This is a genomic window from Thalassobaculum fulvum, from assembly GCF_014652915.1.
In the GTDB taxonomy this organism is placed as follows: Bacteria; Pseudomonadota; Alphaproteobacteria; order Thalassobaculales; family Thalassobaculaceae; genus Thalassobaculum_A; species Thalassobaculum_A fulvum.
On record NZ_BMZS01000015.1, the window covers coordinates 1 to 113,268 of the forward strand.

The 113,268-nt window shown below is 70.8% G+C and carries 102 protein-coding genes and 1 riboswitch (1 of these 103 only partly in view); of the genes, 61 read left to right on the top strand and 41 right to left on the bottom strand.

The genetic code is table 11. The annotated features are described in order from the left end of the window. Positions 1–351 precede the first annotated feature (351 nt). The 9 genes from IE246_RS25650 (at position 352) to IE246_RS25690 (ending at position 16,190) form a co-directional block, all read left to right on the top strand. Positions 352–1,305 (top strand): ArsR/SmtB family transcription factor, encoded by a 954-nt coding sequence (locus IE246_RS25650; RefSeq protein ID WP_189995131.1) that lies wholly within the window; start codon positions 352–354, stop codon positions 1,303–1,305. Between the two features lie 10 nt (positions 1,306–1,315). Next, positions 1,316–2,182, top strand: a complete 867-nt coding sequence (metF, locus tag IE246_RS25655) for a methylenetetrahydrofolate reductase [NAD(P)H] (protein ID WP_189995140.1) — start codon at positions 1,316–1,318, stop codon at positions 2,180–2,182. Further along, positions 2,179–3,129 carry a homocysteine S-methyltransferase family protein gene (locus IE246_RS25660; RefSeq protein WP_189995148.1) on the top strand — a complete coding sequence of 317 codons (951 nt, stop codon included), beginning with the start codon at positions 2,179–2,181 and terminating at the stop codon, positions 3,127–3,129. The genes metF and IE246_RS25660 overlap by 4 nt, the downstream gene beginning before the upstream one ends. Beyond that, the gene (locus IE246_RS28310; protein WP_189995154.1) at positions 3,126–4,205 is read left to right on the top strand and encodes a homocysteine S-methyltransferase family protein; all 1,080 of its coding nucleotides are present in this window, start codon (positions 3,126–3,128) and stop codon (positions 4,203–4,205) included. The genes IE246_RS25660 and IE246_RS28310 overlap by 4 nt, the downstream gene beginning before the upstream one ends. 6 nt (positions 4,206–4,211) lie before the next feature. Further along, a complete protein-coding gene (gene metH, locus IE246_RS25670; RefSeq protein ID WP_189995155.1) occupies positions 4,212–6,884 on the top strand; it encodes a methionine synthase in 2,673 nt (890 codons plus the stop codon). Between the two features lie 508 nt (positions 6,885–7,392). Continuing rightward, entirely contained in the window at positions 7,393–12,105 is a 4,713-nt protein-coding gene (locus IE246_RS25675; protein WP_189995157.1) for a hypothetical protein, read from the top strand. Positions 12,106–12,189: 84 nt separating this feature from the next. Continuing rightward, on the top strand, positions 12,190–12,840 hold the full coding sequence (locus IE246_RS25680) for a TIGR02466 family protein (protein WP_189995159.1): 651 nt from the start codon (positions 12,190–12,192) through the stop codon (positions 12,838–12,840). A 55-nt stretch (positions 12,841–12,895) separates the two neighbouring features. Continuing rightward, entirely contained in the window at positions 12,896–14,521 is a 1,626-nt protein-coding gene (locus IE246_RS25685) for an acyl-CoA synthetase (protein ID WP_189995161.1), read from the top strand. A 61-nt stretch (positions 14,522–14,582) separates the two neighbouring features. Next, positions 14,583–16,190, top strand: coding sequence for a glycosyltransferase family 39 protein (locus IE246_RS25690; protein ID WP_189995163.1), 1,608 nt, complete (start codon positions 14,583–14,585; stop codon positions 16,188–16,190). Here the strand turns inward: IE246_RS25690 and IE246_RS25695 are convergent. Continuing rightward, on the bottom strand, positions 16,151–16,840 hold the full coding sequence (locus IE246_RS25695) for a gamma-glutamyl-gamma-aminobutyrate hydrolase family protein (RefSeq protein ID WP_189995165.1): 690 nt from the start codon (positions 16,838–16,840) through the stop codon (positions 16,151–16,153). The genes IE246_RS25690 and IE246_RS25695 overlap by 40 nt on opposite strands. A 32-nt stretch (positions 16,841–16,872) precedes the next feature. After that, positions 16,873–17,796 (bottom strand): amidoligase family protein, encoded by a 924-nt coding sequence (locus tag IE246_RS25700; RefSeq protein WP_189995167.1) that lies wholly within the window; start codon positions 17,794–17,796, stop codon positions 16,873–16,875. 83 nt (positions 17,797–17,879) lie between these two features. On the opposite strand from IE246_RS25700, the gene cydD reads away from it, so the two are divergent. Together cydD and cydC are read left to right on the top strand one after the other, a co-directional pair. Beyond that, a complete protein-coding gene (gene cydD, locus IE246_RS25705) occupies positions 17,880–19,649 on the top strand; it encodes a thiol reductant ABC exporter subunit CydD (protein ID WP_189995176.1) in 1,770 nt (589 codons plus the stop codon). After that, positions 19,642–21,288 carry a thiol reductant ABC exporter subunit CydC gene (gene cydC, locus IE246_RS25710; RefSeq protein WP_189995184.1) on the top strand — a complete coding sequence of 549 codons (1,647 nt, stop codon included), beginning with the start codon at positions 19,642–19,644 and terminating at the stop codon, positions 21,286–21,288. Before cydD ends, cydC begins: the two co-directional genes overlap by 8 nt. 10 nt (positions 21,289–21,298) lie before the next feature. Here the strand turns inward: cydC and IE246_RS25715 are convergent, their stop codons facing one another. The 7 genes from IE246_RS25715 to IE246_RS25745 all read right to left on the bottom strand — a co-directional run bounded on the left by IE246_RS25715 (position 21,299) and on the right by IE246_RS25745 (position 27,917). Further along, positions 21,299–21,442, bottom strand: coding sequence for a hypothetical protein (locus IE246_RS25715; protein ID WP_189995186.1), 144 nt, complete (start codon positions 21,440–21,442; stop codon positions 21,299–21,301). Positions 21,443–21,534: 92 nt separating this feature from the next. Then, positions 21,535–22,752 carry a M24 family metallopeptidase gene (locus IE246_RS25720; protein WP_189995188.1) on the bottom strand — a complete coding sequence of 406 codons (1,218 nt, stop codon included), beginning with the start codon at positions 22,750–22,752 and terminating at the stop codon, positions 21,535–21,537. A gap of 2 nt (positions 22,753–22,754) precedes the next feature. Beyond that, positions 22,755–24,275, bottom strand: coding sequence for an ArnT family glycosyltransferase (locus tag IE246_RS25725; protein WP_189995190.1), 1,521 nt, complete (start codon positions 24,273–24,275; stop codon positions 22,755–22,757). Between the two features lie 4 nt (positions 24,276–24,279). Further along, positions 24,280–25,197 carry a potassium channel family protein gene (locus tag IE246_RS25730; protein ID WP_189995191.1) on the bottom strand — a complete coding sequence of 306 codons (918 nt, stop codon included), beginning with the start codon at positions 25,195–25,197 and terminating at the stop codon, positions 24,280–24,282. A 64-nt stretch (positions 25,198–25,261) separates the two neighbouring features. Then, positions 25,262–26,146, bottom strand: coding sequence for a universal stress protein (locus IE246_RS25735; protein WP_189995193.1), 885 nt, complete (start codon positions 26,144–26,146; stop codon positions 25,262–25,264). A 98-nt stretch (positions 26,147–26,244) separates the two neighbouring features. After that, entirely contained in the window at positions 26,245–26,895 is a 651-nt protein-coding gene (locus tag IE246_RS25740) for a DUF6629 family protein (protein WP_189995195.1), read from the bottom strand. Between the two features lie 149 nt (positions 26,896–27,044). Further along, entirely contained in the window at positions 27,045–27,917 is an 873-nt protein-coding gene (locus tag IE246_RS25745; RefSeq protein WP_189995197.1) for a Tll0287-like domain-containing protein, read from the bottom strand. 193 nt (positions 27,918–28,110) lie between these two features. Here IE246_RS25745 and IE246_RS25750 point away from each other — a divergent pair, with 193 nt between their 5' ends. Beyond that, on the top strand, positions 28,111–29,076 hold the full coding sequence (locus IE246_RS25750; RefSeq protein WP_189995198.1) for an NAD(P)-dependent oxidoreductase: 966 nt from the start codon (positions 28,111–28,113) through the stop codon (positions 29,074–29,076). Between the two features lie 12 nt (positions 29,077–29,088). Here the strand turns inward: IE246_RS25750 and IE246_RS25755 are convergent, their stop codons facing one another. Continuing rightward, a complete protein-coding gene (locus IE246_RS25755; protein ID WP_189995200.1) occupies positions 29,089–29,568 on the bottom strand; it encodes a PAS domain-containing protein in 480 nt (159 codons plus the stop codon). Positions 29,569–29,765: 197 nt separating this feature from the next. Between IE246_RS25755 and IE246_RS25760 the strand changes: the two genes are divergently transcribed. Continuing rightward, a complete protein-coding gene (locus IE246_RS25760; RefSeq protein ID WP_189995202.1) occupies positions 29,766–31,277 on the top strand; it encodes a protein adenylyltransferase SelO in 1,512 nt (503 codons plus the stop codon). A gap of 149 nt (positions 31,278–31,426) precedes the next feature. Continuing rightward, entirely contained in the window at positions 31,427–32,026 is a 600-nt protein-coding gene (locus IE246_RS25765; protein ID WP_189995204.1) for a hypothetical protein, read from the top strand. Between the two features lies 1 nt (position 32,027). Here IE246_RS25765 and IE246_RS25770 read toward each other — a convergent pair whose 3' ends face one another. Together IE246_RS25770 and IE246_RS25775 are read right to left on the bottom strand one after the other, a co-directional pair. Beyond that, the gene (locus IE246_RS25770) at positions 32,028–32,498 is read right to left on the bottom strand and encodes a metallophosphoesterase family protein (RefSeq protein ID WP_189995206.1); all 471 of its coding nucleotides are present in this window, start codon (positions 32,496–32,498) and stop codon (positions 32,028–32,030) included. Between the two features lie 14 nt (positions 32,499–32,512). After that, on the bottom strand, positions 32,513–32,980 hold the full coding sequence (locus IE246_RS25775; RefSeq protein ID WP_189995208.1) for a MaoC family dehydratase: 468 nt from the start codon (positions 32,978–32,980) through the stop codon (positions 32,513–32,515). A gap of 461 nt (positions 32,981–33,441) precedes the next feature. Between IE246_RS25775 and IE246_RS25780 the strand changes: the two genes are divergently transcribed. The 6 genes from IE246_RS25780 (at position 33,442) to IE246_RS25805 (ending at position 38,482) form a co-directional block, all read left to right on the top strand. After that, on the top strand, positions 33,442–34,695 hold the full coding sequence (locus IE246_RS25780) for a flavin-containing monooxygenase (protein ID WP_229837506.1): 1,254 nt from the start codon (positions 33,442–33,444) through the stop codon (positions 34,693–34,695). A 56-nt stretch (positions 34,696–34,751) separates the two neighbouring features. Next, positions 34,752–36,248 (top strand): amidohydrolase family protein, encoded by a 1,497-nt coding sequence (locus tag IE246_RS25785; RefSeq protein ID WP_189995212.1) that lies wholly within the window; start codon positions 34,752–34,754, stop codon positions 36,246–36,248. A gap of 10 nt (positions 36,249–36,258) precedes the next feature. After that, a complete protein-coding gene (locus IE246_RS25790) occupies positions 36,259–37,173 on the top strand; it encodes a CobW family GTP-binding protein (protein ID WP_189995214.1) in 915 nt (304 codons plus the stop codon). A 167-nt stretch (positions 37,174–37,340) separates the two neighbouring features. Further along, a complete protein-coding gene (locus IE246_RS25795; protein ID WP_189995216.1) occupies positions 37,341–37,529 on the top strand; it encodes a type II toxin-antitoxin system HicA family toxin in 189 nt (62 codons plus the stop codon). After that, positions 37,529–37,948 (top strand): type II toxin-antitoxin system HicB family antitoxin, encoded by a 420-nt coding sequence (locus tag IE246_RS25800; RefSeq protein ID WP_189995218.1) that lies wholly within the window; start codon positions 37,529–37,531, stop codon positions 37,946–37,948. The genes IE246_RS25795 and IE246_RS25800 overlap by 1 nt, the downstream gene beginning before the upstream one ends. A 234-nt stretch (positions 37,949–38,182) precedes the next feature. Continuing rightward, entirely contained in the window at positions 38,183–38,482 is a 300-nt protein-coding gene (locus tag IE246_RS25805; RefSeq protein ID WP_189995220.1) for a hypothetical protein, read from the top strand. Positions 38,483–38,551: 69 nt separating this feature from the next. Here the strand turns inward: IE246_RS25805 and IE246_RS25810 are convergent, their stop codons facing one another. After that, positions 38,552–39,412, bottom strand: coding sequence for an urea carboxylase-associated family protein (locus IE246_RS25810; protein ID WP_189995222.1), 861 nt, complete (start codon positions 39,410–39,412; stop codon positions 38,552–38,554). A gap of 307 nt (positions 39,413–39,719) precedes the next feature. Between IE246_RS25810 and vapB the strand changes: the two genes are divergently transcribed. The 6 genes from vapB to meaB all read left to right on the top strand — a co-directional run bounded on the left by vapB (position 39,720) and on the right by meaB (position 46,636). Then, entirely contained in the window at positions 39,720–40,037 is a 318-nt protein-coding gene (gene vapB, locus IE246_RS25815) for a type II toxin-antitoxin system VapB family antitoxin (RefSeq protein ID WP_189995224.1), read from the top strand. After that, positions 40,034–40,447 carry a type II toxin-antitoxin system VapC family toxin gene (locus tag IE246_RS25820; RefSeq protein ID WP_229837507.1) on the top strand — a complete coding sequence of 138 codons (414 nt, stop codon included), beginning with the start codon at positions 40,034–40,036 and terminating at the stop codon, positions 40,445–40,447. Before vapB ends, IE246_RS25820 begins: the two co-directional genes overlap by 4 nt. Positions 40,448–40,652: 205 nt before the next feature. Then, complete coding sequence (locus tag IE246_RS25825; protein ID WP_229837508.1) at positions 40,653–40,997, top strand: type II toxin-antitoxin system HicB family antitoxin; 345 nt, start codon at positions 40,653–40,655, stop codon at positions 40,995–40,997. Positions 40,998–41,248: 251 nt separating this feature from the next. Next, positions 41,249–43,327 (top strand): methylmalonyl-CoA mutase family protein, encoded by a 2,079-nt coding sequence (locus IE246_RS25830; RefSeq protein ID WP_189995226.1) that lies wholly within the window; start codon positions 41,249–41,251, stop codon positions 43,325–43,327. Next, positions 43,327–45,480 carry a methylmalonyl-CoA mutase gene (scpA, locus tag IE246_RS25835; RefSeq protein ID WP_189995228.1) on the top strand — a complete coding sequence of 718 codons (2,154 nt, stop codon included), beginning with the start codon at positions 43,327–43,329 and terminating at the stop codon, positions 45,478–45,480. Before IE246_RS25830 ends, scpA begins: the two co-directional genes overlap by 1 nt. Before the next feature lie 139 nt (positions 45,481–45,619). Then, positions 45,620–46,636: a methylmalonyl Co-A mutase-associated GTPase MeaB gene (gene meaB, locus IE246_RS25840; RefSeq protein WP_189995384.1), complete on the top strand. Its 1,017-nt coding sequence runs from the start codon at positions 45,620–45,622 to the stop codon at positions 46,634–46,636. A gap of 84 nt (positions 46,637–46,720) precedes the next feature. On the opposite strand, the gene IE246_RS28235 is transcribed toward meaB, so the two are convergent. Further along, entirely contained in the window at positions 46,721–47,200 is a 480-nt protein-coding gene (locus IE246_RS28235) for a GIY-YIG nuclease family protein (RefSeq protein WP_308434501.1), read from the bottom strand. Here IE246_RS28235 and IE246_RS25850 point away from each other — a divergent pair. The 4 genes from IE246_RS25850 to IE246_RS25865 all read left to right on the top strand — a co-directional run bounded on the left by IE246_RS25850 (position 47,199) and on the right by IE246_RS25865 (position 50,448). Further along, entirely contained in the window at positions 47,199–48,335 is a 1,137-nt protein-coding gene (locus IE246_RS25850; RefSeq protein ID WP_189995232.1) for a DSD1 family PLP-dependent enzyme, read from the top strand. The two genes, IE246_RS28235 and IE246_RS25850, sit on opposite strands and share 2 nt — an antisense overlap. 13 nt (positions 48,336–48,348) lie before the next feature. Next, entirely contained in the window at positions 48,349–49,482 is a 1,134-nt protein-coding gene (locus IE246_RS25855) for a mandelate racemase/muconate lactonizing enzyme family protein (protein ID WP_189995234.1), read from the top strand. A gap of 66 nt (positions 49,483–49,548) precedes the next feature. Next, positions 49,549–49,998: a SufE family protein gene (locus IE246_RS25860; protein ID WP_189995237.1), complete on the top strand. Its 450-nt coding sequence runs from the start codon at positions 49,549–49,551 to the stop codon at positions 49,996–49,998. Positions 49,999–50,013: 15 nt separating this feature from the next. Continuing rightward, entirely contained in the window at positions 50,014–50,448 is a 435-nt protein-coding gene (locus tag IE246_RS25865) for an iron-sulfur cluster assembly scaffold protein (protein ID WP_189995239.1), read from the top strand. Between the two features lie 156 nt (positions 50,449–50,604). On the opposite strand, the gene IE246_RS25870 is transcribed toward IE246_RS25865, so the two are convergent. Further along, the gene (locus tag IE246_RS25870) at positions 50,605–52,386 is read right to left on the bottom strand and encodes a M3 family oligoendopeptidase (RefSeq protein WP_189995241.1); all 1,782 of its coding nucleotides are present in this window, start codon (positions 52,384–52,386) and stop codon (positions 50,605–50,607) included. A 173-nt stretch (positions 52,387–52,559) separates the two neighbouring features. Between IE246_RS25870 and IE246_RS25875 the strand changes: the two genes are divergently transcribed. The 4 genes from IE246_RS25875 to IE246_RS25890 all read left to right on the top strand — a co-directional run bounded on the left by IE246_RS25875 (position 52,560) and on the right by IE246_RS25890 (position 56,056). After that, complete coding sequence (locus IE246_RS25875) at positions 52,560–54,353, top strand: AMP-dependent synthetase/ligase (RefSeq protein ID WP_189995243.1); 1,794 nt, start codon at positions 52,560–52,562, stop codon at positions 54,351–54,353. Positions 54,354–54,420: 67 nt separating this feature from the next. Next, on the top strand, positions 54,421–54,885 hold the full coding sequence (locus IE246_RS25880) for an Xre family toxin-antitoxin system antitoxin (RefSeq protein ID WP_189995245.1): 465 nt from the start codon (positions 54,421–54,423) through the stop codon (positions 54,883–54,885). Between the two features lie 13 nt (positions 54,886–54,898). Beyond that, entirely contained in the window at positions 54,899–55,384 is a 486-nt protein-coding gene (locus IE246_RS25885; protein ID WP_229837510.1) for an RES family NAD+ phosphorylase, read from the top strand. Between the two features lie 33 nt (positions 55,385–55,417). Further along, positions 55,418–56,056: a carboxymuconolactone decarboxylase family protein gene (locus IE246_RS25890; protein ID WP_229837511.1), complete on the top strand. Its 639-nt coding sequence runs from the start codon at positions 55,418–55,420 to the stop codon at positions 56,054–56,056. A 246-nt stretch (positions 56,057–56,302) separates the two neighbouring features. Here IE246_RS25890 and hisC read toward each other — a convergent pair whose 3' ends face one another. After that, entirely contained in the window at positions 56,303–57,424 is a 1,122-nt protein-coding gene (gene hisC / locus IE246_RS25895) for a histidinol-phosphate transaminase (RefSeq protein WP_189995247.1), read from the bottom strand. Between the two features lie 170 nt (positions 57,425–57,594). Here hisC and IE246_RS25900 point away from each other — a divergent pair, with 170 nt between their 5' ends. The 4 genes from IE246_RS25900 (at position 57,595) to IE246_RS25915 (ending at position 62,635) form a co-directional block, all read left to right on the top strand. Continuing rightward, the gene (locus IE246_RS25900; RefSeq protein ID WP_229837512.1) at positions 57,595–58,215 is read left to right on the top strand and encodes a hypothetical protein; all 621 of its coding nucleotides are present in this window, start codon (positions 57,595–57,597) and stop codon (positions 58,213–58,215) included. Positions 58,216–58,227: 12 nt separating this feature from the next. Next, positions 58,228–59,910 (top strand): methyl-accepting chemotaxis protein, encoded by a 1,683-nt coding sequence (locus IE246_RS25905; RefSeq protein ID WP_189995249.1) that lies wholly within the window; start codon positions 58,228–58,230, stop codon positions 59,908–59,910. A gap of 227 nt (positions 59,911–60,137) precedes the next feature. Further along, the gene (locus IE246_RS25910) at positions 60,138–61,661 is read left to right on the top strand and encodes a DHA2 family efflux MFS transporter permease subunit (RefSeq protein WP_189995251.1); all 1,524 of its coding nucleotides are present in this window, start codon (positions 60,138–60,140) and stop codon (positions 61,659–61,661) included. An 83-nt stretch (positions 61,662–61,744) separates the two neighbouring features. Next, positions 61,745–62,635, top strand: coding sequence for a TauD/TfdA dioxygenase family protein (locus IE246_RS25915; RefSeq protein WP_189995253.1), 891 nt, complete (start codon positions 61,745–61,747; stop codon positions 62,633–62,635). Between the two features lie 52 nt (positions 62,636–62,687). Here IE246_RS25915 and IE246_RS25920 read toward each other — a convergent pair whose 3' ends face one another. Further along, positions 62,688–63,743 carry a TRAP transporter substrate-binding protein gene (locus IE246_RS25920; RefSeq protein ID WP_189995254.1) on the bottom strand — a complete coding sequence of 352 codons (1,056 nt, stop codon included), beginning with the start codon at positions 63,741–63,743 and terminating at the stop codon, positions 62,688–62,690. Positions 63,744–63,950: 207 nt separating this feature from the next. Between IE246_RS25920 and doeB the strand changes: the two genes are divergently transcribed. Both doeB and IE246_RS25930 read left to right on the top strand, forming a co-directional pair. Further along, a complete protein-coding gene (doeB, locus tag IE246_RS25925; protein WP_189995256.1) occupies positions 63,951–64,952 on the top strand; it encodes a N(2)-acetyl-L-2,4-diaminobutanoate deacetylase DoeB in 1,002 nt (333 codons plus the stop codon). Positions 64,953–65,010: 58 nt separating this feature from the next. Next, positions 65,011–65,865: a hypothetical protein gene (locus IE246_RS25930; protein WP_189995258.1), complete on the top strand. Its 855-nt coding sequence runs from the start codon at positions 65,011–65,013 to the stop codon at positions 65,863–65,865. A 26-nt stretch (positions 65,866–65,891) separates the two neighbouring features. Here IE246_RS25930 and IE246_RS25935 read toward each other — a convergent pair whose 3' ends face one another. The 4 genes from IE246_RS25935 to IE246_RS25950 are packed head-to-tail and all read right to left on the bottom strand — an operon-like array spanning position 65,892 to position 73,229. Continuing rightward, positions 65,892–69,605 (bottom strand): ankyrin repeat domain-containing protein, encoded by a 3,714-nt coding sequence (locus IE246_RS25935; protein WP_189995260.1) that lies wholly within the window; start codon positions 69,603–69,605, stop codon positions 65,892–65,894. Next, positions 69,605–70,864, bottom strand: a complete 1,260-nt coding sequence (locus tag IE246_RS25940) for a hypothetical protein (protein WP_189995262.1) — start codon at positions 70,862–70,864, stop codon at positions 69,605–69,607. Before IE246_RS25940 ends, IE246_RS25935 begins: the two co-directional genes overlap by 1 nt. Next, positions 70,861–71,877 (bottom strand): AAA family ATPase, encoded by a 1,017-nt coding sequence (locus IE246_RS25945; protein WP_189995263.1) that lies wholly within the window; start codon positions 71,875–71,877, stop codon positions 70,861–70,863. The genes IE246_RS25940 and IE246_RS25945 overlap by 4 nt, the downstream gene beginning before the upstream one ends. After that, on the bottom strand, positions 71,874–73,229 hold the full coding sequence (locus IE246_RS25950) for a DUF4062 domain-containing protein (RefSeq protein ID WP_189995265.1): 1,356 nt from the start codon (positions 73,227–73,229) through the stop codon (positions 71,874–71,876). The genes IE246_RS25945 and IE246_RS25950 overlap by 4 nt, the downstream gene beginning before the upstream one ends. A gap of 200 nt (positions 73,230–73,429) precedes the next feature. Here IE246_RS25950 and IE246_RS25955 point away from each other — a divergent pair, with 200 nt between their 5' ends. Continuing rightward, positions 73,430–75,493 carry a DUF4231 domain-containing protein gene (locus IE246_RS25955; protein WP_189995267.1) on the top strand — a complete coding sequence of 688 codons (2,064 nt, stop codon included), beginning with the start codon at positions 73,430–73,432 and terminating at the stop codon, positions 75,491–75,493. Between the two features lie 41 nt (positions 75,494–75,534). Here the strand turns inward: IE246_RS25955 and IE246_RS25960 are convergent, their stop codons facing one another. The 4 genes from IE246_RS25960 to IE246_RS25975 form a co-directional block, all read right to left on the bottom strand. Further along, complete coding sequence (locus IE246_RS25960; protein WP_189995269.1) at positions 75,535–77,190, bottom strand: ABC transporter ATP-binding protein; 1,656 nt, start codon at positions 77,188–77,190, stop codon at positions 75,535–75,537. A gap of 4 nt (positions 77,191–77,194) precedes the next feature. Further along, positions 77,195–78,256, bottom strand: coding sequence for an ABC transporter permease (locus tag IE246_RS25965; protein ID WP_189995271.1), 1,062 nt, complete (start codon positions 78,254–78,256; stop codon positions 77,195–77,197). Between the two features lie 10 nt (positions 78,257–78,266). Continuing rightward, on the bottom strand, positions 78,267–79,223 hold the full coding sequence (locus IE246_RS25970; protein WP_189995273.1) for an ABC transporter permease: 957 nt from the start codon (positions 79,221–79,223) through the stop codon (positions 78,267–78,269). Positions 79,224–79,357: 134 nt separating this feature from the next. Beyond that, positions 79,358–80,965 (bottom strand): ABC transporter substrate-binding protein, encoded by a 1,608-nt coding sequence (locus IE246_RS25975; RefSeq protein WP_189995275.1) that lies wholly within the window; start codon positions 80,963–80,965, stop codon positions 79,358–79,360. Positions 80,966–81,271: 306 nt separating this feature from the next. On the opposite strand from IE246_RS25975, the gene IE246_RS25980 reads away from it, so the two are divergent. From IE246_RS25980 to IE246_RS25995, 4 genes are all read left to right on the top strand, one after another. After that, entirely contained in the window at positions 81,272–82,189 is a 918-nt protein-coding gene (locus IE246_RS25980) for a DMT family transporter (RefSeq protein ID WP_189995277.1), read from the top strand. Positions 82,190–82,235: 46 nt separating this feature from the next. Beyond that, positions 82,236–83,006 carry a cyclase family protein gene (locus IE246_RS25985; RefSeq protein ID WP_189995278.1) on the top strand — a complete coding sequence of 257 codons (771 nt, stop codon included), beginning with the start codon at positions 82,236–82,238 and terminating at the stop codon, positions 83,004–83,006. 92 nt (positions 83,007–83,098) lie between these two features. Beyond that, positions 83,099–83,995 (top strand): hypothetical protein, encoded by an 897-nt coding sequence (locus tag IE246_RS25990; protein WP_189995279.1) that lies wholly within the window; start codon positions 83,099–83,101, stop codon positions 83,993–83,995. A gap of 14 nt (positions 83,996–84,009) precedes the next feature. After that, positions 84,010–84,336, top strand: a complete 327-nt coding sequence (locus IE246_RS25995) for a hypothetical protein (RefSeq protein ID WP_189995280.1) — start codon at positions 84,010–84,012, stop codon at positions 84,334–84,336. 7 nt (positions 84,337–84,343) lie between these two features. Here IE246_RS25995 and gcvA read toward each other — a convergent pair whose 3' ends face one another. Then, on the bottom strand, positions 84,344–85,228 hold the full coding sequence (gene gcvA / locus IE246_RS26000; RefSeq protein ID WP_189995281.1) for a transcriptional regulator GcvA: 885 nt from the start codon (positions 85,226–85,228) through the stop codon (positions 84,344–84,346). A gap of 107 nt (positions 85,229–85,335) precedes the next feature. On the opposite strand from gcvA, the gene IE246_RS26005 reads away from it, so the two are divergent. Beyond that, the gene (locus tag IE246_RS26005) at positions 85,336–85,992 is read left to right on the top strand and encodes a glutathione S-transferase family protein (protein WP_189995282.1); all 657 of its coding nucleotides are present in this window, start codon (positions 85,336–85,338) and stop codon (positions 85,990–85,992) included. 11 nt (positions 85,993–86,003) lie between these two features. Then, positions 86,004–86,477: a YbaK/EbsC family protein gene (locus tag IE246_RS26010; RefSeq protein WP_189995283.1), complete on the top strand. Its 474-nt coding sequence runs from the start codon at positions 86,004–86,006 to the stop codon at positions 86,475–86,477. An 89-nt stretch (positions 86,478–86,566) separates the two neighbouring features. Here IE246_RS26010 and IE246_RS26015 read toward each other — a convergent pair whose 3' ends face one another. Continuing rightward, positions 86,567–87,172 carry a uracil-DNA glycosylase family protein gene (locus IE246_RS26015; protein WP_189995284.1) on the bottom strand — a complete coding sequence of 202 codons (606 nt, stop codon included), beginning with the start codon at positions 87,170–87,172 and terminating at the stop codon, positions 86,567–86,569. 187 nt (positions 87,173–87,359) lie between these two features. Further along, positions 87,360–88,874, bottom strand: coding sequence for a choline-sulfatase (gene betC / locus IE246_RS26020; RefSeq protein ID WP_189995286.1), 1,515 nt, complete (start codon positions 88,872–88,874; stop codon positions 87,360–87,362). Positions 88,875–88,994: 120 nt separating this feature from the next. Next, positions 88,995–89,073: riboswitch (SAM riboswitch) on the top strand. A 108-nt stretch (positions 89,074–89,181) separates the two neighbouring features. Between betC and IE246_RS26025 the strand changes: the two genes are divergently transcribed. Further along, a complete protein-coding gene (locus IE246_RS26025; RefSeq protein ID WP_189995287.1) occupies positions 89,182–90,495 on the top strand; it encodes an O-acetylhomoserine aminocarboxypropyltransferase/cysteine synthase family protein in 1,314 nt (437 codons plus the stop codon). A 61-nt stretch (positions 90,496–90,556) separates the two neighbouring features. On the opposite strand, the gene IE246_RS26030 is transcribed toward IE246_RS26025, so the two are convergent. Both IE246_RS26030 and pncA read right to left on the bottom strand, forming a co-directional pair. Then, entirely contained in the window at positions 90,557–90,988 is a 432-nt protein-coding gene (locus IE246_RS26030) for a hypothetical protein (RefSeq protein ID WP_189995289.1), read from the bottom strand. A 148-nt stretch (positions 90,989–91,136) separates the two neighbouring features. Further along, positions 91,137–91,760, bottom strand: a complete 624-nt coding sequence (gene pncA, locus IE246_RS26035) for a bifunctional nicotinamidase/pyrazinamidase (protein WP_189995292.1) — start codon at positions 91,758–91,760, stop codon at positions 91,137–91,139. 141 nt (positions 91,761–91,901) lie between these two features. Between pncA and IE246_RS26040 the strand changes: the two genes are divergently transcribed. From IE246_RS26040 to IE246_RS26060, 5 genes are read left to right on the top strand one after another with little or no spacing between them, the layout of a single operon-like run. After that, on the top strand, positions 91,902–93,071 hold the full coding sequence (locus IE246_RS26040) for a substrate-binding protein (protein ID WP_189995294.1): 1,170 nt from the start codon (positions 91,902–91,904) through the stop codon (positions 93,069–93,071). Then, positions 93,062–93,841: an ABC transporter ATP-binding protein gene (locus IE246_RS26045; RefSeq protein WP_229837514.1), complete on the top strand. Its 780-nt coding sequence runs from the start codon at positions 93,062–93,064 to the stop codon at positions 93,839–93,841. The genes IE246_RS26040 and IE246_RS26045 overlap by 10 nt, the downstream gene beginning before the upstream one ends. Further along, positions 93,834–94,535 carry an ABC transporter ATP-binding protein gene (locus IE246_RS26050; RefSeq protein ID WP_189995296.1) on the top strand — a complete coding sequence of 234 codons (702 nt, stop codon included), beginning with the start codon at positions 93,834–93,836 and terminating at the stop codon, positions 94,533–94,535. The genes IE246_RS26045 and IE246_RS26050 overlap by 8 nt, the downstream gene beginning before the upstream one ends. Positions 94,536–94,549: 14 nt before the next feature. Next, complete coding sequence (gene urtB, locus IE246_RS26055) at positions 94,550–95,410, top strand: urea ABC transporter permease subunit UrtB (protein ID WP_189995298.1); 861 nt, start codon at positions 94,550–94,552, stop codon at positions 95,408–95,410. 4 nt (positions 95,411–95,414) lie between these two features. Next, positions 95,415–96,398, top strand: a complete 984-nt coding sequence (locus IE246_RS26060) for a branched-chain amino acid ABC transporter permease (RefSeq protein ID WP_189995300.1) — start codon at positions 95,415–95,417, stop codon at positions 96,396–96,398. A 3-nt stretch (positions 96,399–96,401) separates the two neighbouring features. Here the strand turns inward: IE246_RS26060 and IE246_RS26065 are convergent, their stop codons facing one another. Both IE246_RS26065 and pyk read right to left on the bottom strand, forming a co-directional pair. Beyond that, on the bottom strand, positions 96,402–97,232 hold the full coding sequence (locus tag IE246_RS26065; protein WP_189995302.1) for an isocitrate lyase/PEP mutase family protein: 831 nt from the start codon (positions 97,230–97,232) through the stop codon (positions 96,402–96,404). A 247-nt stretch (positions 97,233–97,479) separates the two neighbouring features. Beyond that, the gene (pyk, locus tag IE246_RS26070; RefSeq protein WP_189995303.1) at positions 97,480–98,895 is read right to left on the bottom strand and encodes a pyruvate kinase; all 1,416 of its coding nucleotides are present in this window, start codon (positions 98,893–98,895) and stop codon (positions 97,480–97,482) included. 133 nt (positions 98,896–99,028) lie between these two features. Here pyk and IE246_RS26075 point away from each other — a divergent pair, with 133 nt between their 5' ends. Both IE246_RS26075 and IE246_RS26080 read left to right on the top strand, forming a co-directional pair. Beyond that, positions 99,029–100,012: a DMT family transporter gene (locus tag IE246_RS26075; protein WP_229837515.1), complete on the top strand. Its 984-nt coding sequence runs from the start codon at positions 99,029–99,031 to the stop codon at positions 100,010–100,012. Positions 100,013–100,184: 172 nt separating this feature from the next. After that, a complete protein-coding gene (locus IE246_RS26080) occupies positions 100,185–100,586 on the top strand; it encodes a hypothetical protein (protein WP_189995305.1) in 402 nt (133 codons plus the stop codon). Here IE246_RS26080 and IE246_RS26085 read toward each other — a convergent pair. The 3 genes from IE246_RS26085 to IE246_RS26095 form a co-directional block, all read right to left on the bottom strand. Beyond that, a complete protein-coding gene (locus IE246_RS26085) occupies positions 100,583–101,497 on the bottom strand; it encodes a DMT family transporter (RefSeq protein ID WP_229837516.1) in 915 nt (304 codons plus the stop codon). The two genes, IE246_RS26080 and IE246_RS26085, sit on opposite strands and share 4 nt — an antisense overlap. 115 nt (positions 101,498–101,612) lie before the next feature. Beyond that, positions 101,613–102,203 carry a putative glycolipid-binding domain-containing protein gene (locus tag IE246_RS26090; protein ID WP_189995306.1) on the bottom strand — a complete coding sequence of 197 codons (591 nt, stop codon included), beginning with the start codon at positions 102,201–102,203 and terminating at the stop codon, positions 101,613–101,615. Positions 102,204–102,215: 12 nt separating this feature from the next. After that, a complete protein-coding gene (locus tag IE246_RS26095) occupies positions 102,216–102,962 on the bottom strand; it encodes an ABC transporter ATP-binding protein (RefSeq protein WP_189995307.1) in 747 nt (248 codons plus the stop codon). A gap of 141 nt (positions 102,963–103,103) precedes the next feature. Here IE246_RS26095 and hutC point away from each other — a divergent pair, with 141 nt between their 5' ends. From hutC to hutH, 3 genes are all read left to right on the top strand, one after another. Continuing rightward, entirely contained in the window at positions 103,104–103,838 is a 735-nt protein-coding gene (hutC, locus tag IE246_RS26100; RefSeq protein WP_189995308.1) for a histidine utilization transcriptional repressor HutC, read from the top strand. Positions 103,839–104,049: 211 nt separating this feature from the next. After that, a complete protein-coding gene (hutU, locus tag IE246_RS26105; protein WP_189995309.1) occupies positions 104,050–105,747 on the top strand; it encodes a urocanate hydratase in 1,698 nt (565 codons plus the stop codon). After that, positions 105,747–107,276: a histidine ammonia-lyase gene (gene hutH, locus IE246_RS26110; protein WP_229837517.1), complete on the top strand. Its 1,530-nt coding sequence runs from the start codon at positions 105,747–105,749 to the stop codon at positions 107,274–107,276. Before hutU ends, hutH begins: the two co-directional genes overlap by 1 nt. A 3-nt stretch (positions 107,277–107,279) precedes the next feature. Here the strand turns inward: hutH and IE246_RS26115 are convergent, their stop codons facing one another. Next, positions 107,280–108,026 (bottom strand): oxygen-binding di-iron domain-containing protein, encoded by a 747-nt coding sequence (locus tag IE246_RS26115; protein ID WP_189995311.1) that lies wholly within the window; start codon positions 108,024–108,026, stop codon positions 107,280–107,282. A 151-nt stretch (positions 108,027–108,177) separates the two neighbouring features. Between IE246_RS26115 and IE246_RS26120 the strand changes: the two genes are divergently transcribed. After that, on the top strand, positions 108,178–108,756 hold the full coding sequence (locus IE246_RS26120) for a TetR/AcrR family transcriptional regulator (protein ID WP_189995313.1): 579 nt from the start codon (positions 108,178–108,180) through the stop codon (positions 108,754–108,756). Between the two features lie 10 nt (positions 108,757–108,766). On the opposite strand, the gene IE246_RS26125 is transcribed toward IE246_RS26120, so the two are convergent. Beyond that, complete coding sequence (locus IE246_RS26125; RefSeq protein ID WP_189995315.1) at positions 108,767–109,801, bottom strand: hypothetical protein; 1,035 nt, start codon at positions 109,799–109,801, stop codon at positions 108,767–108,769. A 153-nt stretch (positions 109,802–109,954) separates the two neighbouring features. On the opposite strand from IE246_RS26125, the gene IE246_RS26130 reads away from it, so the two are divergent. After that, a complete protein-coding gene (locus IE246_RS26130; RefSeq protein WP_189995317.1) occupies positions 109,955–110,302 on the top strand; it encodes a PilZ domain-containing protein in 348 nt (115 codons plus the stop codon). A 29-nt stretch (positions 110,303–110,331) separates the two neighbouring features. Here the strand turns inward: IE246_RS26130 and IE246_RS26135 are convergent, their stop codons facing one another. Together IE246_RS26135 and wrbA are read right to left on the bottom strand one after the other, a co-directional pair. After that, positions 110,332–111,033 carry a pirin family protein gene (locus tag IE246_RS26135; protein ID WP_189995320.1) on the bottom strand — a complete coding sequence of 234 codons (702 nt, stop codon included), beginning with the start codon at positions 111,031–111,033 and terminating at the stop codon, positions 110,332–110,334. A 33-nt stretch (positions 111,034–111,066) separates the two neighbouring features. Continuing rightward, complete coding sequence (wrbA, locus tag IE246_RS26140; protein WP_189995322.1) at positions 111,067–111,666, bottom strand: NAD(P)H:quinone oxidoreductase; 600 nt, start codon at positions 111,664–111,666, stop codon at positions 111,067–111,069. Positions 111,667–111,825: 159 nt separating this feature from the next. Between wrbA and IE246_RS26145 the strand changes: the two genes are divergently transcribed. Continuing rightward, positions 111,826–112,752: a LysR family transcriptional regulator gene (locus IE246_RS26145; protein WP_189995324.1), complete on the top strand. Its 927-nt coding sequence runs from the start codon at positions 111,826–111,828 to the stop codon at positions 112,750–112,752. Here the strand turns inward: IE246_RS26145 and IE246_RS26150 are convergent. Together IE246_RS26150 and IE246_RS26155 are read right to left on the bottom strand one after the other, a co-directional pair. Continuing rightward, positions 112,731–113,093 carry a hypothetical protein gene (locus IE246_RS26150; protein WP_189995326.1) on the bottom strand — a complete coding sequence of 121 codons (363 nt, stop codon included), beginning with the start codon at positions 113,091–113,093 and terminating at the stop codon, positions 112,731–112,733. The two genes, IE246_RS26145 and IE246_RS26150, sit on opposite strands and share 22 nt — an antisense overlap. Before the next feature lie 137 nt (positions 113,094–113,230). Then, positions 113,231–113,268, bottom strand: the 3' portion of a protein-coding gene (locus IE246_RS26155; protein ID WP_189995328.1) for a hypothetical protein. 2,044 nt of this gene lie beyond the right edge of the window; 38 of the gene's 2,082 nt are visible here — the last part of the coding sequence; the start codon falls outside the window, past its right edge; its stop codon occupies positions 113,231–113,233.

Genomic DNA, 113,268 nt, shown 5'->3' on the forward strand with positions numbered 1-113,268 from the left:
GCGGCCTGCTCCTCGCCCAGCGACATCAGCAGGATGGCGGCCTTCTCCGGGCCGGTGATGCTGCGGTAGTCCTCGCGGACGCGCATGCCCATGGCGTCGCCTCCTGTTGCCTGCTGCTTGTCTGCGCGTCGTACAACCATAGCCGATCCGGGTCGCGGCCGCGTCCCCTAAGTCCGGGAAGCCGCGCCGGAACGCCTACGTACATTCCACGATGCGACCGCCGGGCCGGCCGTTCCGCCGACCGGATCGAGTCGCCGTCGGAACAGAAATGGTCGCTCGATGTGCGAACGTCTCCTTGCGTCGATAAAGACATAAAGATATCTTTATATCCACATGGCGCGAGGAGGCATCATGGAGGCATTGCTGTCGGGGTTGCGGGCGGTCGCGGAGCCGACACGGCTGCGCATACTGGCGCTCTGTGCCCGGGCCGAGCTGTCGGTGACCGAGCTGGTGACGATTCTCGGCCAGAGCCAGCCGCGGGTGTCGCGCCATCTCAAGCTGATGGTCGAGGCCGGGGTGCTGGAGCGCAACCGCGAGGGTGCGCGGGCGTTCTATCGTCCGGCCGAGCGCGGTGGCCTCGCCGACATGGTGCAGGCCCTGGTCGACCTGGTGCCGGGCGACGATCCGGAGGTGCTGGACGACCTGGCGCGGCTGGACCGGATCCGCGAGGACCGGGCCGAGCGCGCATCCCGGTACTTCCAGGAGAACGCGGTGCACTGGGAGGAGCTGCGCGGCATGTACGTCGACGACGACGTCGTGGACGCGCGCCTGCTGGCGACCCTGCGGGAGGAGCCCGGCGGCGATCTGCTGGACATCGGCACCGGTACCGGCCGGGTCCTGGAGATGGCCGCCGAGCACGTCCGCAGCGCCGTCGGCATCGACAACGCGCGACCGATGCTGGAGATCGCCCGCGCCAACCTGGACAAGGCCGGCTACCGGCACTGCCAGGTGCGGCTGGCCGACATGTATCGGCTGCCGTTCCCGGCCGAGCGGTTCGACGCGGTGACCATCAACATGGTCCTGCACTACGCCGAATCGCCGGGCGCGGTGCTGTCCGAGGCGGCCCGCGTGCTGAAGCCGGGCGGCCGCCTGATCGTGGTGGATTTCGCGCCGCACGAGCTGGTCGAGCTGCGCGACGAGCACGAGCATCGCTGGCTGGGCTTCGAGGAGGTCGAGATCGGCCGCATCGCCGCCCATGCCGGCCTGACCCTGGAACCGACCGTGGCGGTCGAGGGCGAGCCCCTGACCGTCTGTCTGTGGCGGGCCCGCCGGGCGCCGGTCGCCCGGATCGCCGCCGCGTCTTGAGGAGAGGAAGATGAGCCGAATCCCGACGATCAGCTTCGAGTTCTTCCCGCCCAAGGACGAGGCGGGCGAGGCCAAGCTCTGGGAAACCCTGGAGCGACTGGCGCCGTACGGACCGCGCTTCGTGTCGGTGACCTACGGGGCCGGCGGCAGCACGCGCGAGCGCACCAGCCGGATCGTCACCCGCATCAAGCGCGAGAGCGGGCTGGAGCCGGCGGCGCACCTGACCTGCGTCGGAGCCGCCCGCGACGAGGTCGACGCCGTCTCGCGCGGCTGGTGGGACGCCGGCATCCGCCACGTGGTGGCGTTGCGCGGCGACGCCCCAGCCGGCACCGGCAAGTACCGGCCGCATCCGGGTGGCTACGCCAACGCGGCCGAGCTGACCGCCGGGCTGCGCAAGGTCGGCGATTTCGAGATCTCGGTCGGCGCCTATCCGGAATCGCATCCCGACTCGCCGTCGCCGGCGGCCGACCTCGACAACCTGAAGCGCAAGCTGGACGCCGGCGCGACCCGGGCGATCACCCAGTTCTTCTTCGAGGCCGAGACGTTCCTTCGGTTCCGCGACCGCTGCGCCGCCGCCGGCATAAACGCACCGCTGGTGCCCGGGATCCTGCCGGTCACCAACTTCCGGAAGGTGGTCGAGTTCTCGGCGGCCTGCGGCGCCACCGTGCCGGCCTGGATGGCCGAGCTGTTCGAGGGCCTGGACGACGACCCGGAGACCCGCCAGCTGGTGGCGGCCACGACCGCGTCGGAGCTGTGTCTGGCGCTAATGGCGGAGGGGGTGGAGGACTTCCATTTCTACACCCTGAACCGGCCGCAGCTGGCGGCGGCGATCTGCCGGCGCCTGGGCGTCCGGCCCGAGCTGGACGCCGCGGCATGAGCGGTCCCGGCCTCATGGTCGAGGCGCGGCGCGTGCCGCTGCCGGTGTCCGGCGGGCTGGCGGAAGCGCTGGCCGGCTTCGCCGCCCCGTGCCTCGAGGTGCTGAACCTCGAGCAGCCGCGGGCCGTGCGGGCGGCGCACCGCCGCTACCTGGAGGCCGGGGCCCGCGTCGTCCGGACCAACACCGCCGGCGCCTCGCCGCAGCGCCTGGACCGCTGGCGGATGCACGACGAGGCGTTCATCGTCTCGTACATGGCGGCCGAGCACGCCGCCGAGACCGCCCGGGCGGTCGCCGCCGAGACCGGCGTCGCGCGCTGGGTGCTCGGCGTCGCGCGGGTCGAGGCCCGGGTCCGCCAGCTCGGCTTCCTGTCGCTCGACCAGGTCGAAGAGGCGTCCCGCACCATGGCCTCGGGCCTCGCCGGGGGTGGCGCCGACGCCATCGTGGTGGAGAGCAACCAGGACGGCGCCCGACTGACCGCGGCGCTGGCCGGGGTCCGCCGGGGCATGGCCGATGCCGGCCGTTCGCTGCCGGTGCTGCTGACCCTGCGCTACGACCCGCTGTTCGGCACGCCGCACCGCGACCGGGTGACCGCCGACCTGGCGGGAGCCGCGGCGGCGGCGGCCGGGCTCGGCATCGCCGCCGTCGGCATCGCCAACGCCGATCTGGCGGATTCCTGGATCGACACGCTGCGGGCGGTGGCCCGGGCGTTTCCGGGACCGCTGCAGGTCGAGGCGGCGCCGGCGTCGCCGGATCTGGCGGCGCTGCTGGGCGATCCGGCGCTCGCCTCCCGCCTGGCGCTGATCGGCGGTGGCCGGTCGCCCGACGACACCGGGCGGCTGTGCGAGCGCCTGCGTTCCTTTCGCGGCGGCGAGGCCGATACCGCCGACCTGTTCGCCGCCAACGACACCGTCACCGTGCCGGTCCGCCGGCCAAGGGGGACAAGATGACCCGACCTGAGCGCCTGGAAGCCCTGCACCGGCTGGCCGAGCGGCGCGTGCTCGTGCTGGACGGTGCCATGGGCACCATGATCCAGAGCCTGAAGCTGGACGAGGCCGACTTCCGCGGCGAGCGGTTCAAGGACCACGACCGCGAGCTGAAGGGCGACAACGACCTGCTGAACCTGACCAGGCCGGACGCCATCGAGGCGATCCACCGGGAGTACCTGGAGGCCGGCGCCGACATCATCCAGACCAACACCTTCAACGCGACCTCGATCAGTCAGGCCGACTACGGCCTGCAGGCGCTGGCGCGCGAGATCAACAGGGCCGGTGCGGAGATCGCCCGGCGGGCCGCCGACCGGTTCGCCGAGGAGACCGGCCGGCCGGCGTTCGTCGGCGGCGGGCTCGGCCCGACCAGCCGGACCGCCTCGATCTCGCCGGACGTCAACGACCCGGGTGCGCGCAACGTCACCTTCGACGAGCTGCGCGAGGCGTATCTCGAGGCGACCCTCGGCCTGATCGAGGGCGGCGCCGACATCGTCATGGTCGAGACCATCTTCGACACCCTGAACGCCAAGGCCGCCCTGGTGGCGGTGCGCGAGGCGTTCGACGAGGCCGGGGTGGAGCTGCCGATCATCGTCAGCGGCACCATCACCGACCGCTCGGGCCGGACCCTGTCGGGCCAGACCCCGGAGGCGTTCTGGAACGCCGTACGGCATGCTAGGCCGTTCGCCGTCGGGTTCAACTGCGCGCTCGGCGCCAAGGACCTGCGGGCCCACGTCGCCGAGCTGGCGCGGGTCGCCGACGTCAAGGTGTCGGCCTATCCGAATGCCGGCCTGCCGAACGAGTTCGGCGGCTACGACGAGACCCCGGACCAGACCGCCGGCCATCTCGGCGGCTGGGCCTCGGACGGGCTCATCAATCTGGTGGGCGGCTGCTGCGGCACCACCCCGGATCACATCCGGGCGATCGCCGAGGCCGTGAAGGCCGCCCCCCCGCGCACCGTGCCGACGGTGCCGCGCCGCCTGCGTCTGTCCGGCCTCGAGCCGTTCGAGATGCAGACCTTCCACAATCAGGCAGCCTGAGGCCTCATGCAGCCACCACGCATTTTCGTGAACATCGGCGAGCGGACCAACGTCACCGGCTCCGCCCGCTTCCGCAAGCTGATCGCCGCCGGCGACTACGAGACCGCGCTGGAGGTGGCGCGGCAGCAGGTCGAGAACGGCGCGTCGATCCTCGACGTGAACATGGACGAGGGGCTGCTCGATTCCGAGGCGGCCATGACCACCTTCCTCAACCTGATCGCGGCCGAGCCCGACATCGCCCGGGTGCCGATCATGGTCGACAGCTCGAAGTGGAGCGTGATCGAGGCCGGGCTGAAATGCCTGCAGGGCAAGGGCATCGTCAACTCGATCAGCCTGAAGGAGGGCGAGGGGCCGTTCCTCGAGCAGGCCCGCAAGGTGCTGCGCTACGGCGCCGCCGTGGTGGTCATGGCGTTCGACGAGGACGGCCAGGCCGAGACCGCCGAGCGCAAGGCCGACATCTGCGAGCGCGCCTACCGCCTGCTGGTGGACAAGGTCGGGTTCCCGCCCGAGGACATCATCTTCGACCCCAACATCTTCGCGGTCGCCACCGGCATCGAGGAGCACAACGACTACGCCCGGGCGTTCTTCGAGGGCACCCGGCTGATCAAGGAGCGCTGCCCGCACGTCCACGTCTCGGGCGGCGTCTCCAACGTGTCGTTCTCGTTCCGCGGCAACAACGCGGTGCGCGAGGCGATGCACGCCTGCTTCCTGTACCACGCCATCGAGGCCGGTCTGGACATGGCGATCGTCAACGCCGGCGCCCTGCCGGTGTATCAGGACATCCCCGAGGAGCTGCGCGAGCGCATCGAGGACGTGCTGCTGAACCGCCGTCCCGACGCCACCGACCGGCTGCTGGAGACCGCCGAGAGCTTCAAGGGCGACGGCGCCAAGACCAAGGTGGCGGACGACTCCTGGCGCGAGCTGCCGGTCGAGAAGCGCCTGGAGCACGCCCTGGTGCACGGCATCGCCGATCATGTCGAGACCGACACCGAGGAGGCGCGCCAGAAGGCCGACCGCCCGCTGTCGGTGATCGAAGGTCCGCTGATGGACGGCATGAGCGTGGTCGGCGACCTGTTCGGAGCCGGCAAGATGTTCCTGCCGCAGGTCGTGAAGTCGGCGCGGGTGATGAAGAAGGCCGTCGCCTACCTGCTGCCGTTCATCGAGGCCGAGAAGGGCGACGGCCCGCAGGAGGCCAAGGGCAAGATCGTCATGGCGACGGTCAAGGGCGACGTCCACGACATCGGCAAGAACATCGTCGGCGTGGTCCTGCAGTGCAACAACTACGACGTGGTCGACCTCGGGGTGATGGTGCCGTGTGCCCGGATCCTGGAGACCGCGGTCGAGGAGAAGGCCGACATCATCGGGCTCTCGGGCCTGATCACGCCGAGCCTGGACGAGATGGTCTACGTGGCCTCGGAGATGCAGCGCCAGGGCATGGACCTGCCGCTGCTGATCGGCGGGGCCACCACCTCGAAGATGCACACCGCCGTCAAGATCGACCCAGCCTACGCTGCCGGCCCGGTGGTGCACGTCACCGACGCCTCGCGTGCCGTCGGCGTTGTGCAGAACCTGCTGTCCGGCAATGCCCGGGCCCGCTACGCCGAGGAGATCCGCGCCGAGTACCGCAAGATGGCCGAGGGTCGCCGGCGCGGTCGCACCGACCGCGAGCGCATCACCATCGGATCGGCGCGCGCCAACAAGGCCGACATCGGCTGGGGCGGCTATACGCCGCCGAAGCCGGCGACGCCGGGCGTGACGGTGTTCGAGGACTATCCGGTCGAGGAGCTGATCGAGCGCATCGACTGGCAGCCGTTCTTCGCGACCTGGGAGCTGAAGGGCCGGTTCCCCGACATCCTCGACGACCCGAAATACGGTGAGGCCGCCCGGCCGCTGTGGAACGATGCCCAGGCCATGCTGAAGCGGCTGGTCGAGGAGGGTTGGGCGAAGCCGCGCGCGGTGATCGGGTTCTGGCCGGCCCAGGCCGAGACCGACGACATCCGGCTGTTCGCCGGCGAGGATCGCAAGGAGACCCTCGAGGTCGTCCACACCCTGCGCCAGCAGATGCCGCGCGAGGGCGGCAAGGCCAACCTGGCGCTCGCCGACTGGATCGCCCCGGCCGGCAGCGGCGTTGCCGACTGGCTGGGCGGCTTCGTGGTGACCGCCGGCCCCGAGCTCGAGGCCAGGGCCCGGGAATTCGAGGAGGCCCACGACATGTACTCCTCGATCCTGCTGAAGGCGCTGGCCGACCGGCTGGCGGAAGCGTTCGCCGAGCGCATGCACGAGCGGGTGCGCCGCGAGTTCTGGGGCTACGCCGCCGACGAGGACCTGTCGAACGACGAGCTGATCGCCGAGAACTACCGCGGCATCCGCCCGGCGCCCGGCTATCCGGCCTGCCCGGACCACACCGAGAAGCGCACCCTGTTCCGGCTGCTCGACGCCGAGGCCAGGGCCGGGGTGCAACTCACCGAGTCCTGCGCGATGTGGCCGGCCTCGTCGGTCTCCGGCTTCTACTTCTCGCACCCCGACGCCCGCTATTTCGGGCTCGGCCGGATCGAGCGCGACCAGGTCGAGGACTACGCCCGCCGCAAGGGCGAGAGCGTCGAGTGGGTCGAGAAGTGGCTGGCCCCGTCGCTGGCCTACGACCCCGACGAGGAGCGCGCGCGCAAGGACGCGGCGTAGTCGTCCCGGGCCGGCCTGCCGGAGCGTCGTCGCGCTAGGATCGTCCCGCAGACGGCCGGCGGAACGCGGCCGAGCGTCGGGCGAAAGCACGCCATGACGAGCGAAGGCCGTCTGCCACCGGCAGCGCTGCTGCCGGGCATGCTCGCCAACGAGTGACTGTTCCGGTACCGCCGCCGCTTCTCGCCGCCGCCTCTCGCCGTCGTTCGGGTCGGTGCGCCTGTCCGGCCCGCGGCATCCGCCGAGGGTGCCGGTGATCCGCATGGTGAACGCCGGCGGCTCCCTTGTCCGCGAAGCATGCCGAATCACGCTCCGATCACGCTCGGTGTGCTCGATTGCCGTGAGCGCAACCGGAAGAGCGGCTGGCCTCGGCCGGTCCGGGGAGACGGTCTTCGTCTCTCGCGGGTCTGCGCGAGCGGCGCGTCGTTCTCGCGGCGGTCGCCGGATCGCAAGGAATACTGAGGAACGGGATTCGGGATACGGGAGAATCGACAGAGGAGAGGGGGCTCAAATGGTGTGCGTGATCTATCCCTCCGGACGGGCGGCAGGCATACGGTCCGCAATCGAAGGACTGGAGGCGCGTGTCGGGATGAGCGTCGACCTTGTCGCCGACACGGAGCTCACGGACCGAAGCGTGAGTCCCCGGGGCCCGATCATTCTGGGCACACCGACGTTGCCGAAGATCGTTCGGGATACGCCGGCCCCCCTGGTGATACTCGAGCCCGCGGCGCTGGCCGGGGCGGGCCTCGCCGGACCGACGCGGGGTGTGGACTACCAGTCTCCCGAGGAGGGCGATCCCGGTCGCCCATTGGTGGGGCTCCGCGGCGGGCCCGCGCCGATTCAGCCCGTCGCGGCGCACCGGGCGGTCGGATGGGCGAAGCCCCGCAAGGGGGCCGAGATCCTGGTTCACGACCTGCAGGCACCCGACCGGGCGGTCGCATTCGCGTATCCGGCGAAGGGGCCGGTCGGGCCGCGTCTCGCGCTGCTGGTCGGGTTCGACGGCCTGCCGGATCTGACCGTCGATGGCGCGGCGATACTTTCCGACTGGCTGATTCATGCCGGCGCCACCGGGCGGCCCGAGGCCACGGGCGTGCCGATCGAGTACTCCCACACGCTCTGGGGGCACGAGTATCAACGCTATGTCCACGAGCAGGTCGGCAAGAACATCTCGGCGGCCCTGCTGCGGTATGCGTCGATCGTGGGCGTCGGCGGGGTTCTCGCCCTCGGAGCCGCCGGCTGGGGCTACATCGAGCTCAAGATCGCCACCGATCTGAGCGCCGAGAAGGAGAAGCTCCAGGACAAGATCGTCGGCAACCTCTCCGGCCTGGTGAACGAGCGTGTCGCGACGACGCTTCTGACGCTCTCGAAGGTGGAAGAGAAGGTCAAGGCCCGCACGGAGACGGCCATCGACGAGGCCCTCGACGACAAGAAAGTCAGCGAACGGGCACAGGAACTGGTCGCAGACATCGTCGACCGGAAGCTGGACCCGAAGCGGATCGACAAGATCGTCGAGGAAGCCGTCAACAAGGATGCGAACCGACAGGCGCTGATCGACGCCGCCACCGAGAAGCTGCGGTCCGACCGGGGCATCCAGAAGGTCATCCTGTCGGCGGTCCGTCCGCAGGTGTTCGACGACGACCCGGCGCAGCGCGCGCGTGCCTTCCAGATCCTGGTCTTCTTCGAAGACAAGGATCAGCTCCGCGAGACCGTTCGCCGGATACTGTCCGAGGAGTCGAACCCCGAGAGCGAGCTCTACTCGATCGCGCTGACCGAGTACCCGCACGCCGGGGACGCGACGGATGCCGAGATCCTGGATGCCGTGCTGGCCGACCTCCGGTCGGTCACGGAGCCGCCGGACGAGCTGATCCGCGCGGTGCAGGCGTTCGTTTCGAAGTTCTCAGACGCCCATGCCGCCCAGGTGACGCGAAGACTCGCGACCGGGGAACTCGCAGCCCCCATCGCCGACGCCCTGGTGTCGGTGCTGGGCGAGATCAAGGGCGACGGCGTGGTGACCGCCTTCGTCGAGCTGGCGGCGGTCGCCGACGATACCGTGTCGGAACTCGGCTGGATCGGGCTGGCCGGGCTGGGGGACCGGGAGGTCTCGAAGGAGACGCGCCTCGCGGCCCTGCGGACCTTGTGGCCGATGGCGCGCGGCGAGATCCTCGGGCCCAACACCGACCTGACGCGCCGGAGCTTCGCCGCGGCGACCGCGCCCGACGCCCGGGTGCTGGAGCAGCACCTCGCTCTGCTCGAGGGAACCGGAGACATGTCGCCGCAAGCGGCTCGCTATCTCCGGTCGCGCGTGAAGCCCAACGGTCGGCTGCTCCTCGACGACGTCGACCACGTGATGCGGGCCGTGGAACGCGTCCACGAAGCCGGGGATATCTCCCATGTCGGATACTCGGCGCTGCGCCTCGTGATCGAGGGTGGTGACGAGATCGCCGGGCAGTTGGCCGGAATTCTCACCATGGGCGGGACCGGCCGGGCGAGCTTCCGAAGTCTGCTCGAGCGTTTCAGGGCGACCGGTGAGTTGAAGGAGCAGGCATATCGCTTCCTGCAGCGCGCAGCGCTCCGGGAGTTCAGGGACGAGCCGGATCTCGCCGCCGATCTCCGCGACAGGCTGGAGACGGTGAGGCGCTTCGACGATGTATCCGACCGTGCCTACGGCGAGTTGTCGGCGTCCTTGCGCATGATGGAGAGATCCCGGTCCGCGGCAGTCGATCGGGAGCAGATCGATCGGGAGCAGATCGAGCGGGTGTTGTCGGATCTCGGTGGCAACAGCGTGTTCTCGCTCATCCTGGCGCCCGACCTGACCGCCGCGATGCGTTCGGGCGATGCCGGCGAAGCGCGACGCCTCCTGTCGCGCGCTCGGGGACTGCTTCCGCCGGACGCCTACCGGCGCCTGGAGGCGGCGATCGGTGTTCCGGAGCCGGCGGAATCCGACGAATTGAAGGCGACGCTGGTCATGCTGCTCGAACATCTCGTGCAGATCGAGCGTTCTCTGGTCGCTCGCCCGGAGAGTGCGCGGCCGATCGTCGACGCCACCTTGAAGAACGCCGTGATTGCATGGCTGCTGCCGCCGCCGACCCAGAGCGAGACGTGGACTCAGCTTCTGTCCGACCTCTCGCTCGTCGAGACCGACGGCTCGACCGACAACAATGCGCGCCTGCTGACGGTGTTCAGCCAGCGGGCTCGAACGACGTTGGGGCCCGACGTCGAGCACTCGGCGTACGACCCGCTGGTTCGTGCCGTGCTCGAGCAGCCACTGTGGTCCGGCAACGAGCCCTTGGCGGACGTGCTGGCGCACTCGGTCGAGCATTGCCCGGCCGGCGTGCTTCGCGACCACGTGCGCGCGGTTCTCAGGACGGGCGCTTCCGACCCCGAGACCAAGCCCCGCGGGCAGAACCTCGCGGTCCGGGGATTGGCGGCGGCGCTCCGGCGCCTGAACGACCGCGGTCGGCCTCTGGTCTATGCAGGGCTGGTGGCGGACCTCGACCTCGTCCGGGCGCCGGCCGCCGAAAAGCGCCTGTTTCTGGAGGGACTGCAGCAGGCGCTCGCCACCGACCGACGCCCGTGGCTCGCCGTGATGCGCGGCGCAAAGGAGGCGATCGATGGGCCGCCGGCCGAGGCAGGCAAGGCGCTCGACTTCACGCAACTCGTGCTGGATGTCTCGCTCGACACGCCGGACCGCGCGACGGAGGAGCGCGACCGGATCGTCGCCGCAATCGAGGATTCCGGGCTCGCGGCGGCCCTTGCGAGGGCGGCGGAGCAGGGCGACGGAGACGGTCGCCGGGCACAGCGACTCCTCCAGCGTCTCGTGGAACGGGTGCCGTGGTTCGACGGGCTTGGCGACGTCCACGAGATCGCGAACGACGGCTTCGCCCAGGATGTCCCCGCGCAGTCGGTCCAGGCGGGGCTCTGGTATGCGCTGCCGGCGATCGAGACGCACGACTACTGGCTGCGCCTGCCGGACGACGATGTCGGCAAAGCGGAGATTGCGGTCGTGGACCGCGACCACCATCGGGTCGTCAGGCGCGAGACTCTCAGCGCCGGTCGACCGGTCGAGCTGTTCGAGCGAGAAGCGCACTTCGTCCGTGTGCGAGCGTCAGCGGGCGGTACCGCGGTGCCACCCAAGAGGATCCTCGCCCAGGTCCGTGACAAGCCGGCACCACTCGAGATTGGCGAAACCAAGGAGGAGGCGAAGCCGGTCGAGACGGGGAAGCGCTATCGCGGGCGTTTCGAGGGGCTGGCCCATGTCAAGTTCGACGTCGAGGCCGGCGGGCACTACGTTATCGAAACCAGTCATCTGAGCGCCGGTGCCGAAACCGACCTGAAGCTCCTGGCCGAGGACGATACCGTCCTCGCCGGGAACCTGGGGCGCGATGGCGGACCGGGCGCAACGATCGACTGGATCGCGACCGATCAGCGAACGGTGCTTCTGCAGATCGCCGGCCGTGCCGGGCGCTTCGATCTGGTCGTGAAGGATGCCGGGATCGAGAACCTCGCGGCGCTTCAGCCCGCTCCGAGGGAGAGAGCACGGGCCGCGAGACTGGCGGAGTACGGCAAGATCGTTCCGGTCCAGCTCGAGGAGGGGGCCGACTTCGGATGGCTCAGCTACCCGTTCGCATCGGGCGTGCTGTACCGCCTGGAAGCCAACAGCGTGATCGAGATCCGCGAGGGTGACGACGGGCCGTCCAGGCAGCTCGTGCCGCGCCTGCACGAGACCGGGGCGTTCCTGGGGCGGCCGCACTTTTTCCAATCGACGCGAGGGGCCGAGTACGGCCTGCGGATACAGCGGCCACGGCTGCACAGCGTCGCCAAGCTCCGCATCTCGGAGGTCGAACGCCCGGCCGGGCTGCAGTCGGCTGCGGACGAAGCCGGGGCGCGCGAGCTGCCGCCGCTGTCGCTCGCGGAGCCGCCGGAAGAGGGCTGGCTGGTATCGCTTGCCGGCCCGACGTCGTTCCTGCCGATCGACCTGAAGCGGGATGTCGACTACAGCCTCCACGTCCTGCCGACGGTCGCCGGCACGGCCCTGAAGACGCAGATCGTGCCGCTGGACGATGCGGCGGCGGACGTGATCGAGGCCGGGTCTGACGCCAGGCCGTACAGGTTCAAGGTGAACAGGGACGGCCGCTACCTGCTCCGGCTCGAACCGAAGGCCGAAGGTGGCACGGGAGAACTCGTGCATGTGATCGCCGAACCGGCGGGGCGGACCGGAGGCTAGAGGCGCCTGCCGGCGACGTGCGCGTTGCGGGGCCGCGCGGGGCGGCGTTATACAGCCGGGACGCCACCTGGCAGGGCCGGACCGATGACCGACACGACCGCGACCGCCGAACTGCTCTCGCTGTTTCCGACGGGGATCCTGGTCGCCTCGATCCCGGAGGTCGACAACGCGGCACTGGCGCGGGCGATCCGCGGCCTACCGCCGGCCGAGACCCAGGCCCATGGCCTGATCTCCGGCGACGGCGTCAGCACCTACGGGACCGGCCACAACCTCCACCGGCGCCCCGAGTTCAAGCCGCTGGTCGACGCCCTCGGGCTGCGCCTGGCCGCTTTCGCCCGCGAGCTCGGCGCCGACCTGGAGCGCATGAACCTGCTGATGGCCGACTGCTGGTCGAACATCCAGCAGCCCGGCAGCCACGTTGTGCAGCACCGCCACCCGAACTCGCTCATCAGCGGCGCCTACTATGTCGAGGCGCCGGCGAACTGCGGGCGGATCGTGTTCGAATCGCCGCTCGACGCGCACCGCATGAGCGACTTCCCGTACTATGCACGGCAGACCCCGTTCGCCATGAAACGCTACGCGGTCGACCCGATCCCCGGCCGCGTGGTGCTGTTCCCGTCCTGGCTCAGCCACCGGACCGAGCCGAACCGGTCCAACGGCGAGCGCATCGTCGTCAGCTTCAACGTCTCCGCCCAGATCTCCGGCGCCGACCGCGAGCGGCCGCGCGCCGGCTGAGGGCAGGGCGGCGGGCCGTGTTGCCGACCATCGATCCCTCCTGGAGCGCCATGCCATGACCGACCGCACGACTGCCCCGGCCGGCGGCCTTGCCCCGGTCAGCCGCCGGGTGATGAACCTGTCGCATTTCCTGCGCCAGGCGGCGCGCCGGCACGGCGGGCGGATCGGCTTCGTGTGGGGCGACCGGCAGTGGACCTGGGCCGAGCTCGACCGCCGGGTCGACGCGATGGCGGCGGCGCTGGCGGCCCGCGGCGTGACCAAGGGCGACCGGGTGCTGGTGCAGTCGAAGAACTGCAACCAGATGTTCGAATCGATGTTCGCCTGCTTCCGGCTGGGCGCGGTGTGGGTCCCGACCAACTTCCGCCAGACCCCGGGCGACGTCGCCTACCTGGCCGAGGCCAGCGGTGCCCGGGCGATGATCTGCCAGGCCGAGTTCCCGGAGCACGCCGCGGCGGTGACCGCGGCCGTGCCGGCGCTCGACGTCGCGCTGTCGATCGGGGCTTCGGATTTCGGCGAGGACTACGACGCGCTGGTCGAGGAGCACCTCGGCCGCACCGTCGAGACCGCCGCCGTCGAGCACGACGACCCGTGCTGGTTCTTCTTCACCTCCGGCACCACCGGCCGGCCGAAGGCGGCGGTGCTGACCCACGGCCAGATGGCGTTCGTGGTCACCAACCACCTCTGTGACCTGATGCCCGGCACCACCGAGGACGACGCCTCGCTGGTGGTGGCGCCGCTGTCGCACGGCGCCGGCATCCACCAGCTCGCGCAGACCGCGCGGGCGGTGAAGACCGTGCTGCTGCCGGGCGACCGTTTCGACGTCGCCGAGGCCTGGCGGCTGGTCGAGAAGTGGCGGATCACCAACATGTTCACGGTCCCGACGATCGTGAAGCTGCTGACCGAGAACCCGGCGGTCGAGGCCTTCGACCACTCCTCGCTGCGCTACGTGATCTATGCCGGCGCGCCGATGTACCGGGAGGACCAGAAGCACGCGCTCGCCACCCTCGGCAAGGTGCTGGTGCAGTATTTCGGGCTGGGCGAGGTGACCGGCAACATCACCGTGCTGCCGCCCGTCCTGCACGAGCTCGAGGACGGCCCGGCCGCTCGCATCGGCACCTGCGGGTTCGAGCGGACCGGCATGCAGGTCTCGATCCAGGGGCCCGACGGCCGCGAGCTGCCGGCCGGCGAGACCGGCGACATCTGCGTGTGCGGCCCGGCGGTGTTCGCCGGCTACTACGACAACCGCGAGGCCAACGCCAAGGCGTTCCGCGACGGCTGGTTCGTCACCGGCGACCTCGGCCACATGGACGCCGAGGGCTTCCTGTACATCACCGGCCGGGCCTCGGACATGTACATCTCCGGCGGCTCGAACGTGTACCCGCGCGAGACCGAAGAGAAGATCCTGACCCACCCGGCGGTCGCCGAGGTCGCGGTGCTGGGCGTGCCGGACCGGGCCTGGGGCGAGGTCGGGGTCGCGGTCTGCGTGCTGCGGCCGGGCGCCGAGCTGACGCCGGAGGCGCTACTTGGCTGGCTGGAGGGCAAGGTCGCCCGCTACAAGATGCCGCGCCAGGTGTTCTTCTGGGACGCCATGCCGAAATCGGCCTACGGCAAGATCGTGAAGAAGGACATCCGCCTGGAGCTGGAGGCGCGCGGCTGCCTGACCGTCGCGGCGTCGTCATAGCAGGGCGAGCCGGGACCGGCCCGCTTGACCGGGCGGCACGCCACAGCCATCGTCCGCCGCCATGACCGCCGCCTCCGAGCCCTCGTCCAGACCGTCCCGCCTGCGCCGCTTTGCGGGCGGGCTCGACGCGCTGCTCGACCGGCTGGCCGAACCGCGGGGGTTCGCCGCGGCGGCGGTCGGCTACTACGCGGTCGCGTTCCTGATCCGCACCCTGCTGCTGACCGGGACCTCAGGCGACGAGGCCCAGCTCATGCTGTACGGCCAGGGCTTCGCCTGGATCTACGACTTCGGCAACCCGCCGATGGCCGGTTGGCTGGCGGCGATCGTCGAGACCGTCATCGGTCCGTCGATCGCGGTGGCGCTGCTGATCCGCTACGGCCTGATGGCGGTGTTCCTGGTGCTGATGCACGCCGCCGCCCGCGAGGTGTTCGAGGACAGGCGTACCGCCCTGGCGGTCGCGCTGTCGGCCTTCGGGTTCTGGTTCTACGGCTGGGAAGCGCTGCGCAACTACATGGACTCGCTGGTGCTGATCGCGGCGCTGGCGGCCTGCGTGTGGCTGATGCTGCGCCTCGCCCGGGCGCCCAGCCTCGGCGGCTATGCCGGGCTGGCGGTGGCGGTGGCGGTCGGCAGCCTCGGCAAGTTCAGCTTTCCGCCGGTGCTGCTGGCGCTGGTGGCGGCGGCCGGGGTGTCGCCGCTGCTGCGCGAGACCCTGTGGTCGCGGCGCGGGCTGCTGGCGATCGGTGCCGGCTTCGGGCTGGCGTCGCCGCCCTACGTCTACGCGCTGCTGCATCTCGACCGCTGGCTGGCGGTCGCCGACGACCGGCTGGTGATCAGCGCGCTCGCCGAGGGGCCGGTCGGCGGCACCCTCGACCGCGCCCTGCTGGTGCCGGACAGCGCCCTCAACTTCGTGCTGCCGGTGCTGCCGCTGTTCGTGGTGCTGTTCCTGGTCGATCTCGTGCAACTGAGGCGCCCGGCGCCGTCCGGGGCGCGCCGGCGGGTGCGGCGCTGGCTCGGGCTGTGGCTGGCGGCCTTGTGGGTGCTGTTCACCCTCACCGTGGTGGCCGCCGGCATGGTCAAGCTGCGCGAGCACTACATGTTCGTCGCCATGCCGCTGCCGCTGCTGCTGTTCGCGCTGCTGCCGGAACAGCCGCTCGCGCATGCGATCGGCGCCCGCTGGCGCAGCGTCGCCTATTGCGGCGTGCTGGCGGCGCTGGCGGCGGTCGCGCTGGTGGCGCTCGCCGGCCAGGCGGTGGTCGAGGCGATCGACTGCTCGAAATGCCGGATGACCATGCCGTGGCGGCTCTATGCCGAGCGGCTGCGCGAGGCCGGGTTCGAGCGCGGCACCATCGTCAGCTACGACTCGCCCTACACCGACGCCGGCGCCAACCTGCGGCGCTTCCTGCCGGACAGCCGGGTGGTGTCCGACAAGCGGCCGTACTTCGTGCCGCCGCCGCTGGTCCTGCCCGGTTCCTGCCTGGTGATCTGGAACGACAGCCGCTATCCGCAGATCGCCGACCAGATCCGCTCGTCGGCGGTGCCGCAGATCGGCGGACCGGTGCCGGACGGCGCGGTGTTCGGGCGCCTGGAGGGCCCGCTGGTGCGCTCCGGCAACCCGGCACCGACCCTCGGCTACGCGTTCATCGAGGCCGGCGCCGGCGACTGCCGCTGAGGCAGCTCGCCCTCGACCGCCGCCAGCAGCGCCCGGAACAGCCGGCGCTGGCGGCGGTACCACAGCATCAGCTCCGGGTGCCACTGCACGCCGACCCGGAAGCGGTGACCGGTGAACTCGATCGCCTGGACGATCCCGCCGTCGTCGATCGCGGCGACCGCCATGCCCTCGCCCAGCCGGTCGACCGCCTGGTGGTGCAGGGCGTTGATCCGCAGTGGGTCTGTACCGACCAGCTCGGCCAGCCGCGACCCCGGCTCCGGATGCGCGGTCTTGCAGGGGAACATCGAGCGCGGATTGCGGTAGTGCGAGTGGCTGCGGGCGAGGTCGTGGATCAGCGTTCCGCCGCGATGCACGTTGAGCAGCTGGGCGCCGCGGCAGATGCCCAGGACCGGCCGGTCGTGCCGCTCGACCCAGTCGAGCCCGCGCAGCTCGAGCGCGTCGCGGTCCGGGTCGTAGGGCCACTCGTCGGTGGTGTCGACGCCGTACAGCCGCGACTCGATGTCTACGCCGCCGCCGACGATCAGACCGTCGAGGTCGTCGAACCGGGTCCTGAGCCCGGGGCCGATGCGCACCGGGATGCCGCCGGCCAGCCAGACCCCGAGCGAGTTGGCGAGCCGCATCGCCCGGCCCTTCCAGCGCCCGGTGGTCACGCCGATCCGTGGACGAGGCCGGCGCAGCGGGATCAGAACAGGGAGGCCCACAGTCCCTCTCTCTGCAATGTCCGGCGGCGGCGTGCGGCCAGACGCTCGGCCAGTCCGTCGCGATCGAGCGCGACCGTCTCGACCGAGAGCCAGCGGGCCCATTGCCCGGTCACCGTCCAGGCCGGGTCCTCGATGTCGGCGTTCGGCAGCCGCCAGTGAAAGGTCGGACGGGCCGAGATCTTCGGGTCCGGCACCGCGGTCGCGACGCGCTCGCGGTCGATCTCGGCGAACAGCGGCAGCAGGTCGAGCTCGCGGTTGCGGGTGGCATTGAAACGCAGGTAGTCGTCGATCAGGCCGACCAGGCTCGGCTGATAGTCGGGATCCAGGACGAGGTCCAGATAAGGGCGGGGGAACGGCTCGACGAACGGCAGCAGGACGCGCATCGGGTCGACGTCGATCGCCGCGCGCAGTGCCGGCGCCTCCAGCAGGTAGGCCTGCAGCACGCGCCGGATCGGGTCGGCGGCGAGATCGCCGGGGCCGAGGGCCGGGTTGAGGTGCAGGCCGAAGCCGTACAGCAGGCCCGACCGGGTGCCTTCGGCGCCCAGCCGCGCCAGTTCGCCGATCAGTCCGTCGATCTCCGGCAGCCGGCCGGCCGGAACCGGCGGGGTGACCACCTCGGTCGGAACGACCTCGCGCCCGAGCTCGCCCAGGAGCTCCTTGGCCTTGTCGACGATGCCGCCGTCGTCGTACGCGTCGTGCACCCAGTCCCAGTCCAGCTCGACCTTGAAGGTGCCGAGTTCGGTGTCTTCGACATAGAGGCGATGGGCGCTGCTGGCGCGGAGCGTGCCGCCGAACCGACGGCGCACCGCCGCCGCGGCCTGTACTGCATCGAGGCGGCCGAACTCCACCTCGACGCCGACCGGCCGCCGGTTCCCCTCGCCGATCCAGGTTTCCTGCTCGGGCATCACCGTCCTCCATGTGGGGCGGAACGGCGGTGCATCAACCGGCGGTCGGGCCCGGCCGTGCGGCACAGAGCCGGTTTGACAGGGTGGCGGCCGCAGGGTACCGCAGCCTCGCCATGGTCGAGACCGTCACCTCCGGCGTCGCCGAGCCCGACGACGCATCCTCCCTTTCGGTGCAGCGTGCCGAGCAGCGCCGGCGCCAGCGCTGGCTGGCGGGGCGGACCCGGTCGGCCCGGCTGCCGCTGGGGGCGGCGGTGGTCGCCGGGTTCGCAACCGGGCTGCTGGCGGTGGCGCAGGCGTACCTGCTGGCCGCCCTGATCGCCGGGGCGATCGGCGGGGCCACGTTCGCCGAACTGCTGCCGACCGGCGGGCTGGCGGTGCTGGTCTTCGCGGTCCGCGCCGGCCTGGGGGCGGTCTCCGAGATGCTGGCGGTATCGGCGGCATCGCGCGTCAAGCGGGCGGTCCGCGCCGACCTGGTGGCGGCGCTCGGCCGGCTCGGTCCGTCGTGGCTGAAGGCGCGGCGCAGCGGCGCCGTCACGGCGACGGTCATGGAGCAGGTCGAGGCCATGGACGGCTACGTCGCCCGCTACCTGCCGGTGCAGGCGCTGGCCGGGGCGATCCCGGTGGCTCTGCTGGTGCCGGCCTTCCTGGTCGACGCCGGTGCCGGCTGGATCCTGCTGGCGGCCGGTGCCCTGGTGCCGCTGGCGATGGCCCTGGTCGGCATGCGCACGGCGGTCGCCGCGCGCCGACAGATGGCGGTGCTGCAGCGGATGAGCGGGGTGTTCCTGGACCGCCTGCAGGGGCTGACCACGCTCAAGCTGTTCGGCGCCGCCGACCGAGAGCTGGAGCGGATCCGCGAGGTCGCCGACGGCTACCGGGCGTCGACCATGGCGGTGCTGCGCATGGCGTTCCTGTCGTCGACCGTGCTGGAGCTGCTGGCGGTCGGCTCGCTGGCGCTGGTCGCCGGCCGGGTGGCGTCGGCGGTGATCGGCGGCGGGCTGAGCCTGGAGTGGGCGCTGTTCCTGCTGGTGCTGGTGCCGGAGGCGTTCCAGCCGCTGCGCCGGCTCGGCCAGCACTATCACGACCGGTCCGCCGCGATCGCCGCCGCCGAGGGCATGCTGGAGATCCTCGACGCCGCCGCCCGGTTGCCGGCCGACGGCGAGGAGTTCCGGCTCGACGGCGCCCCGGCGATCGAGTTCGACGGCGTGAGTCTCGAGTACCCCGGCGGGCGGCGGCCGGCGCTCGACGGTGTCGACCTCCGGGTCGCGCCCGGCGAGACCGTGGCGCTGGTCGGCGAGAGCGGCGCCGGCAAGTCCTCGATCCTGGCGGTCCTGCTGGGCAGCGAGCGGCCGACCGCCGGCACCGTCCGGGGCGCCGGCCGGCCGGTCGACGGGCCGGTGCTGCGGGCCTCGATCGCCTGGGCCGGGCAGGCGCCGCGCATCGTCGCCGGGACCCTGGCGGACAATCTGCGGCTCGGCCGGCCCGATGCGTCCGACGACGCGGTGCGCGCCGCCGCCGAGGCCTGCCGGGTCACCGATTTCGCCGACCGCCTGCCGCACGGCCTCGCCACCGTCGTCGGCGAGGGCGGTCGCGGCCTGTCCGGCGGCGAGGCGCGGCGGGTGGCGCTGGCCCGGGCGCTGCTGCGCGACGCTCCGCTGGTGCTGCTGGACGAGCCGACCGCCAACCTCGACCGCGACAGCGAGGCCGCGGTGCTGGACGCCATCGACCGCATCCGGCCGGGCCGCACCGTGCTGATCGCTACCCATTCCGACGAGGTGATCCGGCGGGCCGATCGCATCGTCCGGATCGACGGCGGCCGGGTGGTCGAGGCCGCGGAGGACACCGTCCTTGCGTGACTTGCTGGTCCTGCTGGCGCTGGCGCGCGGGCGTGCCGGCTGGATGGCGCTCGGCGCCGGCTTCGCGCTCACCGCGACCGCGACCGGGATCGCCCTGCTTGGGCTGGCCGGCGGGCTGGTGGCCGGCGCCGGGGCCGGGATCGCGGTCGGGGCGATCGCGTGGCTGCGGGCGCTGGCGCTCGGCCGGACCGCGGCGCGCTATCTCGAGCGGCTGACCACCCACGAGGCGACCTTCCGGGTCCTCGCCGATCTGCGGCTGTGGTTCTTCGAGCGGGCGATCCCGCTGGCGCCGGCCCGGCTCGGTGGCTGGCGCGGCGGCGACCTGATGGCCCGGCTGGTGTCGGACATCGACGCGCTCGACGGGCTGTACCTGCGGCTGGTGACGCCGACCGCGGTGGCGCTGCTGACGGTCGTCGGCCTGGCGGCGGTGCTGGGCAGCCTGTCGCCGGCGATCGCGGTGCCGGTGGTCGCCCTGCTGGCGCTCGCCGGGCTCGGGGTGCCGGCGCTGACGGAACGCGCCGGCCGCGGGGTTGGCGGCGTGCAGGTGGCGGCCGCCGCAAGGCTGCGGGTGGCTGCCGTGGATCTCGTGCAGGGCATGGCCGACCTCGCCGCCAACCAGGCGCTCGACCGTCAGGCCGCCGTCATTGCCGAGGCCGAGGCCGGGCACGAGGCCGCGCTGCATCGCCAGGCGGCGATCTCGGCGGCCGGCACCGCGGCCACCCAGCTGGTCTCGCAGCTGGCGCTGGTCGCGGTGGTTCTGGGCTGGGCGGCGCTGGCGTCCGGCGCCGGCGGCACGCCGCTGGTCGCGGTCGCGGTGCTGGTCACCCTGGCGGCGTTCGAGGCGGTGGCGCCGCTGCCGCTGGCCTGGCAGCTGCTGGGCCGGACCAAGGCGGCGGCCCGCCGGATCCGCGAGGTCGCCGAGGCCGCGCCGGCGGTGTGCGATCCGGTCCGCAAAGGCCCGCCGCCGGCCTCGAACGCGCTGGCCCTGGAGGCCGTGTCGTTCCGCTATCCGGGAGCCGAGCGGCCGGCACTCGACGGCGTCGACCTGGCGGTGCCGGACGGCGGCCGGCTCGGCATCGCGGGGCCGAGCGGCGCCGGCAAGTCCACCCTGCTGGCGCTGCTGCTGCGGTTCCACGACCCGGACGCCGGGCGGGTGACCCTCGGCGGCGTCGACCTGAGGGACCTCGCGGTCGCCGACCTGCACGCCCGGATCGGCGTGCTGTCGCAGGCGACCTCGATCCTGGCCGGCAGCCTGCGCGAGAACCTGGCGATCGCGGCCCCCGAGGCCGACGAGGCGACCCTGCGCGCGGCCCTCGACCGGGCCGGGCTCGGGACGTTCCTGGCGGCCCTGCCGGACGGCCTGGACACCTGGCTCGGCGAGGCCGGCGTGGCGGTGTCGGGCGGCGAGGCCCGGCGCATCGCGCTGGCCCGGGTGCTGCTGAAGGACGCGCCGATCCTGCTGCTGGACGAGCCGACCGAAGGGCTGGACGCCGAGACCGAGCGCGCCGTGCTGGCGGCCCTGGCGCCGGCGATGCAGGGACGCACGGTGGTCACGATCAGCCACCGGCCGGCGCCGCTGGCGGCCATGGACCGGGTGGCGCGCCTGGAGGCCGGGCGGATCGTCGAAGCGACGGACTAGTACCGGCGCCTCATTGCGGGTGCCGGAACAGGGTGAGACGGACCAGGACCGCGACCGCCAGCAGCAACCCGACCGCGAACGCGAAACGCCCCCAGCCCATGCCCCACATCGCGGCATCGCCGTGGCCCAGCAGTCCCTGCATCGACTCGATCATCGACGCCTCCCGCCGATCGTGACGTGGCATCTTCCGCCTGCGGCGCCGACCACACATTGACCTGGGTCATAAGCGAGCCGCAGCTCCGGCGGCTACGCCTCGTAGCCGAACGGGTCGTCGACGCTGTGCGCCGGCCGGGTGAACCAGCGCGCGCCCTGCCCGGTCATGTGGATGTGGTCCTCCAGCCGCACCCCGAACTCGCCGTACACGCAGATCGTCGGCTCGTTCGAGAACGTCATGCCGGGAACCAGGACGGTGCGGTCGCCCCTGACGATGTACGGCCACTCGTGGACGTCGAGCCCGACGCCGTGGCCGGTGCGGTGCGGCAGGCCCGGCGTGGCGTAGCCCGGGCCGAAGCCGGCGGCCTCGATCACCCGGCGGGCGGCGGCGTCCAGGTCCTCGCAGCGGGCGCCCAGCCTGGCGGCCTCGAACACCGCCGCCTGGGCGTCCTTCTCCAGGTTCCAGACCTGGCGCTGGCGGTCGCTCGGCTCGCCGAACACGTAGGACCGGGTGATGTCGGAGACGTAGCCGTCGACCGGCGCGCCGACGTCGATCAGCACCATGTCGCCGTCCTGCAGGGTCTGCGGGTAGGGCACCCCGTGCGGGTAGGCGGTGGCCTCGCCGAACAGCACGATGCTGAACGGCGGCGGTCCCTCGGATCCGAGCCGCCGGTGCGCCTCGGCCAGGAACGCCTGCACCTCGGTCGTGGTGATGCCTTCGCGCATGATCCGGGCGGCGGCCTTGTGGGCCTCCATGGTGATGTCCTTGGCGGTCTGCATCAGCGCGATCTCGGCGTCCGACTTCACCGAGCGGCAGGCCGCGGTGATCGCGCTGGCGTTGACGAAGTCGTAGGCGTTGCCGGCCCGGCGCAGGCCGTCGAAGGTGAAGAACGGGCAGGCCTCGTCGACCCCGACGGTGCCGTTGGCCAGCCCCTTGCCGCGCAGGGTGTCGGTCACCAGGGCGGCCGGGTCCTCGTGCTCCTCCCACACCGCCACGTCGTCGCCGAGGGTCAGCATGGTGCGCAGCTTGGCCTCCTCGAAGGCCGGGCACAGGTAGGTCAGCTCGCCCTTCGCCGGCAGCACCGCGCCGTGCAGGCGCTCGCTGCGGCCGAGCCGCAGGCCGGTGAAATAGGTCAGGCTGGTCGACACGTCGAGCCACAGCGCGTCGATGCCCTGCTCGCGCATCAGCGCCTGGGCGCGTTCGATCCGCCGCTGCCGCTCGGCATCGCCGATCGCCGGCGCGTCGCCGCGCATCGAGGTCATGGCCGCGAGCTCGGCTTCCGCCGTCGAACCGCCAACACCGATGGTCATGGTCACCCTCCGAGTTGAATCGGCCCACGATAGCCGGCGATGCGCCAGACCGTCAGACGCTTGCTGCGCCCGAAACTCGTGACGGAAAGCGTGGCGATCTGTTCGACCCGCTCGAACCGCTCGAGGATCGGGCGCGGATCGTCCCAGTCGGCCAGGAAGATCAGCTCGTCGCCCTGACTGCCGTCGTAGGCGTCCAGCAGCTCGTAGTGGTTCTCCGGCCGCTGGTTCCAGTCGAAGATCCAGACCGGCATGCGGGTGTCGCCGGGCACCGGCGCGCCTTCGGTCAGCCGGCCGCGCAGGTAGTACAGCAGCGCCGCCATGGTCATGCGGTCGCTCGTCAGCACCGGCAGCGTCAGGTTGCGGTCGAGGATCGGGCGCACCTGCCGGGCCATCGCTTCCCAGCCGCTCAGGCGGGCCAGCGCCCGCGAGGCGTGGGGCGGGGTGATCGCCGGCCAGCTCGCGACCACGAACAGGAAGCCGAGGCCGGCGGCGAGATGCGGGCCGACGGTCCAGAGGCGCCAGGCACGGGCGCGGCCGGGGTCGGTCAGCCACAGCGCAACCAGCACCGCGGCGGTCGGATAGGCGGTGACCGCCCAGTTGGCGTTGGCGCGCGACAGGAACGCCTGTACCGTCACCACCGCCAGCGGCGGCAGCGCCAGCGCCAGCAGGTAGCGTTCGGCCGGCGTGGCCCGGCCGCGTGCCCAGGCCGCGGCCCGCCAGCCCAGCACCAGGAACGGTATCGGCCCGAACACGCCGAACTGCTGGCCCAGGAACTCGACGGCGTGCGAGGGGTTGAACAGCCTGCCCTTCAGGTTGGCGTTGTCGCCGAGATGGCCGACCGTGGCGAAGTCGTGCTGGGCGTTCCACGCCAGGTTCGGCGCCAGGATGGCGACCGCCAGCGCCAGGATCAGCAGGCCGCGCGGGTCGCGCAGGATCCAGCGGTCGTCGCGGTTCAGCGCCAAGTGTACGGCGAGGCCGATCGCCGCGTAGGCCATCGCGTACTTGGCCAGCAGGCCGAGGCCGATGGCGGCCCCGGCGACGGCTGCCCAGGTCCAGGAGCGGCGCGGGTCGAGGCGGGTGTCGAGGGTGCGGCGCAGGGCCAGCGCCGCCAGCGCCCAGCAGGCCAGCAGTGGCACGTCGGTCGACACGATCAGGCTGGAGAACGCGACCGACGGCAGGGTGATCCACAACACCGCCGCCCACATCCCGGCGCGGGCGTCGCGCAGGGTGGTCCCGAGGCCGTACAGCGCCATCGCGGTGGCGGCGTGCAGCAGCGGCGAGGAGGCCCGCACGCAGGCCTCGCCGTCGCCGCACACCGCGGTCGTGGCGGCGATCGCCCAGGCGATCAGCGGCGGCTTGGTGAAGTAGCCGAAGTCCAGCTTCTGCGCCCAGCTCCAGTACTGCGCTTCGTCGCCGTGCAGCTCGAGCCCGGTCATGGCGAGGCCGGCGAGTCGCAGCAGGGTCAGCCCGAGCACCCAGGCCAGCGCCAGCCGCAGCGGCGAGATCCGCTGAATTCCATTCATGGGCTCAGGATCCCCGGCCGGTGTGGCGCATCAGGGCGTGGAAGCCGAACAGCAGCAGCAGCACGCCGGCGACGATCTGCAGGGCGACCACGATCCGGGCGGCATAGGTCAGCGGCACCACGTCGCCGTAGCCGACGGTCGAGAGCGTCACGATCGAGAAGTACAGACTCTCGACGAAGGTCGGGTCGCGGCCGATGCCGTCGATCAGGAAGGTCGGCGAATCGTCGAGGCGCCCCAGCAGCCGGTACAGGGTGGCGAACAGGATGACCATCATCGAGTAGAAGGTCAGGAAGGCGAAGGCCGGCTTCACCAAGCCGGACATGATCTCGAAGAAATCCTCGAACAGCAGGCCGGTGTCGATCAGGAACACCGCGACGTTGCGGCTGGCCAGCAGCACCACCAGGCTGATCGCCGCCATCGCCGCGAGCAGCCAGATGGTGCGTCCTTCGTGCCCGATGGCATCGAGCGGCGCGACGAAGTTGGCGAGCCCGACCAGCATGACCGGCACCAGCCACAGGAACGCCCGGCCGAACCGGGTCTCCAGGCGCGGATGCTCGGAGGAGACGATCGAGTGGATCGCCTCGCGGCGCAGGTACACCCCGATGGCGAACGCCACGATCGGCAGCAGGAACCCGACGAGCCGGGGAAGGCTGGAGACGTCGAGGTACAGCGTCTCGAGGAACGACACGTACAGGCAGGCGTATACGCCGATCGCGTTGGCGAAGGTGATGGTGAAGAACCGGCTGCCGGGGAACAGCCGGTGCAGCAGGGTGGCGACCGCGACGACCGCGATCAGGACCGTGCCGGATACCTCCCAGGTCTCGCCGCCGACCGCTGCCGCGATCAGCGCGAGCAGGATCACCGTGACGGCGACCGAGGCGGCCCAGTGCCGCAGTGCCGAGAAATGGAAGGGCGACGGCATGAGCGGTTTGTAGCGGTCTACCGCGGCCGACGCCAGCCGGCTCCGGGCTGGCCGACGGGCGATATCACGCGACCACTGCGGACGGTACGACGAGGACGTCCCGGTCCGCGGCGCGCAGGACTTCGTCGGCCACGCTGCCCAGCAGGAGCCGCCCGGCCCCGGTCCGTCCGTGCGTCCCCAGCACCAGCAGGTCGGCGGCGATCTCGTTCGCAGCCTCCAGGATCACCCTCGCCGGGCTGGAGGCTCCCGGCCGGACCATCAGTTCGTTCGCGACCGGCGGCAGCCTGCGCATGAAATCGTTGAGCGCGGCCTTGGCGCGCGCCTCTTCCTCGCGGAGATACTCCCGCGAGCGGGCCGCACTCATCGAGGCGCCGGCGATCAGGCCGCTTCCGGGCACGTCGTAGACGTAGAGCGCCGCGGTTCTGCGTGCCTCGCCCAGGCCGAGCGCCGAGAAGGCCGCGGCGGCGGCGGCCGAGCGGTCGGACAGGTCGACCGCGACCAGCGCCTGGGCGTAGCCGGCCGTCGGGATCCCGTTGGCCATGAGCACCGGCACCCGAGCGGCGCGAATCGTCCGCTCGGCCGTGGTACCCGTGAAGACGTCCTTGAGGATGGCCCTGCGGTGCGGTCCGATGACGATCAGACCGGCGGAAGCCTCCTCGGCGGTTCTGGCGATGCCGGTGATCGGGGCTGCGGCGACCACCCGGGCGGTGCAGTCGACCCCGTCCGCCTCGCGAATGGTTCGGACCTGATCGTCGAGCAGTGCGCCCGCGGCATCGCAGGATGCGGCGACCAGCGGATCGGGTCGATCGTCGTCGACGACATGGACCAGCGCCAGCGCAGCGCCGGCCTGCCTTGCGAGCAGCACCGCCCGGCGTATCGCCCGGTCGGACCGCTCCGAGAAGTCCGTGGGCACGAGGATCGTTTTCATGCGCCGGCCGTTCTGTTGCATCCACGCGCCGATGAGTCAGGATAGAGGTCGCATCCGGCCCGGCCAAGGGACCGTTCCGGCCGCGGTCGCGCCGGCGGCGTCGGCCATGGAACGCCCGCTCAGGCGCCGGCGGTCCGCTCCTGGTGCGACCACGCGAAGTGTCCCAGCACCACCAGGCTCGACCCGGCGGCGAAGAAGCACCAGACCGATACGAACGCCTCCCAGTAGGCCAGGTAGGTGACGACCGATCCGGCCAGCACGAGCGCCCCGAGCAGCCTGATCGTCCGATGGGACGACAGCGCCAGCGACACGCCGGTCGCCGCCAGGTAGGCGAAGCCGACGGCGATCGAGGGCTGCTGGCCGGTCACGTACACGATGTGACCATCCTGCAGCACGGCGCCGTGGTTCCGCGTCAGCAGCCCCCAGAGGAGCCAAGCCGCGACCCCGAAGCCGCTGGCGACGCACAGGCCGATCGGACGTCGACGCCGCGGGTCGGTCTCCACCAACCAGGCGGCGATCGGGGCGTAGGCCGGCCAGAACACCTCGGCGAACAGCAGGAACAGCACGGTCAGGCCGCTCGACACCGACCCGTCCGGCGCCTGCGGCAGAGTCAGCCACAGCAACCCCTCGACGGCCTGCTGGCCGGCGAACAGCAGCGGCGTCGCCGCCAGCGGCAGCTCGCGCCGGTCGGCGGCCCGGACCAGGCAGACGATGCCGATGACCGCGGTCACGCCGGCGGTCACGAAACTGGCGGTGGCGGAGAAGCACATCGGGCGGGTCCGGGGCGGGCCGGCCGGACGCCAACCCGGCGGACGGTCGACGGCGTTCCCGCAAGGCTGCGGTGCCGGTCGGCCGATGTCCAGCCGGTCGATGTCCAGCCGGCGCAGCGATGTCTGGTCCGTCGAAGTCGGGACGGTCGCTACGGCCGCGCGGCCAGGAACAGCGCCAGGTCGTTCAGGAACGCCACGATGTCGCAATCCTGCTCGCGACCGGTGAAGCCGTGGGTCTCCAGCTTGCGGCACAGCTTCTCGCCAGCCTCGGGGTCGCCGCTGCCGAAGCTGTGGCGGGCGAGCTGGTCGGGGGCGTGGCAGGACTGGCAGTGCCGGGCGAAGGACTCCGTCCCGCGGGCGGCATCGCCCCGGGCGCCGGGACGGTCGGTCGGCGTGTAGCCGAGTTCCTGCAGGCGCGGGGCCACGGTCGCTGCCGGCTTCGATTCCGCGAACGCGGCCGCCGGCACGGTCTTGGTGAGGGAGAAGGCGCCGCGCAGGTCGCCGACCTCGAATCCGACCGCCTCGTCGTCCGGGTACAGGGCATGGATCGCCGCGGCGGTCTCCGGCTCGATCGCCGAGCCGTGGCAGGCGAGGCAGCCCTGCATCGTCGGGATCGCCTGCATGAAGTGGATGGTGACCGCGTCCCCGTCCCGCGCGGCGCGCGTCGTCCGCAGCAGTTCGATCGGCTGGCCGGCGGCGTGCCGAATCTCGAATCCGAGCATGACCGAGCGTTCCTCGGCGGTCGGGCGCATCTCCCGGTTGCGTACCTTCAGGGCCGGACGGCGGATCGTCCAGCCGGTCTCGGCCTCGATCTCGGCGCTGATCTGCGGTGCCAGGTGCCGGCACACCCCGATCGCCTCGGCCGGACCCTGTGCCATCGCCCGCTGCATCTCCTGCATCATGGCGCCGCGCAGCCGCTGCATCACACCCTCGGCCTCGCGCTCGTACGGGGCGAGGTCCTGGGCTGCGGCGGCGAGCGGCAGCAGGAGCAGGGCGAGGATCGTCGGCAGGCGCAACGTCATCTCGGGCGTCCTTCGCGGTCGGTGGATCAACGGGACCCGCTCGGGGAGCTTCGGCACCGGCGGCATTCGGTGCCTTGACCCAGGTCAACGGCGTCGTCCGGCCGCGCGCCGGTCTTGCACGGCGGCCGCGATGTGCCACCCTGCCGCGCTGAGCCGGTTCCGGCTCCGACCCACTGACAGCGCGGGGAGAGCGATGACACCCAGGATCGTGTTCGTGACCACCTTCCCGGATGCCGCCGATGTCGCGCAGGCCATGGTGCCGGCCGGGTTCGAGCTGGCGGTGGTGCCGGGCGGAAGCGCCGAGTACCGGGCGGCGTTGCAGGACGCCGAGTATCTGGTCGGCTTCGTCGACCCCCTGGTCGAGCCGTCGCTGTTCCGGGACGGGCCGCGCCTGCGGCTGGTGCAGCTGCTGAGCGCCGGCTACGACCGGGCCGACCTGGACGCGGCCCGGGCCGCCGGGGTGCCGGTCTGCAACAACGGCGGCGCCAACGCGGTCGCGGTGTCGGAACACGCGGTGATGCTGATGCTGGCGGTGTCGCGCCAGCTGGTGCGCCAGCACCTGAGCGTCGCAGCCGGCGCGTGGCGCGGCAACCGGGCGCCGCGGGTGCACGAGCTGCGCGGCCGGACGCTGGGGATCGTCGGGCTCGGCACCATCGGCAAGAAGACCGCACGGCTCGCCCAGGCCTTCGGCATGAACGTGATCTACCACGACGTCGCCCGGCTGCCGGAGGACCGCGAGGACCAGCTCGACGTGCGGTTCCGGCTGCTGCGGGAACTGCTGCGCGAAGCCGACGTGGTGTCGCTGCACACGCCGCTCAACGACGGCACGCGGCATATGATCGGCGCCGCCGAGCTGGCGCTGATGAAGCCCGACGCGATCCTGGTCAACACCGCCCGCGGCCCGGTGGTCGACGAGGCGGCGCTGATCGCGGCCCTGTCGTCCGGGGTGATCGCAGGGGCCGGGCTCGACGTGTTCGACCAGGAGCCGCCGGCGCCCGACAACCCGTTGTTCGGCCTGGAGAACGTGGTGCTGACCGCGCATCTCGCCGGGCCGACCTTCGAGAGCAACGCCGCCCGGGTGCGCAACGCCTTCGACAACGTCCAGCGGGTCGCCCGCGGCGAGGCGCCGCTGTGGCTGGTGCCGGAGCTGGAGGGGTAGGCGCCGCCGGCCCTAAGGCCGGAACGCCGACCGCACCATGATCATGTCGACGGTCTCGCCGTCGGCCGACAGCGGCAGGTCGACGGCCTCGAACTCGAGGAACCCCTTTTCGGCGTGGTGCATGGTGCCCAGGATCCGGTTCGGGGTCTTCGACTGCAGGATCTCGCGGAACGACGACGTCGCCACGCGCTCGGCCGACGGCGGGTACAGCTCGTCCAGATAGGCCCCGGTGGCGTCGCGCCCGACGAGATGGGTGATGTTGGTTCCGATCAGCCGGTATCGGAACCGCACCGGCTCGTGCTCGACGTCGACCAGGACGATCCATCCGAGGTCGTCCTTCAGCTCGAGCGGGTCGAAATCGTCCCGCGACGGCATCGGGCGGCTGTCGCGCTTGCGGTTCCAGAGATCGTGCAGCGCCTGCAGCGGCGGGTTGTCGAAATCCCTGGCAGGCAGGATCCTGACCCAGGGCTCTTGCTGGAATGAGTTGTTCATCGCGACGGCCCGTCCTCTGGCCCCGCAGCCCGTCGGGTGAGGCGGCGGGTGGAGCATTCCGGGCATTGTAGAGCAACTGGCCGGGCCTGTGTCCCGTACGCGATCCGGGTCGAGCCGAAGAGCACCCGCGCACCGTGGTCCGTTGTCACCCTTCGCGCCGGCCCCATATCCTGGCGGGTATCGTTGAGGAATCCCCGATGACCGACGCCGCTGCCTTGTCCGCAACCCCGCCCGCCGGCCCGATCCCGTTCGACAACAGCTATGCCCGGCTGCCCGAGCGGTTCTACGTGCGCATGGCGCCGACCCCGGTCACCGGGCCGGCGCTGGTGCGGGTCAACCGCGAGCTGGCCGACCTGCTCGGCCTCGACGCCGAGGCGCTGGCGTCGCCGGAAGGCGTGCTGGTCCTGGCCGGCAACCGGGTGCCCGAAGGGGCCGAGCCGCTGGCCCAGGCCTATGCCGGCCACCAGTTCGGCGGCTGGGTGCCGCAGCTCGGCGACGGCCGGGCGATCCTGCTGGGCGAACTGGTCGGCCGCGACGGGGGGCGCCGCGACATCCAGCTCAAGGGCTCCGGCCGCACCCCGTTCTCGCGCGGCGGCGACGGCCGGGCGGCGCTCGGCCCGGTGCTGCGCGAGTACATCGTCAGCGAGGGCATGCACCGGCTCGGCATCCCGACCACCCGGGCGCTGGCCGCCGTCACCACCGGCGAGCCGGTGTACCGCGAGACCGCGCTGCCGGGGGCGGTGCTGACGCGGGTGGCGCGCAGCCACATCCGGGTCGGTACCTTCCAGTACTTCATGGCCCGCCGCGACGTCGACGCGATCCGGGCGCTGGCCGACCACGCGATCGCCCGTCACTACCCCGAAGCCGCCGCGGCCGAGCGGCCGTACCTGGCGTTCCTGGAGGCGGTGATCGCGGCGCAGGCGGCACTGGTCGCGAAGTGGCTCGGCGTCGGCTTCATCCACGGGGTGATGAACACCGACAACTGCTCGATCGCCGGCGAGACCATCGACTACGGGCCGTGCGCCTTCATGGACCGGTTCCACCCGGGGACGGTGTTCAGCTCGATCGACCACGGCGGGCGCTACGCCTACGGCCGCCAGCCCTCGATCGCCCAGTGGAACCTGGTGCAGCTGGCGCAGTGCCTGCTGCCGGTGCTCGACGACGACGCTGACACGGCCCTGGCGCTGGCGCAGGCGGCGATCGACGGCTACGCGACGCGCTTCGACGCCGAGCTGCTGACGGTGTTCCGCGCCAAGCTCGGGCTGATGGAGCCGCGCGACGGCGACCTCGCCCTGGTGCAGGACCTGTTCGAGCGGATGGCCGCCAACCGGGCCGACTTCACCCTGACCTTCCGGCGGCTGGCCGATCTGCTGACCGGCGACGACGAGGCCTCCCCGCGTGATCTGTTCGTCGACCCGACCGCGTTCGACGCCTGGGAGGACACCTGGCGCGCCCGTCTGGCCGCCGAGGCGCCGCTGTCGGACGCCGACCGGGCCGCCGCCCTGCGGGCCGCCAACCCGGCGGTGATCCCGCGCAACCACCAGGTCGAGGCGGCGATCCGCGCGGCCGAGGACGCGGGCGATTACTCGGTGTTCGAGGCGCTGCTCGAGGCGCTGGCGACGCCGTTCGAGGAACGTCCGGAACACGCCGCCTACCGCCTGCCGCCGCGCCCGGGCGAGGAGGTCAGGCAGACCTTCTGCGGCACCTGACGGGAAATGCGTCCAATGCGCTCAATGCAGGACCGCCATCAATGCATGATTGAGGCGGTCGTCCCGGCCCCCTAAAAGAGAGGCTTGTCGATCGTGCCCGCCGATGCGGGGCATGCCGCGATCGACAGACCAAAAGGGGGCAGAACGCGATGATCGCAATCAGAAGGCTTCTCACCGTCGTGGCATTGGCCGGCGTCCTGGCCGCGTGCGGCGCCGGGCGCGACTTCCAGCGGGTTCCGGACTCGCAGCTGGCCTTGGGCCGGACCACCGAGGCGGAGATCGACGCCCGCCTCGGCGATCCCTACCAGCAGGGCGTGGTCAAGAAGAACGGCAAGGACGTGACGTCGAAATCGTTCTCCTTCGCCCAGGCCATGGGCGGCAACGCGGTGGACAAGGACATCGTCGCCGGCCGCACCCAGGTGTTTTATTTTCACGAGGGCAAGCTGGTCGGCTACGGCTTCTCGAGCACCTGGCGCAACGACAGCACCGATTTCGACGAGACCAAGGTCGGCCAGATCGTGAAGGGCGAGTCGACCTATGCCGACGTCGTGCGCCTGCTCGGCGAGCCCGGCGGCCGGCTCGGCTACCCGATGACGGAGAGCCCGGACCTGCATGCAGTCACCTACCGGTTCTCGCAGGTCAACGGGCGCGGGAACAAGATGAAGATCTTCGTGAAGGCGCTGGAAGTCACCCTCGACCGCAACGACATGGTGACCGGCGTCGCGTACTCGGAGAGCGGCGAGAAGTAGCTCAGGCCGGATCCACCAGCAGGTGGTGCAGGGTCGCCCGCAGCCCGTCCCCGGCGATCTCCAGGGTCGCCAGGGTGACCGGCAGGCGGAACCGGCGCGGGCCGGCGCTGCCCGGATTGAGGTAGAGCACGCCGCCGACGGTCTCGACCCGCGGCTTGTGCGAGTGGCCGGAGATCACGGCGTCGATGCCCTCGGCGGCCGGGTCGAGGGCCAGTGCGTTCAGGTCGTGCAGCAGGTGCAACCGCCGCCCGCCCAGGGTCACGGTACGGGTCTCCGGCCAGGCGGTCGCCCAGGCACCGGTGTCGACGTTGCCGCGGATCGCGGTGACCGGGGCGATCCGCTCCAGCTCGGCGATCACCTCCGGCCGGCCGATGTCGCCGGCATGGACGATGTGCGCCACGCCGGCGAGCCGGGCCGCCGCCTCCGGGCGGAGCAGCCCGTGGGTGTCGGAGACGACGCCGATGGTGAGCATCGCGGGAGCGGCCGTCAGTGGGCGGCGCCGTCCCGGCACTTGATCAGGCGCAGCGGCGTGTAGACGATCGCCACGGTGCCGTCCTGCTTGACCACCTTGTTGCGGGTCCGCACCAGCCCGCGCCCGGGCTTGCTGGTCCGGCGCGCCTCGATCACCTCGCACTCCACGTGGATGGTGTCGCCGGCGAACACCGGCGCCTTCACGTCGAGTTCCATGTTCAGGAAGGCGTAGCCGGTGTGCTGCATGGTCGCCTGGATCAGCAGGCCCTCGGCCAGGGTGTACGCCAGCGCCCCCGGCGCCACGCGGCCCTTGATGTCGGAATCGTTGGCCAGGAACTCGAGGTCGATGAACAGCACCTCGGTCATGCCGGTGCAGTTGATGAAGTTGACGATATCGGCCTCGGTGACGGTCCGTCCGATCGTACGGAACGTCCGGCCGATCGGCAGGTCCTCGTAGAAAAAGCCAAGCCCGACGGTTTCCATGCGCGTTCTTCCCTTCGTGGAGTCGTGGCGGCACGCAGGACGCGCGCCGCGGTTGGCGGGGAGGCGATCATAGCCGGGCCGGGCGCGGCCTGTCCTTCGTCGAGGCCAGGGGGAGGGCGACCAGGACCGGCGGTCGGCGTCTCAGAACAAGCCCAAGCAGCCCGTTAGTGTCGCTGTAGGCCGGGCGGTCGTGAACCAATCCCTACCCACCGTCATTCCGGGCAGCCACGCCGGAGGCGAGGCTGAGCCGGAACCCACGAAGCGACGGGTGCCGGCGGCGGCCATTGGGTTCCGGATACGTCCCGCCTGCGGCGGCCCGTTCCGGAATGACGATGTTGGGGTGGATAGGCGCCACGTCGAGACACGGCGGGCCGCCGCGGCAACAAGCCCCTTTGCGCGGCGACGATCAGCCTGTTTGATTTCCCCACCGATTTGGACCGGGACGAGGAGCGGAGATGGCAATGGAACGCGTCGAGGCGCTGGTGGTCGGCGGCGGCCAGGCCGGGGTGGCGGCGAGCGAGCACCTGACCCGTTTCGGCGTGCCGCACCTGGTGCTGGAGCGCGGCCGGATCGCCGAGCGCTGGCGATCGTGGCGCTGGGACTCGCTGGTCGCCAACGGCCCGGCCTGGCACGACCGGTTCCCCGGCCTGGAGTTCACCGCCTACGGCCCCGACGAGTTCGTGCCGAAGGAGGAAGTGGCCGACTACTTCGAGGCCTATGCCGCGAAGTTCGGCGCCCCGATCCGCTGCGGCGTCGAGGTGACCGCGGTCCGGCGCATCCCCGGCCGCACCGGCTTCCGGGTCGAGACCTCGGCCGGCCCGATCGAGGCGAACTACGTGATCGCCGCCACTGGCCCGTTCCAGCGCCCGATCGTGCCGGCGATGGTGCCGGAGAGCGCCGGGGTCGTGCAGATGCACTCGACCGGCTACCGCAATCCCGGCCAGCTGCCGGAGGGCGCGGTGCTGGTGGTCGGCTGCGGCTCGTCCGGCACCCAGATCGCCGACGAGTTGCTGCGCGCCGGGCGCCGGGTGACCCTTTCGGTCGGCCCGCACAGCCGCTATCCGCGGCGCTACCGCGAGCGTGACTACTGCTGGTGGCTGGGGGTGCTCGGCCGCTGGGACATCGAGGCGCCCGAGCCGGACACCCGGCACGTCACTATCGCGGTCAGCGGCGCCTATGGCGGCCACACCATCGACTTCCGGCGCCTCGCCGAACGCGGCATGACCCTGGTCGGCCGCACCGAGGGCTTCGCCGACGGCGTCGTCCGGTTCGCCCCGGACCTCGCCGCCAACCTGGCGGCCGGCGACCGCAGCTATCATTCGGAACTGCAGCAGGCCGACGACTACGTGGCGGCCAACGGCCTCGACCTGCCGGAAGAGCCGGCCGCCTGGGAGATCCCGGCCGACCCGGCCTGCGTGACCGACCCGGTGCTGGAACTCGACCTGGCGGAAGCCGGCGTGACCTCGATCGTCTGGGCGACCGGCTTCGAGCTGGACTTCTCCTGGCTGCAGGTCGACGCCTTCGACGCCGCCGGCAAGCCGGCGCACCGCCGCGGCGTGTCGACCGAGCCCGGGGTCTATTTCCTCGGCCTGCCCTGGCTGTCGCGCCGCGGCTCGTCGTTCATCTGGGGCGTGTGGCACGACGCCATGTACGTCGCCGACCACATCGCCACCCACCGCCAGTACATGGCGTACCGCGCGCCCGGTCGGGTGTAGGGGCGCGGCGTCGCCTGGACCAACCCTGGAACCCGCTTGCCGGAGACGGAACCGAAATGACCCATGACCTGCTGATCCGAAACGGTCGCGTCGTCGACCCCGAGACCCGGTTCGACGAGGTCTGCGACGTCGCCATCGCCGACGGGCTGATCGCCGCGGTCGGCACCGATCTCGGCCCGGCCCGGCGCGAGATCGACGCCACCGGCAGGATCGTGTGCCCGGGCTTCATCGATCTGCACGCCCACGGCCAGTCGGTGGCCGCCGACCGGATGCAGGCCTTCGACGGCGTCACCACCACGCTCGAGTTGGAGGTCGGCGCTTTGCCGGTGGCGCAGTGGTACGAGGTCCAGGCCGGCAAGCGGCGCGTGCTGAACTACGGCACGGCGGCCGCCTGGATCCTGGCGCGCAAGGTGGCGTTCGGCGGCTTCCAGGCGCGCGGCGGCGTCAACCCGGTCGAGCAGATGGGCGAACGCCTCGACGACAACGGCTGGTCGGCCGACGCCGCCGACGAGGAGCAGACCGAGCGGCTGCTCGCCCTGACCCGCCAGGGGCTGGAGCAGGGCGCGATCGGCATCGGCATCCCCAACGCCTACGCCCCGGGCGCCGGCGCGCGGGAGCTGACGCGGATCTGCGACCTGGCCAAGGAGTTCGACTGCCCGACCTATACCCACATCGCCTACGCCAGCAACATCGACCCGAACAGCTCGGTCGAGAGCTATGTCCGGCTGATCGGGCTGGCCGGGGCGACCGGCGCGCACATGCACATCTGCCACATGAACTCGACCAGCCTGCGGGACATCGAGCGCTGCGTCGAGGTGGTGATGAAGGCGCAGGCGATGGGCCTGCCGGTGACCACCGAGGCCTACCCCTACGGCACCGGTGCCACCGTCGTCAGCGCCACCTTCTTCGCCGACCCGGAGTTCACCCGCCGCACCGGCAGCGACTACAACGCGATCGAGCTGATCAAGAACCGCCACCGTTTCGTCGACCGCGACGACGTCATGCGGGCCGCCAGGGAGAACCCGTCCGACCTGGTGATGTGGCACTTCCTGGGCACCGAGGTCGACGACGACTATCGCCGGCTGCTCGACATGTCGGTGACCTATCCGGGCGGCTCGATCGCGTCGGACGCGATGCCGTGGATCACGCCGGACGGGCGGCTCTACGAGGGGGCGGAGTGGCCGCTGCCGGACGAGCTGTCGTCGCACCCGCGCTCGGCCGGCACCTTCACCCGGTTCCTGCGCGAGTACGCCCGCGAGCGCGAGGCGGTGCCGCTGGTCGAGGCCCTGGCGAAGTGCACCATCCACCCGGCCAGGGTGATCGACTACTGCACCCCGCAGATGGCGCGGAAGGGCCGGCTGCGCGAGGGCTTCGACGCCGACGTCCTGGTGTTCGACTACGACCGGCTGACCGATCGCGCCAGTTTCGAGGCGATGAACGGGCCGTCGGAGGGCGTCGAGCACCTGCTGGTCGGCGGCCAGGCGGTGATCGCCGACGGCCGGCTCGATCCCGACGCCAGCCCGGGCAAGCCGATCCGTCGCCCGCAAAGGTAGGCGTCCCAGGATGAGCGTGCCGATCCTGCTGGTCACCGGCTTTCTCGGGGCCGGCAAGACCACCTTCATCAACGGCGTCCTGCAGGCCGACCACGGCCTCAGGATCGCCGCCATCGTCAACGATTTCGGCAGCATCAACATCGACGCCCGGCTGCTGGAGTCCGCGACCGACGAGGTGATCGGCCTGAAGAACGGCTGCATCTGCTGCTCGCTGCAGGGCGACCTGCTGCGCACCCTGAAGCGGGTGATGGGCGAGGCCGAGCGGCCCGAGCTGATCGTGATCGAGGCCAGCGGGGTGGCCGACCCCAAGGGCATCGTCGACGCCCTGATGGACCCGGTGCTGTGGCGCTCGGCCCGGCTCGACGGCGTGGTCTGCCTGGTCGACGCCGAGGACGTGACCGCCGACCCGGGCCGGCTCGACGACCCGCTGTGGAAGGCCCAGGTGGCGGCGGCCGACGTGGTGCAGCTCAGCAAGACCGGCGCGCTCCGGGCCGACCAGGTGACCGCGCTGACCGACCGGCTGGCGGCGCTGGGCAGGCACCGGGTGCTCGGCGCCGACGGCTCGGCCCGGGACTTCGCCGCCCTTCTGGGCTTCGCCGCCGCCCCGTCGCCCGGCGATGGCCGGGCCCGGGTCGAGGCGGCCGACCGGTTCGAGATGCTGGAATGGCGGAGCGAGGGTGCGGTGCCGATGGCCGGGTTCCAGGCGCTGATCCAGGCGCTGTCGCCGGCCCTGCTGCGGGCCAAGGGCTTCGTCGCCTTCCGCGAGAAGCCGGGGCAACAGTTCGTGTTCCAGCTGGTCGGCCGGCGCGCCACCCTGGCCCCGGCCGACACCGCCGGCCAGGGTTGCGAACTGGTGCTGATCGGCGAGCGCGGCAAGCTGCACGTCCCGGCGATCCGCGCGGCGCTCGACGAGCTGGGGCGGTAAGGGGTAAGCCGAAACTGCCGAAAAGCCCGCCTGTTCCGCACATAGCGCCAGTGTCTTTCACTGTCGCGGGGCAGGGTCATGGCCGGCGGAATCCGGTGTCGCAGCCGGCACGATCGCGCGCTCCACACTTTTGTGGACTTCCACGAAAGTGTGGAATCCCTTACATCATGAACGCGCGGGAATTGAAGCGGCGGCTGACGCGGGCCGGTGCCACCTTCGAGAGCCACCGGGACGGCAGCGGCCACCTCACCGTGCGCCTCGGCGACCGCACCAGTCAGTTGCCGATGCACGGTTCGCGCAAGGAGCTGGGGACCGGACTGGTCAACAAGATCCTGAAGGACTTGGGGCTGAAGTGATGCTGCGCTATCCGATCGAGCTGACCCCGGACGACAACGGCACGTACCTCGTGACCTGCCCCGACCTGCCGGAGGTCACGACCTTCGGCGAGGATGCGGCGACGGCCGCCGCCCACGCGTCCGACGCCATCGAGGAGGCACTGGCCGCCCGTGCCGTGACCGGCAGGGAACTCCCCGAACCGTCGGCGCCGGGCCCGCACTGGGCCGCCATCGGCACCCGGGTCGAGCTGAAGCTCCTGCTGCACCGCCGCCTGCGCGCCGCCGGACTCTCCCGCGCCGAGCTGCAGCGCCGCCTCGGCTGGCAGCGCGAGTCGGTCGACCGCCTGTTCCGCTTCGACCACGCCTCGCGTCTGGAACAGGTCGACGCGGCGCTCAGGGCGATGGGGGAGGAAATCCGGGTCGAGGTGCGGGCGGTGTAAGGGGATGCGGTCCCGCCCGACTTCCCGGCCGTCGATTCCGAAGCAGGCTTGCCGAGTGACGACGCCCGCGTTGCGTCTCGATCCGTCCGGTGAGCACGGCCGAAGAAATCGAGGAATCGGCTCGCCGGCCGCAGGCCGGCCGAGTCTCGCGAGAGACCGGCGGGAGCCGGTCGCGGCCGCCCCACGCCAACCGGCCTGCGTGCGCGACCGAGGCGTCCGCGATAGGGTCGGGTCATGGCAAGGTTCCTGGCCCTCTGGCGGGGCGATCTCCCCCTTGTGGATGCATTCTGGACCTGGACGGTGTTCGGCGGGCTTCTGGTCAACATCTCGACCAGCGTCGCCTTCCTGGCGCTGATCACGGTCGACCTGCCGTGGGTGGCCCTGATCGTCGGATACGGTTTGTCTCTTCCCTACAACCTCGTGACGGTGGTCGGCGTCTGGCGGTCGGCGGCGCGCCATGACGGGCCACGGAGCCAGGCCGACCTCGCACGCGGTCTGAGCCTGGCCCTGATGGCGGTCCTGAGCCTGACGTGAGCCCGGCGGGCGGCTGCCGGCGACATCCCGGGCGGGCCGACCGGCAGCCGGACGGATCGCCTGCAGGCGTCAGAGCCCGTGGCTCCGGTCGTAGCCGTTGACGGCGGGCGGCGCCCAGCCCTCCGGCCGGCCGGCCGGTTCGTAGATCTCGACCAGGAGCGGATGGCAGCGGGCCGTGTCCGAGGAATGCTCCGACGAGCAGTCGCCGCCCGGGCAGGCGGACAGGCAGCCCAGCAGGTCGACCTCGGCGAAGAACTCGAGGTAGTCGCCGGGCCGCACCGGGCTCGCCTTCATGAAGTACTGCCCGGTGTCGCGGGAGAAGCCGGTGCACATGAAGACGTTCAGCACGTCGTGGACGTGGGCCTCGGCCTCGGCGGGCGGCAGGCCGGTGGCCGCCGCCAGGGCGCGCGTGAGGTTCGAGTGGCAGCAATGGTGATACTGCCCGCCGTCGCTGAGCAGGTTGTGGGTATAGGGGTCGCAGCGGGTGCCGATGACGTCGTGCACCGATCCGCCGAACGCGTCGAAGCCGTACCAGTCGAGCGTGTCGTGGGTGATCGTGGCGATCGGGCGCAGGTAGGGGAAGCTGGAGAACAGTTGGTCGCCGAGCCCGACATGGGTGCCGTTCAGCGCCCGGGTCTTGCCGGTGTAGAGCCGCTCCTTCAAATCCCCGGCATTGAACAGGTTGAGGTCGCCGACCTGCGGGCCCTCGACCGAGGCGATGCGGAAGAAGTGACCGGCGGGCACCGTCCAGGTCGCGGCGTCGCGGGGCGGCACGACCACGGTCCCGACGCGCCGGAGCCCGTCGCGCAGCGCCCGGTACGCCGCCAGATCGGGACGCGGCAGCGTGTCGGTCGGGTAGCAGACGACCGGGCGCACCGCCTTGCGGGCTTCGGCGTCCGCCGGCGGCGCCGTGATGGGCGAGGGTCTCATTCGGGTCTCCGTGCGATCGCGCGGGCTTTCCACCGCGGCAGGTTCGGTCGCCAAGGTTCGCATTCCTGCCGGCCGCCGTCTCCTGTCGTGCCGGCCGACACTCCGCTTTAGCGGTCCCATCGGGATGGTCAGGACCGCCCGACTCCGGCATGACAGGTGGACGAACTCGACCCTGGCCGGTCGATCGACGGCCGACGCTGGAGAAGCCACCTGTCACGCGCCTGGCATCAGTGCAGCGACGTTCGTTGGCATAGGGCAACCATATCCATATATTGACCATATGGCGATTGGCGCGAAGGAGGTGCTCATGACGCGCCGTCCGGAGAACCACCCCTCGGAACCGGGGGAGCACTACACCGTCTCGATCTTCCGCAACGGCACCAGCCGCGCGGTGCGGTTGCCGAAGGCGTTCGACCCCGAGGGCGTCGACCAGATGGAGGTCACGCGCGAGGGCGACCGCATCATCCTGCGGCCGGTGCGGCCGAGCTGGGACTCGTTCTGGGACCGCCCGGCGCCGGACGGCATCGACGACTTCCTGGTTGAGCGCGCCGACGTGGTCGAGCCCGGCCGCTTCGAACTCATCGACGATGACTTGGCTGCCGGGGAGCGGGAGCACGGCGCGTGACCGCGTTCATGCTGGACACCGACATCTGCTCCACCATCATCCGCCGCCGGCCCGAGGCGGTGCGCGAGCGCCTGCGCGGCGCCGTCGCCCGCGGCGACCGGATCGTCATTTCCGCGATCACCTATTTCGAGATGCGCCGAGGGGCGGCGAGCCCGAAGGCGTCGCCGCGGCTCGGCGGCGAGATCGACGCCTTCTGCGCCCGGCTGCACGACATCCTGCCGTTCGACCGGGACGCCGCCGACGCGGCCGCCGCACTGGGGGCGGCGCTGGCGGCCAGGGGCCTCGCGATCGGCGGCAACGACACCCTGATCGCCGGCCACGCGCTGGCCGCCGGCTGCACCGTGGTGACCAACAACCGGCGCGAGTTCGGACGGGTCGACGGGCTCGTGCTGGAGGAGTGGGCGGGGTAAGGGAGACTGGCTGGGTGGGCGTCGACACGCCTCACCCCTCTGTCGCCCTGAGGTGCCCCGCAGGGGCCACGAAGGGCCGACCCGGAGCCGCTCCGCCCTGTCCAGTGGGGCGTTCGCGCCGACGACCCTGGAGCACGCCGATGCGGCACTATCCGATCGAGCTGACCCCGGACGACAACGGCACCTTCCTGGTGACCTGCCGGAGGTGACGACGTTCGGCGAGGATGCGGCGACTGCGGCGGCTCATGCGTCCGACGCCATCGAGGAGGCGCTGGCCGCCCGTACCGTGACGGGGCAGGAGCTTCCCGAACCGTCGGCGCCCGGCCCGCACTCGGCCGCCATCGGCACCCAGGTCGAGCTGAAGCTCCTGCTGTACCGCCGCCTGCGCGCCGCCGGACTCTCCCGCGCCGACCTGCAGCGCCGCCTCGGCTGGCAGTGCCGGTCGGTCGACCGCCTGTTCCGCTTCGACCACGCTTCGCGGCTAAATCAGGTCGACGCGGCGCTCAGGGCGCTGGGCGAGGAGATCCGGGTCGAGGTGAGGGCGGTGTAGGGGAGCGAAAGCCGGTTCCATCTTCCCTCCGTCATCCCGGTGCGGCCGCGTAGCGGACGATGCCGGGATCCATGGAGCGGTGTGACGGTGGATTCCGGAGTCCGCTCCGCAGCTCCGGAATGACGAGAGAGGGCGGCAAGCTCCCGTTCAGCCCGAGCTTCATCCCGAACGCCTCTCCCCCCTTGACCCCGCGTCACCGTTGCCAACCCCCCGCCCGAGTCGTATCTCCTCCCCGACAAGGGAGAGACGCGATGACCGACGCTTCCACCGAATCCCTCGCCCTGGCCGCCGAGTTCCCGGCGGCCGACCGCGACCAGTGGCGGGTGCTGGTCGAGAAGGCGCTGAAGGGCGTGCCCTACGAGAAGGCGCTCGTCACCGAGCTGGCCGAGGGCATCCGCACCGAGCCGATCTACACCCGCGACGACGCCCTGCCGCCCCCCGCCGCCGCCCGCCAGGCCGGGCGCGCCGCTGCCGCCGCCGAGCGCGTGGCGCTGGGCTGGGACGTCCGCACCCTGCACACCCACCCGGACCCGGAAGCCGCCAACGCCGCGATCCTGGCCGACCTGGCCGCCGGCGCCACCTCGGTCAGCCTGCGCTTCGACGCCGCCGGAAGGCTCGGCCACACCGCCCGGACCGACGCGGCGCAAGCCGGCGCGGGCGGTGTCATGATCGACGGGATCGACGCGCTCGACCGGGCGCTCGCGGGCGTCTACCTGGACGCCGCCACCGTGGCGCTGGAGCCGGGTGCGGCCTTCCTGCCGGCCGCCGCCATGATGACCGGGCTGTGGGAGCGCCGCGGGATTTCCGGCGATGCGGCGCGCGGCCATCTCGGCGCCGACCCGCTGGGAGCGCTCGCCGCCCTCGGCACGGCCGGCGAGCCGGTCGACGCCGCCCTCGCGCGCATGGCCGGCATCGCCGCCAGCCTGCACGACCGGTTCCCGAACGCCACCGCCGTGTCGGTCGACACCGCCGCCTACCACGCCGCCGGCGCCGACGAGGCGCTCGACCTCGGCTATGCGCTCGCCACCGGCGTCGCCTACCTGCGCGCCATGGAGGCGGCCGGCCTGGCGCCCGAGGATGCCGCAAGGCAGATCGTCATGGCCCTGCCGGTCGGGGTCGACGTGTTCCTCGGCATCGCCAAGCTGCGCGCCGCCCGCGCGCTGTGGGCGCGCGTCTTGGAGGCGTGCGGCGTCGAGGCGGACAAGCGCGGCCTGACCCTGCACGTCACGACGGCCGAGCGCGCCTGGGCCGGGCGCGACGCCTGGGTCAACATGCTGCGGGCCACGGTCGCCACCTTCGCCGCCGCGGTCGGCGGCGCCGACAGCCTGACCGTGCTGCCCTACACCCACGCGCTCGGCCTGCCCGACGGCTTCGCCCGGCGCATCGCCCGCAACACCCAGCTGGTGCTGAAGGAGGAGTCGCACCTGGCCCGGGTCGTCGATCCGGCGGGGGGGAGCTGGTACGTCGAGATGCTGACCGACCGGCTCGCCGAGCGGGCCTGGGGCCACTTCCAGGCGGTCGAGGCCGAGGGCGGCATGGCGGCGGCGCTGCAGGGCGGCTCGGTCGCCAGGGCCTGCGCCGAGGCCTGGAGCGCGCGCGAGCGCAGGATCGCCCGGCGCCGCGAGGAGCTGACCGGCGTCAACGCCTTCCCGAAGGTCGACGAGGCGCCGGTGGACGTGGTCGCGGTCGACCTGCGCGCCCTGGTCGACGCGGCGCGCGAGCGGCTGGGCGACGGCGCCGAGCCGTTGCCGGAAGCCGCCAGCGTCGAGGACCGGGCGCGCGCCGCGGAAGCCGGCGTCGACCTGACCGCGCTGATGCCGGCCGGGCCGGCGGTGCCGGAGGCCGCGCCGCTGCCGTCGCACCGGCTCGGCGAGGCGTTCGAGGAACTGCGCGACGCCTGCGACGGCGCGAAGAAGCGGCCGCGGGCGCTGCTGATCGGCATCGGCGGGGCGGCCGCCTACACGGTGCGCGCCACCTTCGCCCGCAACCATCTGGGGGCCGGCGGGATCGAGGCTGTGGATGCCGAGCTGGACGATCCGGCGGGCGCCGCCGAAGCCCTCAAGGACACCGGTGCCGATTTGGTGGTGCTGTGCTCCAGTGATAGCATCTACGCCGACAAGGCCGCCGTTCTGGCGACCGCGCTGAAGGCCGCCGGGGCGCCGCGCGTGTGGCTCGCCGGAAGGCCGGGCGAGCGCGAGGCGGAATGGAAGGCGGCCGGCATCGACGGCTACGTGTTCGCCGGGGACGACACGCTGGCGACCCTGCGCGGGCTGCTGTCGGACCTGGGTGTGTGGTCCCCGTCTGGTAGTCCCATTGTGGGAGGTGCGTGATGAGCCGGATCCCGAATTTCGCGAGCGTCGCGCGCGCGGGCACGTCGTCGGCCGAAGCCTCCGTCGACGTGCCGGTGTGGACGACGCCCGAGGGCATCGACGTCAAGGCGCTGTACACGCAAGCCGACCTGGAAGGCCTCGACCATCTCGGCACCTGGCCGGGCCTGCCGCCGTTCCTGCGCGGCCCGTACCCGACCATGTACGTCAACCAGCCCTGGACGATCCGGCAGTACGCCGGGTTCTCGACCGCCGAGGACAGCAACGCGTTCTACCGCCGCAACTTGGCGGCCGGGCAGAAGGGCCTGTCGGTGGCGTTCGACCTCGCCACCCACCGCGGCTACGACAGCGACCACCCGCGGGTGGCCGGCGACGTCGGCATGGCCGGGGTGGCGATCGACTCGATCTACGACATGCGCACCCTGTTCTCGGGCATCCCGCTCGACAGGATGAGCGTGTCGATGACCATGAACGGCGCCGTGCTGCCGGTGATGGCGCTCTACATCCTCGCCGCCGAGGAGCAGGGCACCGCACCGGAGCTGCTGAGCGGGACCATCCAGAACGACATCCTCAAGGAGTTCATGGTCCGCAACACTTACATCTACCCGCCGACGCCCTCGATGCGGATCATCTCCGACATCTTCGGGTTCACGTCGGAGAAGATGCCGAAGTTCAACTCGATCTCGATCTCCGGCTATCACATGCAGGAGGCCGGGGCGACCGCCGACCTGGAGCTGGCCTATACGCTCGCCGACGGCGTGCAGTACATCCGCGCCGGCATGGATGCCGGGCTCGGCGTCGACAGGTTCGCGCCGCGGCTGTCGTTCTTCTGGGCGATCGGCATGAACTTCTTCATGGAGGTCGCCAAGATGCGGGCCGCGCGCCTGCTCTGGGCGAAGCTGGTCAAGGGCTTCGGCGCCGAGAACCCGAAGTCGCTCAGCTTGCGCACCCACTGCCAGACCTCGGGCTGGTCGCTGACCGCGCAGGACGTCTTCAACAACGCCACCCGGACCTGCGTCGAGGCGCTCGCCGCCACCCACGGCCACACCCAGTCGCTGCACACCAACGCGCTGGACGAGGCGCTGGCGCTGCCGACCGACTTCTCGGCCAGGATCGCCCGCAACACCCAGCTGCTGATCCAGCAGGAGACCGGCACCTGCCGGGTGATCGACCCGTGGGGCGGCAGCTACTACGTCGAGCGGCTGACCCGCGACCTCGCCGAGAAGGCCTGGGCGCACATCCAGGAGGTCGAGAGCTACGGCGGCATGGCTAAGGCGATCGAGGCCGGCATCCCGAAGATGCGCATCGAGGAGGCGGCGGCCCGCACCCAGGCGCGCATCGACGCCGGCCGCCAGACCATCGTCGGCGTCAACAAATACCGGATCGACGAGCCCGACAACATCGAGATCCTGAAGGTCGACAACGCCCGGGTCCGCAAGGGCCAGATCGAGAAGCTGGAGCGGCTGCGGGCCGAGCGCGATCCCAAGGCCGTCGAGGCGAAGCTGGCGGCGCTGACCCGCTCGGCCGAGACCGGCGAGGGCAACCTGCTGGCGCTGGCGGTCGACGCGGCCCGCGCCAAGGCGACGGTCGGCGAGATCTCCTTGGCACTCGAGAAGGTCTGGGGCCGCCACGTCGCCGAGGTGAAGGCGATCTCCGGCGTGTATTCCAGCGAAGTGGGAGCCAGCAAAGTGGTCGACACCGTCCAGAAGCTGGTCCGAGAGTTCGAGGAGCTCGAAGGCCGGCGCCCGCGCATCCTGATCGCCAAGATGGGCCAGGACGGCCACGACCGCGGCCAGAAGGTGATCGCCACGGCGTTCGCCGACCTCGGCTTCGACGTCGACATCGGCCCGCTGTTCCAGACCCCCGAGGAGGCGGCACGGCAGGCGGTCGAGAACGACGTGCACATCGTCGGCGCCTCGTCGCTGGCGGCCGGCCACCTGACCCTGGTGCCGGAGCTGCGCGACGCCCTCAAGGCGCTCGGCCGCGACGACATCATGATCGTCGCCGGCGGCGTGATCCCGCCGCAGGACTACGAGGCGGTGAAGGCCGCCGGGGCCGCCGCGATCTTCCCACCGGGCACGGTGATCGCCGAGGCGGCATCCGACCTGCTGCGCCGCCTGATCAAGGCGCTCGGCCACGAGAGCGAGGCGGCGTGAGGTTCGGCCTGGGTCCCGGCTCTCCGCGGCTGCGCCGCTGCGGCCGGGATGAGGGTCTTTAGTTGTTTGTCCCCACGCCTCATCCCGGACGGCCGCCAGGCCGATCCGGGACCTACCTGCTGACGAGTTGACCTTGAACATGTCTTCCCCCGCCCGCCGGCAGCTTTCGGTCGACGACTACGTCTCCGGCGTGCGGGCCGGCGACCGCGCCACGGTGGCGCGCGCCATCACGCTGGTCGAGAGCCGCAAGGCCGAGCACCGGGCGCTCGCCCAGGACATGCTGGTGCGGCTGCTCCCGTTCGCCGGGGCCGCCCACCGGGTCGGCATCACCGGGGTGCCGGGGGTCGGGAAGTCGACCTTCATCGAGGCGCTCGGCACCCATCTGACGGCCAAGGGCCACAAGGTGGCGGTGCTGGCGGTCGACCCGACCTCGGGGCGCACCGGCGGCTCGATCCTCGGCGACAAGACCCGGATGACCGCGCTCGGCCAGGACAGCCACGCCTTCATCCGCCCGTCGCCCTCGGCCGGCACCCTCGGCGGGGTGGCGCGCGCGACCCGCGAGAGCATGGTGGTGGTCGAGGCCGCCGGCTACGACGTGGTGCTGGTCGAGACCGTCGGCGTCGGCCAGTCCGAGGTGACCGTGGCCGAGATGGTCGACCTGTTCCTGGTGCTGATGCTGCCGGGCGCCGGCGACGAGCTGCAGGGCATCAAGAAGGGCATTCTCGAAATCGCCGACCTGCTGGTGGTCAACAAGGCCGACGGCGACAACCGCGACCGCGCCATGAAGGCCATGCGCGAATACAAGGCCGCCCTGCACATCATGCAGCCGGCCGACCCGCACTGGAACGCCCGGGTGCTGGCCTGCTCGGCGCTGGTGAAGTCCGGCATCGACGAGGTCTGGGGCGCGGTCGAGGAGCACCGCCGAACCCTGGAGGCGGCACCCGTCGACGGCTCCAACGCGTTCGAGGCCAAGCGCGCCGGCCAGCAGGTCCGCTGGATGTGGGCAATGGTCCGTGACCGGCTGATGGCCGCGCTGGAATCGTCGCCGGCGGTGAAGGCCGAGGCCGGCGCGTTGGAGGCGGCCGTGGCGGCCGGCGAGACAACGCCGGCCCTGGCCGCCGAGCGGCTGTTGCGAGCGTTCGGGATCGGCGGATAAGGGCGCCCGTCGCCCCGTGGGTCCCGGAGCCGGCCGCGGGCGCGGCCCCTCCGGGATGACGAGGGTGAGGAGGAGGACCGTCCATCATTCCAATCCGATCAGCGTCGGGTAGAGGTCCTGCCAATCCGGGTTGGCCTCCTCGATCAAGCTGAGCTTGTAGGAGCGGGGCCAGTCCTTCAGCCGTTTCTCGCGTCGTATCGCCGTGGGCATGTCGGGCAGCGGCTGATACCAGACCAGGCGGTCGACTCGGTAGCGGGCGCAGAAACCCGACGGGTGCTCCCGGTGCTGCCAGACTCGCCGGATCAAGTCGGCCGTGACTCCTACGTAAAGTGTGCCGCGGCGTTTCGACGCCAGGATGTAGACGCATGGGCGAAGGTCTCGGGTCATGCGGTCGCTATGGGTTAGCGAGGCAGCCTTTTTCCCTCTCGTCATCCCGGAGGGGCCGAGCCCGCGGCCGGCTCCGGGACCCACGGAGCGAAGGGCGCCCGAACCCCCTGTGAACCGGGCGGCGTCGGGCGTTATCATTCGCGAAACGCCCTCTCCCGCCCCCAGGAGCCCCGCCATGTCCGTTCCGCCTCCCGCCCGCGTCGGCGATTCCGTCGCCGAGATCGACACGCCGGCCCTGGTGATCGACCTCGACGCGTTCGAGCGCAACCTCGACCGGATGGCCCGGTTCGCCCACGACACCGGCATCCGGGTCAGGCCGCACGCCAAGACCCACAAGTCGCCTTCCGTCGCCCATGCCCAGATCGCGCGCGGCGCGGTCGGGCAGTGCTGCCAGAAGGTCGCCGAGGCCGAGGTGCTGGTGCATGCCGGCATCCACAACGTGCTGGTCTCGAACCAGGTGGTCGGCGCCGCCAAGGTGGCTCGGCTGGCCGCCCTCGCCCGGCACGCCTGGATCGGGGTGTGCGCCGACGACCCGGCGCAGGTGCGGGCCTATGGCGAGGCCGCCCGGCGGGCCCAGGTCGACCTGCACGTGCTGGTCGAGATCGACGTCGGGGCGGCGCGCTGCGGCGTGGCGCCGGGCGACGCCGCGGTCGAGCTGGCCAAGCTGATCGCCGACACACCGGGCCTGTCGTTCGAGGGGCTGCAGGCCTATCACGGCTCGGCCCAGCACATCCGCGGCCACCGCGAGCGCCGCGCCGCGATCCTGACGGCCGCCCAGGCGGTGCAGCTGACCGGCGAGAAGATGGGAGCGGCCGGGCTGGACTGCCGGACCATCGGCGGGGCCGGCACCGGCAGCTTCCGGTTCGAGACCGAGACCGGCCTGTGGAACGAGCTGCAGCCCGGCTCGTACTGCTTCATGGACGCCGACTACGGCCGCAACCTCGACGAGGAGGGCAAGGAGAAGGGCGAGTTCGAGAACGCCCTGTTCGTCGCCTCGACGGTGATGAGCGCGGTGGCGCCGGGCCGCGCGGTGGTCGACGCCGGCCACAAGGCCTCGGCGATCGATTCCGGCCTGCCCACGGTCTGGAGGCGGCCCGACGTCGAATATGCCGGCGCCGCCGACGAGCACGGCAAGCTGTCGCTCGGCGCCAAGGCTGCGAAGCCGGCGCTCGGCGACCGGGTCTGGCTGGTGCCGGGCCATGTCGACCCGACGGTCAACCTGCACGACTGGTATGTCGGGGTGCGCGGCGGGCTGGAGGACGGCGTGGTCGAGTGCCTGTGGCCGGTGGCGGCCCGCGGCGCCATGACCTGAGCCATGACGTGAGATGGCAGCGGTCCCCCTGACGGTCGCCGCGGTCGAGGCGCGGGTCTTCCGCTACCCGCTCGACACCGTCGTGCAGACCTCGTTCGGCACCATGGCCGACCGGCCGATGCTGCTGGTCGGGGTGACCGAGGCCGGTGGTGCCACCGGCTGGGGCGAGGTGTGGTGCAACTTCCCCGGCGTCGGCGCCGAGCACCGGGCCCGCCTGATCGACAGCGTGCTGGCCCCTCTGCTGGTGGGAAAGACGTTCGAGGGCGCCGACGCGGCGTTCCGGCACCTGACCGCGGCGACCGAGGTGCTGGCGATCCAGTGCGCCGAGCCGGGGCCGTTCGCGCAGGCGATCGCCGGGCTCGACACCGCACTGTGGGACCTGTCCGGCAAGCTGGTCGGCGAGCCGTTGTGGCGGCTGCTGGGCGGCACGTCGGCGTCGTTCGGGGTCTATGCCAGCGGCCTGAACCCGCAGTCGCCGGAGGTGCTGGCGGCCCGCCGGCAGGCCGAGGGCTACCGGGCGTTCAAGCTGAAGGTCGGGTTCGGCGCCGAGCGCGACCTCGGTAACCTCACCGCGCTGCGCGAGACCCTGGGCCCCGACGTCCGGCTGATGGTCGACGCCAACCAGGGCTGGACGCCGGACCAGGCCCTGGAGATGGCGCCGAAGCTGGAGCCGTTCGACCTGGACTGGCTGGAGGAGCCGCTGCGCGCCGACCGGCCGTGGTCGGAATGGCGGGCGCTGGCGGCCCGGACCGCGATCCCGCTGGCGGCCGGCGAGAACCTGATGGGCGACCCGGCATTCGACGCCGCGCTTGCCGTGGGCGTGCTCGGCGTCGTGCAGCCGGACCTCGCGAAATGGGGCGGGATCAGCGCCTGCCTGCCGCTGGCCCGGCGGATCCGGGCGGCCGGCGCGCGCTACTGCCCGCACTATCTCGGCGGCGGCATCGGCCTGCTGGCCTCGGCGCATCTGCTGGCGGCCGCCGGCGGCGACGGCATCCTTGAGATCGACGCCAACCCGAACCCGCTGCGCGAGCTGCTGTGCGGGCCGCTGGCGACGGTGACCGACGGCCGGGCCGCGCTCGGCGAGGCGCCCGGGCTGGGCGCGGAGCCGGATCTGACGGCGCTGGAACGGTTCGCCAGGCCGCACTGACGCGAACGGCGCGTTGACACCCGCGGGATTCCGCGCCACCTGAGGGGCGAGGAGGACCGCCCGCGCATGAATGCCGCTACCGACACCGACCGCCTGTCGATCGCCGAGGAGCAGGAAGAGCTCATCGGCGAGTTCGCGTTCTTCGACGACTGGATGGAGCGCTACCAGTACCTCATCGACCTCGGCCGCAAGCTGCCGCCGTTCCCCGAGGAATACCGGCGCGACGAGTTCAAGCTGAAGGGCTGCCAGTCGCAGGTCTGGCTGGTCGGCGAGAAGCGCGACGGAAGGCTGGTGTTCCACTCGATCAGCGACGCCGCCATCGTGTCCGGCATCATCGCCGTGCTGCTGCGCGTCTATTCCGACAGGACGCCGCAGGAGATCGTGGCGACCGAGCCGGATTTCGTCGCCGCCATCGGTCTCGACCAGCACCTGTCGCCGACCCGCAAGAACGGCCTCGGCGCCATGCTGAAGGCGATCAAGGGGCGGGCCCAGGCCGAGCTCGACGCGGCCGCCTGAGGAGGTGCGACGGCGGTGACCACGCTCGACACCGTCTACCAGGACCGGCTGCTCGACCTCGCCGCCGAGATCGCGCGCGACGGCCATGCGGTGCCGGACCCGACGGCGACCGGCTCGGCCTACAGCCGGGCCTGCGGCTCGCGCATCGAGATCGCGATCGTCCTCGACGGCGACCGCATCGCCGACTACGGCCAGCGGGTCGAAGCCTGCGCACTCGGCAGTGCGGCGGCGTCGGTGGTGGGGGCGGCGATCGTCGGCCGGAGCGTCGCCGAGGTCCGTCAGGCGGCGGCCGAGATGGCGGCGATGCTGACCCGGGACGGGCCGCCGCCGGGCGGCGCCTTCGCCGATCTGGCCGCCCTGGCGCCGGCGCGCGGCTTCACCAACCGGCACGGCTCGATGCAGCTCGCCTTCAAGGCGCTGGAGAAGGCGTTCCGCAGCGCCGGGGTGTAGGCCCCACCCGCGTTAGCGGCCGGTGGGTTCCGGAGCCGGGCGCCAATGCGCCCCCTCCGGAATGACGAACAGAGAGAACGCCCGATCCAATTTTCGTCATTCCGGAGCGGGCCGCCGCAGGCGGAACGCATCAGGAACCCACCGAGGGCCTTCCCGTCAGCCCATCGCCTCCAGCTCGTCGATCAGGGTCTCGACCAGCTGCAGGCCCTTGTCCCAGAACGCCGGGTCGGAGGCGTCCAGCCCGAACGGCGCCAGCAGCTCCTTGTGCCGCTTGGTGCCGCCGGCCGACAGCATCTCCAGGTACTTGTCGGCGAACCCGGCCTCGGCGTCCTGGAACACCGCGTACAGCGAGTTCACCAGGCAATCGCCGAACGCGTAGGCGTAGACGTAGAACGGCGAATGGATGAAGTGCGGAATGTACGACCAGAAGCACTTGTAGCCGTCGTCGAACCGGAACGCCGGGCCGAGGCTCTCGGTCTGCACCTCCATCCAGATCTCGCCGAGCCGATCGGGGGTCAGCTCGCCGGACCGGCGCTCGTCGTGCACCCGGGTCTCGAAGCAGTGGAAGGCGATCTGCCGGACCACCGTGTTCAGCATGTCCTCGACCTTGGAGGCCAGCATGACCCGGCGGCCGACCGGGTCGGAGCGCTTCTTCAGCAGCGCCTGGAAGGTCAGCATCTCGCCGAACACGCTGGCGGTCTCGGCGAGCGTCAGCGGGGTGTCGCACATCAGCTGGCCCTGGCGGCCGGCCAACACCTGGTGGACGCCGTGGCCGAGCTCGTGGGCCAGGGTCATCACGTCGCGGGTCTTGCCCTGGTAGTTCAGCAGCAGGTAGGGGTGCGCGCTCGGCACCGTCGGGTGCGCGAACGCGCCGGACGCCTTGCCCGGCCGGGTCGGCGCGTCGATCCAGGCGTTGTCGAAGAACCGCTTGCCGACCTCGGCCAGCCGCGGCGAGAACCCGGCATAGGCGTGCAGCACGGTGTCGCGCGCCTCGGTCCACGGGATCTGCGCGTCGTCGTCCTCGGGCAGCGGGGCGTTGCGGTCCCAGTAGTCGAGCTTCTCGACCCCGAACCAGCGTGCCTTCAGCATGTAGTAGCGGTGCGACAGCCGGCTGTAGCGCCCGCGCACGGCGGTCACCAGCGCCTCGACCACGTCGTCCTCGACCTGGTTGGCGAGGTTGCGCAGCGAGATCGGCTTCGGATAGCGCCGCCACTTGTCGTCGATCGACTTGTCCTTGGCCAGCGTGTTGGTGATCAGCGCGAATAGCCCGACGTTCTTGCCGAGCACCTCGCCGATCACCTGGGCGGCCTTGCGCCGCACAGCGCCGTCGCGGTTGCTCAGCTTGTCCAGCACCTGGGCGGTCGTCAGTTCCTCGCCGTCGAGCGGGAAGCGCAGCCGGGCCATGGTCTCGTCGAACAGCCGGGTCCAGGCGGCGCGGCCGGCGACGTACTTCTCGTGCAGCAGCTTCTCGAGCTCGTCCGACAGCTGGTGCTCGCGGAACGCCCGGGTGTCGCGCAGCCACGGCCGGTAGTGCGCCAGCTCCGGCGACGCCAGCTTGGCCTCCAGCTCGGCCTCTTCGATGCGGTTGATCTCCAGGGTGAAGAACAGCAGCTCGGTGGAGATCGCGTTCACCCGCTCCTGCATCGACTGGTAGAACCTGCCGACGTTCGGGTCCGACATGTCGCCGGCGTACAGCAGGTGGGCGAACGACATGACCCGGCCGAGGATCTCGTCCATCGCCTCGTAGCCGGCGATCGCCCGGCCGAGGTCGCTGCCGGGGAGACCCGCGACCTTGCCTTCGTAGCGCTCGCGGAACGCCTTGGCGTCGGCCTCGCAGCGGTCCAGGTCGGCCGCCAGCTCGGGCGAGTCGGGGCCGGGGTACAGGTCGGCGAGATCCCAGCGCGGCAGCGTTCCGAGGTCGGCGGCAGTGTCGGCCATGATGGATGTCCAGGTCGGTTGGCGTGGCGATTTCGGCGGGTCGGGCAGCCCGGTTCCGGTGGAAAGCCCACTCTGCCGAGCGATATAAACATGCCCGGCGGGTGCGCCAAGCACCCGGCGTGCGAAAACGGCCGGGCAGCGGCCACCCGGGGGACGGGAAACAGGGAGGTTCCATGGACTACGCGGCGATTCCCAATCTGCCGACCATGTTCTTCGACCAGGCCCGTCGGCACGGCGACCGGCCGTTTCTCTGGGCCAAGCGCGACGGCACCTACGTGCCGCAGTCCTACGCCGCGGTCGCCGAGACGGTCCGGCGGTTGGCCGCGGGGCTGCATCAACTCGGCGTGAAGCCGGGCGACCGGGTGGTGCTGGTCTCGGAGAACCGGCCGGAATGGGCGATCGCCGACCTGGCGATCATGGCTGCCGGGGCGATCACCGTGCCGGCCTATGTCACCAACACCGTCGACGACCACCTGTACATCCTCGACCACGCCGGTGCGGTCGCCGCCATCGTGTCGACCGGTCGGCTGGCCCGGCGGGTGATTCCGGCGGCCCGCAGCGCCGGGGCCTGCAACACCGTCGTCACCATGGAGCCGCCGTCGGACCCGCACGCCTCGGGCATCGACCTGTACGGCTGGGACCAAGTCCTGGCGATGGGCGACGGGGCCGGGCTCGACGTCGAGGCCTCGGCCCGGGCGATCGACCGCGAGGAGACCGCCTGCTTCATCTACACCTCCGGCACCGGCGGCCGGCCGAAGGGGGTGATGCTGACCCACCGGTCGATCCTGGCGAACTGCATGGGCGCCTACTGGCTGCTGCACAGCATCGGCCTCGGCGACGAGGTGTTCCTGTCGCTGCTGCCGCTGTCGCACTCCTACGAGCACACCGCCGGGCTGTTCTTCCCGATCTCGATCGGCGCGCAGATCTACTACGCGGAGGGGCCGGACCAGCTCGCCGCCAACCTGCAGGAGGTGCGGCCCACCATCATGACGGCGGTGCCGCGGCTGTACGAGGTGCTGCACGACCGCATTACCCGCGGCGTCGACCGCAAGGGCGGGCGCAGCGCCAAGCTGTTCCACGACGCGGTGCGGTTGGGCCGCAAGCGCTACGAGGACCCGGCCAGCCTGAGCCTCGGCGAGCGGATCTACGACCGGCTGCTCGGCCTGCTGGTCCGCCGCAAGGTCGGCAAGCGCTTCGGCGGCCGGCTCAAGGCGTTCGTGTCCGGCGGCGCGGCGCTCAACCCCGACATCGGGAAGTTCTTCCTGGCGCTCGACGTCAGCCTGCTGCAGGGCTACGGCCAGACCGAGGCGTCGCCCGTGGTGTCGGCGAACCCGCCGGGCGCCATCAAGATCCACACGGTCGGCCCGCCGCTGCGCGGGGTCGAGGTCAGGATCGCCGAGGACGGCGAGATCCTGGTGCGCGGCGACCTGCTGATGAAGGGCTACTGGCTGGACCCGGAGACCACGGCGCAGACCATCGTCGACGGCTGGCTGCACACCGGCGACGTCGGGACGATCCACCCGGACGGCTACATCGAGATTACCGACCGCAAGAAGGACATCATCGTCAACTCAGGCGGCGACAACATCTCGCCGGCCCGGCTGGAGGGCAAGCTGACCCTGGAGCCGCAGATCGTGCAGGCCATGGTGTACGGCGACAAGCGGCCCTACCTGGTGGCGGTGATCGTGCCCGACCAGGCGTTCGTCGAGGAATGGGCGTCGCAGAACGGCCGGTCGGCGAACCTGGAGGCGCTGTGCGACGACGAGGGGTTCCGCAAGGCGGTCGGCCAGGCGGTCGAGCGGGTCAACGCCGACCTGGCGCAGATCGAGAAGATCCGCCGCTTCGTGGTGGCGCGCGAGCCGTTCACCACCGAGAACGCCATGATGACCCCGACCCTGAAGGTCCGCCGCCACAAGGTGCGCGAGCACTACTGGGAGAAGCTCGACGCGCTGTACGGGCGGGGGTAGGCGGGGAGGCGTTGGCGTTCCGTCGGTTGACGACTATATTGGCGTCATCTGACGGAACGAGGCTGCCATGAGCGCGATCGAGAGCTATGCCGCGCCCGAGCGGTTGCCGACCGGCGAGGCGGCGCGCTTCGCCCGCCTGCTGAACCTGCGTGATGCCGACGGCTTCACGGACCTCAAGCTGGCCCACAGCGTGGCGCGCGGCCTGCCGGCCTCGGCGGTCTCCGCGGTCGCCGACATGCTGGCGGCCTCCGTGGTGGCCCGGCTCGTCCCGGAGGCGACGCTGCGGCGAGCCCGCCAGGCACGGAAGCCGCTGTCGCGCGAGCACAGCGAGCGGCTGTACGACGTGGCCCGGGTGCTCGACGCGGTCGGCCGCGCCTATCACGGCGACAAGGCGCGGGTCGACGGCTTCCTGAACCGCCCGCATCCGCTGCTCGAGGGCGAGACGCCGCTGAATCTCGCGGTGTCGAGCTCGGCCGGGGCCGAGGCCGTGCTCAACCTGATCGAGCGCGCCGACGCCGGCGTCGCGGTTTGAGCGGCGGCGTCCGGTGAGCGATCATCGCCGGCTGACGGCGCCGATGCGGGCTTACCGGATCGGCGATCCGGCCGGCGTGCACTCGGTCTACAGCGTCGAGGGAGCGCGACGGGTGTCGGGCCGCTGGCACGCGCGCGGCGACGCCGTGGTCTACGCCTCCCGCCACTACTCGACGGCGATGCTGGAGAAGCTGGTGCACTGGAGCGGGCAGCTGCCGCCGAACCAGCACTTCGTGGAGATCACGATCCCGGCCGGCGCCAGCTATGAGGTGTTCTCCGCCGACCACCACCCCGACTGGTTCTGCCGCGACGGCGAGGCCGCTCGCGGCTTCGGCCATGCCTGGTACGCCGAGCGCCGCAGCGCCGTGCTGCTGGTGCCGTCGGTGGTGGCGCGCATGGAGGAGAACCTCGTGATCAACCCGGCGCACCCGGACGCCGCCGGCATCGCGGTCGGCCTGGAGCGCCCGGTGTGGTGGGACGAGCGGCTGTTCGCGGGGTGACGCCGCTTGCATCTCGTCGCTGCGGCGGATCGAATGGCGGTCGCAGATATCGAGGAGACCGACCGCATGACCTGGATCCGCACCGTGCCCTATGACGAAGCGACCGGCCGGCTGAAGACGCTGTACGACCGGGTCAAGGGGCCGGGGGACAACGTCGACAACATCATGATGGCGCACTCGCTGCGGCCGCACTCGATGGAGGGCCACATGACCCTCTACAAGTACGTGCTGCACCATTCCGCCAACAAGGTGCCGAAGCACTTCCTGGAGACCCTGGGCGTGCTGGTCAGCCACCTGAACGGCTGCTCGTACTGCGTCGAGCACCACTTCCAGGGGCTGCGGCGGCTGCTGGCCGACGACGACCGGGCCAACGCGATCCGCGCCGCGTTCGAGACCGGCAGTGAGGAACAGGCGTTCGACGCACGTGACCTGGCGGCGGTGCGCTACGCCGAGCGGCTGACCCGCGAGCCCGCCGCCGTGGCGCCGGACGCGGTCGAGGCGATGCGGGCGGCCGGCTGGGACGACGGCGAGATCCTGGAGATCAACCAGGTGGTCGCCTACTTCGCCTACGCCAACCGCACGGTGCTCGGCCTCGGGGTCAACACCGACGGCGACATCCTCGGCCTGTCGCCGGGCGACAGCGACGACCCGGACAACTGGAACCACGGCTGAGCGGGGCGTCCTCCGCCCGTCGCGTCGTGGGTCCCGGATCGGTCCGTCCCGCTGGCGCGGTCCGCTCCGTCCGGGATGACGGCGGGTAAGAGGGGAACGCACTACGTGAGATGAGCGGCGTCCGAGAGATGCCGTCGAGCGCAGATGCGGAGGGCGGGGCGGCCAAACGCCCGATCCGCCCCCCTCATGTCGTCATCCCGGGCAGACGCGCATGAGCGCGGCTGACCCGGGACCCACTCGCCGCTCCTACTTCAGCACCTCTTCGAGCGCCGCCAGCAGGGCGTCGGTGTCGTCGGCGTTGCCGGTGGTGATCCGCACGTAGTCGTCGAACCCCGGGGCGTGCAGGCTCGAGATCATCACGCCGCGGGCCTCCAGCCCGGCACAGACCTCGGCTGGCGGCTTCGGGGTCCTCGCCGAGATGAAGTTGCCGACGCTCGGGAACGGCTCGCAGCCGAGCTTCACGATCCCGGCCATGATCCGCTCGCGCTCGATCCGGGTGCGCTCGAGGATCGAGCGGGTGTGCTCCTGGTCGGCCAGCGCCGCCAGGGCGCCGGCCTGGGCGACCCGGCTGACGTTGAACACGCTGCGGATCTTCTGCAGCGTCTCGGCCATGGCGTCCGAGCCGCACAGCGCGTAGCCGACCCGCAGGCCGGCCAGCCCGTAGGCCTTGGAGAAGGTGCGGAACGACACCCACGGCACCGCCACGTCGGCCGCGCTCAGCGCCGCCAGGTGGTCGCTGCCGCCGGCGTGCCGGCCGTACTCGTAGTAGGCCTCGTCGATCACCAGCACGGTGGTGTTGGGCAGGCCCCGGGCGAACCGCACCACCTCCTCGGTGGTCAGCATGCCGCCGGTCGGGTTGTTCGGGGTGCACAGGAACACCAGCCGGGTGCGGTCGGTGACCGCCTCCAGCATGCCGTCGATGTCGGGCGCGCCGTCCTGGCGGACCTTCACCGCTACCAGCTTGGCGCCGTTGACCGCGGCGCACTTCGAGTAGCCGGGGAACGACGGCGTCGGCACCAGCACCTCGTCGCCCTCGTACAGCGCCAGCCGGCCGATCTGCACGATCAGCTCGTCCGAGCCGTGCGCCATCACGATCCGGCCCTGCGGCACGCCGGTGTGCGCCGACAGCGCCGCCGTCAGGTCGCGCCACTTCGGATCCGGGTAGTAGTTCACCTTGGCCGCCGCCTCCTGCATCGCGGCGATCGCCTTCGGCGACGGCGGGAACGGCGACTCGTTCAGGTTCATCCGGTGGATCTGCGCCGGGTCGATGCCGGAGGTGGAGTCGCGCTGGGTCGGTGGCCAGCCCGGGGCGGGCATCGAGCGGAACGGGCCTTTCGGGAAGGTCGGCGACGGGTTGGCGTCGGCCATGCGCGGGTCTCCTCTGCTACGGGCGGCGCCGAGATTAGTGGGGAACCGGGCGGATGGTAAGAGGCTGGTCGCCAGGGATTTCTTGGAACGGCTTCAAAGGTCGTTAAGGATGTTTTCAAACATTTCTGGCTTCGTTCGATGCAATCGTACTGCTGGGTCGGAGGAACGCCGTGATCTTGCGAAGATTTACGTTTGTTAACCTATTGGTTCTCGTCATCTCGTTACTGGCGGTGGCCGGCGGCGCCAGGGCGGAATCCCCGCCGAAATCGCTAATAGACGACGCGTTTGTTCAATCGATCCGCGAGTGGTCGTCGACGCCGGTGGTCGGTCTCACCCTGGCTGCGCTGAACGCGCGACAGGCCGATCTGGATCAGGCCACCATCGACGACCTGGACAAGCAGTGGCGCGACGAGCGCAAGGCCGACGACCAGCCGCTGATCACCGCGGTGCTGTCGAGCCCGCTTTCCGGCTACCTGCTGCGCATCCAGGCGGGGTCGGCCGGGCTGTTCACCGAGATCTTCGTGATGACGGCGAAGGGCCTGAACGCCGGCCAGAGCAGCATCACCTCGGACTACTGGCAGGCCGACGAGGCCAAGTTCCAGAAGACCTTCGACGTCGGGCCCGACGCCGTGTTCGTCGACGAGCCGGAATACAACGAGGAGACCGCGACCTGGCGGGCCCAGGTCAACCTGACCCTGACGGATGCGTCCGGCGCCAAGATCGGCGCGGTCACCGCCGAAGTGAACCTGACCGAACTGGCGCGACGCGTCGCCGCCCGGAAGACCTCGTAAGGAGGGGCTGACATGAGCTGGCTCAACAACCTCCCGATCCCACGCAAGCTGCTGACGGCGTTCGCCGCGATCGTCGTCGTCATCGTCGCCGGCGGGCTCGTCACCGCGGTCGAGATCCGGCAGCTGGAGAACGAAGCCCAGCGGACGATCTCGGTCGCCGAGACCAACCGGGTCCTCAACGACGTGAGCGTCGCCGTATCGGATCAGGTGCTGGCCGTGCGTGGCCTCCTGCTGTCGGGTGACCGTCGGAACATCACCCGATACCAGGAGGCGGGCACCCGTTTCGACCGGGCGGCGGCGGACGCCGAGGCGCGGCTGACGGGAACCGAAGGCGCCGCGAGCCTGGAGCGTCTCGTGGCCCATGTGCGGACCTGGCAACGGGACGTGGCCGAGCGGCAGATCGCCCTGATGCGCAAGCCCCTGACCGTGGACGAGGCCCGGGTGATCGAGGCCAACGGGGCAGGGACCGACTTCCTCGAATCGGCCGGGACCGAGATCCAGGCGCTGCTGCAACTCGGGTCGCGCTCGCTGCAGTCCAGCCGGGGCGCGATGGACCTGGCGTTCACCCTGACCCTGGTCGCCGCCGCCGTGTCGGCGCTGGTCGCCGTGGCGATCGCGGTCGGTTCCTGGCTGGCGCTCGGCCGCAGCATCGGGCTGCCGGTCGCCGGGCTGACCACGGTGATGGGCCGGCTGACCGAGGGGCACCTGGACGAGGCGGTTCCGGGGACCGAGCGCGGCGACGAGCTCGGCCGCATGGCCAAGGCGGTCGAGGTGTTCCGGGACGGCATCGCCGAGAACCGGCGCCTGACCGAGGAGCAGCAGCGCGCGGCGGCGGAGAAGCTCAAGCGGGCCGAGGAGGTCGCCGGCCTGATCGCCCGCTTCCAGTCCGACTCCGGCGAGATGCTGGCGAAGCTGACCGAGCAGGCCGCGCGCATGCGCGACACGGCGGGCCAGATGAGCGAGATCGCCGAGGAGACCGAGCGCCAGTCGACCTCGGTCGCCTCCGCCGCCACCGAGGCCGGGGCGAACGTCCAGAACGTCGCCGCCGCCACCGAGGAACTGACCGCCTCGATCCAGGACATCAGCCGGCAGACCCAGAAGGCGAGCCGGGATGCCGCCGAGGCGGCGGCCGCCACCAACCGCGCCAGCGGCGTGATGACCTCGCTGTCGGGCTCGGCGCTGAAGATCGGCGAGGTCGTCAAGCTGATCACCGACATCGCCGAGCAGACCAACCTGCTGGCCCTGAACGCCACCATCGAGGCGGCGCGTGCCGGCGAGGCCGGCAAGGGCTTCGCGGTCGTGGCCTCGGAGGTCAAGGCGCTCGCCACCCAGACCGCCAAGGCGACCGAGGAGATCAGCACCCAGATCGCCTCGATCCAGGAGGAGACCGACCGCGCGGTCCGCGAGATCGCCGACGTCGGCCGCATGGTCCAGGGCGTCGAGGAGGTGTCGACCGCGATCGCCGCGGCCATGGAGCAGCAGACCGCGGCCACCCAGGACATCTCGAGCAACGTCAACCACGCCGCCCACGGCACCGACGTGGTGGTGACGAACATCCAGGGCGTCAACAGCGCAGCCGAGGAGTCCGGCCGCCAGGCTGGCGAGGTGCAGGCCGTCGCCAACGACATGGCCGGCGAGTCCGACCGCATGCGCACCACGGTGCAGTCGTTCCTGGAGCGTATCCAGGCGGCGTGACGGAATCCCGGATCCGAGGCCTTAACTACTTGTTCAGACTATCTTCCTAAAAAGGCCTTGGACGTGGATCGGTCCCTCGGCGAGCGCTTCGTCAGCGATTGCCGAGGTTTGGGGGGAGAGCCGGCGGGGGGGGGCTACTGGGGAGGCACCCGCCGTTTCGGTCCCGGCAGCCGGCCCCATCCTTCAACCAGGTGCGCTCCGCCGGTCGTCGGGGTATTGTCGTTGCCATGACAACGATCTCTGCCGGCACCACGGTCGACGCGGGGCCGTCCGCCTTCGGGCGGGCGATGATCCTCGGTACCCTGACCATGGTCACGATGCTGTACGCGATGACCGTGACCATCGCGAACGTGTCGCTGCCGCAGATGCAGGGCTCGCTGTCGGCGACCACCGACCAGATCGCCCTGGTGGTCACCTTCAACATCATCGCGACCGCGGTGGCGACCCCGATGACCGGCTGGCTGGCGGCCCGGTTCTCCCGGCGCGCGATCCTGGTCTGGGGGGTGATCGGCTTCACCTGCGCCTCGCTGGCCTGCGGCCTCGCCACCTCGCTGGAAGGTCTGGTGCTGTTCCGGATCCTGCAGGGTGCGTTCGGCGCGCCGCTGGTGCCGCTCAGCCAGGCGATCGTCATGGACAGCTACCCGCGCGAGAAGCAGGCCTCGGCGATGGCAGTCTTCGGCATGGGCGTGGTGGTCGGGCCGGTACTGGCGCCGACCGTCGGCGGCTACCTGTCGGAACTGTACAACTGGCGCTGGGTGTTCTTCATGATCGTGCCGTGCGGGCTGGTCGCCCTCGCCGGCGTGATCGTCTACATCCAGGACCGCAGCCGGGCGGGGGCCTCGCATCTCGACTGGACCGGCTTCCTGACCCTGTCGGTGTTCATCGCCAGCTTCCAGTTCATGCTCGACCAGGGCGAGCGCATGGACTGGTTCGACTCCGGCACCATCCTGATGTGCGCGGCGCTGGCGAGCCTGGCGCTGTACGTGTTCATCGCCCATTCCGTCACCGCCGACCGGCCGTTCCTGAACCCGAAGCTGCTGACCGACCGGAACTACACCCTCGGCCTGCTCATCGTGTTCGTGTTCGGGATGCTGAACTTCACGCCGACGACGCTGCTGCCGCCGCTGATGCAGGGCGTGCGCGGCTATCCGGACTCGATCATCGGCCTGGTGCTGGGTGCGCGCGGCGTCGGCACCCTCGGCGGGTTCTTCCTGATGTTCTGGGCCAACAAGTTCGACCCGCGGTTCCTGCTGATCACCGGCTTCGCCTGCCAGGGCGTCGCCGGCTGGACCATGGCGCATTTCAGCGTCGACATGACCACCTGGGGGGTGCTGTGGACCAGCTGCCTGCAGGGCTTCGGGGTCGGCGTGATCTGGGTGCCGCTGACCCTGGTGACCTTCGCCACGCTCGACAAGCGCCATACCGCCGAGGCGACGGCGATCTTCCACCTGGTGCGGAACTTCGGCAGCTCGATCTTCATCTCGCTGTCGATCGCGCTCGCCCTGCACTCGGCCCGCGAGAGCTACGCCAACCTGACGGTCAACGCTTCGCCGCTGAACGAGGCGCTGTCGATGCAGGGCGGGCTGTTCCGGACCTGGTCGCTCGACAGCGTCGGGGCGCTGGCCGGGCTGTCGCGCGAGATGGGGCGGCAGGCGCTGATGATCGGCTACCTCAACGCCTTCATGCTGTTCGCCATCACCTCGTTCGCGGTCATCCCGCTGGTCCTGATGGTACGGGTGGTGCGCCGCTGAACGGTTCCTCGCGCGAACGTTGACCGACCCGTCCGGCGGGCGCACCGTTGTCCAAAGGCGACGGCAGAGCGCGGGAGGGAACCATGGCGAATGGCGTGTCGGACGGTGCGGTCGGGGAACGGCCGCTGACCCCGGGGCTCGGGGTCGAACTGCTGGGCGTCGACCTGGCCGATCTCGGCGACGGGCAGGCCGCGGCGGTCCGCGACGCGTTCGAGCGCCATGGCGCGATCCTGGTGCGCGGCCAGAACCTCGGCCCCGACGACCTGGTGCGCTTCAGCCGGCGGTTCGGGGCGCTGGACGAGGCGCCGCTGATGGAGAACGGCCGGACCGCGGTGCCCGGCTATCCCGAGATCTACGTGGTCTCGAACGTGCTGGGCGCCGACGGCAAGCCGATCGGCAGCCTCGGTTCCGGCGAGGCGGTGTGGCACACCGACATGTCGTATCTGCCGGCACCGCCGCGGGCCTCGCTGCTATACGCGCTCGAGGTTCCGCCGGCCGGCGGCGACACCTGGCTGTGCAGCATGGCGGCGGCGCTCCAGGCCCTGCCGGCCGACCTGCGCGAGGCGCTCGACGGCCGCATGATCAAGCACGACGGGACCTACAACTCCGGCGGCTACCTGCGGGCCGGCGTGCGGGTCGACGACAACCCGGCGACCTGCGAGGGCCAGCCGCATCCGGCGATCTGCCGGCACCCGGCCGGCGGGCCGGACGTGCTGTATCTCGGCCGGCGCCGCAACGCTTACGTGGTGGGGCTGCCGCTGGCGGAGTCGGAAGCGTTGCTCGACCGGGCGTGGGAGTACGCCTGCCTGCCCGGGAATACCTACGTCCACCGCTGGCGGGTCGGCGACGTGCTGATGTGGGACAACCGGGTCACCATGCACCGCCGGGACCCGTTCGACGCATCGGCCCGGCGGGTCATGCACCGCACCCAGATCAGGGGCGACGCCCCGCCGCTGCCGGCCGCCGCGGCATGAGGCCGACCGGGCGCCGGGACCGCGGATCCCGGCACCCGGTGCGGCCCGCCGGCTACTTCAGGTAGCCCATTTCCTTCCACGGCGCATACTTGGTGCGGAACGCGGTGTAGGCGTCGTAGATCCGCTTGAATTCGGGGTTCGACGCCGCCTGTTCCTGCGCCACCTCGTCCCAGGCCTGCTGGAACTTGGCGACCGTCTCGTCGGGCCACTTGTGGATCGTCACGCCCTTCGACTGATGGAACGCGATCGCCTCACCCTGGCTCGCTTCGGCCTTGCCCATCGACCAGATGTTGGCCTCGCCGCAGGCCATCTCCACCGCCTTGCGCTGGCCGTCGGTGATGCCCTTCCACTTGTCGCCGTTGATGATCACCTCGAGCAGCGACGCCTGCTGGTGCCAGCCCGGGAAGTAGTTGTGCTTGGCGATCTGGTAGAAGCCCAGGTTCCGGTCGAGCGAGGGGTACGAGAACTCGGTGGCGTCGATCGAGCCGAGCTCGAGGGCCGGGTAGATGTCGCCGCCGGCCAGCAGCTGGGTGGAGACCCCGAACTTCTCCATGACCTTGGCGCCGAGGCCGTAGAACCGCATCTTCAGCCCGCGCAGTTCCTCGGTCGAGTTGATCTCCTTGCGGAACCAGCCCGAGGATTCCGCCACGACGATGCCGCAGACGTGCGGCACCACGTTGTACTTGCCGTACTCCTCGGCATACAGCTCGTAGCCGCCGCCGCCGACCATCCAGCCGAAGTACTCGTTCACGCTCGGCCCGAACGGCACCGAGGCGAAGAAGATCATGTGCGGCAGCTTACCGGCGTGGAACCCGGCCGACGAGTAGGAGGCGTCGACCGAACCGGTGGAGACCGCGTCGAACACCTGGAGGGCGGGAACCAGCGCGCCCGGCTCGAAGAACTGGATCTTCAGGTCGCCGTCGGTCGCGGTCTCGATGTTCTTGAGCGTCCGCGTGATGTTGGCCCCGATGACGTCGAGGTTGGAACCGTAGGAACTGGCGAGCTTCCAGCGCTCGCGCTTGGCGTCGGCGCCGCTCGCGGCCGTCAGGACCAAGCCGCCGGCGAGCATCGCCAGTCCGGCCGCTCGCAGCAGGGGTTTCAGGCGCATTCCGTTTCCTCCCATATGGTGGGGCCGTGCATAGCGGTCCGTGCCCCGGTCTGGACCGGTGACGGGCGGCATCCGGCTTCTGTGTCCGCGCCCCGTCGCCGCTGATATGGTAGATGTCATAAGACTGTGAGGGCAACGGTCGTGCGCACGGTTCGATAGCCGGCGCGCACGATTGACCGGGCCGTCCGGGTTCGCCAGCATCCGGGGATGAGCATCGACCGTCCTTCGAAGATCCAGGCAACCATCGACCTCGACGCCGACGGCAAGCGGTTCGGGGCGCTGGTGGTCCCGCATTCCCGCAACGACAGCGCCTGGGGCTCGATCCGCATCCCGATCGCGGTGATCCGCAACGGCGACGGCCCGTGCGCGCTGCTGGTGGCGGGCAACCATGGCGACGAGTACGAGGGCCAGATCGCCTTGCGGGACCTGGCCCGGACTCTCGACCCGGTCGAGGTCAGCGGGACGGTGATCGTGCTCCCCGGGCTCAACTATCCGGCGGTGCGGTCGGCCACCCGCTGTTCGCCGATCGACGGCGGCAACATGAACCGGTCGTTCCCCGGCCGGCCGGACGGCACGATCACACAGATGATCGCGCACTACGTGGCGACCGTCCTGGTGCCGCGCGCCGACCTGGTGCTCGACTTGCATTCCGGCGGCAAGACCCTGGACTTCGTGCCGTTCGCGGCCACCCACCGTCTGCCCGACAAGGCGCTGGAAGCGCGGGCGATCGCGGCGGTCGAGGCGTTCGGCGCGCCGGTCGGCGTGGTGATGCTTGAACTGGACGCCGAAGGCATGCTCGACACCTGGGTCGAGGGGTTGGGCAAGCTGTTCGTGACCACCGAGCTGGCCGGCGGCGGCAGCTCGACGGTGCGCTCCAACCGGGTGGCCGCGACCGGCGTGCGCAACGTGCTGAAGCACATGGGCATCTTGCGGGGCGAGCCGGAGATCGCCGAACCCAGCCGGATGGTCGACATGCCGGACGAGCGTTGCTTCGTCGCCGCCGAGCGCAACGGCATCCACGAGCCGCTGGCCGAACTGGGCGACGAGGTCGCCGAGGGCCAGCCGGTCGCCCGCATCCATTCCATGGACGAGCCGTCGCACGAGCCGGCGGTCTACGTGGCGCGCCGCAGCGGCGTGCTGATCGGCCGCCACTTCCCGGGGCTCGTGCAGGCCGGCGATTTCCTGGCGAGCGTGGCGGTGGACCTGTAGGCGGCCGATCCGCACGCCCGGCCCGTGCGGCCTTCCGCCGTTCGCCAGATCCGGTAGCATGCCGTCAGTGACCAGCCGGCAAGGAAAGGCCGCCGCGCTCATGGGGGTATCGACAGACAGCACCTCGGTATCGGCGGTCGGCCCCGGATTCGATCCGCTCGCAGCGACGCATGTCAGGTGGTCGGCCGGCAGCAGCGATGTTCCGCTGACCATCCAGCTGTCTCATAGCATCACGAAGGATCCGAGCGGCTGGGACCTCTGCACCGGCCCGGCCAGCGTCGGCAGGATCCAGGCGGCGGTCCTGCATCGCGACGCGTCCCGGTGCTGCTTCTGCGGGTTTCGATCCCAGAAGTACCAGGAACTGCTCGTACAGGGCGGTCGCTACTGGGACCTCGACAGTGTCGTGACCGCCTGCATCTTCTGCGCGCAGGTGGTGACCTTCGAGCGCGTGCACCGAATGCGCTCGGCGGTGCTGATCAGCGCCCCGGGGATCACGCAGCCCGATCTGAATGCCTTGCTGAAGGCGGTTTACGTCGCGCGGATATCGCAGGGCGCGATGGCCGACCGGGCCCGGCTCGTTCTCGACAAGCTCATCGAGCCGGGTCGGCGCGGTGCCCGGGCGCGCTTCGGCTCCGACGACCCCAAGGTTCTGTACGAGGCGCTGGCCCGGACGTCGAGCCCGGTCGAGCGGCTGGAGCTGCTGGAAACCTGCCGCGACCTTCGTCTGTTCCCGCTGGACCGGCGGATCCTTTCGGAAGCGGGGCTGGAGTTCAATCAGTTCCCGCAGATCCTGGCATACTGGAGATCGAAGAGCGGGCCGTTCGGCGGTTCGAGCCCGCCGCATTGGGACCCGGCGGCCTTCGATTCGATTATCGAGAACGGGCCGAACTCGCCGTTGCGCTGGCGAAACTGAAGACCCGCGGGAGGCGACGGGCCGGGTCAGCTGACCGGCACGTCGACCACGCGGGCGTTGAGGTCGGCCGCGATCGGCTCGTCGTCGATCATGTCGATCATGCCGGTCGGCTGGATTCCGAAGTTGCCGATGAACAGCGCGTTCGAATAGGCGATGACGGCGTCGGCCAGGAAATGGCCCCGCCCGTTCCGCCCTTCGAGGCTGGCGGGTCGGATGGTGTTTCGAACGACCTCGACGGCGCGCGGACTCAGGGCCGGGTTCAGGCAGGGGTCGGCGGTGGATTCGAGGATGTAGAACGGCCCTTCCTCGCCCCTCACGAAGAAGCAGAAGAACCGGAGATACGCCAGCGCGTTCGCCTCGGTGATGGACAGGCCGGCCTTGGCGTTGACCTCGTGGATCGGGGGGGACGTGCCGTTCAGCCGGTACAGCGACGGTCCGTGCGAGAGGTAGAAGATCGCCAGGTGGCGGTGCTCCCAGAGACGGTCCCGCACCCGGATGAGACGAACGTCCCGATAGAACGGAAGCGTCGTGGAGGCGACCTGGGTGTGCTCGTCCGGCACCTGATGCTTGCCGTCGACCGGCCGGATCTGCGCCAGGAATCGGGAGTGTTCGGCACCGGAGACCGCGGTCCAGGGGGCCGGCAGGCCCGCCGACTCCGGCGCAGCGTCGAGACCGGCCACGAGGACGCCGTTGGCGAGCGCCTGCGGGTCGGCGGCGGTCGGGCCCGGTTCGGACGGGACCCCGGACGCCGGCCCGCGCTGAGGGACCTCGCCCTCGGTGGCTCCGTCACCGGCCGGGAGAACCTCGGTCTCGCGGCCGGCGAGCGCGGCGGGCGGCGGCGGCACCGGGAGCGTCGAGGGGGCCCGCTCGCTGGACAGCAGCGTCGCGAGCAGGGCGGTGGTCTGGGCGTCGCCGATACCGGCCTCGGCCTCGAACCCGGCGCGGCGCTCGAAGACGTCGAGCGCGCTGGCGCCGGTGCGCGGGTCGACGATGGCGAGCGAGGCGCCGCGGCGTATCAGTTCGACGGCGGTGGTGAACTGGCCGTTGCCGATCGCCAGCAGCAGCGGCGTGGCCGACAGGGCCGTGTGACGGTCGATGTCGGCCCGGTTCTCGACGAGGCGCACGCAGGCTTCCCGGGCTCCGACCTCGGCCGCCGCCTGCAGGGGGGTCCGCGGAGGAACCTCGGAACTGAGATCGACCGCCGCCCCGGCCTTCGTGAGCAGGTCGATCAGGTCCGCGTCGCCGTGGCGGGCGGCGAAGTGCAGTGCCGACCAGCCGGCCGTGGTCACCGTGTTCGGGTCGGTGTGTCGAAGCAGGGCCTGGACCCGGTCGCTCGCCCCGACCCGGGCGGCCGACATCAGTGGCGTCAACCCGTCCGCGTCGGGAGCCTTCGGAGAGAGCCCGCGCTCGACCAGCAGATCCACGAGGTCGGCCGGCGCGACGTGCAGCAAGGTCTGCCGGGACGGTCCCGGGACATGGACGTCGGCGCCGTACTCGATCAGCAGCCGGACGAATGCCTGGTTGTCCCGCCGGATCGCCTCCCAGATCGGCACTCGCTCGGGGTGCTCGAGAGGAGCCTCGACCGGAGCGCCGGCCTCCAGGAGCAGCCGCAGGATCCGTTCGCAATCGTCGGCGACCTTGGGGTCGAACCGCGCCACCGCCTTCATGATGAGCGTGTCGCCCGCCTGATCGACGTCGTCGAGGCGCGGTCTACGTGCCAGAAGAGCCCGGATCGCCGGAACGTTGTGGGTCTTGACGGCCCAGTCCATCACCGTATCGCCGTCGCGGCGGAGCCTGGTGCTCACCAGCGGGTCGGCGTACAGCAAGGCGAGGATTTCGGGCTTGTCGAGCTCGATGGCCTTCCAGATCGGCGGGAGGTGATCGGTCCGCGCGTTGCGCTCGATCGCGTCGTCCTCGAGCAAGGCGCGAACGACGGCCGGATCGCCCGACTGCACGGCGATCAGCAGGGCCGACCGCCGATCGCGTCCGACCTGCCGTCGGTCCAGCCAGCGCGAGGTCAGGAGCGCGCGCAGGCCGTCCGCCCGCTCCGGGTAACAGGCGACGAGCAGAGCCGTGTAGCCGTCCGGCGACTTCGCGACGTTCGGGTCGGCGCCGTGCCGGAGCAGGCCGGAGACGACGTCCGCGAGGTTGAGAGAGGCGGCGATCATCAGCGGAGTCCAGCCGTCCGAGGTCGCGCGGTCCGGATCGGCCCCCAGGTCGATCAGCGCGTCGACGCCGTGCGCTCGGTTCCGGAACGCCGCGATCGCGACGGTCGGCCAGTCGGCGTGTTCGTCTCCGTTCGGGTCGGCACCGGCGGCGACCACCGCGCCGATGATGTCCGGGTGTCCGCCATAGGCCGCGCACTGCATGAGCGAGAAGCCGGGAAGGCTCCGAGGCTCGATCCGACAGCCGCGCTCGGTCAGGGTGGTGAACAGGGGCAGGTCGCCGACCGCCGCCGCGATCTCCAGAACGCCGTGACCGCGCTCGTTGGTCGGCGAAAGCTCCACTTCGCGATCCAGGAGCACTCCGGTCATCCCGGTCCGAATCCCGGACACGGCCGCCATGAGGGCCGTGGTGCCGTTCGATCGGCGGGCGTTCGGGTCGGCCCCGTGTTCCAGCAGGAGAGCGAACGCCGGTTCCTGGTTCTCGTCGATGGCGGCGATCAGCGGCGGGACGCCGGTGGCATCGGCCAGGTCGATGTCGGCGCCGGCCTCGATGAGATCGCCGATCTGCTGCAGCAGCCCCAGCTCGGCGGCGATCCGCAGCGGGCTCTTGCCGTCGGCTCCGGGGGCGTCCAGATCGAAGGTCCGGGTCTCGAGACAGATCAGCAGCCGGTCGGCGTCCCCGCTCCTGACGGCGACGTGCAGGTCGCTGTCCTCGGCATCGTCCGGGATGGTGGAGGGTTCCGCGCGCCCGGCTGCCATCGACGGCGGCGGCGCATGCTCGCTCACCGTGGAAGCGCGCGCGTCCCTGCGGTCGGCGCGGTCGGCGTCCGCCCCGGACTCGTACCCGCCCAGGAGGGAGGAGAAGGTCCGGCCGCCGTCGCCACGGAGTGACGCCGGGAGCGAGGCGAACGGCTCGATCAGTCGTCGCGCCTGCGCGATCTCCCCGCGGCGGGCGTACTCGAGTGCCTGCAGCCCGGCCAGACGGCTGGACCGGCTCTTCATCGGCAACGACAGCAGTGCTGCCGGTGTACCGACGTCGATGCGCACCGAGCTTGCCGGCCCGTCCGCGTCCAGGCCGTCCAGCAGGCCGTCGACGATGGCGGCCGCCTTGTCGGGTTCGTCGAACCCGAGCGCCACCCAATCGAGTTCGTCCAGGTATCCTTCGAACCGTGGGTCGCTGACCAGCCGGACCTGGTCGCGATCGCGGGCCCAGCGCGCGTAGTAGCGGAGGAACCGGGCCACCTGGCTGGTCAGGAAGCCGGCGTTGCCGTTGCGTCCTCCGTACGCGTCGAGCGCCGTCAGAAGGATGCGGCGGACCTCCTTGTCGATCGCGAAGTAGTCGTTTCCCTGCGGATCCGCCAGCGGGCCGTACAGCACGTCGGCGTCCAGGTCGGCGCGGGCCGCATAGACGGGGGGCAGGAAGTTCCGCCGGATCAGCGCCAGCGGTTCCGGTCGAAGCCTCTCGAGCACCGCGGCGTGGGCGCACAGCAGCAGCGACGGGCCGCCGCAGGCCTTGAAGAAGGCGTTGACGCGCTGTTGCGCCTCCATGCCGCGGGCGGGGCCTGCTTCGCTCATCACCGGTTGCCCCGCAGGATGTCGACGGCGGTCAGCAGCGCGTCCGGGTTCAACGGCAGGCCGTGGAAACCGGCAGCGGCGTCATGGATGTTCCGGAACGCCGGCGACCATCGCTCGGCGGGCATCGGATTGACCCAGACGACCGGCCGGATGTCGGATCTCTGGGTGGCGGCGTGGAACGCGGCCATACGTCTGTCGAGGTCGAGCCGCGGTCTGCCGATCGAGCCGGCCTCGCCGATCACCAGCAGGGGGGCGCCCTTCATGTCGAAGAGGAACTTGTCGATCTCGACACCCTTGCGGATGCCTTCGTCCTCGAAGAGCTTCCGGCCCGGCGCGCCGACGAAGTGCCCGATCTTGATCTGCTGGAGCCGGCTCGTCCCCTGTTCCAGCGACTGTCGGACCAGGTTCCGGAACGCCCGCCACGGCTCCATATGGGGGCCGACGTCGAACAGGATGGTCAGGCGGGCGGTGTTGGTGTGACGGGTGGCGTAGACCGGCGAACTCAGGTACCCGGTCCGGGCTATCGCGCCGACGGTGCCCTGGAGGTCGATGCGCGAGCGGTCTTCGGTCCGCTTCGGCCGGAACAAGCGGCGCCACATCGCGGTCAGCCACAGCGGATCCATCAGCTGCTGCGGCTGCATCGAGAACCGGTTGGTTCCCGGGATCTCCAGGTGGTGGACCGTCGGCAGGCGGTTCCCGCCGGACTCGATCAGCTCGACGCCGAGCAGGATGTCGTCCTGCGAGACGCGGTTCTCCCACTCCAACTCGTCGTCGGCCTGGCCGGGCGGCAGATAGGCCTGTTTCGCGATCCTGGATACCGCCCCTCCCGGGGGCTTCTGGTCGGTCGGCGGATCGAGGGGCCTGGTCTCGAACGTGGCCGGGTCGGGAGAGCCGACCGGATCGAGGGCGTCGCGCAAGCGAGCGGCCGTAGCGGCGGGGGGCGCCGGGACATCCGAGCGCACGATCGACTCAATCAGGCGCTCCTCGTCCGCATCGCGCGCCCACAGCGTCTGGCAGAACCAGGTCAGCTGAGCGCGCGCCCGGTGACGCGGGCTCACCGGCGGGAGGCTCGCCGGTCGGTCGTCGTCCCCGTTCGCTCCGTGCATGGACAGGAACGGCTCCGGAAAGGCTTCGAGTGCCCGCAGGGCCTCGAGATAGTCCGTCACCGAGAGCGGCATGCCCTCGGCCCGCAGGCGGCTGAAGACGCCGAAGAGCAGCAGTTGTGTCGGGGTCGGGCGAGCCAAGGTCTCGTGCCTCACCGGCGCGGCTTCGCGCCCGGCTTCTGGTCTCCGCCGGCGGCCGGTGCCAGCACCCTGCCGATCTGCTCGGTGTCCTTCCAGTCCTTGAACAGGATGTCCCAGTACGGCGGCAGGTCGAGCGCGAGGTCCTCCGGGTCGACCTTCTCGAGGTGCAGCACGTGCACCCAGTCCACCAGCTCGGCCGTCGCCGGTTTCTTGACCGCGTTGTTCTTTTCGGCGTGGTCGCGCATCCGCAGGAACGCCTCCACGGCGGCCCTGACGGTGCGGTCCGAGAGGGCGCGCAGGGAATCGACCCGCGACTGCCCGGCGCGATACCGGTCGCGCAGGTTGACCTGCACGATCTCGGTCAGGTCCTCGACGCTGTCCGGGAAGGTGAGCTCCACATACAGGCAGCGCCGCAGGAACGGCTTGGGCAGCGGCTTCTCGCGATTGCTGGAGAACAGGATGATCGGCCGCGCGGCCGTGCTGTCCCGCCCCCCGGGCCATTCCATCACCGGCGCGAGGCCTTTCGCCGCCGCCAGCTCGGCCTCGGACTCCGGAATCTCGTCGATCGGGAACTGGAAGCGCTCCAGCGCGAACAGCATGTCGTTCTGGAAGTCCACGTCGCCCTTGTCGACCTCGTCGATCAGAACGACCCGCTCCTGGCCCTCGGCGATCGCCTTTCCCAACGGCTCCAGCGAAATGTAGTTGAACGCGTACTGGGCCTGCTCCTGGTTCGCCGGGATGCCGCTGTCCTGCAGGCGCCGGAGGGCGTCGAACCGATAGAACAGGTCGTTGACCCTGGAACTGCTGCGGACCGGGATGACGATCGGCGGTGCCAGACCGAGCTCGGCGGCGATGGCGTCGGCCAGCCTCGTCTTGCCGCACCCGGCCTCGCCCTCGACGATCAGCGGCCGCCCGAGCTTGATCGCGAAGTCGACGCGGCGGGCCTTTTCCCGGGAGATCACGTAGGAGCGTTCGCCACCCTCGGGGCCGAGGCCCGTGAACGTCTTGTAGCCTTGCGAAACCGTCATGACCGATCGTCCTTGGCTCGGGAGGGAACGGGTGCCGCGACGTGCGCCGACCCGCGCCGGACCCCTTCGATCAGGATCGGACGGTCGAGGTCGGCGGCCTTGGCGGGTTTGCCGGGCACGACATCGACGTCGGCCGGCAACGGACGCTCGTGGGTGACGATCAGCACGAAGCTGCGCTCGTCGGCCTTGCGGCCCTGCTCGCGATGCATCCGCAGCAGGGCTGCCTGCACCGGCTTCCAGAACTTCTGGACGAAGAGCTTGAGGCCGCCTCGAAGCAGACTCAGATGGCAGACACCCAGCATGATCGGCAGTTCGCTGGCGTAGATCGTCTCGGCGAACCCGTCGGGATCGGTGTAGTCGTCGCCGTTCGGCGAAGCGTCCAGCAACGTGTACAGTTCGCGAAAGACCAGCTCGACATCGCCGTTGGGATAGTCCGGCCTGTTGGCATGCCCCCCGACCCGGATCGGCTCCGTGACGAGTTCGGCGTCCAGGTCGTTTCGTTCCTGAAGGGCACGCACCAGCGCGTGCTGGCCGTCCTTGTCCGATCCATTGAACAGAAGGCACATCGCCGGTGCCGGTCGGCCGTCGAAGCCGGCGGCCTGCCAGGCACCGATCGCCTCGACGGCGGCATCCAGGGCCGGATGGTCGAAGGTCTCGGCAATGGCGGCGCCGTCGCCTGGCCTCGGGCTGGCCATCATCGAGCCGACCCCGACGGTGCTGGTCACCAGCCGCCAGACGCAGTCGTGCAGGTGATCGGCACTGTCGACCGTTTCCACGGCTCGATGAAAGAACACCGTGTCCCCTGCCGGGTACCCCAGTCGTCCTTCCTCCAGAACAGGGGACGATGCCGACCGCGTCATCCGGTTCCGGAACTCGTTCTGTCTGTCGATGTCCGCCCGAACCATCTCGTCGTTGTCGGAGTACGCCGATCGATAGAAGGCGGCGCGCTCTTCCTGCAGTTCGGTCTCGAGATGGGATCCCTCTCTCGGGAGCAGAACGAAGATCAGGGACGGCTCAAGGTGTTCCCGTGCCCTGTCGTACTCGAACTCGGTGTACGAGGGGGCGTTCGCATCGTTGGCGACGCGACTGCCGTATCGGAAACCATAGAAGCCGATGAACAGGCCCGACCGTCGGATGAAGCGATCCAGCCAGGCGCAGACCTCCGAGTTCGACTTGGGCACGTGGTGCGCGTCGACGGCATAGTGGCCGGATTTGTCGATCGCGGACACGATCCTGTACCGGTACCTCTCCAGGTCGATGTAGGTACTGCTGACGAAGATCCTCGACGTGCGCGGGTAGCGCTCCAGGAGACGCATGTAGCCCGGGATGTCTTCCCCGTCGTGATCGTTCATCAGTGAAACGTCATGTGGCAGGTGAATCCCGTCGTGTGACGCGCGACAGCCTCATGCTGCAACAAGTGGTTTTGTTTCGCCAACCCCTCGCTTGCGATTCTGGTGGTCGCAGGTCACGATTTGGGGTGCGGAAGGTGGGGCGACCGACAGTTCCGGCCGGGCGGCCGAGCACGCGTTCCGCCGAGGGATCGGGGGGAAGGATGAGCAGGGCGCGCAGCGAGAAAGTCGTGCCGCCGACGCCGTGCCTGACGTTTCGCGTGGCCTGCGTCGGTCATATCTCGGTCGAGATGGACAGCGCACCGCACGTCGCGGCGGCACAGCGCATCTTCGGGGCCCTGTCGGACTGCCTTCGCGACTTCGGGTCGAGCAAGAGCCTCGGGCAGGCCTACCGCGGGGCCGGAACGCTCGTCGCATTGAGCAGTCTCGCCGCCGGGTCGGACCTGTTGCTGGCCGGCGCCGCTGTCGGTGCGGGCGCGACCCTGCACGTCGCGCTGCCGTTCTCGCCGGAGGAGTTCGCCCGCGACTTCGCGGGGAAGGAGGCCGATCTCAGGCGGCACGAGGAACTGCGCGGCAAGGCCGAGCGGCTGTTCGTCCACGACGGTCGGCGGGGCGACGACGGGAAGCCCATCGACAAGGCTATGCGGAACCGGGCCTACCAGGAGAACGGCCGCACCCTGGTACGGCACTGCGACCTGCTGGTCGCGATCTGGAACGGCAGGGAGGCGGCCGGCGTGGGCGGCACCGCCGAGCAGGTCGAACAGGCCGTGCGCCTCGGCATCCCCGTCGTCTGGATCGACGCGGCCGGCGAGACCGCCGGAGGCGATCCCGAGGCGGCGATCCGCTGGATTGGCCATCGCAAGGAACTGATCATCGCGCCGGACGGGCTGGGCGCCGCCGCGTTGCGAAAACGGCTCGACGATCACTTCGACGCCGTCCTGTCGATCCCCGGCTCGACGAAGGCCGGCGGGACGCACCACGGGATCTCGTTGCGGCACCCGCTGGGCTTCGTCGAAGGGCACAAGCCGAGCGAGGCCGACCAGCTCGACCATTTCTACAAGGAGAGCGTGCGGACGTGCGGCGGCTCGGCACGGGGGGCAAGCGCCTTCGTTCGCTGGCTCACGCTGCACGACTGGCTGCGGGACCGGCTGTTCTCGTCCGCTGAGCGCGAAGCCCTCGAAAGCAAGACACTCGAGGAAATCGAGACGAAGCTCGGAGAGAAAGGGCACGGAAGGGCGTGGGAGACAATCGACCCGGCAAACCAGAAGCAGTCGCCCGCTGACCGTGCGGCCGATGGCGGCGCGCCAAGCGGCGTTTCGCCGGCCTACCATCGCGCCTATCTGGTTCCCGATACGATCGCCACCGAGCTCGCCAAGGCGATGCGGACCCTGACGCTGCTCGTGATGTTCCTGGCGATGCTCGCGATCGTGTTCGCTGCCCTGGCCCTGGTCGTTCCCAAGGACTGGTCCAAGGACTGGAAGGCCGCCCTGGCGATCGCCGAGCTCGTCGTCCTGTCGAGTGTCGCGGCACTCGTGTTCCATGCGAACAGCCGGCGGATGAAGGAGCGGTGGCAGCACTACCGGTTGCTGGCCGAGCTCCTGCGGGTCAACCAGGCGCTCGCACCGTTCGGCCGGGTGCTCCCGCTGTCGGTGGCGGCGGGCGAAGCCCATGTCGGCGGCGCGGTGCCGAAGTGGGTCACCTGGTACGTCAACGCCGTCACCCGCGAGATCGGGCTTGCCGCGCAGAATCTGAGCGACAAGCAGACGCGCATCGGGACGACCGCCGCGGCGTGCCGCGATCTCCTGCTCGGCCAGATCAGGTACCACCGAATCAACACGGCCCGGGTCGAACGGCTCGACAAGGTCTCGGATTCGCTGGGGCAATGGGCCGTCGTGCTGACGGTCCTGATCCTGCTGGCGAAACTGGGGATCTATGGATTCGCCATCAAGGTGGAAGCCCCGGTGCAGACCGGTCTCACCCTGCTGACCGTGCTCGTGCCGGTGATGGCGGCGAGCGTGTTCGCGCTTCGGCATGTCGAGGAGTGGGCGCTCCTGGGCCAGCGGAGCCGGGCGATGGGCGATGCGCTCGAAGCCTCCCTCGTCGACGACCTGGCTCCGATGCTGTCTGAGCTGGGCCGGGACGACAGCGACAGCGCGCTCACCATGGTCGAGGTCGGCAACAGCATGGTCCGGGTCGGGCGCGACATGGTCAGCGAGGTGGGCAACTGGCTCGCGGTCGTCGACACCAAGCGGATGGAGGTCGGGTAGGCGGTCTCGCCGACCCGACCGACCCCCGTCGCGCCGCCCGGTCAGATGTTGGCGGCCTCGCCGACGTTGTCGACGCCCCGTTCCTCCAGCACCGTGCTGAGCCAGTTCGGGTCCATCTCCGGCACCGAGGACAGCAGCAGATCGGTGTAGGGGTGGTGCGGCGGGGTGAACATCTCGTCCTTCGGCCCCTGCTCGACCACCTTGCCGCGGCGCATCACCACGACCTCGTCGGCGATCGCGCGGACCGTCGCCAGGTCGTGGGTGATGAACATGTAGGCCAGGTCGAGCTCTCGCTGCAGCTTGTCCAGCAGCTTCAGGATGCCCTCCGCGACCAGCTGGTCGAGGGCCGAGGTCACCTCGTCGCAGATGATGAAGGTCGGGTCGGCGGCCAGCGCCCGGGCGATGCCGATCCGCTGCTTCTGGCCGCCCGAGAGCTCGGGCGGGTAGCGGTTGTAGTACTGCGACGGTTCGAGCTCGATCAGGTCGAGGAGCTCGTCGACCCGGGCCTTGAGGGCGGCACCAGACAGCCCGGAATAGAACTGCGCCGGGCGCCCGATGATCTCGTGGATCTTCACCTTCGGGTTCAGGGCCGTGTCCGCCATCTGGTAGATCATCTGGGCCTGGCGGAGCTGGTCCTTGGTGCGGTTGCGATAGCTCGGCGGCAACTCCTCGCCATTGAACAGGATCTTGCCGGCAGTCGGCGGCAGGAGCCCGGTGATGCAGCGCGCCGTCGTCGACTTGCCGGAGCCCGACTCGCCCACCACGGCGACGGTCATGCCGGCGTGGATATCGAAGGAGACGTCGTCCAGCACCTTGGTCTGCCCGTAAGCGGCGTCGACGTGCTGGACCGACACCACCGGCACGGCGTCGCCGCCCGGCCGTGCCTTCTGCGGCCGCTTGAAGCTGCGAACCGCCCACAGGCTCCGCGTATACTCCTCCTTGGGATGCTCGAGCATCTCGATGGTCGACGACTCCTCGACCTCGTCGCCCTTCAGCAGCACTTTGATCTTGTCGGCCATCTGGGCGACGACCGCGAGATCGTGGGTGATGTAGATCGCGGCAGTGTCGAACTGGTCGACGATGTCGCGGATCGCCGCCAGCACCTCGATCTGCGTCGTCACGTCCAGCGCGGTGGTCGGTTCGTCGAAGATGATGAGATCCGGCCGGCAGGCCATCGCCATCGCCGTCATCGCCCGCTGGAGCTGCCCGCCCGAGACCTGGTGCGGGTAGCGGAAGCCGATCTCTTGCGGATTCGGGAGGCGCAGGCGCTCATAGAGCTCCATCGCATCCTCCTGGGCCTCCGTCCGCTTGCGCATCCGGTAGTGCAGCGGCGCCTCGACATGCTGCTCGATCAGGGTGTGCGCCGGGTTGAAGGACGCGGCCGCGGACTGGGCGACATACGCGATCCGCGAGCCCCGGAGGACCCGGAGCTCCGCCTCCGTCGACGTCGTGAGTTCCATCCCGTCGAACTCGACCGACCCGCCGGAGATCCGGCATCCGTCCCGGGCATACCCCATTGCGGCGAGGCCGATGGTGGACTTTCCGGCGCCCGACTCGCCGATCAGGCCCAGCACTTCGCCGCGGCGAAGCGTGAGACTGACCCCGTGGACGATCTCGATCCACTTCTCGTCGGAATAACCCTCGATGCGCAGATCCTTGATGTCGAGCAGAACGCTCTTCTCGGGTTTCTCTGCCATGTCATCACTCCTTGAGGCCGGCCGAACGCCAAAGCATCCAGTCCACGACGAAGTTCACCGCGACGGTCAGCAACGCGATCGCCCCGGCGGGAATCAGTGGTGTGATCTCGCCGAACGAGATCAGGGTCGCGTTCTCCCGCACCATCGATCCCCAGTCGGCCGTCGGCGGCTGGATACCCAGCCCGAGGAAGGAGAGGCCGGCGATCAGCAGGAACACGAAGCAGAACTCCAGCCCGAACTCCGCGATCAGCGGCGCCGTGGAGTTCGGCAGGATCTCCTTGCGGATCAGGTAAAGGTCGCCTTCGCCGCGCAGCCGCGCCGCCTCGATGTAGTCCATCACCACGATGTTGCCGGCCACCGCCCGAGTCAGGCGGAAGACGCGCGGCGAGTAGATGATCGCCACGATGATCACCAGCACGATCAGGTTGGTGCCGAAGATCGAGAGCAGCAGCAGCGCGAAGATCAGCGACGGGATCGACATGATCACGTCGGCGATCCGGCCCATGACCTGGTCCAGGTTGCCGCCCTTGGTCGCCGCCAGCAGCCCCGCGAAGGCGCCCATGAAGAACGCCAGCAACGTCGCGCACAGCGCCAGGCCGACGGTGTTGCGGGCGCCGTAGATGATGCGGCTGAACATGTCGCGGCCGAGCTGGTCGGCGCCCAGCAGCATGGTGTCGTCGGGCGGTGCGAAGGCGGACGAGATGACCTCCGCCTCGCCGTGCGGGGCGATGACCGGCGCGAAGATCCCCATCACCGCATAGGTGAAGATCACGAACATGCCGAAGGCGGCGGTCAGAGGTGCGGTCTTCAGCGCCTTCGCGGTCTCCCGTCCGGAGATGTTCACCAGGAACTCCCGGAAGGCGTAGGCGGTCCCCGCCGACAGCGCCAGCGCGCCGGCGCACAGCGTGATCGTCCAGAGCGCGCTCTCGCCGCCGACGATGCCGACCACGAACGACACCAGGGTCAGCGAGAACAGCAGCATGAAGATGGACCGGCGCCCGTAGAACGCCGCGAGACAGGAGGCACCGATCAGGAGGGCGTAGTAGCCGATGACGAAGTAGTTCATGTCCACGCCCTCACTTCGGGTGCCGGAGGCGCGGGTTGGTCAGGATCGCCCCGATGTCCGCCGCGAGGTTGAGCAGGATGAAGGTCGCCGCGAAGATCAGGCAGACCGCCTGGACCACCGGGAAGTCGCGCTTGCTGACCGCGTCGACCAGCAGCTGGCCGATGCCGGGGTAGACGAAGACCACCTCGACCAGCACCACGCCGGTGATCAGATAAGCCAGGTTGAGCGCGACGACGTTGATGATCGGCGCCCAGGCGTTCGGCAGGGCGTGGCGCACGATGACCTTCCAGGCCGGCGCCCCCTTGAGGCGCGCCATCTCGATATAGGGCGAGGCGAGCAGGTTGATGATCGCCGCCCGGGTCATCCGCATCATGTGCGCCGTGACCACCAGCACCATGGTCAGTGCCGGCAGGAACGTCCGGTGCAGCAGCTCCGGCAGGCTCATGTCCTTGGAGAGGCTGGCGATCGCCGGGAACAGCGGCGCCTTCACCGCCAGGTACAGGATCAGGATGTAGCCGAGGAAGAACTCCGGGGACGAGATCGACGTCAGGGTCAGCACGTTGGCGACCCGGTCGAACACCGTGTTGCGCAGCAGCGCGACCAGGACGCCGAGCACGATCGCCAGCGGCACCGCGATCACGGCGGCGTAGGTGGCGAGGAACAGCGTGCTGACGAGACGCGGGCCGATCTTCTCGGCCACCCGCTCGTCGGAGGTCAGGGAGACCCCGAAATCGCCGGTGACGGCGCCGCTCAGCCAGCTCAGGTAGCGGACCGGTGCCGGCTGGTCGAGGCCAAGCTTCTCCCGCATGGCCGCCACGTTTTCGGGGGTGGCGCTCTGTCCGAGCACGGCCTCGGCGACGTCTCCGGGCAGCATTTCGACGGCGCTGAAGATGAGGACCGAGATTACCAGTAGGGTCACGACGCCCAGGGCCAGGCGCTTGAGGATAATCGCTAAGACGTCGCCCACGGCTTACCTCCGCTTGCTCCGCCTCGTGGGCGGCGTTCTTTTCGGATGTCGCAAGTCCGCGGCGCCGGATGGGCTTCCGGTGCCGGGAAACGGGCGACCGCGCCGCCCCGGCGGGCGACGCGGTCGTCGTCAGGTCAGGCGAACCACCAGCGGCTGGGCGCCCGGGCGCCGTCGCACGCCCAGCTGGCGGCGAGATCCGGGCCGTGCATGACGTTCTTGCCGCGCGCGAACACGAAGTTGTTGAAGAACGGAATGACCGTTCCGCCGTCGTCGCGCATCAGCAGGCACATCTCATGGTACATCTCGGCCCGCTTCGCGTCGTCGAGCTCGGACTTGGCCTGCAGCAGCAGCTCGTTGAACCGCGGGTTGCGCCAGCGGCTCTCGTTCCACGCCGCGTCGTCCTTGTAGGCCAGCGTGAACATCACGTCCGGCGTCGGGCGGGAACCCCAGGAGACGGCCGTGAACGGCTCCTTCAGCCAGACGTCCGAGTAGTACCCGTCGTTCGGCTCGCGCACGACCTTCAGGTTGATCCCGGCCGCCTTGGCCTGCTCGGCGTAGAGCACGCACATGTCGACCGCGCCGGAGAACACGCTGTCGGCGGTGTGGATGCTCACCGACAGGCCCTCGGCCCCGGCCTTCTTCAGCAGCGACTTCGCCTGGTCGGGATCGTACTCGCGCTGCGGGATGTCGGCCGGGAAGTACGGCTGCACCGGCGCGAGGTGGAAGTCGTTGCCCATGGTGGCGGCGCCGAACGCGATCTTGTCGATGATCTCCTGGCGGTTGATCGACAGCTTCAGCGCGTTGCGGACGTTGACGTCGTCGAACGGCGCCGTGTCGCAGAACATCGGCATGGTGATCGCCGCGCCCGAGGGAACGTTGTCGACCTTGATGTTCGGCGAGCGCTGCAGCAGCGCGAGGGTCTTGAGCTCGACCAGCGAGACGCAGTCGACGTCGCCGGTCACCAGGGCCGTCTGGCGCGCGTTCGGGTCGTTCAGGATGATCATCTCGACCTTGTCGAAATACGCGCCCTCGCCGTGCCAGCCGTCGTGCCGGCTGAGCGACCAGCTCACCCCGAACTCGCCCTCGTCGATCTTGTAGGGGCCGCAGCCGTCGCCGGACTCCCAGTTGATCGTGCCGTCGGCGTTGGCCGGGCAGATCGCCAGGTGGTAGTCGGTCATCAGCCACGGCAGGTCGGCGTTGCCCCGTGCCAGCTTGAAGGTCACCGCGTGATCGCCGTCGGCGACGACGTCGGTGACGTCGGTCAGCAGCGACTTGGCGGCCGACGTCGTCTTGTCGCCGCGGTGATGGTTCATCGACGCGACCACGTCCTTGGCGGTCACCTTCTTGCCGCTGTGGAAGCTCGCGTTCTTGTTCAGCGCGAAGGTCCACTCGGCGGCGTCCGGGGTCGCCGTCCACTCGGTCGCGAGGTCCGGGCCGAGCGAGTTGTCCGGGTTAATCATCGTCAGATAGCTGCGGTACTGGTGCGCCAGGAAGATCATCTGACGTGTGACGTAGGTGCCCGGATCGTGCGTGTCCGACGTGTTGCCGTCGTGGATGCCCCACCGGAACGTGCCGCCCCGCTTGGGAGCCGCGTATGCCTTGTCGACCCACAGCCCGCTCGCCGTCGAGGCGGCCAGCCCCGCCGCGACCGAGTATTTGATGAATTCACGCCGCGGGAGTTTGCCTTTTCTGGCGGCGTCTTCGATGTTCCTCATCAGGTCTTCGTTGAACTTGCCAGTCATGGTGTCTCCTTTGGATAATAGTGGAATCAGGCCTTATAGCGCCTGATCTGATCCCAATGATTTTCCCGGGTTGGATTACTATAGGACTTTATGGTTATATTGGCTTAGAAAATTTTTCTGGAATTCAATGTTCTCGGTGATCTTCGAGGGCATGCTGGCGGAGTGTGGCCGATTCCAGGGCGGGCCTGCCCGCCGTCGCTGCATGGCTCCCCCGCGCCAATTGCACGTATCGTTGCCTAAGCAATCAGGCATCATGATGCGGCAGGTTGCGGCGGCGGGCCGCGGCCACTCCCCCCGGACTTCCCCATGGCCGCGACCGCCGCCGACGCCTCCCCCTCCGCCGGTTATGGCCGCGGCATCGCCATGCAGGTCCTGGCGGTCGCGCTGTTCGCCTCCATGGGCATGGTCATCAAGCTGCTGGACGGCCGCTACCCGACCTCGCAGATCATCCTGTTCCGCTGCGCGCCGGCGCTGATCCCGCTGATCCTGTACCTGCCGATGCAGGGCGGCTGGTCGGCGCTGAAGACCCGGCGGCCCGGCTGGCACCTGGTGCGGACGGTCGCCGGCATCGGCTCGATGTATGTCGGGTTCTACGCGATCGCCCGCATGGCGTTCGCCGACTACGTGGCGATCTCGTTCACCGCGCCGCTGTTCGGCACTCTGCTGTCGATCCCGTTCCTCGGCGAGCGGGTCGGCGTGTGGCGGCTGGGGGCGGTCGGGCTCGGCTTCGCCGGGGCCCTGCTGACGGTCGGGCCGGTCGCCGGCAACCTGGATCCGATGGCGCTGTTCGCGGTCGGCTCGGCATTCGGCTACGGCGTGGCGATGATCGCCATGCGCAAGCTCGGCTCGACCGACAAGTCGTCGGCCACGGTGTTCTACTTCACGGTCGCCGGGGCGCTGTCGAGCCTGGTGCTGTTGCCGGCCCAGTGGGTCACGCCGACCCTGGAGGACCTGTCGCTGCTGCTCGCGATCGGCCTGGTGGGCGGGGTCGCGCAGATCTTCATGACCGAGGCGTTCCGCCTGGCGCCGCCGTCGGTCGTGGCGCCGTTCGACTATACCGCGATGCTGTGGGCGCTGGCGTTCGGCTGGTTCGTGTTCGGCACCTTCCCGGGGCCGGGCGTGCTGATGGGGGCGTCGCTGATCTGCGCCTCCGGCCTGTTCATCATCCACCGCGAGACGGTGCGCGGCGTGAAGCGGGCCAAGTTGAAGAGCACGAGCCTTTAGCGGGCCGGCTTCCGGGTTACCATCGGGACCGAACAGGGAGGTCCCGATGCAACTCGTCGATCTGTCGCGCCCGCTGGAGAACACCGACTACGCCGACCCGCCGGGGCTGGCCCCGAAGATCGAGTACCTCGCCCACAAGGAGACCGCCGAAGGCATGCTGCGGTTCTTTCCCGGCGTCACGCCGGACCAGCTGCCGGGCGGCGAGGGCTGGGCGATCGAGCGGGTCACGCTGACCACCCACAACGGCACCCATCTCGACGCGCCCTATCACTTCCACTCGACCATGGACGGCGGGCAGCGGGCGATCACCATCGACGAGGTGCCGCTGGAGTGGTGCTGGAGCCGCGGCGTGAAGCTCGACTTCCGGCACTTCGGCGACGGCTACGTCGCGACCGCCGCGGACGTCGAGGCCGAGCTGGCGCGCATCGGCCACGAGCTGAAGCCGCTCGACATCGTGCTGGTCAACACCGCGGCCGGCGCGCGCTACGGCGAGACCGACTACGTGACCACCGGTTGCGGCATGGGGCGCGAGGCGACGCTGTACCTCACCGAGCGGGGGGTGAAGGTGACCGGCACCGACGCCTGGAGCTGGGACGCGCCGTTCGTCCATACCGCGCAGAAGGTCGCCGAGACCGGCGACGCGTCGCTGATCTGGGAGGGCCACCGCGCCGGCATGGTGCGCGGCTACTGTCACATGGAGAAGCTGGCCAATCTGGAGGTCCTGCCGTCGACCGGTTTCGAGGTGATCTGCTTCCCGGTCAAGGTCAGAGCCGCCAGCGCCGGCTGGTGCCGGCCGGTCGCCGTCCTGCGCGACTGATCCGCCGTCCGCAACCCTTTGGGGTTGTCCGCTGGGGTGACTCCTCGTTTTCGGCGAGTCATGATCTCTCCGGCAAGCGGGAGGGATCGGCAATGTCGCTGGAATTGAGGACTCTGTGCAGGGCCGGCGCCATGCTGGTGCTGCTGGCGGTGACGGCCTGCGCCGGCGCCGGCAACGAGCAGATCGCGCAGGTCGCGCAGTCCGGGGAGGTGTTCGCGACCCAGGCTCCGCGAGTCTACGACGTGGTCTTCGCGTCGGCGGTAAACCGCGATTCCGCGGACCTGGAGCAGCTCCGCAAGCGTGCCGTGGGCCGGCCGGAGGCGGTGCAGGCGGCGGTCAGGACGGCTTTCGTGAACAACACCAAGTTGTTGTCGGAGCGCCTCGCCCACTTCAACACCATGAAGTCGCACGCTCGGCTGCTGGACAGCTACTTCACCAAGCTGAACGTCCTGGCGTCCGGTGGCGATTCGGCCGCCGCGGGTCAGGCCGCCAGCAATGCCGCCAACGAGCTCGAGAAGCTCGCTCCCGGCATCAAGGACATCAGTATCGGCGGCAGATCGCTGAACGGCCTTGTCGGCCCGCTTGTCAGTCTGGCGGTGTCGACCTTCGCCAATTCCCGGCTGCAGGAGCACCTGAAGACGTCGGCGCCGAAGGTCCAGGAGGCGATCGCCCTGCAGCGCTCGATGTTCGCGCTGCTGCTCGACCAGGAGCGGGCGCGCGCCAAGGCGGCGGCCGACGCGGCGGTGAAGGTCGCGTTCGACGCCTTCGACAAACCGCTGCCCGAGACCTGGGCGGCGGAAAGGCTGAAGACCTTTGCGCCGGCGCCGATCGCCAATGCCCTGTCCGCGGCCCTGGATGCGGCCGACGAGCTGCAGAGCAACTACGAAGCGCTGGTGACCGGCGGTGACGGTTCGCTGAACCGGCTGCAGAACGCCCTCGCGCTGGTCGGCGCGGTGGTCACCGTCTTCGAGTCCAACACGCAGCAGTGAGCGGGGCGACGGACATGGACGAGCAACAGAAGCTGAACGACGCCAAGGCGCAGATGCTCGCTACCAAGGCGACGCTCGACGACCCGACCTACATTGCCGGCCTGACCCAGGACCAGCAGGACGACGCGATCGTCAAGTCGGCGTCGCTGTCGACCGCGATCGAGAAGATCGAGAACACCCAGATCGCCGCGATCGCCGACAAGGTGGCGGCCAACAGCGCGGAGCTTCAGAAGGCGACCGCCGATCTGGCCGCCGCCAACGCGCAGATCCAGAACGTCACCGCCCTGCTCAAGGCCGCCGGCAGCCTGCTGTCCGTCGTCGGCCGGATCGTCGCCCTGTAGGCACGGGTCAGGCGTCCGCCGCCTCGGCGACCAGCCAGTCGCGGAAGGCCCGGACCGCCGTGCGGGTCCGGTTGCGCTCGAGGCACACCAGGTAGTTCGCCTCCAGGGCCGGGATATCGACCTCCGAGGCCCGCAGCAGCCGGCCGCTCGCCAGGTCGTCGCGGACCAGCGCGCTGCGCCCCAGCATGATGCCCTGGCCGCCCAGCACGGCCTGCATGGCGACCGCGGTGTCGTCGTATTCGGCCGCCGCCGGGCTCTCCTCCACCGGCAGGCCGGCGGCCGCGCGCCAGCGCCGCCAGTTGTCGTCGTCGTTGTGGTGCGAGTGGATGGCATGGCCCAGCAGGTCGAGCGGCAGGCGGCCCGGATGCCGGTCGAGGAACGAGGGTGCGTACACCGGGGTCAGGGTCTCGCGCAGGAAGCACTCGGCGTGCACCCCAGGCCAGTCGCCGCGGCCGTAGCGGATCGCGACGTCGACGTCCTCGCGGGTCAGGTCGACGACCCGGCGGGTGGTGAAGAACCGCACGTCGATCTCGGGGTGGCGGTCCAGGAACCGGGGCAGCCGGTGGATCAGCCAGTGGGCGGCGAACGACGGCAGCACGCTGATCGTCAGGGTCGACGGCCCGGCCCCGCGGCGCACCCGGCGCACCCCGTCGGCCAGCGCGTCGAAGGCCTGCGCCACCACCGGGGCCAGCACGGCGCCGGCCTCGGTCGGGACCAGGCCGCGGGCGGTGCGCTCGAACACCGGCGTCCCGAGCCAAGCCTCCAGCGCCGCGATCTGCTTGCTGACGGCGCCGTGGGTGACGTGCAGGGCCTCGGCGGCACGGCTGAGGTTGCCGTGCCGGGCGGCGGCGTTGAAGGCCCGGAGGGTGTTCAGCGGCGGCAGCGGGGTCATGGCGTCACCCTGTGAGACATTTTCACAGAGGTCGGAGAAACGATCGCTTTTTCAAGGGCAGTATCGCGGGTAGATGTCGCCGGCTTTCAACCTCCGGAGAGGCCGTCATGGACCGCTACCGACTGCTGATCGGCAACCGCAATCATTCCTCCTGGTCGCTGCGCGGCTGGCTGGCGATGCGCCTGTCCGGGCTGCCGTTCGAGGTCGAAGTGGTGCCGCTGTTCCGCGACGACACCGCCGCCCGGATGGCGGCGTTCTCCGACGCCCCGGCGCGCGTCCCGGTCCTGCGGCGCGACGGCCCAGGAGGCGACCTCGTGGTCTGGGACAGCCTGGCGATCCTCGAGCACGCGGCCGAGCGGGCGCCGGAGGCCGGGCTGTGGCCGACCGACCCGGATCTCCGGGCCGAGGCGCGGGCGGTGGTGGCGGAGATGCATTCCGGGTTCACGGCGCTGCGCACCCACATGCCGATGGCGATCCGCGAGCGCATCGATGGCCGCCAGGGACGGCCCGGCGTCCAGGCGGACATCGACCGGGTGTTCGCGTTGTGGCGTCGCTGCCTCGCCCGCCATGGCGGGCCGTTCCTGTTCGGCGACTGGTCGGCGGCCGACATCTTCTTCGCGCCGGTGGCGGCCCGTTTCCGCAGCTACCTTGTCCTTGTTCCGGAGGACCTGGCCCCCTACACCGAGGCCGTGGTGGCCCACCCGCATGTCCGCGAGTGGGAAGCCGAGGCGGTGCGCGAACCCTGGGTGGTGGAGATCGAGTGATGGATACCCCGATGACCGACAGTCACGCCCGGCTGGTGGCGCATCTCGACGCGGCCGGTGCCGCCTACCGGATCGTCGAGCACGAGGCCGAGGGTCGCTCCGAGGAGATCAGCGTGATCCGCGGGAACCACCCCTCCCAGGCCCTGAAGGCGATGGTGGTGGCGCTCAAGGGAGGCGCCGCCGACTTCGGCCTGGCGGTGCTGCCGGGCGACCGGCGGGTCGACTTCGAGGCGTTGGCCCGGGCGTTCGGCGCCAGGAAGGTGCGGTTCGCCGCCCCCGAGGACGCTCAGCGCCTGACCGGCTGCGTCATGGGCTCGGTGCCGCCGTTCAGCTTCGACCCGGCGATGCCGCTGGTCGCCGACCCGGCGATCCAGGGCAACCAGGAGGTCTGCTTCAACGCCGCCCGTCTCGACCGCTCGATCTTCATGCCGCTGGCCGACTACCTGAAGGCCGCCGCGCCGCGGCTGACGGCGTTCGCGGCCTGACGGCCATGGGTCCCGGTTCGTCGCGGAGCGGCGGCACCCCTCGTTTCCTCATCCCGGGCGAGCGTAGCGAGACCCGGGACCCACGGCCGTCAGCCGCCGTCACTACCGAGTAGTGCCGCCACCCGGCTTCGCAACTCCGGAATCAGTTCTTCGCGCAGCCACGGGTTCTTGCGCTCGATGTTCATCGACCGCCAGGACGGGTGCGGCAGCGGCATGAAGCGCGGGCCGTACTCGCGCCACGCCGCCACGGTCTCGGTCAGGGTCCGCTTGCGGGCCTTCCCGAGGTAGCGCGCCTGGGCGTACATGCCGGCCAGCACGATCAGCTCGACGTTCGCCAGGTGCTCGAGCACCGGGTCGTGCCATGTGGCGGCGCATTCCGGGCGCGGCGGCGCGTCGCCGCCGTTCGGCAGCACCCCCGGATAGCAGAACCCCATCGGCACGATGGCGACGCGTGCGGCGTCGTAGAAGGTCTCGCGGTCGACCCCCATCCACTCGCGCAGCCGGTCGCCGGAGCGGTCGTTCCACGGGATACCGGTCTCGTGCACCCTGGTACCCGGCGCCTGGCCGACGATGAGGATGCGGGCGGTCGGCCGCACCACCAGCACCGGGCGGGGCCCGAGCGGCAGGTGTTCGTCGCACAGCCGGCAGGCCCGGATGCGGGTCAGCAGCTCGTCCAGGCTCACTGTTCGCTCCATTGCCGGGCCTTCGCCGCACCCCCGTCGCTGCGTGGGTCCCGGAGCCGGCCGCTCGTGCGGCCCCTCCGGGATGACGACGGGAATGGCATCGGTCACTTTCCTTCTCCGTCATCCCGGAGAAGGCGCGCGAGCGCCTGGCTCCGGGACCCACCCACCGCTCCGGGACCCAAGGGTTGTGCCGGAGCGGTCATTCCCCGCGCGGGAAGCGCTGGTTCTCCTCAAGGACGTTCAGGTCCATGTGGTTACGCATATAGCGCTCGGAAGCCCGTTGCAGCGGCTGGTAGTCCCAGGGGTAGTACGAGCCGTTGCGCAGCGCCTCGTAGACCACCTGGCGGCGGGCCTGGCTCTGCCGGACCTCGGCGTCGAACCGGGCGGTATCCCAGCGTTCGCGAACCCGGGCGGCGAACGCCGCGGCGGTGTCCGCATGGGCGGGATCGGCGGCCAGGTCGATGAGCTCGCGCGGATCGGCGTCGAGGTCGAACAGCTGCGGCGGATCCAGGTCGCAGTGGTTGTACTTCCAGCGGCCCTCGCGGATCGACACCATCGGCGCGTAGGAGCCCTCGGCGGCGTACTCCATCAGCACCGGCGCGCCGCGCTCGCCGCCCCCGGCCACCGGCGCCAGGTCGTGGCCGTCGGTCCAGGGCAGCACCTCGCCGAGGTCGATGCCGGCGAGCCCGGCCAGGGTCGGCACCACGTCGAGGGTCGAGACCGGGGCGTCGATCCGGCCCGCGGGCAGGCCGGGCGCGGCGACCATCAGCGGTACCCGGGACGAGCCCTCGAAGAAGCTCATCTTGAACCACAGCCCGCGCTCGCCGAGCATGTCGCCGTGGTCGGACAGGAACACCACGACCGTGTTCTCGCGCATCCGGCAGCGCTCGAGCACGTCGAGCAGGGCCCCGATCTTCTCGTCCAGGTAGGAGATGTTGGCGTAGTAGGCGCGCCGCGACCGGCGCACGTCCTCGGGCGTGATGTCGAACGTCTTGTAGTCGCTGGCCAGGTACAGGCGCTGCGAGTGCGGGTCCTGGTCCTCGTAGGCGATCACCGGGACCGTCGGCTCCAGCTCGGGACAGTCGGCATACAGGTCCCAGAACCGCCGGCGCGCCACATAGGGATCGTGCGGGTGGGTGAAGCTGACGGTCAGGCACCAGGGCCGCGGGTCCTGGCCGCGCGCCAGGTCGTACAGCTTGCGCTCGGCGTGGTAGGCGACCTCGTCGTCGTACTCCATCTGGTTGCTGATCTCGGCGGTGCCGGCGCCGGTGACCGAGCCGAGGTTGTGATACCACCAGTCGATCCGCTCGCCGGGCTTTCGGTAGTCCGGGGTCCAGCCGAAATCGGCCGGGTAGATGTCGGTGGTCAGCCGCTCCTCGAAGCCGTGCAACTGGTCCGGGCCGACGAAGTGCATCTTGCCGGACAGGCAGGTCCGGTAGCCGGCGCGCCTGAGGTGGTGGGCGTAGGTCGGGATGTCGGACGCGAACTCGGCGGCGTTGTCGTAGACCCGGGTGCGCGACGGCAGCTGCCCGCTCATGAACGACGCCCGGCCCGGCGCGCACAGCGGGCTCGCGGTGTAGGCGTTGGCGAACCGGGTCGAGCGCTCCGCCAGCGCCCGCAGATGCGGCGCGTGCAGGAAGCCGGCCGGGCCATCCGGGAACAGCGTGCCGTTCAGCTGGTCGACCATCAGGATCAGGATGTTGGGGCGGGGCATGGCGGGTTCTCCGTCGTGACTGCGGGCAGCTTGGATCCGGTGCATGGAGAAGCTGTCCCAAGGGCGACGGCCGCCGGTTCCCGACCGGCTGCTTGACATCGCCGCCCCCTCGTTGTTCCCTCGTCGCACCGCGCCGATTTGAGCCTCCAGCTTGCGGGCGCGTTACAAATGCAGCTAAAGCGGCGGTCGGGTCGGAACCCGCCGCGAGCTCGTGGCGGGTTTTTTGTTGCCCGCTCGGCTTGCGGGCTCCGGCCTTTCCGCGCGGCGGCCGTGTTTGGTCCCCTGAACCGCTAAAACGGAGCGACCGATGTCCACCCAGTCGAAGAACCCCGAGACCCTCGCCCTGCACGCCGGCTACCGGGCCGATCCCGCCACCGGCGCCGTGGCGGTGCCGATCTACCAGACCACGTCGTACCAGTTCCGTGACACCGAGCACGCCGCGAACCTGTTTGCGCTGAAGGAACTGGGCAACATCTACACCCGCATCATGAACCCGACCTGCGACGTGCTGGAGCAGCGCATCGCGGCGATCGAGGGCGGCGTCGGTGCGCTCGCCGTCGCGTCGGGGCAGGCCGCCAGCGCCTTCGCGATCCAGAACCTGGCGAAGGCCGGCGACAACGTCGTCAGCTCCACCGACCTGTACGGCGGGACCTGGAACCTGTTCGCCAACACCCTGAAGGATCAGGGCATCGAGGTCCGGTTCGTCGACCCGGCCGATCCGGAGAACTTCGCCCGCGCCACCGACAAGCGGACCCGCGCCTACTACGCCGAAACCCTGCCGAACCCGAAGCTGCAGGTGTTCCCGATCCGGGAGGTGGCCGATCTCGGCCGCGGCTTCGGCATCCCGCTGATCGTCGACAACACCGCCGCCCCGCTGCTGTGCCGGCCGTTCGACCACGGTGCCGCGGTGATCGTGTACTCGACCACCAAGTACATCGGCGGCCACGGCACCTCGATCGGCGGGCTGATCGTCGACGGCGGCAACTTCCCGTGGGAGGACTTCAAGGAGCGGCAGCCGGCCCTGAACACCCCGGACCCGAGCTATCACGGGGCGGTGTGGACCGAGGCGGTCAAGCCGCTCGGCCCGGTCGCCTACATCATCAAGGCACGCACCACCCTGCTGCGCGACCTCGGCTCGGCGCAGAGCCCGTTCAACGCCTTCCAGACCATCCAGGGGCTGGAGACGCTGGCGCTGCGGATCAAGGCGCATTCCGAGAACGCGGCCAAGGTCGCCGACTTCCTGCAGGGCCACCCGTCGGTCGAGCGGGTGATCTACCCGGGCCTCCAGGACGGCGAGGCGAGGCGGCGCGCCGACGCTTACCTGAAGGGCGGCTACGGCGGGCTGGTCGGCTTCGAGATCAAGGGGGGCAAGGACGCCGGTCGCGGCTTCATCGACCGGCTGAAGCTGTTCTACCACGTCGCCAACATCGGCGACGCGCGGTCGCTGGCCATCCACCCGGCCTCGACCACGCACAGCCAGCTGTCGCCGGAGGACCAGCTCGCCACCGGCGTGTCGGACGGCTACGTCCGATTGTCGGTCGGGATCGAGAACATCGAGGACATCTTGGCCGACCTCGGCCAGGCGCTCGATGCCGGTACCGCCAGGGCGGCGGCGGAGTAGGGTTGTCGAACGAGAGACGTCGACCGGCGGGGCGCGTGCGGCAGCCGCCGGTCGACGACGATCAGGCGGCCGCCGGTGGCGCGTCCGCGGCGTCCCACCGGTTCTCGCCGCTCAGGAAGTAGCGGCCGCCGAGCTGGTGGCGCAGCCGCAGCGGATGGCGCTCGCTCAAGGCCGGAAACACGCCGGTTTCTTGGGCGAGGGCATGATCCTCGATGATCCGGGCGACCTTGCGGGCCGCCTTGGCGACCCTACCGGCGGTCGGCCCGCCCTCCGCCGCCATGACCAGATCGAATGACGCGCTCAGTTCGTCGGGCGCCGCCCGGACGCCGAGTTCCCCGAGCACCTCGCGCTCCATCCGGTCGTGATGGACGAGGGCTCGCCGGAACCGATGCAGGCGATCGGGCCATTCTGACCGGTCCGTCGCGGCGGTGACGGCCAGTGTCTGGGCCGATTCCAGCAGGCGGGAGTGCTGGGTCTCGAAAAGCAGGAGCACGCACGGCATCACAGGTCCCCCTCATAGGCGAGCGTCCACCTGGATTGCGGGGCCCGGCATTGTGGCTGGGGCGGCACCGCGATACTCGGAGCGCCGCTACCCAAATTAGACGAGTATATGGTGCTTCTCGACCCTGGGGGGTACCGCGCTACATTGTCGCGGCGGCCACAAACTCCACTCCGGCGGTCGCCATCTCCTTCATCGCCGCTTCGAGCGAGCCGTTCAGGTCGATCGCCCGGCAGCCGTCGGTGACCACGGTAGTGGTGAAGCCGAGCCGGCGGGCGTCGAGGGCCGAGTAGGCGACGCAGAAATCGGTCGCCAGCCCGACCAGCACCACGCTCTCGAAGCCGCGGTCGCGCAGGTAGCCGGCAAGGCCGGTCGGGGTCGTGCGGTCGTTCTCGAAGAAGGCCGAGTAGGAGTCGATCGCCGCCCGGAAGCCCTTGCGGACGATCAGCTCGGCGCCGTCCAGCGCTAGGTCGCGGTGGAAGGCGGCGCCGCCGGTGCCCTGCACGCAGTGGTCCGGCCACAGCACCTGGGTGCCGTACGGCATCTCGACCGTCTCGAACGGCGCCTTGCCGGGATGCGAGCTGGCGAACGACGAGTGGCCGGCCGGGTGCCAGTCCTGGGTGAGGATGCGGTGGGCGAAGCGCTCCGACAGCCGATTGACCACCGGCACCACCGCGTCACCGTCCGGCACCGCCAGCGCACCGCCCGGGCAGAAATCGTTCTGCACGTCGACGACGATCAGCATGTCGGTCTCTCGGGCGGCCATGGGGGATCTCCTGCGATTGCCGTTGTGGCGCCGGGCGCGCGGGTCTATCGTTTTCATTAACCACGACATTTCAACCGCGGAAGCGGAATCTTCGGAGGAAACCCCACCGGCCGGCGGGCGCAACAGGGGAAGGCGGGACTCATGACGAAGCTGACACGTCGCGACGTACTGAAGGCGGGAACCGCGGTGGCCGCGGTCGCCGCAGGGCTGCCGATGCCGGCTGTGCGGGCCGCCGAGCCGATCAGGATCGGCGCGGTGCTGCCGTTCTCCGGCGGGCTCGAACTGTTCGGCAACCAGGCCAAGCTCGGCCTCGACCTGGCGCTGGCCGAGATCAACGGCGCCGGCGGCATCCTCGGCCGGCCGGTCGAGCTGCTGTACGAGGACAACAAGACCGATCCGAAGACCTCGGTCGAGCGCGCGACCTCGCTGATCCGGCGCGACCAGGTGCTGGCGATCACCGGGCCGATCACCTCGAACGCCCGCGACGCCATGATGCCGACCATGAGCCGGTCGAAGGTGCCGCTGCTGTACGCCACCAACTACGAGGGCGGCGGCTGCGACCGCTACCTGTTCGCCTTCAACACCGTGCCGAACCAGGAGCTGGAGAAGCTGCTGCCGGTGATGAAGCAGAAGGCCGGCACCAGCTTCTACATGTTCGGCGCCGACTACGTCTGGCCGCAGAAGATGTTCGCCACCGCCAAGACCCTGGTCGAGGGCATGGGCGGTACCGTCGCCGGCACCGAGTTCACGCCGTGGGGCGTCAAGGACTTCGCGCCGGTGATCCGCCGGATCAAGGAGTCCGGCGCCAAGGTGCTGGTGTTCGCGCTGCCGGGTGCCGACGGCATCACCTTCATCAAGCAGGCCGAGGACCTCGGCCTGATGAAGGATGTCACGGTGGCGTTCCTCGGCTTCGCCGAGACCTATCTCGGCGCCTTCGGCCCCGGTAAAGGCCAGAACATGTGGGTGACCGTGCCGTTCGCCGCCAGTCTCGACAATCCGGCGGTGCACGACTTCGTGCAGCGCGCCACCGCGGCCGCCGGCGGGCCGGTGCCGGTGTCGCACTACGCCTACACCCACCACACCGCGCTGAAGGCGGTGAAGGACGCGCTGGAGAAGGTCGGCAAGGTCGACCGCGAGGCGCTGGTCGACGGCCTTGAGGGCCTCTCCTTCGGAACCTCGGTCGGCCCGATCAGCATCGGCGCCAAGGACCACCACGTCAGCATGCCGATGTTCCTGGCCAAGACCGAGGGCGAGGGGCTGGTCGTGGTCGACCAGCTCGGCGTGATCGCGCCGAACGCGGGGTGCTCCTGAGCGACCGGGCAATCCCGGCGGCCGATCATCCGGGGAGCGGGTTTCTCGAGGTCGCCGGGCTGGTCCGGGCATTCGGCGGGGTCCGGGCGGTCGACGGCGTCGACCTGATGCTGGGCGCCGGCGAGCTGCTGTCGATCATCGGGCCGAACGGCTGCGGCAAGACCACCCTGTTCAACCTGCTGACCGGCCAGCTCGCCCCGACCGCCGGCCGGATCCGGTTCGAGGGAAGGGATCTCGCCGGCCTGCCGCCGCACCGGGTCGCCGAGGCCGGGATCGTGCGCAAGTTCCAGGTGCCGTCGGTGTTCCCGGCGCTGAGCGTCGCGGAGAACCTGCGGACCGCACTGGCCGCCCCGGCGGCCCGCCGCGGGGCTCGTCGGCTCGACCCCGATGCTCTGCTGCGGCTGGTCGACCTGGAGGCGAATGCCGAAACCGCGGCCGGCGAGCTGGCGCACGGTGCCAAGCAGTGGCTGGAGCTGGCGATGGTGGTGGCGGCCGGGCCGCGCCTGCTGCTGCTCGACGAGCCGACCGCCGGCATGACCCGGGCGGAGAGCGAGTCGACGGTCCGGCTGATCCGGCGGCTGCGCGACCAGACCGGGACGGCGGCGATCGTGATCGAGCACGACATGGCGGTGGTCGAAACCCTGTCGGCACCGGTGGCGGTGATGATCGCCGGGCGGATCGTGGCCCATGGCGACTACGCCGCAGTGCGGGCCGACCCGGCGGTGCGGGCGGCGTATTTCGGCAAGGCAGGAGCCGTCGCTCATGGCTGACGGAACGCTGCTGGAGATCGCCGGGCTGACCGCCGGCTACGGCGGCGGCATGGTGCTGCACGGCCTCGACCTGACCGTCGGCCCGGGTGAGCCGGTGGCGCTGATGGGCCGCAACGGCGTCGGCAAGACCACCCTGCTGAAGACGGTCATGGGGCTGCTGCGCCCGCGCGGCGGCACGATCCGGCTCGACGGCGCGCGGATCGACGGGCTGCCGCCGTTTCGGATCGCGCGCGCCGGCATCGCCTATGTGCCGCAGGGCCGCGAGGTGTTCGCCGACCTGACGGTGGAGGAGAACCTGATCCTCGGCGACTTGGCGGCGGCCGATGCCGGGCGCGGCTACGAGTTGTTTCCGGCTCTGGCGGAGCGCCGGCGCGAGCCGGCCGGACGGCTGTCCGGCGGGCAGCAGCAGCAGCTCGCCATCGCCCGGGCCCTGATGGCCCGGCCCCGCCTGCTGCTGCTCGACGAGCCATCCGAGGGGGTGCAGCCCTCGGTGGTGATTGAGATGGCCGACGCCCTGGCCGCGGTGGCGGCGGCCGAAGGCATGGCGGTGGTGCTGGTCGAGCAGAACGTCGACCTGGCCCTGCGGCTCGCCGGGCGCGTCGTGTTCATGGACCGGGGCCGCGTAGTGGCGGAGGAGGGCGGCGACGCCCTGCGGGCCGATCCGTCCCGGCTGGACGCCCACCTGGTGCTGTAGCGGAGGCGGCTGCGATGCATCTGGCGACCCTGCTCCTCGACGGCGCCAACGCGGTGCTGATCCTGATGCTGGTGGCGCTCGGCCTGGCGATCGTGTTCGGGCTGATGAACGTCATCAACCTGGCCCATGGCGAGTTCCTGATGCTCGGCGCCTACGTGGTGCTGGCGGCCGGCCAGGCCGGGCTACCGTTCTGGGTCGGCCTGGCGCTGGCGCCGCCGGCGGTCGCCCTGGTCGGGCTGGTGGCCGAGGAGGTGCTGGTTCGGCACACCTACACCCGCCTGCTCGACACCATCCTGGCGACCTGGGGGCTGTCGCTGGTGCTGCGGCAGGCGGCGGTGCTGCTGTACGGTCCCGGCTCGCACTCGGTGGTGCCGCCGGATCTCGGCGCGGTGACGATCGCCGGCAGCCCGTACCCGGTGTACCGGCTGGTGGTGATGGCGATCAGCCTGACGGCCATCGCCGCCACCTTCGCGCTGTTCTTCCGGACCCGCTTCGGCCTGGCCGCCCGGGCGGTGATCGCCAACCGGGCGATGGCCTCGTGCCTCGGCATCGACACGCGGCGGCTCGACCGCTGGACCTTCGCGGTCGGGGCCGGGCTGGCCGGGCTGGCCGGCGCGGCGATGGCGCCGCTGATAGCGGTCGACCCGCAGGCCGGCCTCGGCTGGCTGGTGCCGGCGTTCCTGGCGATCCTGGTCGGCGGCCTCGGCTCGATCGCCGGGCCGCTGGTCGGGGCGGCCGGGATCGGCGGACTCGACAGCCTGACCGCCGCGGTGGCGTCGCCGGTGTGGGCGCAGCTCGCGGTGTTCGTGGCGGCCATCCTGGTGATCCGGCTGCGCCCGACCGGGCTGATCGCCCGGCGGCGGCGGGAGTCCTGACGGCATGCGGTCGTGGCGCACCGTCGACCTGGTCGGGTTGCTCGCCCTGGCGGTCCTGCTGGCGCTGCCGGCGGTCGCGCCGTCCTGGCTGGTCGGCGACTTGGCGATGTATCTGAGCTACGCGCTGCTGGCGGTCGCCCTGGCCTTCGCCTGGGGGCATTGCGGGCTGCTCAGCCTGGGGCACGGCGTGTTCTTCGGGATCGGCGCCTACGCCATGGGGACCCTGACCCTCGGCATGCTGCCCGGGCTGGAGGCGGTGCGCTCGACCTGGCTCGGCCTGGTGTTCGCGGTGATCGCCTCGGGGGCGACCGCCTGGACCATCGGCTGGTTCACCTTCGCCGGCCGCGGCCTGCACGGCGCGTTCTTCGGGATCGTCACCCTGGCGCTAGCGGTGGTGTTCGAACGGCTGGCGATCAACTGGGACTGGCTCGGCGGGCTGAACGGGCTGATGAACGTGCCGCCGATCACCCTCGGGCCGAACGGCGACGGCGCCGAGCTGTGGGAGCCGGTACCGCTGTTCTACGTCATGCTCGGGGTGCTGGCGGCGACGGTCGCCGGGCTCACCGCCTACCAGCGCTCGGACCGCGGGCTGGCGCTGGCGGCGCTGCGCGAGAACGAGCTCAGGGCCCGCGCGCTCGGCTACGACACCGGTGCCCTGAAGCGCCGGGCCTTCGCCCTGTCGGGCGCGGTCGCCGGGCTGGCCGGCGCGCTGTTCGTGGTGCAGTTCGGCTTCGCCTCGCCGGCGCTGATCGGCTTCTCGCTGTCGGCCGAGGCGCTGATCTGGGTGGCGCTCGGCGGCCGCGGCGAGCTGGTCTCGGCGGCCGTCGGCGTGATCGCGCTGCGGCTGCTGGACAGCCAGTTCTCCAGCAGCCTGGAGGCGTGGTGGCCGCTGGTGGTCGGGCTGATCTTCATGGCCGTCGTGGTGCTGCTGCCGCGCGGGATCGTCGGCGAGGCGGTGTACCGGATCGCCCGCCAGCGCGGCCGCTAGAATTCAGCCGCGGCCTTCCTTACGGTCGGCGAAGAAGCCGTTGAGCTCGCGGCTCGCGGCGGCGTTCTTGAAGGCCGCGAAGCTGCCTTCGTCGGCAATGCCGCGGGCGGCCCGCAGGAACTCGCCATAGGCGGCACGGGCGAGCGAGCCGCCGACGCTGATCCGCCGGGCGCCCAGCGCGGCCAGCTCCGCGACCGGCCGGCCGAGGGTCAGCACGTTCACCGGCTTCGGCGCCACCGCCTGCACCACGGTGCCGATCTGGGCGTCGTCGCCGATCCCGGGGGCGTACAGGCAGTCGGCGCCGGCCTCGGCGAACGCCTTGAGCCGGCGCACCGTTTCGTCCAGGTCCGGTCGACCGGCGATGAAGCCCTCCGAGCGGGCGGTCAGCAGCACGCCGCTGCCGGTCCGGTCGATCGCCGCACGGGCGGCGGCGACGCGGGCGACCGCCAGGTCGAAGTCGTACAGCGGGGCGTCCGGGTTGCCGGTGGAATCCTCGACCGACACGCCGGCGATGCCGGTGTCGGCGGCGGCCGCGATGTTGGTCGCCACCCCGTCGGGATCGTCGGCGAAGGCGTTCTCGTAGTCGGCGTTGACCGGCAGGTCGGTGGCCTCGACGATCGCCTGAAGGTGAGCCAGCACGTCGTCGCGGGTCACCCCGTTGTCGGGCCGGCCCATCGCCCAGGCCATGCCGGCGCTGGTCGAGGCCAGCGCCTTGAAGCCGAGCCGCTGCAGCATGATCGCCGAGCCGACGTCCCACGGGTTCGGAATGACGAAGCAGCCGCTGTCGTGCAGGCGGCGGAAGGCGGCGCGCTTCTCGGCGACGGTTGCGGGCATGGCGGATCCTCCACGGCACGGGTTGGTTGGCGCGCACAATGCGGAGAGTGACCGGCCGGCCGTAGAGCCACTATTTGAAGGGGGCATGGGGCCAGCCGGAGTCGCCCGTCGCGCCATGGGTCCCGGCTCTCCGCGGCTTCGCCGCTCCGGCCGCGATGAGGCCGATCTGTTTCCCTCATCCCGGAGCGGGCCGCCGCAAGGCGGAGTGCATCCGGGACCTACCGGCCGAGGTCGGCTCGAGCTTCCCTTACGGAATCCGCTCGACCCGCAGCACGTTGGTCGAGCCCGGCGTGCCCATCGGGACGCCGGCGGTGATCACCACCTTGTCGCCGCTGCTGCCGTACTCCTCGCGCTTGGCGATCTCGGTGGCGCGCTGGACGACGGCGGAGAACCGCTGCTCCTCCGGCATGTGGACCGCGTGCACGCCCCAGGCCATGGCGAGGCGCCGGGCGGTCGCCAAGCTCGAGGTGATGCATAGGATCGGCACCTTCGGCCGCTCGCGCGAGGCCCGGATCGTGGTCGAGCCCGAGGTCGTGTAGGTGATGATGCAGCGCGCCCTGATCGACTCGGCGACCTCGCGCGCGGCCAGGGTGATGGCGTCCGACACGGTGCCCTCGGGCGCCGGGTGCTCGGCATGGGCATGGGCGAGGTAGTAGGAGTCGCTCTCCACGTTGGTGATGATCTTGTTCATCATCGCCACCGCCTCGACCGGGTACTGGCCCGACGCGGTCTCGGCCGACAGCATCACGGCGTCGGCGGAATCGTAGACCGCGGTCGCCACGTCCGACGCCTCGGCCCGGGTCGGGGCCGGGGCGGCGACCATGGAGTCCAGCATCTGGGTGGCGACGATCACCGGCTTGCCCATCGCCCGGCAGGTCCGGACGATCCGCTTCTGCAGCGGCGGCACCCGTTCCGGCGGCAGCTCGACCCCGAGGTCGCCGCGGGCGACCATCACGGCGTCGGCGATCTCGACGATCGGTTCGAGCTGGTCGATGGCGGCCGGCTTCTCCAGCTTCACCAGCACGGCCGCCCGGCCGGCGATCAGGCGGCGCGCCTCGGCGACGTCCTCGGGGCGCTGCACGAAGCTGAGCGCGATCCAGTCGGCCCCCATGTCGAGCGCGAACCGCAGGTCGGTACGGTCCTTGTCGGTCAGCGCCGACAGCGGCAGCACCGCATTCGGGACGTTGACGCCCTTGCGGTCGGACAGCGGCCCGCCGGTGATCACCTCGGTGTCGGCGAAGTCCTTGCCGCACTTGACGACCCGCAGCCGCACCTTGCCGTCGTCGAGCAGCAGGTCGGTGCCGGGTTCGAGCGCCGCGAAGATCTCCGGGTGCGGCAGGGTCGCCCGCTCGGCCGTGCCGGGGGCCTGCTTCAGCTCCAGCCGGAACCGCCCCCCGGCGGCCAGCTTGATCGGGCCGTCCGGAAAGGTTCCGACCCGCAGCTTCGGGCCCTGCAGGTCGGCCATGACCGAGATCGGCCGACCGGCCTCCGCCTCCAGCCGGCGCACGATGTCGAAGCGCGCCTGGTGGTCGGCATGCGAGCCGTGGCTGAAGTTGAACCGGAATACGTCCACCCCGGCCTCGAACAGGGCGCGGATGCTCGCCTCGGTGGAACTGGCCGGGCCGAGGGTGGCAACGATCTTGGTGCAGCGGTATCGCCTCATAACGCTGATACTAAACGGTAAACGGCGGCGAGGTAAGCGACGATCTGATGACGACCTCGCGAACCGGCGGTCCGGCCTTGCGCTGCTCGACTCAGGGGATAGTCTGCTAGGCAACGAAAATCGGGAGGATATCGTGAGCAGTTCGTCTCCGGCGGGTGCCGGCATGAGCCGCACCATGGTCTGGCTGGCCTATCTGGCGGCGTTCGCGGGGGTCTGCGGCCATGCGTCCAGCGAGTTCGTCGTGAAGCTGACCGGGCTGGCCGGGGCGGAGGTGTCGGTCTGGCGCTTCACCCTCGGCGGGCTGGCCCTGCTGCTGGTGGCGCTGTCGCGCAGCGCCACGCGGGACCTGATCACGCCCCTGCGGCAGGACCCGGTGCCGGTGATCGGGCTGTCGATCTTCGGCATGGCGTTCGCGCAGTTCCTGTTCCACTGGGCGCTCGACTACGCCTCGGTGGTGCAGGTCGCGACGCTGGTGACCACCATGCCGATCTTCGTGGTGTTCGTGGTCCGTCTGGTCGAGGGCACGCCGGTGACCGCGCCGAAGATCGTGTCCGGGATCGGGGCCTTCCTCGGCTGCCTGCTGCTGCTGACCGACGGTGTGATCCACAAGGTCGACGGCGACGTGAACTCGCTGCCCGGGGTCCTCCTGGCGCTCGGCTGCGCCTTCATCGGCGCGTTCTACCTGGTGCTGGTGCGGCCCTACATCAAAACCTACGGCGCGATCCGGATGACCACCTACACCTTCGCGCTCGGGGCGCCGTTCCTGTGGATCGTGTGCGGCCTGGCCTGGGGCATCTGGGTGAACCCGCTGACCCTGTTCGACCGCCCGCCCGGCCAGGCCGGCGCCCTCATCACGCTCGGCGTCTGGAACACCTGCATCGGCTTCATCCTGTGGCTGTGGGGGCTCGGCCACGTGCCGGACCCGGCGCGCGGCAACTACCTGTTCTTCCTGAAGCCGGTGATCGCCGCGCTGCTGGCGTTCTTCATCCTCGGCAGCCACATCACGGTGACGCAGATCCTGGCGATCGTGGCGGTCACCGGGTTCGTGCTCGGCGAGATCTTCTTCGACGAGATCCGGAGCGCACTCGGCCGCAGGCGCGCGGCGCAGGATTCATAGCCCCGCTGCATTCGTAGCCCCCGCTGACGGCCCGCAGAAGCGGTGCCGGAGGACCGGCGGGCCGCGTTGCGGGTGACGACCAGACGGGGTTGCGTCGGCGAGCGCTGCACTTGACCTGCGGTTGTCGACTGCCGCAACGTCGGCTTTGTGACGGGGCCGTGCGGGATCGCAGATGGAGTACAGTTTCGCCGTCCGTCGGCAGCCGGCCCACGTCGAGGTCGCGTTCACCGGGCTGCTGGTGTCGGACGCCATCGTGGCGATCCTGGATCGCATAGCGTGGCCCCGCCTCCGGTCGACCATGCGCGGCCTGCTGTGGGACCTGCGCGCCGCCGACCTCAGCGCCTACAGCATCGACGACATGGCGCGGCTGCGGGCCTACGACGACGAAGAGGCCGAGCGGGTGCCGACCGGCCCGCCGGACGGCCGGAGGTTCCGGATCGCCGCCGTCTTCGCCGGCGGGTCCGACCAGTTGATTTTGCGGCTCTGGGAGTCGTCCGGCGGGGTGGCCGGGGACCTGGAACGCCGGAGCTTCGACGACATCGACGACGCCAGGCGCTGGGTGGCCGAGCCTTAGGCGCGCCGCCGTTCGGCCAACCAGATGCCGCCCAACACGAACACCAGCGCCAGGGCGTGGAACAGCTCGAAGCGCTCGCCCAGTACCACCACGCCGAGCCCGGCGGCGAAGATCGGCACCAGGTTGACGAACAGCCCGGCGCGTCCCGGCCCGACCAGGTCGACCGCCCGCAGGAAGCAGATCTGCGCCACGAAGGACGGGAAGATCACCACGTAGGCGAGCACGCCCCAGCCGACGGCGCTCGGCCACACCAGCGTGCCGGACGCCGCCTCGATCAGCGGCAGCGGCAGCGAGGTGATCAGGGCGGCGACCGCCAGCACCGAGAACATCGCCAGCCCCGAGACCGCCGGCCGGCGCCGCAGGGCAACGGTGTAGCCGGCGTACAGCGCGCAGGCGAGAATCATCAGCAGGTCGCCGTCGGCGAACGCCAGCGCAGTGAGCTTGCTGAGGTCGCCGCGCGACGCCACAAGGGCCACCCCGACCATGGTGGTGGCGACGCCGGCTACCTGCACCGCCCGTACCGGCGTGCGGTAGACGATGTAGGCGCCGATCATCACGAACACCGGAATCGCGCCCTGGATGATGCCGATGTTGATCGCGACGGTGGACTGGGCGGCCAGGTAGAACAGCGCGTTGAAGCCGGTGAAGCCGAGCGCCCCGAGGGCGGCGAGGAACCACACGCGCGGTCGCATGGCCGGCCAGTCCTCGACGACCTTCCGGCGCGCGAACAGCAGGATCAGGACGGCCACGCCGACCCAGCGCATGGTCGTGAGCAGCATCGGCGAGATCTCGCCGACCGCCAGCCGCCCGGCCACGGCGTTGCCGCCCCAGCTGAGGGTGGTGAGGATCAGCAGGACATAGGCGTTGCCGAGCAGGCCGCCGGCAGCGGCTCGCGAAGTCCAGGTGCTCACGATACCTCCCCGGCCGGCCGCGTCGGCCGGCAAGCGGTGGGTTGCGCCGATTGACCGGCTCTCTGTAGCCGATCGCCGACCGCCGCGGTACCCATCGGCACGACCGGAACCCGGTTCAGCCGCGACCGGAACCGCCGCCCGGCCGGTCGGCGACCCGCCGCCAGATGTCGGCGTAGTCGGTCGGCAGGCCGTCGGCGTCGACCGCGATCTCGGCCGCGAAGCCGCTGGTCCGGCTGCGGTAGCGATAGAGCCGCGCGCCCAGCCGTTCGTAGGACTGCTCGGCCGGAACCACCTCCAGGGCCGGGAACCGGACCCAGGCGGCGCGCACCGACCCGGTCTCGCCGACCGCCAGGGCCAGCCGGTTGACCGGCAGCGCGTTGGTGATCGGCGAGACCCCGAGGTCGACGTCGATGCAGCCGTCGAGCGACGGCGCCGGCCGGCCGTCGAGCGTCCACGCCCCGGCTCCGTCATGCCCGAGTCGGAGAGACCGCAGCACGCCCTCGAACGACTGGTCGACCGCCACCTGGACGGTTCGCCATCGGTGGTCGCAGGTCACCGCGTAGTCGACGCGCAACGGGCGCCCGCGCTCGGCCGCCAGCACGGTGCCGGACAAGGTCGCGCCGTCCGGCTGACGCTCCAGGCGGGCCTGCTCGAGGCTCGGCCCGTCGGCCATGCGGAACCACATCACCTCGCGGGTGTCCGGCATCGCTGCCTCCTCTCAGGCGCGCTCCATCGCCGCCCCGAGCGCGTCCTCGACGCGGGCCCGCATGGCGACGAATTCCGGGGCGGTCCTGACCCGCGGCCCCGGCACGTCGACCGTCAGGTCGGCGACGATCCGGCCGGGCCGCGGCGACAGCACGATCACCCGGTCGGCGAGGTAGACCGCCTCCTCGACGTCGTGGGTCACCAGCAGGACGGTCGCCGGCGTGGCCGAGAGCACCCGCACCAGCAGGTCCTGCATCTCGTTGCGGGTGATGCGGTCGAGCGCGCCGAACGGCTCGTCCAGCAGCAGGGTGCCCGGGGCCGGCGCCAGGGCGCGGGCGAGGGCGGCGCGCTGCGCCATGCCGCCGGACAGCTGCTTCGGCAGGGCGCGCTCGAACCCGCCGAGGCCGACCGCCGCGATCCAGCCGGCGACCCGGCGGTCGGCTTCGGCGCGCGGCACGCCGGCCTCGTCAAGGCCGAAGCGGATGTTGGCTGCGACGTCGAGCCACGGGAACAGCGCCGGCTGCTGGAACACCACGCCGCGCTCGGGACCCGGCCCGCCGATCGCCCGGCCGTCGGCGCTCACGCGGCCGGCGGTCGGCCGGTCGAGCCCGGCGACCAGCCGCAGCAGGGTCGACTTCCCGCAGCCCGACGGTCCGACGATCGCGGCGAACCGCCCGTCCTCGACCGTCAGGTCGACCGGTGCCAGCGCCTCGGTGCCGGCGAACCGGCGGGTGACTCCGCTGAGTGCGATGGTGGCCATGGATATCCCCGGATGGTCCGGACCGCTTATGCCATCGCGGAGGGCCGGGGAAAAGCCGGCCGGCTCGTAGATTCCGGTTGCGCATAGCTTGTATATACAAGCATAGTGTCCCTGGTTTTCACCAGTTCGGGGATCGCTGCCGTGAACGACGACGCCGTCCCGCGCTATCAGCAGGTCAAGGACTGGCTGGTCGACCGCATCGGCTCCGGCGAGCTGCGGCCGGACGACCGTACGCCGTCGGAGAACGAGCTGGTCGCCGCCCTCGGGGTCAGCCGGATGACCGCCAACCGGGCGCTGCGCGAGCTGGCCGCCGAGGGCGTGCTGCGGCGCGTCCAGGGCCTCGGCACCTTCGTCGCCGATAGCCGCCCGCAGTCCGAGCTGGTCGAACTGCGCAACATCGCCGACGAGATCCGCGCGCGCGGCCACCGGCACCGGGCCGAGGTGCAGGAGCTCGGCGAGATGCCGGCCAGCGCGACCGTCGGGGCGGCGCTCGGCGTGCCGGCCGGCGAGCCTGTGTTCCACTCGGCCATCGTGCACTTCGAGGGCGGGCACGCGGTGCAGTTCGAGGACCGCTACGTCAACCCGGCGGCGGCCCCCGACTACCTCGCCCAGGACTTCGCCCGGGTCACCCCCAACGAGTACCTCACGCAAGTGGCGCCGGCGCCGCATGTCGAGCACGTGGTCGAGGCGGCGATGCCGCCGGAGCGGATCCGCACCGCACTCGCCATGCGGGCCGGCACGCCCTGCCTGCTGCTGCACCGCCGGACCGCCCTCGCCAACCGGGTCGTGTCGCGGGCCTGGCTCTGGCACCCGGCCGACCGCTACCGCCTCGGCGCCGCGTTCGACGTGGCACCGCCCAGGGAGAGCGCCCCATGAACCGGGCCGGGAGACCTGTGTCCGGCGGGCAAAGGGGGCGCCCGTCGCGTCGCGGCTTCCGGATCGACCGTGCGGCGGCGCGGTCGTCCGGAATGACGACGTGGGGTGGGGGCCTTCTTTTTTCCGTCGTCATTCCGGCCGGAGCGACGCAGTCGCAGAGAGTCGGAACCCATCCACCGCTCCGCACCGGGCGAATGAAGGAGAGCCAGCCATGACCGCGTCCCCCGATCCCCGCGCCCCCGGACTCCGCCTCGACAACGCCCGCAGGATCCGCTCGCCGCACGGCACCCAACTCACCGCGAAGAGCTGGCAGACCGAGGCGGCCATGCGGATGCTGATGAACAACCTGGACCCGGAGGTCGCCGAGAAGCCGGAGGGCCTGGTGGTGTACGGCGGCATCGGCCGGGCGGCCCGCGACTGGGCCAGCTACGACCGCATCGTGGCGGCGCTGAAGCGGCTGGAGGACGACCAGACCCTGCTGGTGCAGTCCGGCAAGCCGGTCGGCGTGTTCCGCACCCACCCGGACGCGCCGCGGGTGCTGATCGCCAACTCCAACCTGGTCGGCAAGTGGGCGAACTGGGAGCACTTCCACGAGCTCGACCGCAAGGGCCTGATGATGTACGGCCAGATGACCGCCGGCTCGTGGATCTACATCGGCAGCCAGGGCATCGTTCAGGGCACCTACGAGACCTTCGTCGAGGTCGGGCGCCGGCACTTCGGCGGCAGCCTGAAGGGCAAGTGGATCCTGACCGCCGGGCTCGGCGGCATGGGCGGCGCCCAGCCGCTGGCCGCCACCATGGCCGGCGCCTCGATGATTGCGGTCGAGTGCCAGCCGAGCCGGATCGAGCGTCGGCTGGAGACCCGCTACCTCGACCGCAAGACCGACAGCCTGGACGAGGCCCTGGCGATCGTGCAGGAGGCCTGCGCGAAGGGCGAGGCGGTCTCGGTCGGCCTGCTCGGCAACGCCGCCGAGGTCTACCCGGAGCTGGTGCGCCGCGGCGTGAAGCCCGACGTGGTCACCGACCAGACCAGCGCCCACGACCCGGTCAACGGCTACCTGCCGGCCGGCTGGAGCCTGGATCAGGCCGAGCGGGCGCGGGAGACCGACCCCGACGCGATCGCCAACGCGGCCAAGAAGTCGATGGCGGTGCACGTGAAGGCGATGCTCGACTTCTGGCACCAGGGCATCCCGACCCTCGACTACGGCAACAACCTGCGGCAGGTGGCGTTCGACGAGGGCGTCGGCGACGCCTTCGATTTCCCGGGCTTCGTGCCGGCCTACATCCGGCCGCTGTTCTGCCGCGGCGTCGGGCCGTTCCGCTGGGCCGCCCTGTCGGGCAATCCCGAGGACATCTACCGGACCGACGAGAAGGTGAAGGAGCTGATCCCCGACGATCCGCACCTGCACAACTGGCTCGACATGGCGAAGGAACGGATCAGCTTCCAGGGCCTGCCGAGCCGGATCTGCTGGGTCGGCCTCGGCCAGCGCCACCGTCTCGGCCTCGCCTTCAACGAAATGGTCGCCCGGGGCGAGATCGGCCCGGTGGTGATCGGCCGCGACCACTTGGACTCCGGCTCGGTCGCCAGCCCGAACCGCGAGACCGAGGCGATGAAGGACGGCTCCGACGCGGTCGCCGACTGGCCGCTGCTGAACGCCCTGCTGAACTGCGCGTCGGGGGCGACCTGGGTGTCGATCCACCACGGCGGCGGGGTCGGCATCGGCTACTCGCAGCACGCCGGCATGGTGATCGTGTGCGACGGCACCGAGGCGGCGGCGAAGCGGCTGGAGAGGGTGCTGTGGAACGACCCGGCGACCGGCGTCATGCGCCACGCCGACGCCGGCTACGACATCGCCGTCGACTGCGCGCGCGAGCACCAGCTCGACCTGCCGTTCCTCGGGGGTGCGTGATGGCGACCCGGCTGCGCATCATCCCCGGCGAACTCGTCCTCGGCGATTTGCGCCGGCTGTACCGCGAGCGCCCGCACCTGGAGCTCGACCCCTCGGCGCGCGAGGCGATCGCCGATTCCGCCGCCACCGTCGCCCGGGTCATCGCCTCGGGCAAGGTGGTGTACGGGGTCAACACCGGCTTCGGGAAGCTGGCGACGAGAACCATCCCGGCCGACCACCTGGCGGACCTGCAGCGCGCCCTGGTGCGCTCGCACTGCGCCGGGGTCGGCGACCCGCTGGCCGACCAGGTCGTGTTCCTGGTGATGGCGCTCAAGGCCAACGGCCTGGCGCGCGGCCATTCCGGCATCCGCGGCGAGGTGATCGACGCGCTGCTGACCCTGGCCAACGCCGGGGTGCTGCCGGTGATCCCGTCCCAGGGGTCGGTCGGCGCCTCCGGCGACCTCGCACCCCTGGCCCACATGTCGGCGGTGCTGATCGGCGAAGGCGAGGCGGTGCACGACGGCAAGCGGCTGCACGGGGCGCAGGCCCTGGAGGCGGCCGGGCTGACGCCGTGCGAGCTGGCGCCCAAGGAGGGGCTGGCGCTGCTGAACGGCACCCAGGTCTCGACCGCGCTGGCGCTCGCCGGGCTGTTCGAGATCGAGCGGGTGTTCAACGCCGCGATGGTCGCCGGCGCCATGACGGTCGACGCCGCGATGGGCTCCGACACCCCGTTCGACGCCCGCATCCACGCCCTGCGGGCGCATCCCGGCCAGGCCGAGACCGCCGCGGTCTACCGCCGCCTGCTGCACGGCTCGGCGATCCGGGTGTCGCACCTGGAGTGCGACCGGGTGCAGGACCCGTACTCGCTGCGCTGCCAGCCGCAGGTCATGGGGGCGGTGCTCGACCATCTGCGGTTCGCCGCCGGGCGGCTGGCGGCCGAGGCCAACGCGGTGTCGGACAACCCGCTGGTGTTCAGCGACACCGGCGAGGTGATGTCCGGCGGCAACTTCCACGCCGAGCCGGTGGCGTTCGCGGCCGACCAGATCGCCATCGCCGCCTCCGAGATCGGCGCCCTGTCGGAGCGCCGCACGGCGATGCTGATGGACGCCAACATCTCGACCCTGCCGCCGTTCCTGGTGGCCGAGCCCGGCATCAACTCGGGCTTCATGATCGCCCAGGTCACGGCGGCCGCCCTGCAGTCCGAGACCAAGCTGCTGGCGTCCCCGGCCAGCATCGACAGCCTGCCGACCTCGGCCAACCAGGAGGACCACGTCTCGATGGCGACCCACGGTGCGAGGCGGCTGCTGGCGATGGCCGCCAACCTGCGCCGGATCGTGGCGGTCGAGCTGCTGTGCGCGGCCCAGGGCATCGACCTGCGCCGCCCGCTGGCGACCTCGCCGGCGCTGGCCGAGGCGGTGGCCGAAATCCGGTCGGTCGCCGACTTCTTCGAGAACGACCGGCCGGTGGCCCCGGACATCGAGGCGGTGGCCGCCCGCATCGGAGCCGGGGCGTTCGACCGGATCGCCGGGATGACGGTCGACGGCGGGTAGCCGTCAGCCGATCCCGGCCTCGGCCAGGGCCGCGCCGGCCCGGCGGTCGTAGTCGTCGGCCAGGGCGGTGAGGGCCGCCGCCCCGTCGCCGGCGTAAGACGGACCGTGCATCAGCGCCAGCCGGCGCGGCGCTAGCCCGGCCAGCCGGCGGATCGTCGTGCCCATGCCGGGGTTCAGGCTGGAGTACCCGAACATGTCCTCGGCGGCGATCGCCGGCCCGACGATGTCGCCCTCGGTCAGGGCCGGGCCGTCGCCGAGCTGGGTGAACAGGTCGCCGCACAGCAGGGTGCCGCTGGCCTCCTCGTACAGCACCCCGGCGTCCCAGCCGTGCGGGATGTGCGGGGTGTCGAGGTAGCGCACCCGCCGGCCGCCGCCGAGGTCGATGGTCTCGCCGTCGGCCAGGATCCGCGGTGCACGATCGGCCATGTCGTTCAGCGACACCAGACAGCCGGTCTGGCCGTGGGCGATCTCGGCCTGCGGCGCGACCGCCAGCCACTCGTTCATCGAGCCGCACTCGTCGGCCTCGTAGTGACCGAAGGTGATCCAGCGCAGCCGCTCCGGCGGCAGCAGGCGGGCGACCGCGTCGCGGACCAGCGGGAACATCCGGCGCGGGCCGGTGTGAAACAGCAACGGCTCGTCGCCCAGGACGAGGAACTGGTTGAAGGTGAAGCCGGCGGGCGGCGCGATGTCCGGCACGCAGGTGGACAGCCGATAGATGCCGTCGGCGATCTCGTCGATCCTGGTTTCCACGAATTCCTCCATTGGCCGGCGGGTCGGGGCCGGCGACACCGTGACGCGACCGGGCGGTCGACACGCGGTCAAGTTTCATAATACACTGGTGTATCGTGAAATTCCGGACCCGAGTCAACATTCAATGCACGCCAATGTATCGTGAAAATCGATGGCGCGAAGCTACACCCTGAAGCGGCGGGCCGAGCAGCAGGCCCAGACCCGGCAGCGGATCGTCGAAGCGGCCGTCGACCTGCACGGCAGCGTCGGCCCGGCGCAGACCACCGTCAGCATGGTGGCCGAACGCGCCGGCGTTCAGCGCCACACCGTCTATGCGCATTTCCCGGACGAGCGGAGCCTGCTGCTGGCGTGTTCCGGCCTGACGGTCGAGCGCGACCCGCTGCCGGATGCCGAGCCGTGGCGTGGCCTAGATGACGCGTCGGTCCGGCTGACGGTCGGGCTCGAAGCGCTCTACGGCTGGTACGAGCGGAACGCCGATCTGGCGGCCTGCGTGCTGCGCGACGCCGAACACCACGAGCCGACCCGGGAAGTCACCGAACTGCGGCTCGGCCCGCCGATGGCGGCCTGCCGCGCGGTGCTGGGCGCCGGGCTCGACGACCGGCAGCGGGCGCTTCTGGAGCTGGCGCTGAGCTTCCACACCTGGCGGACGCTGGTGGGCGAGGGCGGGTTGGACCGCGACGCGGCGGTCGCCGCCATGGTCCGGGCCATCGTCGCGACCGGCCAGGGCTGAGCGCCCCGGATCAGCCCAGTGCCGGCGCCGACTTCTCCAGGGCCCGGATCTTCTCGAGGCCGGGGATCATCTCCGCCAGCAGGAAGTCGACCCGCTTGTTCGGGCTGCCGGTGGCATTCGGGAAATCCTGGTGCCAGCGCTCCAGCTTGACCGACAGCCCGCACAGGATACCGCCGACGGTGTGGTGGTGGCTCTGGATAAGCTGGCGCAGCACGCCGTAGCGCTCGCGCGACAGGTCCTTCCAGAACTCCTTGCTGGTCTCGTCGAACGCCTGGAAGCGGCTCAGCACGAAGCGGATCGCCGCGTCGACGTTGGCGGTCACGACCTCGCAGGCCCGCATGGCGTCGCGGTTGTGCTTTAGGTGAGAGTCGACGACGCCCTCCTGCATCCAGGTCTTCATGACCTCGAAGTCGGGCCGGATCTGGTCGAGATGGCGCTTGAAGTAGCTGAGCGACAGGAAGATGTCGCCGTAATCCTCCAGGAAGCCCGGGATCTGGTCGATCTCCAGGCCGAGCGCGTCGGAGATCGCGCGGATCCGCCGCAACGCCTCGTCGCGGTCGACCTCGCGGAACATGTCGATGATCTGGGCGGCGGAGGAGATGTCCCGGGTGTCGTCGCCGAACACCCGCTGCACCAGCGGCCGGGTGAACACCCGCATGTAGCCGGTCAGCTTCTCCTGCATCCGCGGCGACAGCTGCAGATGCTCGGCCTCGTTGACCTTGAGGTTGTGGGACCGCAGCGTGAGACGCAGGGAATAGACGTCGAAGCTCGGGGCCTCGGCCAGCGCCTCGATGATCACCCGGTCCTCGGCGAAGGTCGGTGCCGAGGCGTCGAAGAAGTCCGGGAGGCTGCCGATGTCGATCTGGCCGGAGCCGGCGCGGGCGTCGCGGAACAGCTCCATCACCGTCTCGAAACGGGCGTTCTTGATCAGGCGGGGCCGCCGCATCCCCGGGGTCTTCAGGGGAACAATCGCCAGGGGAAGGATGTGCAGTGCATCCTTCTCTTCGTCCGAGTAGACTTCGGACTCCATCGCTTCCGCCGACATCGCCCCTCCCCTACGACCGCCGACGGAGCGGTATCGGACCCCTCAACATCCCCCTTCAATAACAGACGCCGCCCCGACCGAAAAGCCGGACCGCTCGCGTCGCAAACCGTAAGGGCCTACAGTGTCAGTCATATGCCGGACAGGGAGAGCAGGTTGAGCTGGCTCAGGCGGATCTTCTCCGGACCCGACAACGGCGCGGAACGGCGCCGGTATCCGCGCTATCCGGTCTCGGCGCCGGTGCAGGTGGACGTCGCCGGCCAGACGCTCGAATGCGGCCTGGACAACGTCTCGGCCGGCGGCGTGCGGCTGTCGCCGGGAATCCCGTCCGCGATTGGGGCGACGGTCACCGTCCGCCATTCCGCCTCGGGTCTGTCGCTGCCCGGCCGCGTCGTCGGGCAGGACGAGGGCGGCACCCGCGTCCGCTTCGAGTCCGAGGACGCCGGCATCGTGGTGTCGTCCTGGCTCCGCCTGGCCCAGGAGACCGGGGGCGGCGGCCGCTAGCGCCGCCCGATGTCAGAGCGACCGGCTGGTCACGCCGGCACGTCGACCAGGACGATCTCGGCGTCTTCCACCGCAGCGATCTCGATGGCGTCCTCATCGGCGACCGCCACGCCGTCCCTGGCGTTCGCCGCCACGCCGTTGACCGTGATCGAGCCGGTGGCGGCCACCAGATAGGCCTTCCGCCCCTTGCCGAGGCGATGGCTGACGCGCTGCCCCGCCTTGACGGTCGCCCCGATCACCGCGGCATCCTGGTTGATGCGCAGGGCACCGTCGTCGCCGGCCCGACCGGAGGCCAGCACCACGAGCTCGCCGGCGCGGTCGTCCTTCGGGAAGCGCCGGGCCTCCCAGCGCGGCTCGAAGCCGGCGCCGGACGGCAGGATCCAGATCTGGAAGATCTGCGTGGGCTCGTCCTCGAAATTGTACTCGGCGTGCACGATGCCGGTGCCGGCCGACATCACCTGCACGTCGCCGGCCTCGGTCCGGCCCTCGTTGCCGAGCCGGTCGCGGTGGGTGATCGCGCCTTTGCGGACATAGGTGACGATCTCCATGTCGCGGTGCGGATGCGGGTCGAAGCCGGTGCCGGGCTGGATGGTGTCGTCGTTCCACACCCGCAGCGCCCCGAACCCCATGCGCGCCGGGTCCATGTAGTGGCCGAAGCTGAAGTGGTGGCGGGCGGCCAGCCAGTCGATGTCGAACCGGCCCAGGCCGTCGAACGGACGGACGTCGATCATGGTGGTTCTCCTTAAGTGGCCGGCCGCCGCGCTTCAGGCGGCCAGCTTGCCGGCGATGCGCGCCACGTGGGCGCCCTGGAACTCGGCGAGCGCGAGCTCCTTCTCGGAAGGCTGCCGGCTGCCGTCGCCGCCGGCAATGGTGCCGGCGCCGTAGGGCGAGCCGCCCTTGACCTCGCTGATGTCGGCCAGTTGCGGGGCGGCGTAGGGCAGGCCGACGATCACCATGCCGTGGTGCATCAGGGTGTTGTGGAACGAGGTGATCGTGGTCTCGTTGCCGCCGCCGGTGCCGGTCGAGGTGAACACGCTGCCGACCTTGCCGACCAGCGCGCCCCGGGCCCACAGCGAGCCGGTCTGGTCGAGGAAGTTGCGCATCTGGGCAGCCATGTTGCCGAACCGGGTCGGGGTTCCGAAGATCACCGCGTCGTAGTCGGCCAGCTCGGTCGGCTCGGCGACCGGCGCCGCCTGGTCGAGCTTGGCGTTGGCCTTCCGGGCAACCTCCTCCGGCATCAGTTCCGGCACCCGCTTCACGGTCACCTCGGTTCCGGGAACGCTGCCGGCGCCCTTGGCGACGGCCTGGGCCATGGTCTCTACATGGCCCCAGGTCGAATAGTACAGCACAAGAATCCTGCTCATGGTCGCCTCGATCGGTGTCGGTGGGAGCGGCCGTGCCCGGGGTGTCCCCGGGGTGTCTGCGACGCCGCTGCGATGACTTCACTGAGGCTCATCTAATCGTTGCCCCGGAGTGCCGGAAGGTCGATCATTTCCACAGATCGTTTCTCTGAGGAAACAGTCATGCTCGACAACCTGAGTGCCATGGCCAGCTTCGCCCGGGTCGTGGACGAGGGCAGCTTCTCGCGCGCCGCGATCCGGCTCGGGCTGTCCAAGTCCGCGGTCTCCAAGCAGGTGGCCCGGCTGGAAGACCGGCTCGGCACCCGGCTCCTGAACCGCAGCACCCGCCGCTTGTCGCTGACCGAGGCCGGCCTCCGCCTGTACGAACGCTGCCAGCGGATCATCGCGGAGGCCGAGGCGGCGGAGGCCGAGGCCGGGTCGCTGCAGTCCGACCCGTCGGGGTTGCTGCGGGTCACCACCGGCGTGTCGTTCGGCCAGCTGCATCTGGCGCGCCACCTGCCCGCCCTGCTGGACCGGCATCCCGGGTTGGCGATCGACCTGGTCCTGAACGACCGGGTCGTCGACATGGTGGAGGAGGGCTACGACGTGGCGCTGCGGATCGGGCGGCTCGCCGACTCCTCGCTGATCGCGCGTCGCCTGGCGCCAGTGCGGCGGATCCTGGCGGCGGCCCCTGCCTATCTGGAGCGCCACGGGGCACCTTCCTGCCCCCGCGACCTGCAGCACCATGCCTGCCTCGGCTACAGCCTGAGCCTGAGCGGCACGGTTTGGGCGCTGCACGGCCCGGACGGCGTGCACAACCACCGGTTCCAGCCGCGGGTCGTCGCCAACAACGGCGACTCGCTGTCGGCGATGGCGGCCGGCGGCCTCGGCATCGTCCACATGCCGACCTTCATCCTGGCCCGCTACATGCGGCGGGGCGAGTTGGTGCGGGTGCTGCCGGGATACGAGCTGCAGCCGGCGGCGCTGTACGCGGTCTACCCGCCGGGCCGGCCTTTGGCGGCCAAGGTGCGGGCGTTCATCGACTTCGCGGTCGAGACGTTCACGGACCAGCCCTACTGGGACCGGCCCTACTGGGACGAGCCGGTCTGATCCTCGCCGGTGGCGTCCCGGGCCGATCGTCGAAGGGCGTCGGCGGCGCGCGCACCGCTGTCGAAGCCCGTGGCGGCCCACCCCGTCCCGGTCCAGCGCTCCAGCACCACCGGCCTGGCGATCGTCCGGACCTGGCGTATCGCCCCCCGCAACGCGCCGGGGGCGACCGACTGCGGCGCATAGCGCAGGCGCACACCAGCGTCGTCCCACGTCAGCGCCACGGCCCCGCGCTCGAACAGCGCAATCCTGTCGGCCCCGGACGGGTTCGCGCTTCCGAGGAGATTGCCGAGGGACAGCAGGCGGCCGTCGCCGTCGATCCAGGCCTGGTGGTCGTCCGCCATCGCTCTTCCGGCTGGGGCGCGTGGTGTCGTCGGTCCCGGGGATCCTAGACACGGGCAATGATCCGGGTCCAGGCATCTATACACGTCTGACGGGAAATTCTCGTTTCCCGGATCGGCCGGAGGTCGGCCACCCGCTGTCAGTCGCCCTCGCGCCGCCAGGCGGTCATCAGGGCGC

Coding starts and splice junctions, on each gene's coding strand:
- IE246_RS25870 (WP_189995241.1), bottom strand. CDS start 52,386: ATGGCCGACACTGCCGCCGACCTCGGAACGCTGCCGCGCTGGGATCTC.
- hutH (WP_229837517.1), top strand. CDS start 105,747: ATGGCGACCCGGCTGCGCATCATCCCCGGCGAACTCGTCCTCGGCGAT.
- IE246_RS25995 (WP_189995280.1), top strand. CDS start 84,010: ATGGACGAGCAACAGAAGCTGAACGACGCCAAGGCGCAGATGCTCGCT.
- IE246_RS26150 (WP_189995326.1), bottom strand. CDS start 113,093: ATGGCGGACGACCACCAGGCCTGGATCGACGGCGACGGCCGCCTGCTG.
- IE246_RS25810 (WP_189995222.1), bottom strand. CDS start 39,412: ATGAGACCCTCGCCCATCACGGCGCCGCCGGCGGACGCCGAAGCCCGC.
- IE246_RS25660 (WP_189995148.1), top strand. CDS start 2,179: ATGAGCGGTCCCGGCCTCATGGTCGAGGCGCGGCGCGTGCCGCTGCCG.
- hisC (WP_189995247.1), bottom strand. CDS start 57,424: ATGGCCGACGCCAACCCGTCGCCGACCTTCCCGAAAGGCCCGTTCCGC.
- meaB (WP_189995384.1), top strand. CDS start 45,620: ATGTCTTCCCCCGCCCGCCGGCAGCTTTCGGTCGACGACTACGTCTCC.
- IE246_RS25730 (WP_189995191.1), bottom strand. CDS start 25,197: ATGCCGTCGCCCTTCCATTTCTCGGCACTGCGGCACTGGGCCGCCTCG.
- metH (WP_189995155.1), top strand. CDS start 4,212: ATGCAGCCACCACGCATTTTCGTGAACATCGGCGAGCGGACCAACGTC.
- IE246_RS25985 (WP_189995278.1), top strand. CDS start 82,236: ATGCAACTCGTCGATCTGTCGCGCCCGCTGGAGAACACCGACTACGCC.
- IE246_RS28310 (WP_189995154.1), top strand. CDS start 3,126: ATGACCCGACCTGAGCGCCTGGAAGCCCTGCACCGGCTGGCCGAGCGG.
- IE246_RS26095 (WP_189995307.1), bottom strand. CDS start 102,962: ATGGCCACCATCGCACTCAGCGGAGTCACCCGCCGGTTCGCCGGCACC.
- IE246_RS25950 (WP_189995265.1), bottom strand. CDS start 73,229: ATGAACGATCACGACGGGGAAGACATCCCGGGCTACATGCGTCTCCTG.
- IE246_RS25920 (WP_189995254.1), bottom strand. CDS start 63,743: ATGCGCCTGAAACCCCTGCTGCGAGCGGCCGGACTGGCGATGCTCGCC.
- IE246_RS25850 (WP_189995232.1), top strand. CDS start 47,199: ATGTCCGTTCCGCCTCCCGCCCGCGTCGGCGATTCCGTCGCCGAGATC.
- IE246_RS26005 (WP_189995282.1), top strand. CDS start 85,336: ATGGACCGCTACCGACTGCTGATCGGCAACCGCAATCATTCCTCCTGG.
- IE246_RS25910 (WP_189995251.1), top strand. CDS start 60,138: ATGACAACGATCTCTGCCGGCACCACGGTCGACGCGGGGCCGTCCGCC.
- IE246_RS25715 (WP_189995186.1), bottom strand. CDS start 21,442: ATGATCGAGTCGATGCAGGGACTGCTGGGCCACGGCGATGCCGCGATG.
- IE246_RS25780 (WP_229837506.1), top strand. CDS start 33,442: ATGGAACGCGTCGAGGCGCTGGTGGTCGGCGGCGGCCAGGCCGGGGTG.
- IE246_RS25765 (WP_189995204.1), top strand. CDS start 31,427: ATGATCGCAATCAGAAGGCTTCTCACCGTCGTGGCATTGGCCGGCGTC.
- IE246_RS25720 (WP_189995188.1), bottom strand. CDS start 22,752: ATGACCATCGGTGTTGGCGGTTCGACGGCGGAAGCCGAGCTCGCGGCC.
- IE246_RS25980 (WP_189995277.1), top strand. CDS start 81,272: ATGGCCGCGACCGCCGCCGACGCCTCCCCCTCCGCCGGTTATGGCCGC.
- hutU (WP_189995309.1), top strand. CDS start 104,050: ATGACCGCGTCCCCCGATCCCCGCGCCCCCGGACTCCGCCTCGACAAC.
- IE246_RS26125 (WP_189995315.1), bottom strand. CDS start 109,801: ATGTCGGCGGAAGCGATGGAGTCCGAAGTCTACTCGGACGAAGAGAAG.
- IE246_RS25965 (WP_189995271.1), bottom strand. CDS start 78,256: ATGAACTACTTCGTCATCGGCTACTACGCCCTCCTGATCGGTGCCTCC.
- gcvA (WP_189995281.1), bottom strand. CDS start 85,228: ATGACCCCGCTGCCGCCGCTGAACACCCTCCGGGCCTTCAACGCCGCC.
- IE246_RS25785 (WP_189995212.1), top strand. CDS start 34,752: ATGACCCATGACCTGCTGATCCGAAACGGTCGCGTCGTCGACCCCGAG.
- IE246_RS26040 (WP_189995294.1), top strand. CDS start 91,902: ATGACGAAGCTGACACGTCGCGACGTACTGAAGGCGGGAACCGCGGTG.
- IE246_RS25735 (WP_189995193.1), bottom strand. CDS start 26,146: ATGCAACAGAACGGCCGGCGCATGAAAACGATCCTCGTGCCCACGGAC.
- IE246_RS25805 (WP_189995220.1), top strand. CDS start 38,183: ATGGCAAGGTTCCTGGCCCTCTGGCGGGGCGATCTCCCCCTTGTGGAT.
- IE246_RS25770 (WP_189995206.1), bottom strand. CDS start 32,498: ATGCTCACCATCGGCGTCGTCTCCGACACCCACGGGCTGCTCCGCCCG.
- IE246_RS25675 (WP_189995157.1), top strand. CDS start 7,393: ATGGTGTGCGTGATCTATCCCTCCGGACGGGCGGCAGGCATACGGTCC.
- IE246_RS26060 (WP_189995300.1), top strand. CDS start 95,415: ATGCGGTCGTGGCGCACCGTCGACCTGGTCGGGTTGCTCGCCCTGGCG.
- IE246_RS25890 (WP_229837511.1), top strand. CDS start 55,418: ATGGCGGTCGCAGATATCGAGGAGACCGACCGCATGACCTGGATCCGC.
- IE246_RS25830 (WP_189995226.1), top strand. CDS start 41,249: ATGACCGACGCTTCCACCGAATCCCTCGCCCTGGCCGCCGAGTTCCCG.
- IE246_RS25860 (WP_189995237.1), top strand. CDS start 49,549: ATGAATGCCGCTACCGACACCGACCGCCTGTCGATCGCCGAGGAGCAG.
- IE246_RS25875 (WP_189995243.1), top strand. CDS start 52,560: ATGGACTACGCGGCGATTCCCAATCTGCCGACCATGTTCTTCGACCAG.
- IE246_RS25975 (WP_189995275.1), bottom strand. CDS start 80,965: ATGACTGGCAAGTTCAACGAAGACCTGATGAGGAACATCGAAGACGCC.
- IE246_RS25800 (WP_189995218.1), top strand. CDS start 37,529: ATGCTGCGCTATCCGATCGAGCTGACCCCGGACGACAACGGCACGTAC.
- scpA (WP_189995228.1), top strand. CDS start 43,327: ATGAGCCGGATCCCGAATTTCGCGAGCGTCGCGCGCGCGGGCACGTCG.
- IE246_RS25725 (WP_189995190.1), bottom strand. CDS start 24,275: ATGAATGGAATTCAGCGGATCTCGCCGCTGCGGCTGGCGCTGGCCTGG.
- IE246_RS25740 (WP_189995195.1), bottom strand. CDS start 26,895: ATGTGCTTCTCCGCCACCGCCAGTTTCGTGACCGCCGGCGTGACCGCG.
- IE246_RS25935 (WP_189995260.1), bottom strand. CDS start 69,605: ATGAGCGAAGCAGGCCCCGCCCGCGGCATGGAGGCGCAACAGCGCGTC.
- IE246_RS25945 (WP_189995263.1), bottom strand. CDS start 71,877: ATGACGGTTTCGCAAGGCTACAAGACGTTCACGGGCCTCGGCCCCGAG.
- IE246_RS25745 (WP_189995197.1), bottom strand. CDS start 27,917: ATGACGTTGCGCCTGCCGACGATCCTCGCCCTGCTCCTGCTGCCGCTC.
- IE246_RS26025 (WP_189995287.1), top strand. CDS start 89,182: ATGTCCACCCAGTCGAAGAACCCCGAGACCCTCGCCCTGCACGCCGGC.
- IE246_RS25755 (WP_189995200.1), bottom strand. CDS start 29,568: ATGAACAACTCATTCCAGCAAGAGCCCTGGGTCAGGATCCTGCCTGCC.
- IE246_RS25700 (WP_189995167.1), bottom strand. CDS start 17,796: ATGCCCGAGCAGGAAACCTGGATCGGCGAGGGGAACCGGCGGCCGGTC.
- IE246_RS26120 (WP_189995313.1), top strand. CDS start 108,178: ATGGCGCGAAGCTACACCCTGAAGCGGCGGGCCGAGCAGCAGGCCCAG.
- IE246_RS26145 (WP_189995324.1), top strand. CDS start 111,826: ATGCTCGACAACCTGAGTGCCATGGCCAGCTTCGCCCGGGTCGTGGAC.
- IE246_RS25690 (WP_189995163.1), top strand. CDS start 14,583: ATGACCGCCGCCTCCGAGCCCTCGTCCAGACCGTCCCGCCTGCGCCGC.
- IE246_RS25990 (WP_189995279.1), top strand. CDS start 83,099: ATGTCGCTGGAATTGAGGACTCTGTGCAGGGCCGGCGCCATGCTGGTG.
- metF (WP_189995140.1), top strand. CDS start 1,316: ATGAGCCGAATCCCGACGATCAGCTTCGAGTTCTTCCCGCCCAAGGAC.
- IE246_RS25685 (WP_189995161.1), top strand. CDS start 12,896: ATGACCGACCGCACGACTGCCCCGGCCGGCGGCCTTGCCCCGGTCAGC.
- doeB (WP_189995256.1), top strand. CDS start 63,951: ATGAGCATCGACCGTCCTTCGAAGATCCAGGCAACCATCGACCTCGAC.
- IE246_RS25955 (WP_189995267.1), top strand. CDS start 73,430: ATGAGCAGGGCGCGCAGCGAGAAAGTCGTGCCGCCGACGCCGTGCCTG.
- IE246_RS25915 (WP_189995253.1), top strand. CDS start 61,745: ATGGCGAATGGCGTGTCGGACGGTGCGGTCGGGGAACGGCCGCTGACC.
- pncA (WP_189995292.1), bottom strand. CDS start 91,760: ATGGCCGCCCGAGAGACCGACATGCTGATCGTCGTCGACGTGCAGAAC.
- IE246_RS26015 (WP_189995284.1), bottom strand. CDS start 87,172: ATGGAGCGAACAGTGAGCCTGGACGAGCTGCTGACCCGCATCCGGGCC.
- IE246_RS28235 (WP_308434501.1), bottom strand. CDS start 47,200: ATGGCGGGGCTCCTGGGGGCGGGAGAGGGCGTTTCGCGAATGATAACG.
- IE246_RS25680 (WP_189995159.1), top strand. CDS start 12,190: ATGACCGACACGACCGCGACCGCCGAACTGCTCTCGCTGTTTCCGACG.
- IE246_RS26080 (WP_189995305.1), top strand. CDS start 100,185: ATGGAGTACAGTTTCGCCGTCCGTCGGCAGCCGGCCCACGTCGAGGTC.
- IE246_RS25930 (WP_189995258.1), top strand. CDS start 65,011: ATGCCGTCAGTGACCAGCCGGCAAGGAAAGGCCGCCGCGCTCATGGGG.
- urtB (WP_189995298.1), top strand. CDS start 94,550: ATGCATCTGGCGACCCTGCTCCTCGACGGCGCCAACGCGGTGCTGATC.
- vapB (WP_189995224.1), top strand. CDS start 39,720: ATGACGCGCCGTCCGGAGAACCACCCCTCGGAACCGGGGGAGCACTAC.
- IE246_RS25960 (WP_189995269.1), bottom strand. CDS start 77,190: ATGGCAGAGAAACCCGAGAAGAGCGTTCTGCTCGACATCAAGGATCTG.
- wrbA (WP_189995322.1), bottom strand. CDS start 111,666: ATGAGCAGGATTCTTGTGCTGTACTATTCGACCTGGGGCCATGTAGAG.
- IE246_RS25880 (WP_189995245.1), top strand. CDS start 54,421: ATGAGCGCGATCGAGAGCTATGCCGCGCCCGAGCGGTTGCCGACCGGC.
- IE246_RS25750 (WP_189995198.1), top strand. CDS start 28,111: ATGACACCCAGGATCGTGTTCGTGACCACCTTCCCGGATGCCGCCGAT.
- IE246_RS26050 (WP_189995296.1), top strand. CDS start 93,834: ATGGCTGACGGAACGCTGCTGGAGATCGCCGGGCTGACCGCCGGCTAC.
- IE246_RS26010 (WP_189995283.1), top strand. CDS start 86,004: ATGACCGACAGTCACGCCCGGCTGGTGGCGCATCTCGACGCGGCCGGT.
- IE246_RS26090 (WP_189995306.1), bottom strand. CDS start 102,203: ATGCCGGACACCCGCGAGGTGATGTGGTTCCGCATGGCCGACGGGCCG.
- IE246_RS26065 (WP_189995302.1), bottom strand. CDS start 97,232: ATGCCCGCAACCGTCGCCGAGAAGCGCGCCGCCTTCCGCCGCCTGCAC.
- IE246_RS25905 (WP_189995249.1), top strand. CDS start 58,228: ATGAGCTGGCTCAACAACCTCCCGATCCCACGCAAGCTGCTGACGGCG.
- IE246_RS25760 (WP_189995202.1), top strand. CDS start 29,766: ATGACCGACGCCGCTGCCTTGTCCGCAACCCCGCCCGCCGGCCCGATC.
- IE246_RS25795 (WP_189995216.1), top strand. CDS start 37,341: ATGAACGCGCGGGAATTGAAGCGGCGGCTGACGCGGGCCGGTGCCACC.
- IE246_RS25855 (WP_189995234.1), top strand. CDS start 48,349: ATGGCAGCGGTCCCCCTGACGGTCGCCGCGGTCGAGGCGCGGGTCTTC.
- IE246_RS26135 (WP_189995320.1), bottom strand. CDS start 111,033: ATGATCGACGTCCGTCCGTTCGACGGCCTGGGCCGGTTCGACATCGAC.
- IE246_RS25650 (WP_189995131.1), top strand. CDS start 352: ATGGAGGCATTGCTGTCGGGGTTGCGGGCGGTCGCGGAGCCGACACGG.
- betC (WP_189995286.1), bottom strand. CDS start 88,874: ATGCCCCGCCCCAACATCCTGATCCTGATGGTCGACCAGCTGAACGGC.
- IE246_RS25790 (WP_189995214.1), top strand. CDS start 36,259: ATGAGCGTGCCGATCCTGCTGGTCACCGGCTTTCTCGGGGCCGGCAAG.
- pyk (WP_189995303.1), bottom strand. CDS start 98,895: ATGAGGCGATACCGCTGCACCAAGATCGTTGCCACCCTCGGCCCGGCC.
- IE246_RS25775 (WP_189995208.1), bottom strand. CDS start 32,980: ATGGAAACCGTCGGGCTTGGCTTTTTCTACGAGGACCTGCCGATCGGC.